Raw genomic sequence first — 98,452 nt, forward strand, 5'->3', positions numbered from 1 at the left:
CTTTGATTTCTGTCTTGTGTTTTTTCAAGTCCAAGGTGTATCAGGAAGTATGAATACTGACAAGTGAGGGAGAAAAAAGACAAAGATTTGAATCCTTGTCTTTTATCTTTTAAACGTTTTAGCGAAACAGATCTACAATGGTATCCCAGACAGTCTGAGCTTTTTCTTTAATTTTAGCATCCGAAAACGCTCTTCCTGCTTCATCGACCAGATTTTGCGCCCGTCCACGAATATCTGATAGTATATCATCAGACTGTGCACTAGTGTCACTTGTAGTTTGTTTAGGTGCGTTTTCTGGTGCAATGCCATTCATTTTATAAGCATTTTCAACTGTAAAAGTACTTCCTGGTGTATAAGGAAGAATTGTTTCTGCCATACTTCTGAAAATGTGAGCAGCACCATTCGAAGTTGAACCTGCTAAATAGTGGTTTTCATCAGTAGTAGGGAAACCAAGCCAGTGGCTAATGACTAGATCAGGTGTATAGCCAATCACCCATTGATCACTCGTATATTCTGGATTGAAGGCAGCCTCTGTCGTTCCGGTTTTTCCAGCCATAACATAATCATCTGGAGACGAACTTATCCCTGTACCATTTGTAAAGGTTCCTAGCATCATACTTGTCATTTTATCAGCTACCGATTTGTCAACTACTCGTTTTTGAGTGTTTTTATGAGTAGCAATCACTTGACCACTAGCATTTTCAATATGAGTGATAAAGTGAGCATCCGGCATGAGTCCTTCATTTGCAAACACTGCGTATGCTTGGGCCATCTGAAGAGGGTTAGTTTCTACGCCACCACCTAAAGCCACTCCAAGCACATGATCTACATCGCTCATGTTGAGACCAAACTTTTCACCCGCTTCAAAGGCTTTATCAATTCCAAGCTCTTTAACAGTAGCTACTGCAGGAAGATTTAGAGACTCGGCTAAGGCTTGATACATTGGAACTTCTGGTGACGTTTTGATCCCAGCGTAGTTATCAACCTTATAGTCTCCATATTCCATGGTATGATTATCCAACTCTTTATTTAAAGCCCAACCCGCTTCGACTGCTGGTGTATAGACTACTAGAGGCTTAATCGTTGAACCTGGACTTCTTTTGGTTTGGGTTGCATAGTTAAAATTTCTGAAACCTGTTTTATCATCCCCGCCCACTCGACCAACAACTCCTCGAACTCCACCCGTTTTGGGTTCCAATGCGACACTACCTGACTCTGCATGCGTCCCATCTTCAGCTATTGGAAAGAGCGAAGTATTTTGGTATATAACCTGCATATTAGCTTGGTAATTTTGATCTAGCTCCGTATAAATTCGATAACCGTTATTAACGATTTCTTCCTCTGTTAGATTATACTTTTCAATAGCTTCATTAACAACTGCATCAAAATAGGAAGGATAACGGTAGTCTGAGATTTTTCCTTCATACTTATCGTGCAATTGCGAAGTCATATCAACTTCTGCAGCTTCGGTTTCTTGGTTTTTATCAATATATCCTGCTGCAACCATATTTTGCAAAACAGTATCGCGACGATTAGTCGAATCTTGTACGGAATTCAAAGGATTATACAGTTCCGGCCCTTTGAGCATCCCTGCCAGAGTCGCAGCTTGATCCAGACTCACTTCTGATGCAGAAACTCCAAAGTATTTCTTACTCGCATCTTCTACACCCCACACACCATTTCCAAAATAGGCATTGTTCAAATACATGGTTAGAATTTCTTTTTTACTGTATTTTTTGGTTAATTCTAAAGCAAGGAAGAATTCTTTAGCCTTTCTCTGAACAGTTTGGTCTTGTGAAAGATAAGCATTTTTCGCTAACTGTTGGGTAATTGTAGAACCACCACCCGAGCGACCAGCTGTTAGGATAGCTAGGAAAAAGCGACCATAGTTAATTCCACTATTTTTATAGAAGCTTCTATCTTCTGTCGCAATAACAGCATTCTGCAAATCTTCACTAATTTCCGAGAGCTCAACATAGGTTCCTTTTTGGCCTGACAAGGCACCAGCCTCATTCTCTTCTCTATCAAAAATCACCGTTCGTGTTTTCAAAGCATTCTGCAAGTCTGTAACATTTGTCGATTTAGCCAAGGCAAATAGATAAACCCCAACAAACAAGCTTGCACTTAGTCCAAGAATGAGAAAGATTTTTGTCAGATGATAGCGACGCCAAAATTTTCGAATGGGGCCGACTTGCCCAACTTTCTTTCGTCCACCTCTTGACCGTCGCAAGTTAGTCCTCACGTCATCTTCGTTAGTAACGTCATCAATTTCTATTTCAGGGGTATCATTTTCATCTTTCTTAAATAAAGAAAGAAACTTTTCAAATAATGTATCTAATTTCATGCGTTTATTTTATCATCTTCCCCATAGGAAGACAAGAATTTAGCTAGTTTCTCTATCCAAATAATCTATTTTTTGTTACAATATTTGTATGAAATTTACCTTTGTTATCCCTGATTCTCTTCCTGAAATGACTGTCAAAGTTTTCTTGGAGGAGCAACTACTCATTCCGAGAAAAATACGGCATTTCTTGAGAATTAAAAAGCACATTCTCATCAATCAAGAAGAAGTCCACTGGCATCAAACTGTCAAATCCGGAGATGAATGTCAACTGATTTTCGACGAGGAGGATTATCCTACAAAAGAAATTGTTTGGGGAAATCCTAATCTTGTCCAAGAAGTCTACCAAGACCAACATTTGATCATCGTGAACAAACCAGAAGGTATGAAAACTCACGGGAATCAACCAGAAGAAATTGCACTTCTCAATCATGTCAGCGCCTATGTAGGCCAGACTTGCTATGTTGTCCATCGGCTAGACAAGGAAACGAGTGGCCTCGTACTATTTGCTAAAAATCCATTTATACTGCCCATCCTCAATCGATTATTGGAGAAAAAAGAAATCTCCCGCGAATACTGGGCTCTGGTTGAGGGAAAAATAGGAGTTAAAGAGCTTGTCTTTCGAGATAAAATCGGTCGCGATCGTCACGATCGTAGAAAACGGGTGGTGGATTTCAAAAATGGTCAATATGCTGAAACTCATGTAACTCGATTGAAGCAATTTCAAAACAAGACCTCTCTGGTCCGCTGTAGATTAAAAACTGGTCGAACACATCAGATTCGGGTTCATCTATCTCACCACGGACATCCAATCCTTGGAGATCCTCTCTACAATCCACATTCCAAAGCTAGCAGACTAATGTTACACGCATTTAAACTATCCTTTGTCCATCCTTTGACTTTAAACCAATTAAGCTTTACTGCGCTATCAGACACATTTGAAAGAGAATTAAACCAAAATGGATGACACTAGCATCCATTTTTTTCTTATAGATACCAAAAAAGCAAGACCAGTTGACCTTGCTTTTCTATCGACTCAAGAATTATTTAGCGATTTTAGCGAAGTATTCAAGAGTACGTACAAGTTGTGCAGTGTATGACATTTCGTTGTCGTACCATGAAACAACTTTAACCAATTGTTTACCGTCAACGTCAAGAACTTTAGTTTGAGTTGCATCAAACAATGATCCGTAAGACATACCTACAACATCTGAAGATACGATTGGATCTTCTGTGTAACCGTATGATTCATTGGCTACTGCTTTCATAGCTGCATTCACTTCATCAACAGTAACGTTCTTTTCAAGAACAACTACCAATTCAGTTACTGAACCAGTTGGTGTAGGAACGCGTTGTGCAGCTCCGTCAAGTTTACCGTTCAATTCTGGGATTACAAGACCGATAGCTTTAGCAGCACCAGTTGAGTTAGGTACGATGTTAGCAGCACCAGCGCGAGCACGACGGAGATCACCTTTACGGTGTGGTCCATCAAGGATCATTTGGTCACCAGTGTAAGCGTGAATAGTAGTCATCAATCCTTCAACAACACCGAAGTTATCTTGAAGAGCTTTAGCCATTGGAGCCAAGCAGTTTGTAGTACATGAAGCACCTGAGATAACTGTTTCAGTACCGTCAAGAACGTCGTGGTTAGTGTTAAATACAACTGTTTTAACATCCGATCCACCAGGAGCAGTGATAACAACTTTTTTAGCTCCACCTGGGTGCAAGTGTTTTTCAGCAGCTGCTTTAGTAGCAAAGAAACCAGTTGCTTCAAGAACGATTTCTACACCGTCGTTAGCCCAGTCAATTTGTTCTGGATCACGTTCAGCAGAAACTTTAACGAATTTACCGTTAACTTCAAATCCACCTTCTTTAACTTCCACAGTTCCGTCGAAACGACCTTGAGTTGTGTCATATTTCAACAAGTGTGCAAGCATAACTGGATCTGTAAGGTCGTTGATGCGAGTAACTTCAACACCTTCTACGTTTTGGATACGGCGGAAAGCAAGACGACCGATACGTCCGAAACCGTTAATACCAACTTTAACTACCATTAGTGATTTCCTCCTTATGAAAATCATGAAAATTTTATTGTGAAAAGAGTAACTTGAATCACTACAAATCACCTTTCAACATACCTATTATATAACTATTTGAGTTTAATTGCAAGCGCTGGCCTTGTTTTTCTGATAAGCTTTGGTAATATTTTCATTTCTTTACTTAGCCTTGCAGCCTACTCCAATTCTATGCATTTCTTAATAAAAATATATTCTCTAAGCATAAAAAAACCGAGGTTTACCCTCGGTTTTGGCTGATAACGATTATTTACGGCGTCCTGGACGTTCTGCATAACCATAATAAGCATCTGCCATGATTTCTTCCATGTCGGCTACCATCGGCAAGCGTGGGTTAGCAGGTGAACATTGATCCTCATAAGCAAGCAAGGCAATTTCATGCAAGCTGTCTTTCCAAGCTTTTTCATCAATTCCTTGATCCTTGAAATTCATCTTGATACCTACTGCAACACCCAGTTCGTAAACAGCTTTAGCGTATGCTTCAACTGCTTCTTCTGGAGTTGAGTGAGGCAAGCCAAGCATTTTCGCGATGTCTTGGAATTTCTCATCAGCTTTCCAGTAGTTGTATTTAGGCCATGTAGTAGTCTTAGATGGGCGAGTTCCGTTGTAACGGATAACGTATGGAAGCAAGATTGCATTTGTACGTCCGTGAACAGTGTGGTGAACCGCACCAATCTTATGGGCCATTGAGTGACTCATACCAAGGAAGGCATTGGCGAAGGCCATACCAGCCATTGTAGAAGCATTATGCATTTTTTCGCGAGCTTCTGGATCAGCCGTCTTAACTGATTTTTCTAACCATTCGAAGACAAGCTTGATTGTTTGAAGAGCGATACCATCTGTATAATCATTAGCGAAGTTTGAAGTGTAAGCTTCGGTAGCGTGAGTCAACACGTCCATCCCTGTATCAGCAGCGATAAAGTCTGGCACTGATTCAACCAAAGCAGGGTCAACAATGGCAATAGTTGGTGTCAATGAGTAGTCAGCCAATGGGTATTTGCGGTTGTTTTTCTTATCAGAGATAACGGCAAATGGTGTTACTTCTGAACCTGTACCTGAAGTTGTTGGGATACCGATGTACTTCGCTTTCTTGCCAAGTGATGGGAAGCGGAAGGCACGTTTACGAATATCCATGAATTTTTGAACCAAGTCACGGAAGTCGATTTGTGGTTGTTCGTAGAAGAGCCACATTACTTTAGCCGCATCCATTGGAGAACCACCACCAAGTGCGATGATTGTGTCTGGTTCAAATTTTCGCATCACTTCAGTTCCACGTTCTACAGTTGTGATATCTGGATCTGGTTCAACGTCTGAGAAGACTTGGACAGTTACACGGTTGCTACGTTTGTTCAATTGGTCGATAATGCGTTGAACGAAACCGAGTTTTTCGATAGATTTGTCTGTAACAATCATAACGCGTTCAATATCTTCACATGTTTGAAGGTATTGGATAGAATTGCGTTCGAAGTAAATTTTTGAAGGAACTTTAAACCATTGCATATTATTTCTACGTTTCCCTACTTTCTTGATGTTTAGAAGGTTAATTGCACTCACGTTATCACCGACTGAGTTGTGTCCATAAGAACCACATCCAAGTGTCAATGATGGAATGAAGGCATTGTATACGTCACCGATACCACCGAAAGTAGATGGGGAGTTCCAGATAATACGCATTGCTTTGATTTCTGTACCAAAACGTTTAGCAAGGTCTTCGTCTTTTGTATGGATAGCTGCTGAGTGACCAAGTCCATTGAACTCAACCATTTGGCGAGCTTTTTTAAGACCATCTTCTGTATCTTCGGCTTTTAGGACAGCGATTACTGGTGACAATTTTTCACGAGTCAATGGTTCTTTTGGTCCTACTTCTGCACATTCTGCAGCCAAGATGTTTGTTCCTTCTGGAACAGAGAATCCAGCTTGCTCAGCAATCCATGCAGCTGGTTTACCAACGATGTTTGCGTTTAGTTTAGCACCAGCACAGTTTTTGCTGTTAGCTTTCACACCGAAGCAGAATTCTTCGAGAAGAGCTTTTTCTTTTTTGTTTACGAAATAAGTGTGATATGACTTGAATTCTTCAACAAATTCATCATAAACTTCTTTATCAATGATAACTGCTTGTTCTGACGCACAGACCATACCATTATCAAATGATTTAGACATAACGATATCATGAGCAGCTTGACGGAGGTCAGCAGATTTTTCTACATAAGCAGGAACATTCCCGGCACCTACCCCAAGTGCTGGCTTACCACATGAGTAAGCAGCTTTAACCATGGCATTACCACCAGTTGCGAGGATAGTCGCAACACCTTCGTGGTTCATAAGTGCTCCAGTTGCTTCCATTGATGGTTCTGTAATCCATTGAACACAGTTTTCAGGAGCACCAGCTGCAATCGCTGCGTCACGAACAATTTGTGCTGCGTGTGCTGATGATTCTTGTGCTGATGGGTGGAAAGCGAAAACGATTGGGTTACGTGTTTTCAAAGCAATCAATGATTTGAAGATAGCTGTTGAAGTTGGGTTTGTTGTTGGAGTGACACCGCAGATTACACCTACAGGTTCTGCAATTTTAGTCAAACCTGTAATTGGGTCCTCTTCAATAACTCCAACTGTTTTAACGCCACGCATATTGTTCACTACGTGTTCACAGGCAAAAAGGTTTTTTGTTGCCTTATCTTCGAATACCCCACGTCCAGTTTCTTCAACTGCATGTTGTGCAAGAATTCCGTGTGCATCAAGAGCAGCAACAGATGCTTTTGCTACGATGTAGTCAACTTGCTCTTGGTTCAACTTGCGCATTTCGTCAAGTGCAACCAAAGCTTTTTGTACTAATCCATCTACATGCTTTTCAGCAGCGAGTTGTTTTTGCTCAGGTGTCAAAGTTTTTTTATCAGCCATATTTTCCTCCATAGCCTTAAAGGTTTAAACCTTTGTTAAATTTTTCACAAGTATATTATAACTCTTTTTTTAAAATTTGTAAACAGTTTCATGAGCATTTCACAAACTTTTTTTGCTTGTTTGTGAAAATGATATCAAACACCCTTTTGCAGATGCTTTTGAGCCACTGGTTTGTGAATTTTTTTTAAAAGTTTTATTTTTCACAAACTTAATTGTAAAGAGGGGATAGAAATACCTTTCGTTCTAGTGTAAGCGTTTTCTTGCGCTCTAAAAGAAGACCTCCTTCTAGGAGGAGGTTACTGTGCTTGTTGAAATAAACCTTGTTTGAAATCCCCTTCATAGACTACTTCTTGTTCGGTAGTCAGTTTTCCTTTTCCTTCAGCTTGGCCATTTACAAAATCACCCTCATATACCCAGCCTGCTTTGGCTTGGTAGGTGCCTTTACCATTGAAGGCTCCATTACTAAATTCTCCAGTATAGCTATCACCGTTTGCAAAGGTAACAGTTCCCTGACCATTCATCTTACCACGAACTAGGCTTCCATCGTAAACAATGGTATCCCCATCCAGTTTGAGAACTCCTTGCTTGGGAAGATTTGTCAGAAATACTAAACCTGCGCAGACAACAATGATGATTACTGTCGCGATTTCTAGTCGAGGGCGTGTCAAATAGACACTGTATTTTTCATAGAGTTTCTTTATATTTTCCATTTTCACTCTCATTTTCTAAGCGACTTAACCAAGTTCGACAACCAGTTGAAATCCGATCGTAAGTTTCTTCAAAATCACCTGTATACCATGGGTCTGGAACGCTTTCAGATGCAAACGCTTGGATCTTATCTTGTTGATCTTGCGGGCACATCTGATATAAGTCAGCAAGGTTAGACTCATCCATACCAATGATATAGTCAAAATACTCAAAGTCATTTTTAGAAATTTGTTGGGAAGTTTTTGAAGTATCATAAGGAACTCCATGGCTTCGAAAGATTCCTTGCGTCCCTTTGTGGATCGGATTGCCATGTTCCCAGGAAGAAGTCGCTCGGCTTTGAACCTCATACTTATCGGTCAAGGATTTCATCACAAATTCCGCCATAGGACTGCGACAAATATTACCAAGACAGACAAAAGCAATTTTTTTCATTATTCTTCCTCTCACTTATAGAAAAACGGGAATGTGATCCACCCCGTTTTATTCTTCAATAGCACTGCTGTCTTCAATAACAGCTCCTTCAGGTGTGACAGCTTCTTTGACTGGCAAAACTGTTCGAATTGCTGCTAGTTCGAAGGTTAAGTATACGCCATCAACATCAAGAACAATTGTTCTGTTTTCTGTGTCTACTTCATCGACTGTACCGTAGAGACCACCGATAGTGATTACTTCGTAGCCTTTTTGAAGCTTATTGAGGCTTTCCATACGTTTTTCTGCTTGTTTCTTTTGAGAACGTTGCATGAAGAACATCAAGCCCAACATCAAGACAAGCATAATTAAAAATGTTAAATTCCCACCCATTATTTTTACTCCTTTGTAATTCAGATAAAACTACTATAACAAATTTTGCGTGTTTTTACAAGATTAGGCCATGCTTTTATATCAAGAAAGAGGCTGGGACAAAAATTCCCAACCTCGACTTTTTGGCAATATGCCCCTATATTATTTCAAGTTATTCACAAGTTCTACAAGGTTTTCAACTGTAAATCCATATTCTGCTAAAACTTTTGGTGCTGGGGCAGATGCTCCAAAGGTATCAATACCAAGAACTGCTCCATCAAGACCAACGTATTTATACCAGTTTTGAGTTGCTCCCATTTCAACTGCTACACGGCGACGAACTGCATTTGGTAAGATTTCTTCTTTGTAGGCTGCATCTTGTGCGTCAAATACATCTGTAGATGGCATGCTGACTACGCGAACTTTGCCACCTTGACTTGCCAATTCTTTAGCGGCCGCAACAGCAAGATTAACCTCCGAACCAGTCGCAATCAAGATTGTGTCGAAGTCTGCTGCATTTTCATAAACGACATAAGCACCTTTCGCAACCTTGTCAAAGTCTGTTCCTTCTTCAACAGTCAAGTTCTGACGAGTCAAGACAAGAACAGTTGGTGTTTTCTCGCTCTTCACTGCTTGATACCAAGCTGCTTGAGTTTCACGCGCATCTGCTGGACGGAAAACATTGAGGTTTGGAATCGCACGAAGACCTGCCAAATGCTCAATTGGTTCATGAGTTGGACCATCTTCTCCGACTGCGATTGAATCGTGGGTGAAGACATAAGTTACAGGAAGACCTTGTAGAGCTGACAAGCGTACAGCCGCTTTCAGGTAGTCTGAGAATACGAAGAATGTTCCACCATAAACACGAAGTCCACCGTGAAGAGCCATTCCGTTCAAGACAGTACCCATTGCAAATTCACGAACACCAAACTGGATATTACGATTTAAGCGATTTGCATCATCTTGAAGTCCATCAGTTTTGATGTAAGTCATATTTGAATGAGCAAGGTCTGCTGATCCACCAAGGAAGGTTGGCAACTTAGCTGCCACTACATTCAAAGCATCCTGACTTGAGTTACGAGTTGCTTGAGAGAAGCCATTTTCTAAAGCTGGGAAGTCTTCTGGAGTCAACTCAACTGGATCGCGTCCTTCGATAATTGCTTCCACTTCTGCAGCAAGTTCTGGATGAGCTTCTTTGTAATCTGCGACTAGTTTTGTCCATGCTTCATAGGCTGATGCGCCACGGTCTGCAACATTTTCTTTGAAATCATCATAAACTTCTGCTGGGATTTCAAACTGTTCATAGTTCCAACCAAGTGCCTGGCGTGTTGCCGCAGTTTCATCCGCGCCAAGAGGGGCACCGTGTACGGCATTAGTTCCTTGTTTGTTCGGAGAACCATAACCAATAACAGTTTTCACTTCGATCAAAGATGGTTTTCCTGAAGCCTTAGCTTCTTCAATAGCAGCATGAATAGCTTCTAAGTCTGTTCCATCTTCTACCAAGGCTGTATACCAACCATAAGCATTGTAACGATCGCGGACACTTTCTGTGAAAGAATCTTTTGTCTCACCATCCAAGTTGATATCATTTGAATCATAAAGAACAACCAACTTGTCAAGCTTTTGCAAGCCTGCATAAGAAGCAGCTTCACTTGAGACACCTTCCATCAAGTCACCATCTCCACAGATAACGTAAGTGTAGTGGTCAAAGATGTTGTAACCTTCGCGGTTATACTTGGCTGCAAGGAAGCGTTCTGCTTGTGCAAAACCTGTCGCAGTCGCAATCCCTTGTCCTAGAGGGCCTGTTGTTGCATCAACCCCTGCTGTATGACCGAATTCTGGGTGACCTGGAGTTTTAGAGCCCCATTGACGGAAGTTCTTCACTTCATCCATGCTCACATCTTCAAATCCTGAAAGGTGAAGAAGGGCATAAAGAAGCATTGATCCGTGACCAGCTGAAAGAATGAAACGGTCGCGGTTAATCCAGTTTGGTTGAGCTGGATTGATACGAAGTTCTTTAGTGAAAAGGCTGTAAGCCATCGGTGCTGCACCCATTACCACCCCTGGGTGACCTGAGTTGGCTTTATTGATAGCGTCAATACCTAGAAAACGAATCGCATTAACAGATAGATTTGACATAGAATTTCCTTTCTCTTTGAGGTGATAGGTCTATCACATATTCTATTTGTACTATTATATGAAAATTATCCGTATCGTGCAACATACGGATAACCTCCAGAAAAAATTTTTATATTAAAGCAAGGCTTTGAATTGGATATTCGAGTCTTGTTCGAAGCAGTCATCAAAACCACGTGGGTGATGATATTCTATTAAGTGTTGGTCTTGAGGATAAGTGTATTTTCCACCAACTTCCCAGATAAATGGATGGAAATCGTATTGCAAACGATCTTTTCTCATTTTCCAAAGTTCTAGGATTTCATTCGTAGAAGCCATGAAGTTAGACCAGATATCATAGTGAACTGGGATAATGACTTTAGCACGAAGATTTTCTGCCATGCGAAGTAGGTCGATAGAGGTCATTTTATCTTGGATACCAACTGGGTTTTCACCATAGTTATTCAAAGCAACATCAATTTTGAAATCTTTACCATGTTTCGCAAAGTAGTTTGAGAAGTGAGAATCCGCACCATGATAGATGGTTCCACCTGGTGTTTCAAAGACATAGTTAACAGCCTTTTGAGCCATTTCTTCATCAGTAACAGCTAAGCCAGCAAGTTCACCACCTGTCTCATCAGCACCGTTCACTGGTAGAGTTACCAAGCAAGTACGGTCAAATGATTCTACCGCATGAATCTTCATGTCTTTTAGTTCAATAGTATCACCTGGTTTAACAACGATGATGCGTTCTTTTGGAACACCCCATCCTTCCCAGATTCGTCCACAATGGTAAGGACCGATAAACTTAACATGTTCTAACTTAGGATTGTTGAGAATTGCTGCAGCTGTGTATGGGTCGATATGGTCACTATGGAAGTGTGAAACCAAGTAGTAGTCGAGTTCATTGATAGCAAATGGATCGATAACCATTGGCTGAACACGTAAGTTTGGTTGCAATTTACGAACACCTGCCATATTTGCCATTTGGTGTCCGCGAACCATATCTTTCACTTTTTTGGTTGATTTTCCACGGTTTGACCAAAGGTCCATGACAACGTTAGCACCACCTGGTGTCTTAATCCAAGTACCACAGTTGCCTAGCCACCACATGGCAAAGTTTCCTTCAGGAACGACTTCTTCTTCGATTTCTTCGTTCAACCATGTTCCCCACTCTGGGAAAGTAGCTAAAATCCATGATTCTCTTGTAATTTCTTTTACGTTTGGCATTTGAAATCCTCCATATTTTGTTCAAGTATTTATTTCATACTTAGTATAACACCGACCGATATATTAAAAAAGACCAAGAAAAACACAGGCTTGTGTTCATCATTGGACTGTGATGTTTATGATTCATCTAAAAAAGCTTGGATGACTAATTCTTGGTTGATTAAAAGTTGAATTTCTTCTTGTAATTTTGCTGCAGCGTGTTTATCAGATATATAGGTAGTAATAATGGTTGAGAGATTATCCTTGAAGGTCCGACCATTCTTTTGAAGAACCTTATTTTTCATAAAGTCTGTCATGCGTAAAATATCTTCTGCCTCAAGTATGGGATTTACCTTTAGTACTGGGAAGCGACTCTCAAGCTCATCGTTTGTTGTAAGTAGCAAATCAACCTGAGTAATATCCTCCACGCTTTTGAACTGCTCAGTGGTAAAGACTGCCCCAATCTGTTCGTTTGGAAGATAGAAGCGACATTGTTTAAGTAAGAGTTTAGAAACGCCCACTCCTTCATCACACACAATATAAATCTTCTTGGTATTGTTTTGAATCGATGGAGTATACTTTAAAAATCCCCCAACATGAATGGTCAGATAGGCAATCTCATCATCTGTCAATCGAATCTGCCAGGCTTCTTCTAGCACTTCTGCACATCTTTTTGTAATTACGAAAAGCTCACTATACTTGGAACGAATCTGACGTGTCAAAGGATTTTTTGAGAAGATCCCATAGTTTTTTCTAAATAGTAGAGCCTTACAGTGAATCACGAGATTTCTCAACAAGTCTTCTTTCTGTTCAATCTCCATTCTGGTTTGAGATTCAAAATACCAAATAAACTCTTCTAAAGCTCTTCTCAAATGTTGAAAATCTTTACTTTCTGCATGGATGTCTCGATCTTTTCGATAGGATAACAAAAGAATGGCCAAGAGAGATGTATCTAATTCTGAAAACGAGATGCCAAATGTTTCAAACAAGCGTTCTCCTAGTTTCTTAGACACCTGGTATTCTATCCTCTTTCGAATCAATGAAAATTCTTGATCAATTTCTTGATGTTTATCTTGATTTCGAGTAACGGTATCACACCCTAGTAGAAGATAGGGAAGGACCTGTAACATAAAGGTGACTTCGTGATGGTTTATTTTTTTCCCTAAATTTTGCTCAACCAGTGGAACTTGTTTTTTGAGGAATTGATTGACCTCATCAGAAAGAAGCATCTCATCTTCTAATCGCTCCTTGATTTTCTCCTCTAAAATAGCTACAAAAGCTGGGGTCTCCTCTATAAAGATATGATAGAGAAGGGATTGAAGATACTGGATTTTATTAAGAGGGTGTGCATTCAAGTAGTAACCACGAGATTTACTAACTTGAAGTGTTACTTGATACTGCTCCAAGGTTAGCTGGTAACGAATGCTATTTAAGTCATTAAGGACTGTATTTCGAGAGACTTCTGTTAATTCCATGAGTTTTTCAAGCGTGATTCTCTCTTTGGAAATACCAATCAGAAGTAGCATCAGCTGCATTCGCTCGTTGGCACTCATGATGTAATCATAAGAATCAACTTCGTCTAATAATTGACGACAAGCTTCTCTTTGTTCCTCGGTTAAGTGAATACCAATCCGAGGCAGACTGATGATATGCAAATTCTCATCATCCAAAGCATCATTGATTTTATCAATGTGATAGTAGATTTTTCTTCGAGATTGAGCTAGATCTTTTGAAATGGCCATAATCGTTTTGGACGTTTCTTGATCCATCAAATATTGAAGCAAGTCACAGCTCGCCTTATCTAAAACCATAATTCATACTCCTCTATTTGTCAATCGCTTCCAAAACAACTTTATAATGGTATCACATTCGTAAAGACTTTGCAATTATGTACTGTAAACTCTTAACAGTGGATACTTACAACTACAAAAGCGAGGCTTGGATCGTAAGGTCCTAGCCTCTTTTCAATTCAATTTCTTATTTCTTTTGACCGTAATAAGCATTTGGTCCATGTTTACGTTGGTAGTGCTTTTCTAGGATGTACTGGGGAGCAGGTTCAACTCTTGGATTGATTTGCTCTGTGAAGCGATTCATCTTAGATACTTCCTCTAGTACAACTGAGTGATAAACAGCATTTTCTGGATTTTTGCCCCAGGTGAATGGACCGTGATTGCGCACGACAATCCCTGGAACTTCAACTGGATTAAGACCACGACGCTCAAACTCTTCCACGATGACCAGGCCAGTATCTTTTTCATAGGCCACTTCTACTTCATCCTTAGTCAAACTACGAGCGCAAGGGATTGAACCGTAGAAATAATCTGCATGGGTTGTTCCATAGAAAGGAATATCACGACCTGCCTGAGCCCAACCAACAGCTTCTGTCGAATGGGTATGGACCACACTAACAATCTCTGGCCAAGCCTTATATAACTGCACATGAGTTGGAAGGTCCGAAGATGGTCTTAAATCTCCTTCTAGAACCTTGCCATCCAGGTCAGTTACCACCATGTTTTCAGGTGTCAATTCGTCATAATCTACGCCTGATGGTTTGATAACAATGACACCGAGTTCGCGATTGACTTCAGATACATTGCCCCAGGTAAATTTAACAAGTCCATGTTTTGGCAATGATTGATTGGCATCACAGACTCGTTTACGCATAGCATTGATTACTTGATTCATCTTACATCAAACCTGCTTTCTTAATTAGTGGATAGAGAAAAGCTTGCGCCTCTTGAATGGCTGCGCGTGTTTCTTCTACAGTTTCACAATTTTCAGACCACATTTCGATTAGGAAAGGTCCATTATAATTAGTTTGTTTTAAAATATCGAAAGCTTCTTCCCATTTGACACAACCTTGCCCGAAAGGTACATCTCGGAATTGGCCCTTTGAACTTTCTGTCACTGCATAAGTATCCTTGAGATGGAGAGCGGCGATAGCATGGTGACCTAGATAGAACTCACTATAGACATCATTATGCCAGGCAGATACATTACCAATATCTGGGTAGACAAAAAGGTAGGGAGAGTCAATCTCTTTTTCTACAGCCAAGTATTTTTCGATGCTATTGATAAAAGGATCATCCATAATTTCAATGGCAAGTACCACCTGAGCTTCTTCAGCCCAGTCACAAGCTTTTCTCAAATTTTTGATAAAACGTTGGCGTGTCTGGGGTGACTTTTCCTCATAGTAAACATCGTAACCAGCTAATTGAATCGTACGAACTCCCAAGTCTTGGGCTAATTCGATACATTTTTTCATGAGTTCTAGAGATTTTTCCTCTAGAACTGGATCATTTGATCCCAATGGGTAGCGACGATGACCTGAAAAACAGATAGAAGGAATACGAACTCCAGTTTCATAGATCGCTTTGACAACTTCCAAGCGTTCTTCCTTGCTCCAGTCAAGTCTTGCTAAACGCTCATCACGTTCGTCAATAGACATCTCGACAAAATCAAAGCCTAACTCCTTAGCAAAATTTAAACGTTCTAGCCAAGTAAAGTGTGTCGGGGTTGCCTTTTCATAAATTCCAATTGGACGTGCCATGGTTTACCCCCAAATTCGTTTGATTTCATCCTTGAAGGCACGCGCTGCTCCTGCTGGATCCGCAGCCTCTGTAATTCCACGACCTGCGATAAAGGTAAAAACATCAACACCTTCAAAGAGTTTGAGAGTATCTACATCTAGACCACCTGTTACAGAAACTCGGAAGCCCATGTCAATGAGTTTTTTAACCTTATTAAGGTCTTTTTCACCCCAAGTTTCACCAGCAAGAAGGGCATCACGAGATTGGTGATAGATAGCTTGTGAGATACCTGCATCTAGCCAAAGCTGAGCTTGTTCAAAAGTCCAATCACCATAAAGCTCGATCTGGATTTCGCCTCGGTCCCCACGTTCAGCCTTGATAGCCTTTAGAGCGGCTTCCATAGTAGGGATGGTTGCACAACAGATACAAGTCATCCAATCTGCTCCACGAACGGCATTATTTTTGGCAACTGTTCCACCAGCATCAGCACATTTTGTGTCTGCTACAATAATCTTATCTGGGAAAAGGCTTCGCAAGACCTCAACCAGTTCACTTCCAACTTGAAGCAAGCAAACAGTTCCAGCTTCGATAATATCTACTTCCTGACCAACAGAAACAGCTGCTTTAATTGCTCCTTGCAAGTCTGAATGGTCTAATGCAACTTGTAAATTAGGTATTCTTTTTGTCATCTCTTTATTCCTCTTTCTAACTTTCCAAATCCAATCCTTCGAGATAAGGGCTATCCTTAGATTCTTCAATCATCGCCAAGACATCTTCTTTAGTCTGGCAAGCCTGTAAACGTGCGATAGAATCTTCTAATTCAAATAAGGCAATGATTTGTGGAATAGCTACACTTGTGTGAATTTTTGAGCTTGTTGCTGCTAGTGCCAACAAAACAGAGACCTCTTTCCCATCTGGAAATACAACAGGATTTTGCAAGGTAATCAATGAAAAGGCATCTCTTTGTACTCCAGCTTCAGGTCTAGCATGGGGCATAGCCATACCTGGCATCAAGATATAGTAAGGACCATACTCTTCAGTCGATTCGATGATAGCATCGTAATACTCTGGCAAAATCGCCCCACTTTCAATCAAGGGATCTACTGCTACCTTGACTGCTTCTTTCCAATCGTTAGCTTCTAAACCTAGTCGGATCGAGTCATTGTCAATTAAAGCTTGTTTTAAATTCATATCTGCCTCCTTTATTTAAAGAGGGAGAAGGACAGAAACGATAACTCTCAGTTTCTGTCCAGCCCCCTCCAACCTTTTACTGTAGTGCTTGACTGAGTTTTTCAGTAATTTCTTTATCATCCATCAAGTTGTCAAGCCCAATTAACTTCCCATTAGTCCGACCTTCCAATTCTTGGATTAAATGAAGAGAAGCGATTACGATGTCATAGCCTGCTGCTAAACCTTTTGCTTCACCGACACTGCATGAATTGACTGTAAAATCTGTTTGATTAAGTTTACGGAGGGCATTTTCAACCTTCATCTTGATAACCATAGATGAACCCATTCCATTTCCGCACGCTGCTAATACTTTAACCATTTTATTTTCTCCTTTTCTAGAAACTATGCTTCTTCTTGAACTTCACCCTTGTAGTATTTTTCTTTATCTTTTGCTTTGGCAAATTGAAGTTGAGGAATAACAAGCAAGAAGAGACATACAAGTACATAACCAACAATACCGAGATATTTGAAGATGTATCCAAATCCAAGCCATGGGAATTCGAAGTCGATATTTCCATGGTAACCACCGTAAGATGCTAAGTCGAGAAGGGCCACACAAAGAGCTCCTAGAGCAACTTGAAGGACACCTGAGATGAAAGATAGGATAACGGCTGCTTTCCATCCGCCACGCTTATCAGCATAGACCGCGATGGCGGCATTATCAAAGAACACTGGTACAAATCCTGTAATAATAAGAATCGGATTTTTAAAGACGATGAGCAAGACAATTGTAATCAATTGACCAATCAAACCAAAGGCAAATCCTGACAAGACCGCATTTGGTGAACCAAATCCATAAGAAGCCGCAACGTCGACCGCTGGGAATGAACCTGGCAACAATTTGTTTGAAATACCTTGGAAGGCATTTGTCAACTCAGATACGAACATGCGGACACCTTGCATCAAAACGAACAAGTAAACAGAGAAGGTGAAGGCTGTTTGGATAATGTACATAAAGAAATCTTGTTTTGCAGGATTAAATAGAGTTCCTGAAGTGATGACTTCTTTATTAGACATAATGTCTGGACCCAAGATTAAAAGAATAGCTCCGAAGAATACGAGCATCAAAGTAGCAGAGGCAACAACTGTATCATGGAAGATTGAGAGGAACTTAGGCAATTTAAGATTGTCTAGACTTTCTTCTTTCTTGCCAAAGCGTCCTGCCACTTTATCTACAAACCAGATTGCAAATTGTTGTTGGTGACCAATCGCAAATCCGCCACCACCAGTCAGACGTTGAGTTGCCTCAACAGTCATATTTGAACTAACTGCCCAGTAAAGGCCACAGATGATACCGATTGCTGCTGTACCATAAGCATTGCGCAATTGTGGGACTAAGAATAGAACCATAAGAGATACAGTCGCAGCTTGTTGTACCATAATGTGACCAGTAATAAAGAGGGTTCTTACTTTCGTAATCTTGCGTAGAGCTACAAGCAAGATATTTACTCCAAAACCGATCAATAGAGCTGTAGTTGCAGTCCCAACGAAATCTGGAAACTCTGCTGCAATTTTGTTGTTTGCTGCAGCAAGTCCAAAGTAAGGGTCAATAACCGCTGCACCGATTTGAAATTTATAGTTAAGGGCTGCCAAGATTGGACGGAAGGTTGTAACCAAACCACCAGCACCCACGTTGAGCAACATATATCCTACTGTTGCTTTAACGAAACCTGAGAAAACGTCATGAGCAGGTTTTTTCAAAAGTGCGTATCCTATTAGCACCAATAAACCTACGAAAAATGCGGGATTCTGCAAAATATTGCTAGAAAACCAATTTAGAACACTTGAAATGACTTCCATAATTGTTCTCCTTTTGAATTGTTTTTGTAAGTTTATTATATAATGTGAAAACGGAAACAAAAAGACCAAGAATTACACAGCGGACTGTTCACTCTTGGACTGTATGATTTATGATATTTTAATAATCGTCCGATTTTCTCGTAGCTAGATAATAAGGAAGAATTATATTATAAGATTCCAGTAGGGCTTCTAGGATTTCTTCTTCAGATAAATTTTCTGTCACTGGAACATCTATCTTCACCAAAACTTTTCGGACTTCCTGATGGGATAGTTTTTCTCTTAAAATTTGACGTTTTTCCTCAGTAGCCTCCATCTTGTGACTTTCTCCATTTGAGTAGACTAGATAGTAAATTCCGTCTAATACTGGAACTTCTAGGACCTTGGCCTGTTTGCCTAATGTTCGCTCATCCTTCTTACGTTCGATAAAACTAACTTCAAGCGAAACTCCAAAATCAGAAGGACTTCCATACAAACGAAGGGCCAACATAGGCTCTGTCACTTCTCCCTCACGCTGTAGATAGGCCCAGAAATGCGGTCGCAAACGTTGGGCTTGATTCATCCACTGACTCGTCCCTTGGAGATCCCATTCTGGATGTCTTTCTTGAAAAGCCTTGGCTAAGTGTGCAAAGACCTTTCTAGCCTCCTGCCCCTTACTCCTCAAATAAAGCATTTTTTCAGCTTCTTGACCTGCCTTCTCGGGTTTTTGATACTGTAAACCAGAGAAAGCTAGATATTCTCTCATTGTATTCAACATAAGATCAACCTCCCTTAGCTAGCAAAAAATCAGGATGCCCCTGATTTTGCTTTGATTATTCTGTATCAACCACAACGTAACGATTTGGTTCATCACCTTCTGAATAACTAGTGACACCCTCCATACGTGAAATAATACGATGGATGATTTTACGTTCGCTACTAGACATTGGATCAGTCACCTGACTACGCCCCTCTTCTAGGACACGTGTAGCTAACTTCTGTGCATAGCTCTGCAAGACTTCTGCACGGTGCTCTACATAATCATTAACATTGATGGTAATATAGAAGGTTCTTGAATAGCGGTTATAAAGATAATTTTGCGCTAAAAGCTGGAGAGATTTCAAAACCTTACCATGGTAACCGATAATACGACCCGGTTCATTGGTATCAATTTGCATATTGATAGAACGGCGATTTGAGGTACTTGAAATTGCTCCCTCAACATCCATATCATCAATAATACCTTGAACATAGTTGGTCACTTCTTCGACCACCTGGTCAATATCATAGGTCGGTTCAATCTTCAAACCTAGATTTTCTAAATCATCATTCTGCTCGACTTCTTCCTGTTCTTCCTGCTCTTTAGATTCTTCTGGCAGTAAATCTTTTAGAATGGCAATATGACCAGTCTCCTCTAAAATTGTACTAGCCTCTTTCTCATTTTTTAGAATTTCGGCCTTAACCTCTTCAGAGATCCCTTGCCCTTCTTCCTCGATTTTCTTGATTGCTTCAACAACATGACCTAAGTCTACTGTTGCCTCACTAACAGTCTTAACGGGTTCGTTCTTAGCATTAACTTCCTTTGGAACTCCTTTGACTGCTTGCTGATTTGCCTTCACAACAGTTGTCTCACTAATTGCTTCGATATCAACTTGCGCTGGTTTCTTCCCAAAAAGGCCAAAGAAACCTTTTTTCTCCCTTGAGACAACCTTAATATGCGCCTTCATTCTAGGAATCCCCAATTCCTTCAATCCCGTTTGGATCGCTTCCTCAACAGTTGAACCTGTAAATAATACCATTACAAGATTCCTCCTTACTTTTTCTTTTTCTGTGCTTTCTTGAGAGCTTTTCTCTTCTTGATTTCTAAATCCTTCTTAGCCTGTACTCCCGCCTCACGCTCTGCAATAATCTTGAATGGATTGTTGAGCAAATAGGTTTGGAGCACCTGATAAGCATTGGATACCGCCCAGTATAAGGCAACCCCACTTGGTGAATACATGGCAAAGAAGAAAATCATTACTGGCATTGCATACATCATCCCTGTCATGGCGCCATTTTTCTCAACCATGGCCTTATTGGATAACCACGTGCTAAGGAAAGTAAAGATAGCTGCCAGAATAGGCAAAACAAAAGTCGTATCAACACCACCAAGGTTAATCCATAAGAAATGACCCGTTTTTAGAAATTCTACCCTACTCAAAGCTTGGAACAAGGCCAACAAGACTGGCATTTGGATTAAGATTGGCCAGAGAGAAGCTGACTGTTTGACACCATGTTGCTTGAACAACTGACGCATTTCTTGGTCCAACTTGGTACGGCTCTCCATATCCCGTCCCGGATAACGTTCTCGCAACTCCTTAACCAGTGGTTGTACTTCTTGCATCTTTCTAGATGCCACCATTTGTATCTGAAAGACTGGTAAAAGAATGGTTCTGATTAAAAGGGTAAATAAAATAATCCCCAGACCAATACTTGTATCAAATGATAAAAAGCGAATGGTTTCAGCAAAAAAATAAACAAATTTACTCCAAAAACCTGTTGATTCAGCTGTAATCTCACTCGTCGTACCACTAGCCGTGCAGGCGCTCATCACAAATAAAGCAAGCACCATTAAGCTAGTCAACTGTAATTTCTTTTTCACTCCCATTTCCTTCCTGGTAAATCTTTGATAACTTTAATACGTGAAGTAGATTTTTTTCCATTTCCGCGTAGTCCAAAATTTCAACACCTTTTCGAGCAATCACAACAAAATCTACATTTTCAACCAGCTGATTTTTATGTTCAATCAGAATATGTCGAATTCTTCTCTTGATCTGATTCCTCGTGACAGCGTTTCCTAATTTTTTACTGACAGATAGGCCAACTCGAAAATGCTGTTCATTATTTTCTAATCGATAAATAACAAATTTACGATTAGCAAAACTCTCCCCTTTTTTAAATATTGCACTAAAATCTTTCTCTTTTTTTACACGAAAGCGTTTTTTCAAAATTCAACTCCATCTATTAAAACTACTACTATTATACCATAATTTTTCAAAAAGCCAATCATAGCAAGGTTTTAGCCCGTTTTACAGAATGAAAAAACTAGTTTCATCCTTTAAATCATCTTATTTTTAAACAAATTTACAAATTTGAACATGCTACTTTCTTTATTTTCTCTTGATATAAAACAAAAGTCACTCCAAAGAGTGACTTTTGTAGGAGATTATTATGAAAAAGTTAGGATTTCTATTAAATAAAGTTAGGAGGTCTTTATTTAATGATAGTAGTATACAGGTCTATCCTTAAATCCAACTTAAACAGATTTCACTTCTTTTTAATTTTTAAAACTATGGATTGGAGCCGGGATTTGCCCTCCACGTGCAATGAAGTCGACAGACGAGGCACCGTTAACTTTCATGACTGGAGCCGTTCCTAGAAGGCCACCAAATTCAATCATATCGCCTTCTTTTCCTTTTGGAATAATACGTACAGCAGTTGTTTTCATATTGATGACTCCGATAGCAGCTTCATCCGCAATCATTGCCGCAATCGTTTCTGCAGGTGTATCCTCAGGAATGGCAATCATATCCAAACCAACTGAACAGATAGCCGTCATAGCTTCTAGTTTTTCCAAATTAAGGGAGCCGTTTTGCACTGCAGCAATCATCCCCTCGTCCTCAGAAACTGGGATAAAGGCACCAGACAAACCACCAACTTGGTTGCAAGCCATAACTCCGCCTTTTTTAACTTGATCGTTCAAGAGAGCCAAGGCAGCAGTCGTTCCATGAGTCCCAACTGTCTCTAGCCCCATTTCTTCAAGAACACGAGCTACAGAATCACCCACTGCTGGAGTTGGAGCTAAACTTAAATCGACAATCCCAAAATCAACTCCGAGGCGCTCACTAGCCATTTGACCAACCAATTGACCAATACGGGTAATCTTGAAAGCCGTTTTTTTAACAGTTTCAGCAACAACATCAAAGCTCTGACCTCGAACCTTTTCCAAGGCACGTTTGACAACACCCGGTCCTGAAACACCTACATTGATGATGACATCTGCTTCACCTACACCATGAAAAGCTCCTGCCATAAAAGGATTGTCCTCTACCGCGTTGGCAAATACAACCAATTTAGCCGCCCCCATATCAGATAAAGAAGCTGTTTCCTTAATAACGCGCCCCATATCCGCTACTGCAGTCATATTGATGCCCGATTTGGTAGAACCGATATTTACTGATGAACAAACCTTATCCGTTTCTGCCAATGCACGAGGAATGGAGTTGATAAGGATTTCATCACCTTTTTGATAACCCTTTTGTACCAAGGCTGAAAAACCACCAATGAAGTCAACACCAATTTCTTTCGCAGCTTTATCCAGTGCTTTAGCTAAGACTACATAATCCGTCGCATCGGTAGCAGCACCAATCAGGGAAATTGGAGTTACAGACACACGTTTATTCACAATAGGAATTCCTAACTCAGCCGCAATTTCATCCCCAACAGCCACTAAATTAGCAGCTTTTGTAGTAATCTTTTCATATATTTTATCCGCAGCACGATTGATATCTGGATCGATACAGTCCAAAAGGGAAATCCCCATGGTAATGGTTCTAATGTCAAAGTTTTGCTCCTCAATCATAGCGATTGTTTCGGTAACTTGTCTAATATCCATAAATACCTCCTAGATATTGTACATAGCATCAAAAATAGCCGCACTTTGAATATTGATTTTGACATTCAAAGTCTGACCAAAAACCTCAAATTCGTTTCTAAGATGAGTAAAATCTTGCTTTTCATCACTAGATACCACAGCCATCATTGTAAAGAATTCGTCCAAGACTGTTTGTGAGATATCATCAATATTTAAGCCTAATTCAGCAATTTTTGTCGCAACACCTGCAACAATTCCAGATTTATCTTTACCAACAACAGTAATAATAGCTTTCATGATTAAACTCCGTTTCTAACACAGAACAATATCCATTTCGGCCAAAAACAAAATAAAAAAGGGGAGATAGAGTAACTAAATCACTTAATAGTGAACAATTGTCCAAGTTGAACCCCTAAGAAATCTCTTAGTTGATCTTGTACCAGACTAGTATTTTTTTACCAAGTCGCTAGTTTAGAAATTGAAAGTGATAGTATATTGGCTCATAACCTCTTTATAGAATATTTTTGAAAAAATGAACATTGTTGATTTTCGTTTTCAATAGTATAGCATATTTCTTAATAAAATACTCAAAAACGCCTGCTTACGAAATTGTTCTTTAGTAAAAAACAATTTCGTAAACAAGCGTCTACCTTATCATCTTATGATGAGTGTTCCCGCTAGGACATAAGTCCTAGCGGTAGACCAGAGCTAGACTAAGAGCACAAGACCCCATCATCATAACACTCAACAAAATTGATGATTTTATACTAATTCGATGATCGCCATTGGCGCTGCATCACCACGACGTGGTTCAGTTTTAAGGATACGAGTGTATCCACCGTTACGCTCAGCATAACGAGGTGCGATTTCTGAGAACAATTTTTGAAGTGCTGTAGTAGAAGTGTACTTATCAGTTGCTTCATCATAGTTTTCAGATGCGATTTCATTACGTACGAAAGCAGCTGCTTGACGACGTGCATGCAAATCACCACGTTTACCTAGAGTAATCATTTTTTCAACAGTTTTACGGATTTCTTTAGCACGAGCTTCAGTTGTCACGATTGATTCGTTGATCAAAAGGTCAGTTGTCAAATCGCGAAGCATTGCTTTACGTTGTGAGCTAGTGCGTCCTAGTTTACGGTAAGCCATTTATTCCTCCTTTATTTATCTTTTAATCCAAGACCCAAATCAATGAGTTTGACTTTCACTTCTTCCAAACTCTTGCGTCCAAGATTTCTTACTTTCATCATCTCTGCTTCAGATTTTTCTGTCAAATCATGCACAGTGTTGATACCGGCACGTTTCAAACAGTTGTATGAACGCACAGACAAGTCAAGTTCCTCAATCGTACGTTCCAAGATACGGTCGTCCGATTCAGTATCAGCTTCTTTCATCACTTCTGCTGACTTAGCAATCTCTGTAAGATTTGTAAACAAATCAAGGTGCTCAGTCAAGATACGCGCTGAAAGCCCTAAAGCATCTTCTGGAATAATTGTTCCATTAGTCAAGATTTCAAGGGTTAATTTGTCGAAACCATCATTGCTACCTACACGAGCAGGTTCAACTTGATAGTTGACTTTTGTAACTGGTGTATAAATAGAATCTACAGCAAGTGTTCCAACTGGTGCATTATCTTTTTTATTTTCATCAGCAGGTACATATCCACGACCACTGTTAACAGTCATTGTCGCCTTTAGAGAAGAACCTTCACCGATTGTAAAGAGATAATGATCTGGATTTACAATTTCAATGTCGCTATCTGTCAAGATATCTCCAGCTGTAATTTCAGCAGGACCTTGCACATCTAGTTCAATGATCTTTTCGTCTTTAACGTAAGATTTTACTGCAATACCTTTGATGTTCAGAATGATTTGCATCACGTCTTCGCGAACACCCGGAACTGTATCAAATTCATGCAATACACCTTCGATATTGATAGATGTTACAGCAGCCCCTGGAAGAGAAGCTAGAAGTACACGACGAAGAGAGTTACCAAGTGTTGTACCGTAACCACGTTCAAGCGGTTCGATTACAAACTTGCCATAATCTTTATTTTCATCAATTTTTGTTATATTTGGTTTTTCAAACTCGATCATTTAGTTACTCCCTCTTAAACGAAAAGCAGTGTAAGGTTATGATTATACACGGCGACGTTTTGGAGGACGAGCACCATTGTGTGGCACTGGAGTCACATCACGAATTGCTGTTACTTCAAGACCAGCGGCAGCAAGAGCACGAATAGCTGACTCACGACCAGAACCTGGACCTTTAACAGTAACTTCAACTGACTTAAGACCGTGTTCTTGTGCAGATTTAGCAGCAGCTTCAGAAGCCATTTGAGCAGCAAATGGTGTAGATTTACGAGAACCTTTGAAACCAAGAGCACCAGCTGATGACCAAGCAATTGCATTACCATGCACATCAGTAATCATAACAATAGTGTTATTAAATGTAGCGTGAATATGAGCAATACCAGATTCGATATTCTTTTTCACACGACGTTTACGTGTTGGTTTAGCCAAGACTTTTACCTCCTATATTATTTTTTCTTACCAGCAATCGCAACAGCTTTACCTTTACGAGTGCGAGCGTTGTTTTTAGTGTTTTGTCCACGGACAGGAAGTCCACGACGGTGACGGATACCACGGTATGAACCGATTTCCATCAAACGTTTGATGTTCAAGTTAACTTCACGACGAAGGTCACCTTCAACTTTGATTGCATCCACTTCACGACGGATAGCATCTTCTTGATCTGGTGTAAGATCGCGAACACGTACATCTTCTGAAATTCCAGCAGCTGCCAAGATTTTCTTAGATGTTGGAAGTCCGATACCGTACACATAAGTCAATGAAATTACTACGCGTTTGTCATTTGGAATGTCAACTCCAGCAATACGAGCCATGTTTTCTCCTTTCTATCTTATCCTTGACGTTGTTTGTGTTTTGGATTTGCTGGGCAAATTACCATAACACGACCATTACGACGAATAACTTTACAGTATTCGCAAATTGGTTTGACCGATGGTCTTACTTTCATTTCTTATCCCTCCAAGTTTTTCGATTATTTAAAGCGGTAAGTGATACGTCCACGTGTCAAGTCATATGGACTCATTTCGACAGTAACACGATCTCCCGCTAAAATACGAATATAGTTTTTACGAATTTTACCAGAAACTGTTGCTAAAATCTGATGTCCATTTTCAAGTTCAACCGTAAACATTGCATTCGGCATAGTATCAACTACTTTACCTTCAACTTCAATCACATCGTCTTTTGCCACGCAAAAGTACCTCCATAAATTTCGATTTGATGCCTCTAGACACAGAGACAACAATTATAAGTCAGACTAACTCAGTATAACATTTGTAGAGACATTTTGCAAGCATGAAAAACGCTTTTATTTCAATTTTGTCAATACTTTTTCGATATCTGCAAATACATCATTGATATCTTGATTACCTTCGATATCATGTACCAAACCTTTAGCACGATAGTGAGCAATAATCGGTTCACCTTGGGCAATATTGACATCCAAACGACGTTTTACTGTTTCTGGTTTGTCATCTTCACGTTGATAGTAGTCTTCTTCTTTGTAATCAACTGGTGGATTGAAAACTTTGTGGAAAGTTTCGCCAGTTTCACGGTGAATGATACGACCACTCAAACGTTCGAGTAGGCATGATGGATCTACTTCAATATTGATTACACCCTCAAGTTCAAGACCAAGGTCTACCAAAATTTGATCCAAAGCGTGGGCTTGTTCAATGGTACGAGGGAAACCGTCTAAGAGGAATCCTTTTTCCTTAATGTCACCTTGAGCCAAACGTTCTTTAACGATTCCGTTTGTAACTTCATCTGGAACTAACTCACCCTTATCAATGTATGACTTGGCTAGAACACCCATTTCAGTTTGGTTAGCCATCGCAGCACGGAACATATCTCCTGTTGAGATATGAGCTACATGAAATTGTTCCACAATTCTAGCTGCTTGTGTTCCCTTACCTGCACCAGGTAATCCCATAATCAAAAGATTCATGATTCAAACTCCTTTTTTGTTTTTAAATAGAAGCAAAAATTCATTTCAACTCCTATTTAAGAACAAAATAGAAGAGAGGAGTAAAAAATCTGACAAGGTCTTTGATTTTTACACTCCACTCTCTGAGCAATAGTGAATTTTATTTTCTATTACAATTATTCTGTTGTATTCATAAAACCAACATATTTACGTTTCAATAGATAACCTTCCAATTGTTTGATTCCTTCAATACCTGTTGAGATAATGATCAAGAGACTGGTACCTCCAAAAGCAACGACTTCTGAAAGACCAAAGACATCCTTAGCCACAATCGGTAAAATAGAAATCACACCAAGGAAGAGTGAGCCGACTGTTGCGAGACGACGAAGAAGTTTTGACATATATTCTTCAGTCCCTTTACCAGGACGGACACCGTGAATGTAAGCACCGCTCTTTTGTAAATTCTCTGCTGCTTTCTCAGGATTAATCTGTACAAATGTATAGAAGAATGTAAAGAGGATAATCAACAGAGCGTACAAAGCGATACCTGTAGGGGCTGTTGTAGATAGTAACTCCTGAGCACTACGTACCCAGGCCCAATCAAGACCAGATGCACTTACAAATTGTAAAATTGCCGCTGGTGCTGCTGTAATTGAGCTAGCAAAGATAACTGGAATAACTCCTGCAGGGTTAATCTTCAATGGAAGATAGGAACTTGATGGTGCTCCTTGTGCTACCTTAGTATACTGAATTGGTATCTTATATTCAGCTTGTTGAACATAAGTTGTAAAGTAAACAATCAATAAGACTGCTACGATTAAGATAGCAACAAAAATGAGGGATGAAGTCAAGCGGTCGCTTGGTACGTTGACAAAATAGTCAACATAGATACCCTTGATCATATCAGGAATTGAAGCAACAATCCCCGCAAAGATAATCATGGAAACACCATTCCCATAACCCTTATCAGTAATTTGCTCTCCCAACCAAGTTACAATCATACTACCCGCTGTTAGGATTGCTCCAATCACAAGGAAAACTTGTGGTGTTAGAGGAACAGTCAAAAGTTTGGCTCCAGATAAAGCATTAAAACCAGCTGTAATTCCGATAGATTGCACGAATGCAAGAACAAGGGCAATATATCGCGTTGCCTGGTTCAACTTTCTACGACCAACTTCCCCTTGTTTGCCCCACTCTACAAACTTTGGTAATAAATCCATTTGTAAGAGTTGGACAACGATAGAAGCAGTAATGTATGGACTAACACCAAGTGCAAAAACTGAAAAGTTTTTCATGGCATTACCAGACACCAAGCTCAACATATTTAGAAAAGATAGACCACTCAAAGCATTCAAGCTGTTGGCATTGACCCATGGAACTGTAATGCTAGTCCCGATACGGAAGACCAAAACGATAAAAATTGTAAAAAGAATTTTTGATCGAACTTGCTTGACCTTGAGAGCTTCTCTCAATAATTTAAAAAACATAGGTCACCTCTCTTAGATGACTTCTACTGAACCACCTTTAGCAGTGATAGCTTCTTCAGCTGATTTAGAGAATTTAGCTGCTTTCACAGACAATTTCTTAGTCAACTCACCGTTACCAAGGATTTTGATACCTGATTTTTCAGCTTTAACAATTCCTGCTTCGATAAGAACAACTGGAGTTACTTCTGCACCATCTTCAAAGACGTTCAATTGGTCAAGGTTAACAATTGCGTATTCTTTAGCGTTGATGTTAGTGAATCCACGTTTTGGAAGACGACGGAACAATGGAGTTTGTCCACCCTCAAAACCAAGACGTACTCCACCACCGCTACGAGCTTTTTGACCTTTTTGACCACGGCCAGATGTTTTACCGTTACCTGATGAAGTACCACGACCAACACGGTTACGAGTTTTACGAGAACCTTCTGCAGGTTTCAATTCATGAAGTTTCATTATATATTTTCTCCTCTTTTGTAAAATGCTAGCGCCGATAAGAGAGAAAAGGTTGTCTCTCCTATCAACTCGCCTATACCTTTGTCATCAAAGATGACTATATCTAGTTTTAGGGGATGGTATACTGCACATCCCCTAACATTTCATTAGTTTACTTCTTCAACTGTTACCAAGTGAGATACTGCAGTGATCATACCACGGATTGCAGCGTTATCTTCTTTAATAACAGAGCTGTTCAATTTGCCAAGTCCAAGTGCTACAACAGTTTTACGTTGTGATGGAATGCGTCCGATTGGAGACTTAGTCAAAGTAATTTTAATTTGAGCCATTTTATCCCCTTTCTTATGCCAAATCAGAAACTGAAATACCACGAAGGGCAGCAACTTCTTCAGCGCGTTTCAATTGTTTCAAACCTTCAACAGTTGCGCGAACAATGTTGATTGGAGTATTTGAGCCAAGAGATTTAGATGTAACATCAGCTACACCTGCCAACTCGATAACGGCACGAACAGCACCACCAGCGGCAACTCCAGAACCTTCTACAGCAGGTTTCAACAATACTTTAGCTCCACCGAATTCTGAAATAACTTCGTGTGGGATTGTTGTTCCAACCATAGGAACTTCGATCAAGTTTTTCTTAGCATCTTCTACTGCTTTGCGGATTGCTTCTGGAACTTCTTGAGCTTTACCAGTACCAAATCCTACGCGACCGTTGTGGTCACCAACGACTACAAGAGCTGCAAAACGAAGACGACGTCCACCTTTAACAACTTTAGTAACACGGTTAACAGCAACTACGCGTTCTTCTAATTCAACTGCATTGTCTTTAAATGCCATTTTCTAGTGTCCTCCTATTAGAATTTCAATCCGTTTTCACGAGCTGCATCAGCCAAAGCTTTCACACGTCCGTGATATAGATATCCACCGCGGTCGAACACCACTTCTGAAATACCTTTAGCGTTTGCACGTTCTGCAACGAGTTTACCGACAGCAACGGCTTGTTCAGTTTTTGTTCCTTTTGAAACTTCTTTGTCAAGAGTTGAAGCACTTGCGAGCGTTACACCCGCTACGTCATCAATAACTTGAGCGTAGATGCCTGTATTAGAACGGAATACGTTCAAACGTGGGCGATCAGCAGTTCCAGAGAGTTTTCCGCGAACGCGACGGTGGCGTTTTTGGCGGAGTTTGTTTTTATCTGGTTTAGAAATCACAGTTTTCACCTCTTTAGTTTTAAATCGTGTGCTATGCACAAAGTTGGAAATGATATTGGTGGCTGAAAATCAACCACTCAATATTATTTACCTGTTTTACCTTCTTTAAGACGAACATATTCGCCAACGTAACGGATACCTTTACCTTTGTAAGGTTCTGGTGAACGAAGGCTACGTACGTAAGCAGCTGTTTGACCAACTACTTCTTTTGAAATTCCGCTAACAACGATTGTTGTTGGGTTTGGAAGTTCAAAAGTAATTCCTTCTGGAGCTTCAACTTCGTCTGGATGTGATTTACCAACAGCCAAAACAAGTTTTGATCCTTGAAGTTGTGCACGGTAACCAACCCCACGCATTTCAAGTTGTTTCTTGAATCCTTCTGATACACCAATAACCATGTTGTTCAAAAGAGCACGAGTAGTTCCGTGGATAGTTTTCATTTCTTTTGAATCGTTTGGACGGTGAAGAGTTACTTCAGTACCTTCCACACGAATTTCAATATCTTTTGAGAACTCACGAGTAAGTTCTCCTTTAGGTCCTTTTACAGTTACAACGTTGTCATTGTTAGTGATTTCAACACCAGCAGGCAACACGATAACTTTATTACCAATACGTGACATGTTTTTATTCTCCTGTTAAATTGTCAGGCCTTGTCGGCCAGTTTTCACGGGGGGTTAAATCGATTTCTAGATTTAAAGGAATATTTAGGTTTCAATTTCAAAGTGAATCTAGGCATCGTCTCGCAGATATAACTTTGGGTTAGGCAAGAGACGATAACGACGAGTCACAAAGAAATTGGGAGCTAAATATTACCAAACGTAAGCGATAACTTCTCCACCAACGTTCTTTTGGCGTGCTTCTTTATCAGTAAGCAAACCTTCAGAAGTTGAAAGGATAGCAATTCCAAGACCGTTAAGTACTTTTGGAAGGTCTTCACGTTTTTTGTAGACACGAAGTCCTGGTTTAGAAACACGTTTCAAGTTTGTGATAACTTTTTCACCGTTTGGTCCGTATTTAAGGAATACACGGATGATGCCTTGTTTGTCATCTTCGATGATTTCTACGTTCTTAACAAAACCTTCGCGTTTAAGGATTTCTGCAATCCCTTTTTTGATGTTTGATGCAGGTACTTCAAGTACTTCGTGTTTTGCTTGGTTAGCGTTACGAATACGAGTTAGGAAGTCTGCGATTGGGTCAGTCATAACCATTTTATTTTTCTCCTCTTACTAGTAGTTTGCAAGTTGCACTTGCTAGTTAATGATTGAGCTAAGCTCAGATAGTATTGACACATTCAAATAAGATAACTCTCATTTGAACACGAGCTACAACCTGGGCAAAAAAGATAGATTTGTCTTGGAGCATCGCTCCTGCACCAAATCTCCTATTTTTGCTATGGTTGTTACGCTTTTTGTATCATGATATTACCAAGATGCTTTTGTTACACCAGGGATTTGACCTTTATATGCCAATTCACGGAAGCAAACACGGCAAAGTTTAAACTTGCGGTAAACTGAGTGTGGACGTCCACAACGTTCACAGCGAGTGTATGCTTGAGTAGAGAACTTCGCTGGGCGTTTGTTCTTAGCAATCATAGATTTTTTAGCCATTAGTTATACCTCCTATATTATTTTGCAAAAGGCATTCCAAGGCCTGTAAGCAATGCACGTGACTCTTCGTCAGTGTTAGCAGTAGTTACGATAACGATGTCAAGACCACGAGTTTTGTCAACGTCATCAAAGTTGATTTCTGGGAAGATCAATTGTTCTTTCACACCAAGTGTGTAGTTTCCGCGTCCATCAAATGATTTTGTAGGAACACCGTGGAAGTCACGTACACGTGGAAGTGAAACTGAAACCAATTTGTCCAAGAATTCGTACATACGTTCACCACGAAGGGTAACTTTTGCACCGATCGCAACACCTTCACGAAGACGGAAGCCGGCGATTGATTTTTTAGCTTTAGTGATAAGTGGTTTTTGACCTGAGATAAGCGCCAATTCTTCAGCAGCTTTTTCAAGGCTTTTAGCGTTTGATACAGCTTCACCAACACCCATGTTCAAAACGATCTTATCTACTTTAGGCACAGCCATCACTGATGAGTAGTTGAATTGTTCTGTCAAAGCAGGAACTACTTCATTAAGATATTTTTCTTTTAAACGATTTGCCATTATACTTCTCCTTTCCTTCGTGATTAATCAAGCACTTCGCCTGATTTTTTGTTGTAGCGAACTTTTTTACCGTCTACAAATTTGTAACCAACACGACCAGCTACACCGTTTTTGTCCAAAACTTGAACGTTTGATACGTGGATAGCTGCTTCCTTCTCGATGATACCACCTTGAGGAAGTTCGTTAGTTGGACGTTGGTGTTTCTTAACGATGTTAACACCTTCAACGATAACTTTGTTTACTTTTGGAAGGGCAGTAAGGACAACAGCTTCTGTTCCCTTATCTTTACCAGCGATTACGCGAACTTTGTCGCCTTTTTTTACAAACATTTTTTTCTCCTTTTATTCTTACGCCCAATGGGCACCCTGGCTTAGCCAGGGGACTGTGTTTGTTTGTTTTTGCTCTGTAAAAATTAAAGCAATCCTTCGTCAGTTTCAACTCACCTAACTTAAGTTATGCTTTCGTCTTACTTCCTAGACTTGTTTTAATTTTCTTTGAGCAATCAATTAAAGTACTTCTGGAGCAAGTGACACGATCTTCATGAAGCCACCTTCACGCAATTCACGTGCAACTGGGCCAAAGATACGTGTTCCGCGAGGAGTTTTATCTTCACGGATGATAACTGCTGCGTTTTCGTCAAATTTGATGTATGAACCATCAGCACGACGAGCACCTGATTTAGTACGAACGATAACTGCTTTAACAACGTCACCTTTTTTAACCGCACCACCAGGAGTAGCTTGTTTTACAGATGCCACAATAACATCACCGATGTTCGCAAATTTACGTTTAGAACCACCAAGAACTTTGATAGTCAAGATTTCGCGTGCACCGCTGTTGTCTGCGACTTTCAAACGAGTTTCTGTTTGAATCATTTCAGTTTTCTCCTTTCAGGTTTGATTAGATGATAACCGCTTCTTCAACGACTTCTACAAGACGGAAACGTTTTGTAGCTGAAAGCGGACGAGTTTCCATGATACGTACGATATCACCTTCTTTGGCAACATTGTTTTCATCATGTGCTTTGTATTTTTTAGAGTAGTTAATACGTTTACCATAGACTGGGTGGTTACGTTTTGTTTCAACTACAACTGTGATTGTCTTGTCCATTTTGTCAGATACAACACGTCCAACAAGAACTTTACGATTATTGCGTTCCATTGAAATTTCTCCTTCCCTAGTCTATTATTTCGCTTCAGATTGAACTGTTTTGATACGAGCGATTTGTTTTTTAACTTCTTTCAAGCGAGCTGTTTGTTCTAATTGACCAGTAGCAGCTTGGAAACGAAGTTCAAACAATTCTTTTTTCAATTCGTTTTCGCGCTTCGCGAGTTCTTCTTGAGAAAGACCACGAAGTTCTTTAACAAATTCTTTTACTTCATTAAGTTTCATGCCTTCTCCTTATTCTGCTTCACGTTTTACGAATTTACATTTAACTGGCAATTTGTGGCTTGCAAGACGAAGCGCTTCGCGAGCGATCTCTTCAGATACACCTGCAACTTCAAACATTACTTTACCACGTTTAACTGGTGCTACCCAACCTTCAGGTGCCCCTTTACCAGATCCCATACGAACCCCGATAGCCTTAGCTGTGTATGATTTGTGTGGGAAGATTTTAATCCAAACTTTACCACCACGTTTCATGTAACGAGTCATGGCGATACGAGCAGCCTCGATTTGGCGGTTAGTGATCCAGTGGCTAGTTGTAGCTTGAAGACCGTATTCACCGAATGCTACTTCTTTTCCACCTTTAGCTTCACCGCGCATTTTACCACGGAATTCACGACGGTGTTTAACACGTTTAGGTACTAACATTGGTTATTTACCTCCTTTAGTGTTTTTACGAGCTGGAAGAACTTCACCACGGTAGATCCATACTTTAACACCAAGTTTACCGTATGTAGTGTCTGCTTCTTCCCAAGCATAATCGATATCTGCACGAAGTGTGTGAAGTGGAACAGTTCCTTCAGAGTATCCTTCAGCACGGGCGATATCTGCACCGTTCAAACGACCTGATACTTGAGTTTTGATTCCTTTAGCTCCAGCACGCATTGCACGTTGGATTGCTTGTTTTTGTGCACGACGGAAAGCAACACGTTGCTCCAATTGACGAGCAATTCCTTCACCAACAAGGTGAGCATCCAAATCAGGTTGTTTGATTTCGATGATGTTGATGTGTACTTGTTTTCCAGTCAATTTGTTAAGTTTAGCACGAAGTGCATCAACGTTAGCACCACCTTTACCGATAACCATACCTGGTTTAGCAGTGTGAAGTGAAACGTTAACTTTGTTTACTGCGCGTTCGATTTCAATAGTTGAAACAGCTGCGTCAGCAAGTTCTTTTTGAACGAATTTACGGATTGCAAGATCTTCATGAAGGTAATCCGCGTATTCTTTTTCAGCATACCATTTGGCATCCCAATCACGGATGATGCCGACACGCATACCAATTGGATGTACTTTTTGACCCACGATTTTACCTCCTTATTTTTCTGCAACAGCCACAGTGATGTGAGCTGTACGTTTGTTGATTGGTGAAGCTGAACCTTTCGCACGTGGACGGAAACGTTTCATAGTTGGTCCTTCATTTGCGAATGCTTCAGATACTACCAAGTTAGCTTTATCCAAACCAAGGTTGTTTTCAGCGTTAGCTACAGCTGAGTTCAAAACTTTCAAGATGATCTCAGCAGCTTTGTTTGGAGTGAATGTCAAGATTGCAATAGCATCGGCTACGCTTTTACCACGAATGTTGTCAAGAACAAGACGTGATTTACGAGGTGAAACACGTACTGTACGAGCCATTGCTTTAGCTGAAGTAATTTCTGCCATTTATGTTCTCCTTATTTTCTACGTGTTTTCTTGTCGTCTGCAGCGTGACCTTTGTAAGTACGAGTTGGTGCAAATTCACCAAGTTTGTGACCTACCATGTCTTCTTGGATGTAAACAGGTACATGTTTACGTCCATCATAAACTGCGATAGTGTAACCAATGAAACTTGGGAAGATCGTTGAACGACGTGACCAAGTTTTGATAACTTTTTTCTTTTCGTCGTTAGCTTGAGCTTCAACTTTTTTCATCAAATGCTCATCGACGAAAGGTCCTTTTTTAAGACTGCGTCCCATTTTTATATTTTCTCCTTTAAATGTTGTACCACAGCGGCTTGCGCTCACAAGGAGCGCTACCGAGCTGGCGGAATTTCCTAGTTGCTTAAGCGACTAGTTTTAAATTATTTCTCGTTGCGACGACGAACGATAAGTTTGTCAGATTTCGCTTTCTTGTTACGAGTTTTAAGACCAAGAGCAGGTTTGCCCCATGGAGTAGATGGCGCTTTACGACCAACTGGTGCTTTACCTTCACCACCACCGTGTGGGTGATCGTTAGGGTTCATTACAGAACCACGAACTGTTGGGCGGATACCTTTCCAACGGCTACGTCCTGCTTTACCAAGGTTTACAAGTCCATGTTGTTCGTTTCCGACAACACCAACTGTAGCACGACAAGTTCCAAGAATCATACGAACTTCGCCTGATTGAAGACGAACAAGAACGTATTTACCTTCTTGTCCCAATACTTGAGCAGAAGCTCCAGCAGCACGGACCAATTCACCACCACGACCTGGTTTCAACTCAATGTTGTGAACCAAAGTACCAACTGGGATGTTAGCAAGTGGAAGAGCGTTACCTACTTTGATATCTGCTTCAGGACCTGAAACGATACGTTGTCCAACTTCAAGACCTTTTGGAGCGATGATGTATGCTTTCACACCGTCAGTGTAGTGTACAAGAGCGATGTTTGCAGAACGGTTTGGATCGTACTCGATAGTTTTAACAACTGCTTCAACGTTATCTTTGTTACGTTTAAAGTCAACCAAACGGTAGAAACGTTTGTGTCCACCACCTTGGTGACGAACTGTGATACGACCGTTGTTGTTACGACCAGCCTTGTTCTTCAAAGCAACAAGCAAAGTTTTTTCTGGTGTGCTTGTTGTGATTTCAGCGAAATCCAAAGAAGTCATATTACGGCGACCGTTTGTTGTTGGTTTATAAACACGAATTCCCACGATATTTCCTCCTTAGATTATTCAGCTTCAGCAGCAAACAACTCGATTGCTTTTGAATCAGCTGTAAGTGTGATGATAGCTTTTTTAGTTTTGTTAGTAAAACCAGTGTAACGTCCAACACGTTTAGCTTTAGGTTTTACGTTGATTGTGTTAACATTTGCAACTTTAACACCTTCGAAAGCAGCTTCAACAGCTTGCTTGATCAAAAGTTTGTGCGCACGAGTGTCAACTTCAAATACATATTTGCCTGCTTCAAGTTGAGCCATTGAGCTTTCAGTGATAACAGGTTTTTTGATAACATCATACAAATTCATTATGCAAGAACCTCCTCGATTTTAGAGATAGCTGCTTGAGTAACAAGAAGTTTGTCACTATTTGCGATGTCAAGAACACTTGCAGTTGTAGCAGTCGCAACTTTCACGTTTGGAAGGTTACGAGCTGAAAGAGCTGCGAATTCGTTTCCTTCTTCAAGAATAACAAGGACTTTAGAATCGATGCTCAAAGCTGCAAGAACTTTTGCAAATTCAGCAGTTTTTGGAGCTGTAAATTCAAGAGAATCAACGGCTACAAATTTGTTTTCAGCAACTTTTTCTGAGTAAACAGATTTTAGTGCAAGGCGACGAACTTTTTGAGGAAGTTTGTACGCATAGCTACGTGGAGTTGGTCCGAAGACGATTCCACCACCACGCCATTGTGGAGAGCGGATAGAACCTTGACGAGCACGTCCAGTTCCCTTTTGACGCCATGGTTTGCGTCCGCCACCTGAAACGGCTGAACGATTTTTAACAGCGTGAGTTCCTTGACGAAGGCTAGCACGTTGGCTGATGATGACATCAAACACAACAGATTGGTTTGGTTCGATACCAAAGATTGCATCGTTAAGAACAACTTCGCCCGCTTGTTTACCAGTTTGGTCGAATAATGTTATATTTGCCATTTTGACTGTATTCCCCTTTCCTTATTATTTACCAGCTTTAACTGCTGATTTGATAGTGATAAGAGATTTCTTAGCACCTGGTACGTTACCTTTGATAAGGATAACGTTCTTTTCTGGAACAACTTGTACAACTTCAAGGTTTTGAATTGTTACACGGTCGCCACCCATACGTCCTGCAAGGTTTTTACCTTTGAATACGCGGTTAGGTGCAACAGGTCCCATAGAACCTGGACGACGGTGGTAACGAGAACCGTGAGCCATAGGTCCACGTGATTGTCCGTGGCGTTTGATAACACCTTGGAAACCTTTACCTTTAGAAGTACCAGTTACGTCAACAACATCTCCAGCTGCGAAAGTTTCAACTGTGATTTCAGCACCAACTTCCAAGCCTTCAACGTTTTTGAATTCACGAATGAAGCGCTTAGGAGCCGTGTTAGCTTTTGCTACATGTCCTTTAGCAGGTTTGTTGCTCAATACTTCGCGTTTGTCATCAAAACCAACTTGGATAGCGTTGTATCCGTCTGTTTCAACAGTTTTAACTTGAAGAACAACGTTTGGAGTTGCTTCAATAACTGTTACAGGGATCAATTCGCCAGCTTCAGTGAAGATTTGAGTCATTCCCACTTTTTTCCCTAAGATTCCTTTTGTCATGAGAAAATAGTTCCTTTTCTATATTTTTTATTCAAAAAGTTTTTAACGAGCGTTTTTTATGCTCAAGTCTAAGATACAAAGGGCGTCAAACTCAAAGTGAAAATAGGAAACTGACGCAGTGTCTTGCAGACACTAGGAAGTTTATCTTTTTCACACCGAGTTTAGCCCGTGTTCAATTCAATTGAAACACCAGCTTCTGCTCTTTTATATTTTAGATTAAAGTTTGATTTCTACGTTTACACCACTTGGAAGATCCAATTTCATCAAAGCGTCAACTGTTTTTTGAGTTGGGTTAACGATATCGATCAAACGTTTGTGTGTACGCATTTCAAATTGTTCGCGAGAGTCTTTGTATTTGTGAGTCGCACGAATGATTGTGTAGAGGCTACGCTCAGTTGGAAGTGGGATTGGACCCGCAACTTGTGCACCTGTACGAGTAGCTGATTCTACGATTTTTGCAGCCGCTGTGTCAAGCGTACGGTGTTCGTAAGCTTTCAAACGGATACGGATTTTTTTGTTTGCCATCTTTTTCTCCTTTTCGTCTATTTAAGATAATAGGCTAGCTCCACAAGAAAACCGACGCGCGTTGCGTGGCAATGCAACCGAGCGTGTCGCAACCTCTTGCATCAAAGCTAAAGCTGTAATTTACAGCACCATAATAGAATAACACAAATCCCCTGCGATTGCAAGGGATTTGACAGGATTTTTTAAATTTTTCGAATGAAACTGTTTTCTTTTTATGAATGGCGAAATTCCCCCTCTGCTTGGAAGTGAATTTACAGTTTTTCTTCTATACATAGTGTCAATATTTGATGATAAATTGATCCCCTGATTGATCCACCAAGATATCTGCCATTGACTCGGTTGTTTTATAGTATCGTAGATACTGCTCTCGTCTCATCTGCTGACTAGCCAATATAAATTTTGTATCCCGATTTCTCACAGTCGTATCTCGAGCTAGACGTCTCTTTAATTCTGTCTCTTCATCCGTGTAGAAACAAACAGTTTTATCAAAGAGTTCCTTTGGTAGAAAACCCACAGACATCCCTTCGACTATCAGAATTGGTTTTGCTCCCGATAAGATCTCACTAGCCTTCCAAGGTTCTTCTATTGTCAAGACATCCATACCCGCCTGCAAAGCGAGGATATCTCTTTGTAAACTTGCCAGCTCATGCGCTACTGGTAAACATGCTGTCACCTTTTGGTCCGGTGTCTCTTTAGGTACCACTAAATGTCGTTCCGAAGTAATATAGGGATCTGTTTCTAGTAAATTTACCTTTTGGGAATCAAGTTCTTGGTACAATTCTTGAGCAAAAGTTGATTTTCCTGAGGCTCCATGGCCGTAGATACCTAGCGTTTTTACTTTTCCAGACTCTATTTCTGATACTAGTCTTTCTACTAACTCTTTTTTCTTCATTCTCTCTTCACCTGTTCATAGCTTTCTTTTCCATCATTAAGCTTGTCCCAAATAACTACTTTTCCACTTTGCAGAGATTTTTGCACATCTATAATCCGCTGATTAGAAGAGCCTCGGAACTGGAGCATGAGATTGCGCTTGCTTTTATCATAACGACCATCGACCAGGATATCAATCAACGACAAGAGTTCCAGTTTGTCTGGAGCCTCCAGCATCATTTCTTCCCAAGTGTAGCCCGTCCAGGACCAGATATCTTTTTCTGGCAATTCCTTACGAATGCGTTTTACGAGAGGTAAGATTATACCTGTATTGAGGAAAGGCTCTCCTCCTAATAAAGTCAATCCTTGAACATAGGGTTGGGCCAGATCTGCCATGATTTGTTCTTCTAACTCTGGCGTATACGGGATACCAGCATTGAAAGACCAGGTCGCAACATTATAACAGCCCTCGCAGTGAAACATACAACCTGCTACATAGAGAGAATTGCGTACCCCCTCTCCATCGACAAAGTTAAAAGCCTTATAGTCAATGATACGCCCTTGACTGAGTTCTTCACTCTTCCACTCTCCTGGTTTTGGTGTATTCCATGTCATCCTTCTACTCCAACTCTATCCAATAGCGCTCCGTTCCATTTCGAACATCCTCATAGACACCGCCGTTAGCTAAGATAACAGCTCGGCTGGCAGGATTTTCCGTGCTACAAGTCACAAGCGCTCGTTTGATATTCTTTTCCTTAGCAATTTGTAGACCTTGTCGGAGGGACTCTTTGGCGTAGCCCTTGCCTCTTTCAGACGGTCGGATGGAATAGCCAATATGGCCAGCATGATTCAGCAATCCCTCATTTAGTCTCAGCCGTAGATTCAAAAAACCTAGAGCATAGCCTGATTTATCAAACAATACGAACTGAATTGATGGAACGCGATTTTCCAGCAATCCTATTCCCATTTCTTTATTTCGGCTAGTTTCTAGCCAGTCCTCGTAAGAGAAATTCTCAATATCCCAAAATCCGCCATTGTGGGTCGATTGGGTCTCTTCAAACTCCTCTATCATATCTAGAACAGCTTCCTTATCCGCCAATGTCGGCCTGCGTAATATCATCTTTACCTCCAACTAAGAGAAAAGCGAGAGCGGACTCTCACTTTTTCTTATTCTTATTTAAAAATTGCTCTCTTAGGCTAGCCACTCGGTCTTTTTTATTACCTCCACCTTTTGAATGTTTCTCGTGGAACCGTTGAACCAAGGCCTTCCCCTTATCGTCTAATTGATATTTTCCCATTCTATTTCTTTCTAACTTCTTACTTCATGTCCTGCTGTTTTGATAGTAGAACCGTTCATGTGTTTGACACGCGCAGCAATTTCCTTGTGGCGTCCATTAACCATCGGACGCGCTTGTGGATTCCCAAGATAACCACAGGTCCGTTTAACCACGTCTACTGTTTTAGGATCGTTATTTCCACAGTTAGGACAAGCAAACCCTCTCTCTGTCGGCTCAAAATCTCCTTCAAAATCACACTTGTAACAGCGGTCAATTGGAGTATTGGTTCCGAGATAACCTACACGGTCATAAGCATAATCCCAAACAGCTTCCAAGGCCTTTGGATTTTGTTGAAGAACTGGATACTCACAGTAGTGGATGAAGCCACCTGATGCACCCGCTTCTGGATAAACCTTTTCAAAATCTAGTTTTTCAAAAGGAGTTGGATTTTTACGCACATCATAATGGAAGGAATTTGTGTAGTATTCTTTATCAGTAATGTCTGGAATAGAGCCGAATTTCTCCGTATCCAAACGACAGAAACGGTCCGTTAAACTTTCAGATGGTGTTGAATAAATAGAGAAGTGATACCCATATTGGTCTGACCACTCTTCCACTCGATGTTTCATATCTCGAATGATATCAAGGGTGAATTCTTTAGCTTCCGGATTGGTTTCCCAATTGTTGCCAAAGAATACTGTCGCTACTTCATAAAGTCCAATGTAGCCAAGCGAAACAGTAGCACGACGGTTCTTAAAGAGCTCGTCAACACTTTCTTCTTTACCAAGACGACGTCCGAAGGCACCATATTGATAAAGAATTGGTGCATTAGCTGGAGTGGCTTCCTTGGTTCTTTCCACACGATAAACTAGAGCATCTTCAGCAATATTCATGCGCTCATTGAAAATTTCCCAGAACTTATTCAAGTCGCCTTCTGATTCGAGGGCAATACGAGGAAGATTGACCGTCACCACCCCTAGATTCATACGGCCAGAGTTAACTTCAACTCCATTTTCATCCTTCCATCCTTGAAGGAATGAACGACATCCCATCGGAACCTTGAAGGAACCTGTCAATTCGATAATCTTATCGTAAGACAAGACATCTGGGTACATCCGTTTAGTTGCGCATTCGAGCGCCAACTGCTTGATGTCGTAGTTAGGTGAACCTTCCTCCAGATTAAGTCCTCTTTTTAGCGTAAAGATGAGTTTAGGGAAGATGGCTGTACGGTGTTCTGAACCAAGCCCCTTGATTCGAATGTTCAAGATAGCCTTTTGAATTTCGCGTTCAAAACGATTGGTTCCTAGACCAAAACCAAGAGAAGTAAAGGGTGTTTGCCCATTTGATGTAAAGAGGGTATTAATCTCGTACTCTAGAGATTGCATGGCATCGTAGATGTCTTTTTGGGTTTTCTTCCAGGCGTACTCCTCACGCTTGTCAGGTAGTACCCATTCCTCTGCATCTTTGAGGTGTTTTTGGTAATTTTTTTCTGCATAAGGAGCCAAAACTTCATCAATACGGTCTGCTGAACAGCCTCCATACTGACTTGATGCAACGTTGGCGATGATTTGTGAAATCTGCGCTGTCGCAGTTTGGATAGACTTGGGGCTCTCTACCTCAGCATTCCCAATCTTAAAACCATTTTTCAACATGCCCTTGAAATCAATCAGACAGCAGTTGGTCATCGGGGTGTAAGGGCTATAGTCCAAATCGTGATAGTGGATATCCCCTTTTTGGTGGGCATTAGCCACATGCTTAGGAAGCATTTGAAGACCGATTGATTTCCCAACAATCCCCGCCGTCAAATCACGCTGGGTATTAAAAACATCACTATCTTTATTAGCATTCTCATTGACAACTGCCTGGTCTTTGTTGAGAAGTTTATGGATACTGAAATTGATATCTGTTGCTTTTGAACGCTCAAAATCCCTTTGAGTTCGATAAGTGATATATTCCTCTGCCAAGGCATATTCTTTAGCTTCCAATAACTCATGTTCTACGATGTTTTGGATTTCATAAATTTTTACACCTTGAGGAAAGCGACTATGAATCTCTTCTACAATACGTTCAATTAGAGTATTAAGACGCTTTTCTACCAAGGGGGTTACATCCATGACTTTTTCTGCAGCCTTGTGTAAGGCTTTATCAATCTTATCTACATCAAAAATGACGCGTCTACCGTCACGCTTTTCAACAAATAAGGTTGGATCAGGGTTTGTTTTCTCTTCCAATACAATCATATCCAGGCTCTTTTCTAAAAATAGTATCTAAAAAGTATTATATCACTAAAAAAATAAAAATCAATATCTAGTGTAAAAATTCCTATTTTCATAAAATTTACACTAGATATTGATTATTTTATTTTAATTTGTAAAGTTTAAAGTCTTTGAATTCACTTTGAACTGGTTGGTAGCTTTCTGCTAGAAGCTGTTCCACTTCCGTCCAGAGAGCTGTTTTGGTATTGACCACAATCACTTTAGGCTGATTATCGCGTAAATCATTGACAAGTTTGCTACGATTTGCATCAAGGCCAGTATATAATTTTGGTGATAGCAACTGACTAGCTGCTAAACGTTCACTAGTCTTATAACCATTAGCAAGATCATCCCATATATAAATACGATCGGTTGCCTGCGTTTGTCCTTTAACCATAGTTTCCATACGAGCACGTTCTTGATATTGTTCTGAGTGAAGAACATAACGGGCTACCAGAGGAGCCAAAAATAGGTAGGCCAAAGCTAAAACTGGCAAATAGACATTACCCTGAAGAAATACTGCCAATATTGAGGGTACTTCTCGATGTTTTCTACGACGATTAGCTCCTTCTAATTTCCCAGTTCGAATATGAGTCAATAAAAGAATGGACAAGAAAGGAAGAAACTCAGCTAGACGACTTCCATGGATCGGTTCGGTAGAGAAAATTTCTAAACAAACTAACAATAGGATTGCTACTGAAGCAAAAATGGATAAGACGTATTGCTTGGTTGGTTTAGACTGGAAGAGTCCTGTAAATACGAGCCTTAATCCTCCAAGACCAATTGTTAACAATCCATAAAAAAGGAGGTTGTCCAGTAAGGCTGGATTGGACATAAATTTCAAACTATCTACTGGATAGAGGATCTGACTGATAGCGTTCCCAAAACTCCCATTATAAGCCGTATAGTAACCAATTGGATAAAAGAAGAGCGAGAATCCAAGACCAGCTGCAAAGAATTGATAGAGCCCATGAACAAAGCGACCACGCCCAATATTAAAGGCTAACAAAGCAAAGAATAAGACTAGAGCATATAAAGTTGTGACGAGAGGGGCGAAGAAAAATGCTAGAGCCAGGCTAATCCCAATACGCACGAAACCTTTGTCATGATTATACTCTACCAAATACCTAGTTACTAAACTGAGAGCGTAAAACAGGAATGGAAGGGCCAAAATAGTGGCATAGCCACCGCCAAAGCTAAGTCCTCCAGCAAGAAGATAAAAGATGGTCAACACTTGTTGCGACTGCTTGTTCTCCTCCGTCAAGGTATAAGTTGAACGGAAAAGAAAAATCCCAGCACCCACTAGAGCAAGCCAAGTAAAGGCGGCAAACAAAATACTACCCTTGCTTAGATACTGTAAAAAGTAATAGAGAAGACCACTCGTTCCAAAATAGTCTGTGTAGATATCTCCCCCCTGGTGCATAGCCCATCCGATATAAAAATCTTGTGCCTGCTCTGGGCTAGTTAGTCCTAGCAAGAAAGGAAGAACTACAGATACAAGTACAACTAGAGTGCTCCAGATTAGGATCTTAAATAATGGTAAGGGAGCAAATGAACTTGGTTCATCCTCGAAACGCTCCTCTCTCCCAACTAAATCATCCTGAATTCCCGTCCAAGATGGAGTTGGTTCCTCTTCTAATCTGCCATATACGTTCATTCATTCTCTCCTATGTTTTAATTTGTTCTAGTATATCAAAAAGTCTAAATCTTGTCAGCCTGTGGTGGCCATTTGTCTAACTTTTGACAGAGACTAGCGAAGCGTTCAATCTCATAAAAACGATGATAGGAAGCATTTTTATAGTGGTCTAAAAAATTTTTTTCTTCTACCGTCAGCATGGTCATTCCTCCTTTTCTCTTTATTCGAAAATGGAGGACGATTCTATCAAAAAAGCTGAATTCCCAAAAGAGAATTCAGCACTTTATCTTTAGTCAGCCTTTTTTTCTAAATTTTTTGAAATGCTTCGATTTTTACCTTCCAGATACACCATAAGAATGGAGATATCTGCTGGGTTAACCCCAGAAATACGACTAGCTTGACCGATAGTTTCCGGATTGATGAGTTTGAACTTCTGGCGAGCCTCAGTCGCGATGGAATCAATGTCATCCCAGTCGATGTTGGCTGGAATACGTTTTTCTTCCATGCGTTTCATCTTGGCAACCTGATCCATGGCTTTTGAGATGTAGCCTTCGTACTTGATTTCTGTTTCAATCAATTCGATAATCTTGTCATCTAACTCTTCAGCAGCAGGTCCAATAAAGGCTACCACATCTTGGTAAGAGACTTCTGGACGACGGAGGAACTCCTTGGCAGTGACTGCATCTGTCAATGGTTTGAAGCCCATTGCTTCAACCTTAGCATTGGTTTCCTCGACTGGCTTGAGTTTGATGCTATCCAAACGCTTCATCTCATTGTCAAATTGATTTTTCTTAATTTCAAAACGAGCCCAACGTTCATCATCTACAAGACCAATCTCGCGTCCCATCTCAGTCAAGCGCATATCGGCATTATCATGACGGAGAATGAGGCGATATTCAGCACGACTGGTCAAGAGACGGTAAGGTTCAATGGTTCCCTTGGTCACCAAGTCATCAATCATAACCCCGATATAACCGTCACTGCGCTTCAAAATTAACTCAGGCTTACCTTGGATTTTCAGAGCCGCATTGATACCTGCGATAATCCCTTGGCCTGCTGCCTCTTCGTAACCAGATGTACCATTTGTCTGGCCAGCTGTGAAAAGCCCTGAGATTTTCTTGGTTTCCAGAGTCGCACGCAACTGGTGTGGTAAGACCATATCATACTCAATGGCATAACCAGTTCGCATCATTTCTGCATTTTCCAAACCTTTGATAGAATGCACCAGCTCACGCTGGACATCCTCAGGCAGACTGGTTGAGAGGCCTTGCACATAGACTTCCTCTGTATTGCGCCCTTCTGGCTCAAGGAAGAGTTGGTGGCGTTCCTTGTCTGCAAAGCGCACAATCTTGTCCTCGATTGACGGACAGTAACGAGGCCCTACTCCCTTGACCACACCTGTAAACATAGGCGCACGGTGGAGGTTGTTTTGGATAATCTCATGGCTGGTACCATTGGTATAGGTCAACCAGCATGGCACTTGGTCCTTGACATAGTCCTCATCACGTGAAGTGTATGAGAAGTGATTTGGCGCTTCGTCTCCTGGCTGAATCTCTGTCACATCGTAGTTGATAGAGGAAGCCTTGACACGTGGAGGCGTCCCTGTCTTGAAACGACCGATTTCGAGCCCCAGTTCCTTGAGATTGTCAGCAAGGTTAATAGAAGCTAGGCTGTGGTTAGGACCTGACGAGTACTTGAGGTCTCCGATGATGATTTCCCCACGGAGGGCTGTCCCTGTCGTCACGATAACGGCCTTGGCAGCGTACTCTTGATGGGTCGCTGTACGCACACCGACAACCTTGCCATCTTCTACTAAAATCTCATCAATCATGGTCTGGCGAAGAGTGAGATTTTCTTGATTTTCAACCGTTTTGCGCATTTCCTTAGAGTAAAGCTCCTTGTCAGCCTGCGCACGAAGAGCTCGAACTGCTGGACCTTTCCCAGTGTTAAGCATCTTCATCTGGATATAAGTCTTGTCAATGGTCTTAGCCATTTCTCCACCGAGAGCGTCGACTTCACGCACAACAATTCCCTTGGCAGAACCACCGATAGAGGGATTACATGGCATGAAAGCCAACATTTCAATGTTGATGGTCGCAAGCAAGACCTTGCAGCCCATACGGCTAGCTGCTAGAGATGCTTCTACCCCAGCGTGTCCCGCACCGATAACTATAATATCGTATTCTTCAGTAAAATTATAAGTCATTTCTTAACCTTTCAAAAATTTCTCGTAAATAAGGAACTAACTTCTCCTCCTCTAGAGCTTGAGCCATAGTAACCCATTTAAAGTGCGTATGCTCTTCAGGATCTAATCTGATAATTGGCTTCTCCCCAACCCACTCTGCTTTATAAACTAAGCGAGTAAAGACAGTATCCTTAGTGGTATCCAGTTGACTATCTTCGTGAAGAAGTTTGAGCGAACTGCTGTCTAGCCTAACTCCCGCTTCTTCAACACATTCTCTAAGAGCTCCATCTCGCGGAAGTTCACCCTTTTCAACCCCGCCACCAGGAATATCCCAGTAAGTTGGATAAACGTTGGGTTGTCCTCTTTTAATTTCCGAACGCTGAATGAGCAAATAATCACCACCACTATGAACAAGCACATGGGCAATAAGCTTAACCATCATTTTCTTTCCTATTCTTCAAGATGAATGTGTCTTAGTTGGCCGTTCCAAGCTGGCAAAGCTGTTTTTAAAAAGGCTGGAACCAGCTGGATATTCTGGAGTTTATCCAAATCAATCCACTCACAGGGCTGCGTTTTTTCATCTTCCTGCATGGTCAACGGTGCATCCTCAAGTAAGTCCACCAGATAATGAAACTCGATATTGTGATAATAGACACCGTCTTGTTCAAAACGATTTTCAACTACAAAAGCTAGTTGCCCAGCTTGAGCTTTGACACCCAGTTCTTCCCTCACTTCACGCACTACCGCGTCTTCCGTTCTCTCATTGACTTGAATCGCACCACCAATAGTGTAATACTTGCCCTTGTCTTGGGTAACTAGAAGCTTGTGATTTTGGACAATCAAGGCTGTCGCCCGAACTCCAAAAACCGTATGTTCTACTTTTGTCCGAAAGTCTTGTTGAATCATCTTTTTTCCTTTCCTCTAAACGACACAAAAACAGTCAAAACTCCAAAGAAGTGCAGGACAAAAAAGCCTGCAACATCCATGAGCTTTGACCATCATTTCTATTGCTTTTATTATTGTAGCAAATTGAGAAAATTTGTCAATCTAAATGTACTATGATTGGCGAATTGCTTCAAAAGCTCCTTTGTCAATCTCAACTGGGTCAGAAAAGGCATCCAGAACAATCCCTCTCACAGGAAGACTCTCCATCCCTTCCGCAGCAAACAAACAGTCCGTAAGAGGCAATTGCAACCAAGAAAATCGGTCATAATAGTCCTTGGGGATGTCCTGAATTTCTAAGAAGCAAGGATAAAAGTAGTCATCTCCCTTTTGCAGAATATCCGGTTTTAGGCGAGCACCTTCTTGTTCGTCACTCTCACCCATCAGATAAGGATTGAAGGGAACCCAGACTCTAGCTTGCTTCAATTCCTTAAACAAGGCCTCTATCGACTCTGTCGTTTTCTCCCTCAAATACTCTTTTTTATAGTCCGAGAGAGTCATTGACTTCTCTTTTTTAGCCGTTTTTTTCTTAAAAAACTGAAACATTCTCATTCCTCTTAGAAACTCTTAAATGTACTGACAAACCTTGCCATCACGGTAAGCATTATCAATCAAACCACCACCGAGACACTCTTCACCGTCGTAAAAGACAACTGCCTGTCCTGGTGTAATGGCTCGCTGTGGCTCCGCAAAGATGACTTCTGCCTTGTCTCCTTTGACATGAACAGTCACCTTGGAGTCAGGCTGACGGTAGCGGAATTTAGCTGTGCATTCTAGCGTAAATTCCTCTGGCATATCACGAGTAAAGTGGACCTGACTGGCTTCTAAGCTAGTTGACATAAGCGAATCATGGTAAAAACCTTGACCTACATAGAGAATGTTCTGGCTCAAATCTTTGCCGACAACAAACCAAGGAGCATTATCACCGCCGTGTTGCCCACCGATACCGAGCCCGCCACGCTGACCGATCGTATAGTACATTAGACCAGCATGCTCACCCATATCGCGTCCATCCACAGTCATCATACGCCCAGGTTGAGCTGGTAAGTAGTTGCTGAGAAATTCTTTAAAGTTCTTTTCTCCGATAAAGCAAATCCCTGTCGAATCTTTCTTCTTAGCAGTCGCAAGGCCTGCTTCTTCTGCCAGTCTGCGAACTTCAGGCTTTTCCAAATGTCCCAATGGGAACATGGTCTTTTGTAATTGTTCTTGTGAAAGTTGGCTGAGGAAATAGGTCTGATCCTTGCCATTGTCCACGCCACGAAGCATGTGAACAATGCCATCCTCATCACGCGACACACGGGCATAGTGCCCAGTCGCTACATAGTCTGCTCCCAAGGTCATGGCATAGTCCAAAAAGGCCTTAAACTTGATTTCCTTGTTACACATAACGTCTGGATTTGGTGTGCGTCCTGCACGGTATTCCGCTAGGAAGTACTCAAAAACGCGGTCCCAGTACTCTTTTTCAAAATTGACAGAGTAGTAAGGAATGCCAAGTTGGTCTGCCACTGCAGCCACATCCTTGTAATCTTCGGTCGCCGTACAGACGCCGTTTTCATCTGTGTCATCCCAGTTCTTCATGAAGATACCGATCACATCGTAGCCCTGCTCCTTGAGCAAGAGAGCCGTCACCGACGAATCAACACCACCACTCATCCCCACGACAACACGTATTTTAGAGTTATCACTCATGGTAGTTCTCCCATCTATTCGTTTATTCACGATTGAAGGTCGTGTTTGCTATCACGATTGAAGGTCGTTTGAGCAGTTTTCATTATAACATGCTTAGATAGAGAAGACAAGGAAGATGCTGACAAACCTAGCCACCTCTTTTATAAATACATGAAGATAGGATACAAAAGAAATCAATTCATCCCTAAATCTCTATTCTCTTTAAAAACTTATTTTTAAAATCAACTAAAAATGATATACTTTAATAAGGAGGAATGCGCACATGATTCCATATATACACCATCATCCCATGTGCGTAGGACTAATGTGAACAACTACAAAGATATTCTAAAATCAAAAAATACTATTTTTATTATTACACTTATTGCAGGTATTGGACTTTTGACAGGCTTAGTCCTCCATCAAGAAAAAATCCAAGCAGAGAGAGGGAACGTTGCTCTCATCAAACAACAAAAAAATCAACAAGATGTCGAACAAGTAAAAAACGCCATTAAAGACTTCAATATTGATTCTGAAACCATTATAGAAGATTGGAAAAAAATTCAAGAATTAAAACTAACTACTGATGAAGGCAAAAAGACATTAGCAGACTTTCTCGCTTCTACTACCGATAAAGTCACAAATCATTATAGTGAAAAAGCTTTGAAATTAGATATAAAGGATTCTGATAGCCAGTTTCAAGATAAACAAACACTTGAGACAGACATCACTTCCTTGCAAAAAATAATAGACATCATTAAAAACATTAATTCTGCCAGCGACCAAGCTGCTCTTGAAGAAAAGATAAAACCAATTCAAGAACTAATCTCTAAATTCCAAAAACAAGTTGAAGTCTTGACCAAAAAAGAAGAAGAAAAAACTACCCAAACAGAAACGACTACTAGAGATGCCGGACTGGAAGCCAGCCGTTCAGAAGATAGTAGCTATATTCAAAGCTATCCAGAAACAAATGGAAGAATATCTAATTCCCAAGCACCTGCAACGGACCAATACTCAACTGATAGTGCTAGCAGTGGAGGAGATAATGGCGCTAATACAGGAGGTCAAACTGCTGATTCTTCAGGTTCTCAATCAGAGTCTAATAGCGATACAACCAATTCGTCTAACTAATAATCTAGATGGCGAAATCCCATAAACTTGTAAGTCCTCAACACCAATGTTTATAATGATCTCTCATCAAATGTAAACACACAAAAAGAGCCTTAAACGGCTCTTTTTTAGGGCTCTATGATATTTGTAGTAGGTAAATTCCCTATAGATATTATGGAGCCAATTATTGATAAAAACTTTAGTCATCTTCGTCTCTATAAAAATATTTTCTATACACCCTTGATAATATCAAAATTAATGCCCATATCGTACTGAGAGCTATAATAATAGAATTTATTGGATTTATTTCAGTATGTCCAATCACTAGTCCAATAATTGGACTAGTAGACATGCTTAGATATAATAAAAATGACAAAAAATGACTTTCACCAATTCCTGCAAAAAAATGTTTCATTTTAACTATCCCAATTTTACCTTTCGTCTTAATAATCCTCTAGCAAATCTATTGACTTCTCTTTTTTTGAAAAATCTTAACAATAAATTTACTCCACTTAAAGCCACTAAAATTTCAATCGTTATAATTTCTCCAAGCGAAAAATGCAAACTGAAAAAGTTCCTGCTAAAACACTATGCTCCCATCAAATAAAGAGTCAGCAAAAATAAAACAACCGAAATTGGCAGAAAAGCAGCACGATTTGTTTTACAAAAAATGGCATAACAAAGACTACCTATCGAAAACGTCATAATAACTTCAATAGTTATCTTTAGAGCAGGGTAATATATATTTTTAATAAAAAGAATTAAAAGGATAAAAAATACCAATGAACAAAGAACGGATTTGATATAAAATTTTAAATGAATCATAATTTATTTTTTAGATTCTACCTACTATAGATAAAATCACCTTTCTTATTTTCTTCTCATGATATCCACTTTAATGTCTTGATTAGAACTTCTGTGAATATAAATATGGTAAATGAAAAATCAGGATTCTAACTAAAAGCAATTGATGAAATAAGCAAATCTTACAGCAAATTAAATTTATCCAGAAGCTCTCATGTAATGATTTTAAATCCTAATGAATCTAACCAATGCAGATTTTATTTTGACAGTAGTTCTATAACAACTCTAAATAACACTGGGGTTGCTAGAATCAAAATAACCCCTGCCACAAAGACAATGATTACCCGAAATAGATCTTTATTTTTACGCATTGAAACAACCTCCAATCTATTATTTTCTAGCTACATGATACCTCTTATTTACTTTCTATATTCTTATGATACAATATATTTAATAGAATTCTATTTACTGTTAACTTTTTTCACGAAAAGGAGGAAATCATGCGCTATGATTTCGGGAAAGTATATAAAGACATACGTGAGTCAAAAGGATTGACACAAGAAGAGGTCTGTGGAAATAGCCTTTCAAGAACCAGCCTTTCCAAGTTTGAAAGTGGCAAGGCAACTCCCAAATATGAAAACATGGAGTTTCTTCTCCGTCAAATCAATATGAGTTTTGAAGAGTTTGAATACATCTGCCATCTCTATCAGCCAAGCCAGCGAACAGAAATCATGCAAACCTATCTCAATACGAGTTCCATCTTTGGTACCAGTAGTCTAGTCAACTTATTTGAAACATGCCAAGACTATCTCAAGGTCCATCACGATCTCCCTATAGAGGAAATCAGAGATATGCTGGAAGTTGTTATTTATATCCGTCAACATGGAACAGGACAGCTTTCAATCCAAGTGGAACAAACGGTCAAAAAGCTTTGGGAAAAAATTGAAAAACAAGATACATGGTATGAAGGTGACCTAAAAATCCTCAATACCATACTTTTTAGCTTTCCCATCGAACACCTCCACCTCATCACTGAACAAATCTTGCAGCGCTTGGAAGAATATAAAAACTATCGACATTTATATGAATTACGAATGACAATCCTACTCAATCTGTCCACCATTTACTTGTACAATCAAGATAAAAATACCTGTCAACAAATCTGTTACACCTTACTAGAGGATGCCAAGAAAAAGAAAAGATACGATATTTTGGCAATCACTTATGTTCGAATAGGTATTTGTACTAGTAATGATCATCTTATTCAAAAGGGCTTCTCCCTTCTGGAGTTAACTAATGAAACCTCAATGCTATCTCACCTCAAAAAGGAAGTAGAGACCTGTTATCAAGCAAAGGAAATATAAAAAAGTCGAGGAAATCCCTCGACTTTTGCATCTTATTCTGCTAGTTAGTTCTTAGTACCAACCGTTGTTAAGCCAGAAGTTCTTAGCAGCTGCCCATGAACCGTAACGTCCTGCAACGTAAGCATCTGCTACACGTTCTTGGTTTTCAGCTGAGTAGTCACCGTTCAAGTATGAATCTGTCAATTGGTAACGTCCGATGTAACGTCCGTTTGTAGCTGTGTAGCTACCACCTGATTCTTTTTGAGCGATCCATTCTTTAGCTTCTGCTTCAGATCCGCTGACGGTTGAAGTTGATGCTGAAGTTTCTTCTGCTACAGTTACGCTTGCTGCTGGCGCTTCATAAGTTGTTGCTTCAGAAGCTGCAGGTGCTGCTACTGGAGCTTCTGCTGGCGCAGCTGAAGTAGTTGCAGTTGCTGGTGCTTCACCATCAATAACCAATACTTGGTCTACATAGATCAAATGAATATCTTTAATCTTATTTTTTTCTGCCAATTTTTCAACAGTTGTATTGTATTTTTCAGCGATTCCTGATAGAGTGTCACCTGATTTTACTGTGTAAGTTGTTGTTTCTTGTGCAAAAGCAAGTGATGGTGCAAGGAAAGCAAGTGCTGCTGCTACTCCTACAAGTCCTGTTTTAATTTTGTTAGTTGTTGATTTCATATTAAAAGATTCTCCTTCTTTCTTATATTTCCATCATACCCTACTATTATTACTATTTCTTGACGGTTTTATGTAGAAATGTTACAAGACTATGTTTTATTTCACTTAAATAGCCTCTTTTTGTTACAAAAGGCTTGATTTTAGAGGCTTTATGGGGTTTTTAGATATTTTATCATGGAATTGAGCGCTTGCATCTAATCTTTGATATAATAGAGTTAAGAATCTTTTTAAGGGGAAACAGATGCAATCACTTCGTTTTCAATCTGTCTTTGATATTATTGGGCCAGTCATGATTGGCCCATCTAGTAGTCACACGGCAGGAGCTGTTCGTATTGGGAAGATTGTCTCTTCCATTTTTGATGATACTCCGACAGAAGTCGAATTCCAACTATTTAACTCATTTGCCAAGACCTATCGTGGTCACGGGACAGACCTAGCCCTTGTTGCTGGTATTTTGGGCATGGATACAGACGATCCAGAAATTCCAAATAGTTTAGAAATCGCCCACAAGCGTGGCATCAAAATAGTATGGACTATCCAGAAAGACAGTAATGCCCCTCACCCAAACACTACGAAAATCACTGTTAAGAATGAGCACAAAACCATCAGTGTAACAGGAATTTCAATCGGGGGTGGTAATATCCAAGTGACAGAGCTCAATGGTTTTGCAGTATCCCTCAACATGAACACTCCTACCATCATCATCGTTCATCAGGATGTTCCAGGTATGATTGCTCACGTAACAGAGGCCCTCTCTCGCTTTGACATCAATATCGCTCAGATGAATGTAACTCGCGAAAAAGCTGGCGAGAAAGCCATTATGATTATCGAAGTTGATAGTCGCAACTGTGATGAATCTATCGAAGAAATTCGCAAAATTCCTCATCTGCACAATGTCAATTTCTTTCAATAGGAGAAAATATGTTTTACTCTATCAAAGAATTAGTCAAACAAGCCGAAATTGATTTTCAAGGCAATGTTGCTGAACTCATGATTACGACCGAGTTTGAGCTAACCGGTCGTGAACGCGAAGAAGTCATCCTTCTCATGGAGCGCAACCTTGAAGTCATGAAAGCTTCCGTTGAACTTGGACTCAATGAGAATAAATCTCGTAGCGGTTTGACAGGTGGTGACGCTGCCAAACTAGATCACTACATCAAAAAAGGAAAGACCCTATCAGACTTCACTGTCTTGTCTGCCGCCCGTAACGCTATCGCCGTTAATGAACACAATGCCAAGATGGGTCTTGTTTGTGCGACACCGACCGCAGGTAGCGCAGGTTGTCTTCCCGCAGTTCTCACATCTGCTATTCAAAAACTCAATCTAACTCATGAACAACAACTAGACTTCTTATTCGCTGCAGGTGCTTTTGGACTCGTGATTGCTAACAACGCTTCTATCTCGGGAGCCGAAGGTGGCTGCCAGGCCGAAGTCGGTTCAGCTTCAGCCATGAGTGCCGCTGCCCTAACTCTAGCTGCAGGTGGAACACCTTATCAAGCGAGCCAGGCTATCGCCTTCGTTATCAAAAACATGCTCGGCCTAATCTGTGACCCCGTTGCAGGTTTGGTTGAAGTTCCTTGTGTCAAGCGGAATGCCATGGGAGCAAGCTTCGCCTTCATCGCAGCCGATATGGCTCTGGCTGGTATTGAATCCAAAATTCCAGTTGATGAGGTCATTGACGCCATGTATCAAGTAGGATCTAGCTTACCAACTGCCTTTCGTGAAACTGCTGAAGGGGGACTCGCTGCCACACCTACTGGTCGTCGCCTCCAAAAAGAAATCTTCGGCGAATAATTTCAAAATAACTAGGAGAGTATATGTCATCAATTTCCGCTATTTTTTTCGATTTAGATGGAACGCTCGTGGACAGTTCTATCGGCATTCACAATGGTTTCACCTATACCTTTGATCAACTGGGAGTGACAAGCCCTGATGCCAAGACTATTCGTGGTTTTATGGGGCCTCCGCTAGAAACCAGCTTTGCCACCTGCTTACCAACTGAGCAGATTGAGCAAGCTATCCAGCTTTATCGCTCCTACTATAAAGAAAAGGGTGTTTACGAAGCTCAGCTTTATCCTCATATCAAAGATTTACTGGTAGAACTAGCTAAACAGTTTCCTCTTTATATCACCACGACAAAAAACACCCCAACCGCTCAGGATATGACTAAAAACTTTGGAATCTATCATTTCTTTGATGGCATTTATGGTTCCAGCCCTGAAACTCCACATAAAGCAGATGTCATTCGCCAAGCCTTGCAGGCACATCAACTAGCACCTGAACAAGCCATCATCATCGGTGATACCAAGTTTGATATGCTGGGAGCTCAAGAAACTGGCATTCAGAAATTGGCCGTCACTTGGGGATTTGGAGAGCAAGCAGACTTGCTAAACTATCAACCTGATTATATCGCCCACAAACCCTTAGAAGTTTTGGAGTATTTTCAATAACATAGACTGGGCAACGACTCCATTCCAGAAGAAAATGAGGCAAGCTTCTACATAACAAAACGCATATTACCAAGGCTCTTCAAGACCTGATAATATGCGTTTTTCTTTTTTATTCAACGTGGGTTGTTTGATTAGCAAAGGCGATAATGGCTTGCTTCAATTCATCTCCACTGAGAGTTCGGAACTCTTCAATTTTTTGATCGATGGCTTCTAGAGGCATGACATTAACCTTACCAACGAAAATCTTATCCATAACTTGGTTATCAACAAGCTCGGTTGATACCAAGAGTTCTTCGTAGAGTTTTTCACCTGGACGGATTCCAACTTCAACGATTGGAATTTCGCTCTCAGTGTGTCCACTTAGAAGCACCATTTTCTTGGCTAAGTCATAAATTTTGACTGGTTTGCCCATATCAAGGATAAAGACTTCCCCATCTTTGGCGTAGGCACCAGCATGGATAACCAAACGGCTAGCTTCTGGAATGGTCATAAAGTAACGAGTCATGCGGAAGTCTGTCACCGTTACAGGCCCACCTTCAGCAATCTGACGTTCAAAGACTGGAATCACACTACCACGGCTACCAAGAACATTCCCAAACCGAACTGCACAGTAGGTAGATTGGCTACGTTGGTTAAAGCCAGTGACAATCAACTCAGCCACGCGCTTGGTTGCTCCCATAACATTGGGGGGATTAACCGCCTTATCTGTCGAAATCATAACCATCTTAGGTACTTTGGCTTCATCAACAGCCTTAGCAACATTGTAAGTTCCACGGATATTATTTTTGAAGGCTTCTTTTGGATTGCGCTCCATCATAGGAACATGCTTGTGAGCAGCCGCATGATAAACAATAGCTGGCTTGTACTGCTCAAAGACTTGCAACAAACGGTCATAGTCTTGAATGTCTGCGATAACTGGCACATAATCAATCCCTTGGAACTTACGAATCAGCTCATGATAAACAAGGTAGATTGAGTTTTCCCCATGACCGAGCAAGACGATGCGTTCAGGATTGAAGCGACTAACTTGGCGACAGATTTCAGAACCGATTGAACCACCAGCCCCTGTGACTAATATGGTCTTACCTGTCAGTTCTGCGCCCAGACGCGATTCGTCAAGACGAATTTCCTGACGACCCAAAAGGTCTGTGATATCAATTTTCTGGAATCCTCCACCTGCTTGGTGAAGTCCCTGAACAACGGTTTCAACCTTAGGCATCTTGTAACACTTGACACCCAGCTTATTACACATCTGCAAGATACGCTCATATTCTGACGGGTCAAGAGACGGAATCGCAACGATAACACGTTCGATTTGATGACGTTTGGCTAATTCAGGCAGACTATCATAAGAGCCTAAAACAGGGATTCCACCAAGTTTTTGACCCTTTTTCTTAGCATCCTTATCTAAAATACCGACAAGTTCCAAATCACTGGTTGGATGTTGGTAACTATCCATAAAGAGAGCACCACCATCACCAGCACCAATCAAGAAAGTACGGCGGTGTTCTCCATCACCACTGCCTTTTTTGCGTCTAGAGTAGATTAACTGCCAAGTAATCCGTGGCAATAAAATCAAAAAGGTACTCAACAAGATAAAGAGAATGATGAAACGGATTGAAAAAAGTGGCAAGAAGGCATAGCAGATACTATATGACAAGACACTGCTCGCAGTCACGCCAAAAAAGATTTTCATAAAATCCGTAATCTTGCTGTAACGGCTGATACTAGCATTCAACCCCCAAAATCCAATCATGATTTGATAGAAAAGGAAGGTCAAGCTAGTATAGATGACATAGTCCACAGGAGCTGGATTGATCAATCCATAAAACAAGATGTAAGAAACAATGATTGAGGAAATCATGCTGGCAGCATCAAAAACCCCCCAAAAGACTTGTTTTTGTTGTTTATTTAACACTTCAACCAGATCAATTACATAATCTGTCATTTTTTTATTCATGTGAATGGTATCCTCCTACACAAAATCACATTTTCTAGTAATTACAAGACGTTTTTTTAACTGATTAGCTATTTGCTTTTTCTCAATAGTTTTAAAAATATAAACTGTCGGACAAATCCTGGACAGAGGGCAACGACAACTTGGATTAAAACACTTTTCAGATACTCGCCATAAGAAATCTGTCCACGCGTGTGCATTCTTTGACGTGCTTGGCGATAGAGTTTAAGATAGCGAAGGCCACCACGGCGTTCAAACATCCCCGCTCCCACGCGAACCTTACAAAGAATCTGATCCACATTTCCAGTTCGAGCACCAGCGCTAATCATATTAAGCCAAAGCAAATCGTCTTCCATATAGAGCCCATCTTCGTAGTTACCTGCCTTGAGAACCATCTCTTTTTTAAACATAACTGTCATATGATTAAAGGCACTTCTCATACGTTGGTAGGCGACAATCTCTTCGTGCTTGATAGGAACGCGACGATAGGACACGATTTCATCAGGTTGGTCAATAAATTCTGCGATATGACCTCCCAGCAAGTCCAAGTTTTCCTTTTCCATCAAATCAAACTGTTGTTCGAAACGATCTTCGACAGCAATATCATCTGTATCCATACGAGCAATGACGTCATATTGGCACTGTAAGACACCGTACTGTAGTGCCAAGCCCAAGCCACGGTTTTGCTCCAGTGGACAACGTTTGATTGGAATACTTGACTGTGCTGCCAACTTTTCCAACACTTGATATAGTTCAGGTGTCAGTAGACCGTCTTCAACGATAACCACTTCACTAGGTTTGAGCGTTTGATGTAAGATACTTTTTACAGCCTCTTCCAAAAAGACAGGATTTTCTTTGATGTAGACTGACATCAAGACGCTAAATTTCCTATTTTCAGACACAGTTTTTCTCCAATGTATATATTTTCTTTCACTATTTTATCACAATTTTTCAGACTTTCCTATTTTTATTTGAATCCCAGAAAAAAACTAGTAAATATATTGTCCTTATTTTCTATGATTTCTATCGGCTACGTAGCGAATCACGTCAGGTCAACTTGACATCTTTAGGAAAAAAAATTAAAATAAGCTGTTATCAAAATCAGTTTATTGAGGTGCACATGAACAAACGATCACTCTTTTTTATTCTAGGAATTATCTTAATCGGAGCGGTCTTGAGAGCTCCTTTCACAGCTTTACCAACTGTTTTGGGAGATATTGCCCAAGGTTTAGGCGTGGAAGTTAGTTCACTTGGTGTTTTGACCAGTCTCCCTCTCTTGATGTTTGCCCTCTTCTCCTCTTTTGCGACTCGTTTGGCTCAAAAAATTGGACTCGAGCACCTTTTCACCTATAGTCTTATCGTCTTGACTGTGGGTTCAGTGATTCGTATCTTCAATCTCCCCCTTCTCTATCTGGGAACCTTACTCATCGGAGCTAGTGTCGCTATTTTTAACGTACTTCTTCCTAGTATGATTCAGGCAAACTACCCACAAAAGATTAGCTTCCTGACAACGGTTTATGTGACGACTATGGGAATCGCGACAGCACTAGCCTCTTATCTATCTGTCCCAATTACTCAGGCAACATCTTGGAAGGGCTTGATTCTCTGCCTATCCTTGGTCTGCCTACTAACCTTATTCGTCTGGTTCCCCAACCATGGCCACAATCATTTCCTAGAAAGGCATGAAGAGAAAAAAGAAAAAGAGAATATCCTAAAAAGCAAGCAAGTTTGGGCTATTATTGTCTTCGGTGGACTACAGTCCTTACTCTTCTATACCAGTATGACCTGGTTACCAACCATGGCCATCAGTGCAGGGCTAGCTCATACGGACGCTGGTCTTCTGGCTTCTATCTTTTCACTGATTAGTATCCCCTTCTCGATGACCATTCCAAGTCTCACAACTCGTTTGTCCAATCGTCACCGTCAAATCATGTTAACAGTCATCTCTCTGGCTGGTATGTTAGGAATTGCCATGCTTTTATACCCAAGCAATAGTTTCCTTTACTGGTTAGTAGCGCATCTCTTGATTGGTACTGCTTGTAGCGCTCTTTTCCCTTACCTCATGGTTTGTTTCTCCATCAAAACCAGCTCTCCTGAAAAGACAGCCCAATTATCTGGACTTGCCCAGACCGGAGGCTACATTTTGGCAGCCTTTGGACCAACTCTCTTTGGTTACAGTTTTAACATGTTCCAGTCTTGGGTTCCAGCGGTACTGATTCTTCTAGTAATTGATATCATCATGACAATCGCCCTCTTTATGGTAGATAAAACTAAGAAAATCCTCTAAAAAGTTTTTGGAATTTACCACAGATAAACACACTTTTCAAGCCAGACTGAGTCTGGTTTTTTATATGAGTATATGTTTAAAAAGCATCATACATATACTAGGAGAAAAATATGGTTTTTGATATAATAAAATATGTAGAAACTAATTATGAAACGAAAAGGCAGATTAGTTTGAACTAGCAATAATTACTATTTCAAAGTGAGGGCATAGTATGGATGAACAGAAATACAATTTGGAACAAAGTATAGCAGAGGTAGATAGATTAGTTGACTTATCAGCAGACCAGACAGATAAGACTGCCTGTGAAGATCTAGCAGAAAAGGCAAGAATAATTTATGAGAAATTTCCAGAATCTGAAGAGATTGCTTTGCAGTATGCCAGGATTTTGCTCATTTTATCTACCAAGCAGACTGTGTTGAAGGAACTGGAGACTACTGCTAAAAAATTAGAGAATTTGCAACAAAAATTCCCTGAATCACATGATATAGCAGAAGCATTAGCTGGGACTTTGCTCCTTTTATCATTCGAGCAGACTGTATTGAAGGAACTAGAGACTACTGCTGAAAAATTAGAGAATTTGCAACAAAAATTCCCTAAATCGAATGATATAGCTTTGCACTATGCTAGGTTTTTGTTCATTTTATCAAGCAAGCAGTCTGTATTAAAAGAACTCGAAGCTACTGTCGAGAAATTACAGAGATTGCAGCAAAAATTTCCTGAATCGCATGATATAGCTTTGCACTATGCTAAGATTTTAGTTAATTTATCAATCGAGCAGACTGTGTTGAAGGAACTCGAAGCTACTGTTGAGAAATTACAGGAATTACAGCAAAAATTCCCTGAATCGCATGATTTATCTTTGCAGTATGCTAAGATTTTAGCTAATTTATCAATCGAGCAGACTGCGTTGAAGGAACGGGAGGCTACTGTTGAGAAATTACAAGAATTGCAGCAACAATTCCTTGAATCGCATGATTTAGCTTTGCACTATGCTAGGTTTTTGTTCATTTTATCAAGCAAACAGACTGTGTTGAATAAACTTGAGATTGTTGCTGAAAAATTAGAGAATTTGCAACAAAAATTCCCTGAATCACATGATATAGCTTTGCCGTATGCCCTGGTTTTATTTAATTTATCAAATAAGCAGACTAAGTTAAAGGAACTAGAGACTACTGCTGAAAAATTAGAGAATTTGCAACAAAAATTCCCTGAATCACATGATATAGCAGAAGCATTTGCTAGGACTTTGCTCCTTTTATCGTTCGAGCAGACCGTATTGGACGAACTGGAGACTACTGCTGAGAAATTACAGGAATTGCAGCAAAAATTCCTTGAATCGCATGACATAGCTTTACAGTATGCTAGATTTTTGTTCGTTTTATTAATCAAGCAGACCGAGTTAAAGAAAATCGAGGCTACTGTCGAGAAATTAGAAAAATTGCAGCAAAAATTTCCAAAATCCGAAGAAATTGCTTTTATATATAGCACGGTCTTAGCAAGCTTATTTGAACACCAAACAGAGTTAAGTGAACGTCTGCAAACCACAAAAATAATTAAAAAACTCTATGAACAGTTCTCCAAATTTATGTTACAAAATTTTGATGATCTATTTTTTCATGATGATAATGTTTGTTATAGAGAGGAGTACAAGCTATTCAACTTTATCCTAAAAGAAGGTCTTTTAAAGAATACTAAATATGCTATTTTACAAACATGGGTAAAACGTTATAAAGAAGACTCGAGTGAACTAAAGAACTTGCTATCTATTTATCAACTTGTTCAAAAAATCAAGTATCAACTTGGGCTAAAAGACGAAGATAAAAATCAGATGCTTAAATTCGGTCACTACACCAAGGGAAGCACTCTCCAAATTATGTTAGATCAAGAGGAGAATGAAAAGAAGAAAAGTACTTTTTCGGTATCTGGGAAAACTCGCTTGTATAATGCTAATTATATGAATGATCCTGAAGAAGGAATCGTCATAGAAAAGATATTAGGTTTAGATAGACGAGATATCTTAGAACCAAGCTCATGGTTTTTAATGAGTTTTACAAACAAAACGGATGATCTGGCCATGTGGTCCCAGTATGGTGATGATGCCAAAGGTGTTTGTCTAGTACTTCGTGAAGAGGATTTTTCTAGATTTACTTCCTTCAATGATGTTTCGTGGCGTCAAGAAAAAAACATTTTAGAATTCTCTGATAAGATGTATTTACTGAAATCTGAATTAAATAGTGGTTTTGAAAAATCTATCTCTCGGAGTGAAAGCGAAAATTCAGTCGATACTGTTAATGATGAAGGAACTGAACCGAATTCTGTAGAAAAAGCTAGTGATTCAAAAGGGAATCGTGATTATCTCTACCGAATTGCCTATGTTAAGCATATAAAGGAAAATTTAAAACTAGAACGAACTGAACTATTTGAGAAGTCGGAAATAGAAGAATTAGAAAAATTGTTGAATAGTTTAAAAGAAAAACTAGATATCGGTTCAAAAGTCACGGAGGAGAACTATCAAAATGCTATTTCTGAATGTATCGAAGAAATTCGCTACTTATTTAAATCTGTCGATTACAAATATGAAAACGAACTGCGCATCTTACGCTATGCTAACCTAGACCCAAGTAATGAGGAAATCAAAATTGACAAAACCTCTGGGGTAGGTAAACTTTATGTAGAACGAAAAAATTCAATTCAAATTGAGGAGGTTATTTTCGGACCTAAGTTTCCAAATCCTGAATATGTAACTCCTTTATTGAAACTTTTGGATAAGGATATTAAGTATAAAAAATCTACGATAAAATTCAGATAAAGTTCTCAAAAAAATCCTCTAATCTTCTAGTTTTCACTAGGAGATTTTTTATATATAAAAATTTTACACATATTACTTGACAGGGCTTACAAATAGATGTATGATGTATGTGTAGAATAATTATATATAAAATTTTTACATACTAAAAAAGGAGGTGCCCCATGTATTTTCCAACATCAGCGGCTTTGATTGAATTTCTCATCTTGGCCATCCTAGAACAAGGGGATTCCTATGGTTATGAGATTAGCCAAACCATTAAACTCATTGCCAAAATCAAGGAATCTACCCTCTACCCCATCTTGAAAAAACTGGATACCAACCGCTATCTGACTACATACTCTCGCGAATACCAAGGTCGGATGCGGAAATACTACTCCTTGACAGAGATTGGGGAGGAGCAACTATTTGTACTCAGAGAAGAGTGGACACTCTACACTGACACTATCAACGGCATCATAGAAGGGAGCATTCGCCATGACAAGAACTGAATATTTGAATCAGCTTGAAGCCTATCTGATGAAGCTTCCTCAATCTGATCGCATTGAAGCCATGGATTACTTCAAAGAACTCTTTGATGATGCGGGTCCAGAAGGTGAGGAGGAGCTTATCGCTAGCCTGGGAAGTCCAAAAGAAGCTGCCCATGATATCCTGACTACACTTCTTGATAAGAAAATCAACGAAGAAAATTCCAGTAAGAACGACCGCCATATTTTACGCATCGCTCTACTAGCCCTTCTTGCAGCTCCTATCGGCATTCCGGTCGGAATTGCTCTTCTCATGGCTATCATCGGGATTTTTATCGCTGCTGTCAGCGTACTTATAGCCTTCTTTGCTGTATCAGTAGCTGGACTAATCCTAGGAGGCGTTCTCCTATTTGAAAGCTTCTACGTTCTGGCTGAATCGACATCTGCTTTTATACTGATTTTTGGTGGAGGTTTACTAGCTATTGGAGCTTCATCTTTAGTTCTGCTGGCAACGTCCTATGTAACACGTTTCTTTGGATTACTAGTCCTTCGACTTATCCAATGGATTCTTAATAGAGGAAAGAGAGGTGAAAGACATGCGTAAATGGACAAAAGGATTTCTTATCTTTGGTGTTGTTACCAGTATCATCGGTTTTTCCATGATGATCATCGGCATCCAAACAGACGGAGTCAGAAGCCTCCTTGCAATGTCTCAAAATCCAGTATTTGAAAGTCGAATGGAAGAACTCGTTTTTGATCAAGATATCGAAAACCTTAACATCTCACTGAAAGAACATTCGCTCGTCATTACGGAGTCAAACGATGATAAGATTCACCTTCAGTATCACCCGACCATCTCTGAAAAAGAAAATCTTCAACACTCTATCAAAGAGAAAAGTCTTGAAATAACTGATACCAAATCAACTACACGTCGCTCTATAGGTTCTAGTATCGAAGGTATCCTCTTTATCGCAAGCGGAATTTCTAGCCGCAATGATGAAGTTGTTCTCTCATTACCAAGAGAAAGAGAATTAAAAAATCTAACTGCCCAGGTAAACCATCGTATCCTTTCAATTGCCAATACAAAACTCAGCAATGCCAAGATTCTGTCAAATGGCTATCTTCTTCGTATCACTGATAGCGAGATTAAAAATAGCCAACTGATCACAACTGGAATTGTCAATGTATTTGAAACCAGTCTAACAGATAGTCGTATCCAAGCAGACCATCAACATATCACTGCAGACGATATCCAAGTGCACGGTAGAGTGGAATTCGAGGCAAGAAAAGATATCTCACTCGAGTTATCCCAAAAGGAACTTGAGCGAATCAATGTTGAGTTTTCTGCTGAACATGGTGATATCTATCGCTGGCATCGAGACAGACGTGACATACATACGGGAGGTAGTAAAGGTGAAGCATTAGCGAACCCTTACAAAACAGAAAAAAAAGATACGCAAGATCTCCTCGTCGCAAAATCGAATCAAAGTATCTATTACCCATAATAAGATCGCTTGCTTTCTTATAGAAATCATGAATAAAGACAACTAGTAGTTACTACTCAAAAATTAATCAAAAAAGGGAGGTCTATTATGACTCAAGAATGGTTTGAAAGTGCTGATTTCGAAAAAACAGCCAACAATGATAAAAAAGATAGCCCATCCGACTCAGTTCTCCTTGAAGAAGATACAGAGACAAGAGAAGAGGCGCCAGTAGTTGAGGAAAATCCTCAAGCCAACCCAGAAGATAAGGAAACTAGTGAGGAAACTGTAGAGACTGAAGAGCTCGCTGAAAAATTAGAAAAGATAGACGAGTCAGAAGAACCTGTTAAAGAAGCTTCTCAGAAAAGTCAATCTTTGACTAGCAAGTCTTTGGAAAGCCCATTTTTACCAGATTCTGCATCTACAAAAACAGCAGTATTTGCAGTTTTCAAAGAAGAACTGGCTGATCTTTGGGTTTGGCTACAAGGAGCCCTTAAAGAACCGACAGCAAGCATTGATACAGATAAAAAACATAGTTATAATGCCTTTGCGCTACTGACTATCTTTTCTGCTCTTAGTTTCTTCTGTGCGATTTATCATATTAAGCATGACTACTACGGCCATATGGCGGCTATCAACTCTCATGCCATCGAGCAGTTCCCTTCACTGAATCTCTTTTCTATCTTCTCCATCTTGGTAGCGACAAGCTTATTCTTCTTTTCTATCCTTATGGGTGGATTCGTAGTTAAACGTTTTGTCAATCAGGACAATGACTGGACACTGGAAAAAGCCTTGCAAGAGTATAGCAGACTCTTCGCCCTTCCTATCCTGCTCACGGGTATTGCCAGTTTCTTTGCCTTCTTTAATAGTCTACGTTTTGCGGCTCTTCTTTGCCTCATTAGCATTGGTCTCGTACTTCTTGCCAACCTCTATACCATCTCAAGACCAAGTAAAGATAGCCAAACTGACTCCTTCTATCGCCTTCTCTTAGCATTTCTAGTTAACGGTGGTATCCTATTTCTCTTCTTCCTAGCAGAAATGACTCTGGTTTTTGAATATCTACGAATCCTAGCTTTTATGTAAGATAAAGGTAGCGAGATAGAAAGATATTAGCTTTAGAGGATCATTACTATAAAATTTTAAAAACAAAAAAAGCGAACAAGACAGAATTCTGATAATCAGAAAACTAATCTTGTCCGCTTTTTAACTTTATAGAAACTTTTGTCACAGATTCCTTATTTATCTATTTGCTAAAGCTTCAAAATCCTCTCCTGAAACTGGTCCTACCACTATTTGGTTGGCATCCAAATCCTGACAAAGTTCCTTTGGAAGAGCTTCTAAGAAGGTTTGATAATCCAGTCTAGCTACTGCTTCATAATCTTCTAGTTTTGAGCCATCCCCAGAGATTTTTACCAAATCAATCTCCCAAACAAGTTCCTTGCCTACCAATTGCTCAACATAAGGAGCTGGAATCACCGGTTCTTTTGGCAAAATAGTCTTTACTCCTTGAGCCAGGTGGTAGATTCCATGAACCTTACCCTCACTATCTGGGTAGAATTTAGCACTTGCAGGGTAAGCATCTGACCCTTGAACCCTCTTAACTAGCTCTTCAAAACGTGCCAATCCATCTTCTTCTAGGAAACTTTCTAAATCCTTCTTATCAAAGTAAATAGTTGATAGAATTCCTTGGCAAAAGGCCAAACGAGTATCCTTGTCAGCTAAATAGTTTTTAACAGTTTCTTGGAAATAAAGATTCAAGTCGAAGTCCTCAATACCTTCAACTGCTTCTCCTATCTTACTAGAAAATGCTCGCAAAAAATCTTCTACAATTTCCCAGTCAGCTCTTGTGATAAAATCAGGAATAACAACTTGATAGCCTTTCTTGCTATCTTCATAGCTAACTTTAAAGAGAAATTGAGACTTGCCTATGATTCCACACTCGATATACTCAAGGCGATTGAGGGATTGACGAAGATAGACAGCATCATAACTATGTGACTCTAAGCCATCTACTAGGGCCAAGACTGACTTAGCTGTTAAAATCTCCTGTTGTCCTAAAATACTTTGTTTATTTGGAATAAAAAATGTTTTCACCATAAATGGCCTCATTTGAAATCGTTTACATATAGTATACACCATTTTCCTGAAAGATGCAGAAACAAATTTAAGATTTTTTGGTCAAAAGCATAGAAAAACAGCCCGTCAGGACTGTTGATACTATTATACGACTTCAGAATGATCTAGATTCTCACCAATCGCTGCTAAACGCTCGATAACTTGATCTTGCGTTAATTCATGTTCCAAAACATAGCGATTACGTGGGTGAACACGGCACTCGTGTGAGCAACCACGGAGATATTTATCTTCGTTGTCTTCTGATGCCAAGATACGACGGTTACAGAAGGGATTTCCACAGTTAACATAACGTTCACATGGTGTTCCGTCAAACCAGTCTTTCCCTACGATGGTTGGGTTAACATGGTTAACATCGACTGCGATACGCTCGTCAAAGACATACATTTTCCCATCCCAAAGTTCCCCTTGAACTTCTGGATCTTTACCATAAGTGGCGATTCCTCCATGCAATTGACCGACATCTTTGTAGCCTTCACGAACCATCCAACCAGAGAATTTCTCACAGCGGACTCCACCAGTACAGTAAACTACGACGCGCTTGTCCATGAACTTTTCCTTGTTATCACGGACCCATTGTGGCAATTCACGGAAGTTGCGGATATCTGGACGAATAGCCCCACGGAAGTGACCAAGATCGTACTCGTAGTCATTCCGAGTATCAAGGACAACTGTATCTTCATCAAGAAGAGCTTCTTTAAATTCTTTTGGAGACAAGTAAGCACCCGTTGTCTCAAGTGGATCGATGTCGTTGTCAAAGTCGTTGTCTTCCAAACCAAGGTGGACAATCTCTTTCTTGTAGCGAACAAACATCTTCTTGAAGGCTTGTTCACTTTCTTCGTCAATCTTGAACCAGAGGTCTTCCATACCTGGAAGGCTGTGAACATAGTCCATGTATTTTTGCGTGGCCTCATAGTCACCAGAAACAGTTCCATTGATCCCTTCGTCAGCGACTAGGATACGACCTTTGAGGCCGATTGACTTACAGAAAGCCAAGTGGTCTGCAGCAAATTGTTCCGCGTTTTCGATGGGAACATATTTATAGTAAAGTAAAACTCGAATATCTTTTGACATGTGCTTCTCTTTTCTAAGATTAAATTATCAGAATTTTTCATTCAACTATTCCAGTATACTCTCCCAAGAAAGCGAATGCAATTTATTTGACCGAAAATTGAAAACAAGACCATTTTCAGATCTTGTTTCAACTAAATATTCGGTGAAGAAAAGTTAACAAAAATGGCAAGGTTGCTACAATATTATTAATCACATGGACTGCATAGCCAGGATAGATACTCTTGGTATAACGAGTTAATCCAGCACAACATACTCCAAATGTCGAAAAAACAAGAATATCTAAGAAATTTGGAAAGCTAGAAAAGTGAGGAAGAGCAAACAAAACCGAAGGAAGAATCAGGTCAAGTCCAAGCTTCGAATCTTTAAAGAAGGCGTGTTGGAACAAACCCCTATAAATCAACTCTTCCATCAGAGGGCCTAGGAAAAATAAAGTCAGGTAGATACCCAATTCAGCAAAATTTGTCTCACTATAGCCGATTAGTACAGCCCAGCCTTCAGAGGTTGACTGTACATGTTTTGCCGTTTGAAAATTAAAAGATATGCAAAGTACAGTTACGAAAACCGTCAAAACTGTGTACCATAGCCATTTTTTCTTTGGAATAACAAAAAGGTAGCCATGTCCTGTCTTGACTAAAATCCATATCATGAGGCCAATAAAGACAAGACTAATAAGATTTTTAATCCAGAAAAAATTCCCAATCTGAGAAGAAAATTGCCAGTAATTTTGGACCACAAGTGTTAGCTGAGAGAGTCCATATACGAAAAATAAGTAAGATAAGATTGCACTGATTTTAAAGAGTAGATGGTATTTTTTCATATGTCGGTGTCCAACGTTATATGTAAGAGTAAATATCTGATTTTAAATACAGATAATTATATGTAAACACTTTAAAAAGAATCACCACCTCGTCTGGAAAAACCAGACAAGGCAGTGATCGCTCTTTTTAGGAATGAATACACGAAATCAATTGTTCTTGCGATTATTTGCTTTTCAAGAATTCGTCGTATTGTTTTTGCATTTCATCCAATACTTTTTGGTAAGCACCTTCAGATTTCAATTTTTCCATCAATTCTGGAATAGCTTTTTCTGGGTCTACAGTACCAGTGTTGATAGCTGTATCGAATTGTTGCATAGTGTTAGTGATAGCTGAGATTTCAGATTTCACGTTGTCAGTGTTAAAGATGAATCCAAGCGCTGGAGATTCTTTTGCAGTTTCCAAGTCTTTCTTAGATTGTGCAATTTGTTCATCTGTAACGTTTTCGTTGATGTAAAGGATCCAGTTGTTACCAGTGTTCCATCCTGACATGTGAGTGTTTCCTTTGTATCCGTCAAGGACTTTAACACGGTTTTCTTTACCTGCAACTTTTTCCCAGTTCTTGCCTTCTGGACCGTAAACAAGGCCGTTCAAGAGTTCTGGATTAGTGTTCAAGAGATTCAACACTTCCATTGCTTTTTCTTTGTTCTTAGAGTTGTTTGAGATTACAAAGTTAGCAACTTGAGTTGTTTGGTTTTTCTTGATGAAGTTAGTAAATGGTTTGATTTGGATGTCTCTGTTAGCAACACGAGAAAGTAAGCTGCTACCGTAGTCAGCTGGTCCTACTGTCTCTTCACGAACAAACCAAGTATCTTGAGTAAGGTCATATGAAGTATCGCTAGTTGCTACGTCTTTTGGAATGTATCCTGCTTCATAGAATTTGTGAAGAGTCTTCAAGTGTTCTACGAAACGAGGAACTTCGTAACGGTTAACGATCTTAGTAGTATCGCCTGCAAGGTCGATGACAAATGGAAGCCCGTTTGCAACTGGGTAGTCAAAGTTTTCTGATGGGATAAAGTTTTTACCAACAGCGAATGGCATTACATCTGGAGCTTTTTCTTTGATTTGTTTCAATACTGGTTCAAGTGTTTCGTATGAAGTTACACCTGAGATATCGATTCCATATTTTTCAAGAAGTGGGCCGTTGAAAGCAAAGTTTTGTGAAGATGCAACGTTAGCCGCAACTGGAACTGAATAGATTTTACCGTTTACAGTGTTACCTTTGATGTAAGCTGGGTCAAGAGCTTTGTAAAGGTCAGCTCCTTCTTTCTTGTACAATTCTGTCAAGTCAGCATAAGCACCTTTTTGAGCGTTTACGACGTAGTTATCTGCAAATGCGATATCATAGTTTTCACCTGATGAAGTGATAACTGACATTTTCTTACCGTAGTCACCCCAACCAAGGTATTGGATATCCAATTTAGCGCCAACTTTTTCTCCGATGATCTTGTTTGCATTTTCTAGCAATTCATCCAAGTTATCTGGTTTGTCACCGATTTGGTACATTTTGATAACAGTCTTGTCACCTGATGCTGAGTCAGCAGCTTTTTGGCTGTTTCCTTTAAGGTTTCCACAAGCAGCAAGGCTAGCAGCTAAAGCTACAAGGCTAGCAGATGCAAAAGCATATTTTTTCCAGTTTTTCATTATAAAAACTCCTTTTTTTATTTTTAAAGTTATTAACAAGTTGAAATTGTTGATTTTCCTTAACTAGAAAAATCAGGGCTAGGGGAGAAACAAGGTTTCTCAGATTTCCTTATTCTTTAACACCACCGATGGTCAAACCTTTTACAAAGTAGCGTTGGAAGAATGGATAGAGAATCGCAATAGGTAGGGTTGCAACTACAACCATGGCCATACGAGGCCATACGACCTGTTTCCTTTGGTAGGGCAACTGCAAGTTGTCCTGACATACCAACTGACTTGGCAATGTAATCCATGTTGTTTTGGATTTGCATGAGCAAATATTGCAATGGATACAAGTTATCACTCTTGATGTAAAGAAGGGCGTTAAACCAGTCATTCCAGAATCCAAGCGCTGTCAATAGTGTAATCGTTGCGATACCTGGTAGTGAGAGCGGCAAGCAGATTTGGAAGAAGATACGAGCTTCACTAGCTCCATCGATACGAGCTGACTCGAGGATTGCTTCTGGGATGGTCTTCTTGAAGAAGGAACGCATCAACATGATGTTGAATGGCGATAGAAGCATCGGAACGATCAAGGCCCAAATAGTATCACCAAGGTGAAGCAATTGAGTCACTACGATATAGCCTGGTACCAAACCAGCATTGAACAACATACTGAGAAGAGCGAAGATTGTAAAGAATTTACGATACTTAAATGTTGAACGTGAGATGGCATAGGCGTAAGTTGTTGTGATAAAGACGTTTGTCAATGTCCCAACTACTGTTACAAATACTGAAACAAAGAGCGCTTGTAAAATCTTATCTTTGAACTGAGTTAAAAACTCAAAACCATCTAATCCAAATTGTGATGGGAAGAAGCTATATCCATGTTGAATGATACTCTTCTCATTTGTAATTGAGATAATGATAACAAAGATGAAAGGCAAGATACAAGAGAAGGCTAGCAAACCAGATATGATACTAAAGAAGATATCTGCTTTCTTGCTGAAGGAGTGTATGCCAACATTATCAATTTTTGCTTTTTGAACTTTTTTTGCCATATGCTCCTCCTTTCTAGAATAGGGCTGAGTTAGGATCTACACGTCGTGCTAGTAAGTTTGATAGGATAACCAAAATCAAACCAACGACTGACTGGTAGAGACCTGCTGCTGAAGCCATACCGATATCTGCTGTCTGAGTCAAACCGTTAAAGACATAGACGTCTAATACGTTTGTTACACTATAGAGCTGACCAGCATTGTGAGGGATTTGGTAGAAGAGACCGAAGTCTGCACGGAAGATGTTTCCGACTGCAAGGATGGTCAATACTGTCACAAGTGGTGTTAACTGAGGGATGGTTACATTGCGGATACGTTGCCATTTGCTAGCACCGTCCACTGTTGCTGCTTCGTAGTAGGTTGAATCGATACCCATGATTGTTGCATAGTACATAACACTACTGTATCCAAAGCCTTTCCAAATACCTAGGAAAAGGAGAAGATAAGGCCAGATACTGATGTCAGCGTATAAGTTAATCCCCTTCATGCCAAGAGCTTCCAAGGTGTGGTTGATGACCCCTTTATCGATGTTTAGGAAAGCATCTGTAAATAAACTGATGATAACCCAAGATAAGAAGTAAGGGAACAACATAGATGTTTGGTAGATTTTAACCATTTGCTTAGAGCGAAGTTCACTAAGGATAATGGCAATACCAACCGATACAATCAAACCGATAAAGATGAAGCCAAGGTTGTAAAGAACAGTATTTCGAGTGATAACAAAGGCATCTTTTGAACTAAACAAGAACTTGAAGTTGTCTAATCCGACCCATTTACTATTTATAATACTGTGGACAAACCCTTCGCCAGTCATTCGGTAATCTTTGAAGGCAACCACATTTCCAAATACCGGGATGTAGAAGAATAAGATCAACCAAAGTGTACCTGGTAGAACCATTAAGAGAAAAATCCAGTTATCTCTCAAGGTTTTTGAAAACTTGTTCATAATTTCCTCCCTTTTTATTTTTCTAAAACTTAATAATCTCACAATTTTTTAGATTTGATAACGTTTACAATAAGAGTATACTCTTATTTTAAGGATAGTTTAAACTACTAATTATAGAAAAAACTCCACAAATTATTTTATGTGGAGAACTTTTTTATATAAGAAGGATGTTTCACGAGAAACGCCTTACTTGCAAGAGGAGTTGCCCATCTCTACTAATTGAAAACTCCTTCCAATATCGGTTGGTGAAATTCAACAAAATGAATCTGGGCATCTATAATAGTACCTGCTTCGTTTTGATTAATCTCTGGTTGCCCCTCAGTATGTAAAATAGTAGGGCGACCATCCTTATAGCCAAAGAGAATCACTTCTGTCCCTACTTCATTCACATAACAGGCCAAGATTTCAAATCGTTTTTCTCCAAGACCAGCAGTATAGCCATGCCATTTAAAAGTATATTTGACTCCATCGACTTGCCCAAATTGCATAATCTGATCCGGAACTGCAAGCACATAATAGCGACCATATGTTGCTAGGCTAGCCGACTTATATCTTTCACCACTACTATCCGAGTAGGATTCCATGACTATTTTTATCTTGTCTATTAGAGCACTATAGTCTGTATCTGGCTCATTCTCTCTAGTGACACTTGTTTTTAATAGAAATTCCTTAAAGCCTTGTGCTAAATCTGTGTTTTCAGTCTCTTCAAAGTTTGCAGCACTGATAGTTTCTAACGTCTTATCGGCATGTAAGACCTGTGCTTGCCCATCTTTCAGTGTAAATAAGTAGAAATGTTTGTCCTGATTGTCATAGTAGGCATCCAAAACCAAGTAATCATAGGCATTGTCACTGGATACCCCGAAAATATTCCATATGACTCTTTTCTGAGAAACAGTCGTTGTTTCTAATTTTTTGATGAATTCATTTTTTTGGTCAAAGTTTCTATGCTCTAGTCTATAATAGGACTGTCCCATAGAAGCAGCCCAGCTTGCAAACTCTTCCTGCCACTTTTCAGTCTTGTATTGGATTAGCTTCTGAAAATCCGAGTAGTTCTTCATAATCAAGGCTTGGTCAGTCGGATTAGATTGCTGGAGTTCTTCCATAGCTACAACGGTAGCAGACACGGGTGATTGAACACTTGTATCTTTGGCTTCTTTTTCGTGCGCAAGAGCCTTTTGATAGGAATCCGCTAGGTAATGAAAATAGTTGGTTACTTCCTTGGTTTGTTGCTCTCTTGATGTTGACTGACTAGTTACGCTATCTTCTGTCGCCTTGTGGCAAGCAGATAAAACTAGCACACTCGCACCTAGGACTAGTAGTAGCTTTTTCATGATCAAACCTCCAAACTATCCTTATACTCAATGAAAATCAAAGAGCAAACTAGGAAGCGAGCCGCAGGCTGTACTTGAGTACGGCAAGGCGAAGCTGACGTGGTTTGAATTTGATTTTAGAAGAGTATTATACCTTCATTATACTCCTTCCCAACCTCCAAATCAAAAAACATCTCCATTTATTTAAAAGGAGATGTTTGGCTATTTGTGATAAATTTCTAGGTTGTATAAATGGTCGAAGCTGTCGCAATAGTATGCCACTGGTTGGCTGTCGTTGCTGCGAAGTCCTTGTCTGCGTAGAAGTCAGTAAATGGAAGAATCTCTACTTCTAGTTCGTCAATACGAGAGATTTCGCCTGCCAGGTAGTTTTCAATGCGACTTTCTGCTCGCTTGATCCGCTGCAAGAGTCCGCCCATACGGATATCGACCGTATCTAAGCCAAAGACCTTGTTTTCTTTCAACCATTGTTGGCTAAAGAGGGCATGGAAGTTTTCAATCTCACTTCTGAGTTCTGGCAGTTCTTCTCTAGCGATTTGTTGCAAGCTTTCTTTATCATCCACTTGATAAGCCTCACGAATGCGTCGCCCCACATCAACCTTGCTACTTAAAATAGCATTCAACTGGGCCTGAGTTTCGAAAAGATAAGCGTAGACTCCAGCTTTATCTTTAATGTCAGAAAGAGTCTCAGCTGCCTGGGCAAAGTGAGGCTTGTCCTGTTCAGGTGTCATGTGCTTATCAAGGATTGGACAGAGAACATCCTGATAAAAGACATAGCGATTGGGGTTGATTCCGCTGAGATTATCTGGTAGATCTGGTAAGAGGTTGGCAAGGTCAAGCTGCATAAAGTCCTCAACAGATAGACCTGTATTGGTCTTGAAGTGAGCAGATAAACGCTCTAAATCATTTCGATAGCTGAGTTCTGCCCAGATTTGCAAGCTTGGTAGAATAGAGAACTGAGCTGTTTCACCACCATTGTCCCCCCATCCAGTCACGATGACTTCTTTGATCTGATTAGCACGGCAGGCTTTGTTTGCTTCGATAGCGATGAGACGACTGAAATGGTTGTGTGGTGTGAAACCAATCCACTTCCAAGCACCACCTGCAAAGGCAATATCCTGGCTAATCTTGTGGTGGTTACCGAAGTTACGGTTGTATTTTTCTTCGCTATCCTGATAATAATCCCAGTAAACCAAGGTCACACGGTCTTTGAGACGGTCTAAGTAAACACGAGTTTCTTCTGGAATTTCCACATCACGGTCGTACTGGCCATCTGCTGACATGAGTTTGAAGAACATATCGCTCCACATCTGGCAGTGGAAACCATACTTGTCTGCAATATCCAGCACGCGCTCCAAATGTTGACACATGAGGAGGCTACGGTCCACAACACCGTTTAAGATGAGGTAGCGTCCCAAACCAACCAAGTGGGCTTCGTCCATGCCGATATTGACCTTGCGTGTTTGTAGCTTAGACAAAGTCGCAAACATTCCGTCAATCAAATCATAAACCTTTTCTTCACCGATGAGGAGAATGTCCTCTACATCACGGAGTTGTTGAACTTCTTTGACGCCCCATTTGACAAAGGCTGACAAGTGAGCCAAGGTCTGAATACAAGGTACAAAAGTCATGTCAAACTGCTGGGCATAGGCTTCGATTTCCTGTAATTCTTCAGCTGAGTATGCTCCACGGAAATAGCCAAAATAAGGTTGCCCTTCAATCTGATAGGTGTCTTCCATGTAGAGCTCAAAGGTTGAATAACCCATCAGAGCTAAGACTTCAATTATCTGTTTGGCAGATGCAACATTTAGAACTGCATTACGGGAACAATCCGCCATGTAGGCTAAATCTTCATAAGCCACTTGCTCCTCAATCTCTACCTTATCACCTTCTACCAAAGCTGTTGCGAGAACAGACAAGGCGCGATAGAGTTGGTGAGGTTTGCGATAAGTCAATTGATAGCTTCCGCCCTCACCCTTGATAGAAATAGAAGATTGATCAGACTGGGTGACTGCCACTTCTACATCTGGTAGAGAAATGTGCTTTTGAAGTAAGTCTATAGCTTGCTGTTGTTTAGTGCTAATTCCGGTAAAATTTACCATTGCTTTTCCTCCTGTAACCAGTTGACAAGGGCACCGTAGAGATTGGCATCTGCCTGATAGGTGCAGGCTTGGATCACTGGCGCAATTGTATACTCTTCATATCTTTCCACAAAGACGTCTACCGCTTTTTGCACCCCTTTGATAAAATCTGGGTTCTGACTGATAGAGCCACCTAGGCTAATGACATCTGGGTCGATTAGATATTGGATATTGAGTAATCCTTGAGCTAGGTTACGATTCATACGCTCAATGGCTTCTTGGCAAAGGGCATTGCCTGCTGCAGCCTCTTGGTAAACCTTACGGCCATCCCAGTCTGACTGACCTGATTTTTCAATCACATAACGAACCATGTTTCCTGTAGAAGCTAGTTGTGACCAGTTATTGAGTTTTTCTGCTGGTTCGATAGTTGTCATGTAGCCAAACTCACCGCCCAAGCCATGGCGACCACGGTGAATTTTGCCATTGATAATCATAGCACCGCCAATCCCTGTGCCAATGACAACACAGGCTGCATTTTCAATCTCAGGATGAGCTAGCAGTTCACTAAGTCCAACACAGTTAGCATCATTTTCTAGATGGACAGGTAGCTGGTGATGAGAAAGGGCCTGGTACCATGAAAAACCATGGATATAAGGAATGGCACTAATCCCCTCGATCACTCCTGTTTCTTGATTGACCGCTCCTGGAACACTCATAGCAATCCCACGATAGTCCTGTTCTGACAAGCGTTGGTCCAACCAAGCCAATAAATCTTCTAGAGTTTCTGGAGTTGGGGTGCTGGTCTTATCTAAAATCTTTCCATCAGGAGTTAGACTAGCAAACTTAATACCAGTCCCTCCGATATCAATCGTTGCAATGGTCATTGCTTTCACCTGCAAAAGGAGCGAATCAGCAGTTGGTTCTTACTTTTTCGCTCCTCCTTTCTGTTTATGTTTTATTTTTGAAATTAAATTTCTTCTTTTTGAATGAATTCTGTACGAATTTCCTGTGGTGCCAATAGTCTTGAATGGACTGGGTATGGGCGTTCCAACAAGTCAAGAATGGTTTGTTGTTTTTCAGACACACGGATATTTTCTTGACTCATGTTGTAGTAACGAAGGACATAACCTTCTTCATTCTCAGCCACCTTAAAGGCTGTTGGGCAGACTTGTGGCAAGTTCAGTGCTGGATGGTTAAAGAGGCTACCCGTTGCTGCAACGCTACCCTCTTGTTTTGCAACTTGAAGAGCTGTAAATGGCACCTGGAAGGCTTTGGCACGACGGAAAGCTGAGAAGCGTTCCCCTGCTTGGTGACATTCTACTGCAAACTCAACTTCGATAGCTCGCAAGCACTGGGCTTCTGGCGTTGGGAAATAGCCCCAGTCACCGAGTTCGCCTGAAGCACGAAGAAGGGTTACAGCCATGGTGTCATCTCCAAGAATTTCATACTCGTGCAATCCTTTATTGGATACTGTCACTCCTTTAACATCATCATACAAGCTGACAAAGGCTTGTTGGTGTTGTGGATTTTCAGGATTTTCCCAAGAAGCTGCCGGTTTATTTGGTCTTGTCACAACTTCATAGATGCTTTCAGAATCATTGCTTGGACGAGTGTTATGAGTTTTCACCAAGAGACGGATGCGGTGGTCTTTGGCTGTATTAGTAAAGCGAGTCTTGAAGCGAATCTGTGGATTGTCCACAAAGACAGTCATTTCTGTTTCAAGAGGAATAGTTGTCAAATCTTCTGAACGACCTGCATCTCGTTTCATGAACTCGATGATACCTCTTTGTTCAGCATCCAATTTTTCATCTGCGCTAACTGGAATAGTCAAGTCATGTTTGAGCAATACCTTAGCATAGCGAGCATTGTTTTCTAGGACATCGTATCCCTTCAATTGAGCATAGATTGGCTCAGTTCCTTTTGGTTGGAAGTAAATATACTCGTTTCCGACATCTCCTCGATCCTCGAAGCGAATAAAGTCTTCGTAAGCTTCGTTTGTAGTCTTGTCATAGACTGTGATTCCTTGGTCTACACTGACAGTTACGAATGGGGTATCAATGACTCCGTTTTGGTAAATACCATCACGGTAATCTACTTGACCCTCGACCAATTGGAAGCTTGCCCAAGAAAGCGGTGCAAGGTGGACTGGGACTGTCACGCGCACTTGGCGTGCAATATATGGTTGGCGGAATTTATCCTTAGGCAAAGTATAGCCAAAACTTGCTCCCAAGTCTTCAACCTTGGCTTCAAGGATATGGCCATCCAAATCTTCAACATGGTAATCTGGCAAGATCACGGCTGCCATCTTCTTGTAACCTTCAGTCGGATGCAATTCTTTGAAATCACAAGTCACAACATCCACTACAACACTAACTGTATCAACCTTGTCATGTAAAGCTGTGTTGACAACGGTAAAGAGGTGGTCGCTTTGCGCATTTTGAGTAGCTAGCTTGCTCTTCCACTCGTTGAGAAGGTTAGTCTTAACAAAATTCCCGACTTGATTAACCTTTGCAAAACGAGTTTCCATTTCACGGTGAACTTCATCAATACTACAACCACAGATACTATCGTGCGGTGCATTTTGCAGAAGTACTTTCCAAGCATAGGTCAATTGATCCTTGTGGTTGTGTCCACCAGTGATAATGGTTAATGGTTCCACGACCTGCTCTAACAAGTTGCTATTTTCTTGGAAGGCTTGTTTGAGGTAAATACGGGAAGAAGATGTGTTAGCAAGAGTATACCAACCATCCGTTTCCTGACTGGTCAACTCACCTGTAACCGTTGATAGGTGTTCAGGAAGTGCACTTTCCACTGCTTGGACATATTCATCAAAAGAACTGTGAATAAAGGTCACGTCTGGGAAAAGTTCGTTGGCCACACGAATCGCTTCACTAATATTTCTCTGTACAGGCTGGTGGTCACAACCGTTCATCATCAACCATTGGTTGGTAGATGCATAGTCACGGACGTCTGCCAATTTTTGTTTCCAGAAGGTCAAGGCTTCGTCTCTATCCACTGGAATTTCATTCCCGTTACTGTACCAGTTAGCAAAAAGAATGCCGAGTACACGGCTACCATCAGCCCCTTGCCAGTACATCTCAGAAAATTGAGAGGTAAACTGTTCATCTTCAAGGACTTGATTGTCAAATCCGATTGGCTTGACACCGCGACCAAAGGCTGCTACGTGAATACCTGATTTTTGAAGGATTTGAGGAGCCTGCCCCATATTTCCAAAGGTGTCTGGGAAGTAACCAATTTGAGTAGATTTGCCCCATTTAGCACATTCCGCTTGTCCAATCAAGGTATTGCGGACGTTAGCTTCACTGGAAATCAAGTAATCATCCTGCAAGATATAGAAGGGCCCAATCTTCAATTTGCCTTCGTCGATATAACGCTGCACCTTGTCACGGTTTTCAGGGCGAATTTCTAAATAGTCATCGAGGACAATGGTCTGTCCATCTAGGTGGAAGCTCTTGAACTCAGGATCATTTTCAAAAAGATCAAAAAGATTGTCAAAAAGTTCCACCAATTGCATACGGTGACTTTCAAAAGGTAGATACCACTCACGATCCCAGTGACTGTGAGAGATGATATGTACAACAACATTTTCCATGAGTAAAACCTCATTCTAACTTAAATTTAAAAGTATATTTGTGATTCTTTGCAAGAACCAGTGAAGCTAAAGCGTGCTCCTTATACTCAATGAAAATCAAAGAGCAAACTAGGAAGCGAGCCGCAGGCTATACTTGAGTACGGCAAGGCGAAGCTGACGTGGTTTGAATTTGATTTTCGAAGAGTATTAGCGGATATCCAGGTAATCCAAGACTAATTCGCAGAACATCATGTTGGCCCATGAGAACCATTCGCGTGAGTAGAGTGTCGGATCGTCTACGTGAAAGCTTTCGTGCATAACACCTGTTCCGCCATCACAGGCAACTAGTTGGTCTAGCAAGTATTTTTTCTCAGCTTTATCTGTAGCTGTTAAGCCTTGAATTGATAGGGCAATCGGCCAGATATAACGATAGAAGGTATGAGAGCTTCCAAGTCCGCTAGCGTATTCTCCTTGGTAGAAGTAGGGATTTTCAGGGCTGAGAATGGTGCGACGAGTGGCTTGATAGACCTCATCGTTCACATCACAATAACCAAGATATGGAGCAGCTAACAAACTTGGTACGTTAGGGTCGTCCATGATGCTAGCATTTCCTAAACCGTCTACTTCAAAGGCATAGATCTTCTCGCCCTTGCTATTAGTCGTGTAGGCGTAATTTTCAATCCCTTCTTGGATTTCAGCTTGCAGACGTTTAGCGTCAGAAATGATACTCTCGCTATCAGCTAGATTCAATTCTGCAAAGATTTCCTGGACATAACCCAAGACAACCACTGCAAACATATTCGACGGAATCAAGTAGCTATACTGACAGCAGTCATCACTTGGACGAAAGGCTGACCAGGTCATTCCTGTAACGGCAAAGTCAGGACCAAAGCCGTCATTTACCAAGGTATCTTCCTTACGGTCGGTATCACGAACAAAGCGATATGGTGAGTTCTTGTGGTCTTGTTCCACCGTCCAGAGATGGAGAATCTCCTTAGTCGCCGTAACAAAAGTTCCATCAAACTGGCTAGTCTCACCAGTTTCTTTCCAAAGAAGGTAAGCCAACTGCAATGGGTAGCAAAGCGAATCCACTTCATACTTGCGCTCCCAAATCCAGCCATTCAAGTCTGTATGGTCTGTCTCATGGTGGCCTTTCCAGTTCTCCTCAATATTGAAAGAGTTGGCATAGGGATCTTTGAGAATCAAAGTCATCTGACGTTTAACCAAACCAGCAATGGTCTGACGCAAACGAGGATCTCTTTTAGCCACATGGAGGTATGGTCTCAGCTGAGCAGTCGAGTCCCGAAGCCACATAGCAGGGATATCTCCAGTCAGTACAAAAGTTGAGCCGTCTTCTAAGATCTCAACTGTATTGTCCAAGGTGTCTGTATAGCAACGTTCAAAGACATCAACCCACTCAGGATGATCTTTAGCACGCTTTGCTACCTCATCTAGCCACTCTCTGACAATTTCTTTTGAATAAACCATAAACTATTTTGCCTCTTTCAAACAAATTTTCATTTTCAGTATATAGCTTTTAGTCCAGAAAATATATACACAAATGTTAGTCATTATTCTACAAAATTGTTATATTTTGAAGTCGCTTTCTAAAAGTCTCCTTTTTCTGATATAATGTAGAAAACTACTGAAGGAACTACTATGAAACCTATACTTGAAACCATTGATACGCGTTTTGGAACAGCCAGTAAACATGCTTTTTCACGAGGAAACACCCTACCTTACACGGGCGTACCTTTTGGGATGAATTACTTTGTGCCCCAGACCAGTGACCAGGAGGGCTCTTGTTTTTTTGATCCTCATCTTCCTATCTTTCAGGGTATTCGACTAACCCACCAGCCTAGTCCCTGGATTGGTGACTACTCTTGGCTACTTCTAACTCCAGTCACAGGAGATATTATCGGGGATACCCTCTACCATCGCCAATCCTCTTATAATCTAGAGCGTGCTATTTTCAATCCCCATTATCTCCGAATTTTTTCTGAGCGTTATCAGATTGAAACTCAACTCACACCTACTTGCTATGGGGCTTCTATTCAACTAAGACAGATACAAGGCAAGAAGCTCTCACTCTATCTGCATGCAACTGATGATTTATCATTAGAGCAAGTAGATGAGCGTACTGTCAGCCTTGGTCAAAGCGGATTAACCGAAACCAACAAAAGTCCCCTCGTCATGTTTACTGCTCTCGCATTCTCTACGGATATTCTATCTATCAATCAAGTGGGGCAAGACTGGCGTATCGACTTGGCTGGAGCAGAAGCTCTAGTTCAACTAGCCACTTCTTTTATTTCTAAAGAACAGGCCCTCTTTAATCTGCCTATAAAAGACTTTGAAGAAACGAAAACAGAGGCTAAAGAAAGTTGGGAAAACCTTCTAGGTCGTTTTGATGTCGTAGAAACCGGCCCTGTAGACCAAACATTTTTTGATTACTGTCTATATAGACTCTTTCTTTTCCCACAAACCTTCTATGAGGTAAATGAGCAAGGCGAGAATATTCATATAGACCTTGCTTCAGGGACTATCAAACCAGGTCTTCTCTTTACCAATAATGGTTTCTGGGATACCTTCCGCACTTCATTCCCACTCTTTGCCTTGATTATTCCAGAATACTATCGTCAGTTCCTTGAAGGCTTCCTCAATAGCTACCGCGACACTGGATATCTTCCTAAGTGGCTTGCCCCTGATGAAAGAGGAATGATGCCTGGCACTTTGATTGATGGTCTTATTGCAGATAGCGCCTGCAAAAACATGGCACCTGAGCTTGAGGAAGAATTTCTCAAAGCCATGATCAAAACTGCGACCAATGCAGATCCAAAAGCTATCAATGGACGACACGGCCTGGCCCAATACCAAAAGCTAGGATACCTATCCACGGACTTCCATGAAAGTGTCAGTCATACACTGGACTATGCTTACAGTGATTTTTGCATCTCTACCTGCGCAGCAAAATTAGGTCAAGAAGAGCTGGCACAAGCCTATGCTCAATATGCTAAGAATTATCAAAACCTATTTGACCCTGAGACAGGCTATATGAGGGCGCGTGATGTAGATGGCTACTTCCGTCCTGACTTTTCTCCATATAGTTGGGGGCGAGATTACGCCGAATGTTCAGCTATTCAAGCCAGTCTAGGTGTCTTACATGACATTTCTGGACTTAGCCAACTAATGGGTGGAAAGGAAGCCTTTAGTAACTATCTTTTAAAAACTTGTCAAAGTCTCCCTCTCTTTGAAACGACAGGCTATGGATATGAAATTCATGAGATGAGCGAAATGGCAACAGCGCCATTTGGGCAACTAGCCATTTCAAACCAACCAAGCTTTCACATCCCTTATCTCTTCCGCTATAGCAATTATCCTCAATACACCAGTCTCTTAATCAAGACTCTCCGTCAAAAAGCCTTTCGAGCTGGCTGGGATGCTTATCCAGGAGATGAGGATAACGGTAGTCTATCTGCTTGGTATGTCTGGTCTGCCCTTGGACTTTACCCGACCTGCCCAGGAAAAGCAAGCTATGACCTTGGGATTCCACTCTTTGATCACCTTCGTATCTATCTGACAGAAAGAAACAAGTGGTTGGATATTCGTACACAACAAAATCATGAACACTTCCACTTTGTACAAGACTGTCATCTTGACGGAAAAGAAGTTCAGAGTATTAGTCACCAGGATTTGCTAGATGCTCAAACTCTCAACTTTACCCTCAGCTGGTTACCAAATCACTAATCGATCAAATCCCTTTGCCATGTACAAGGGGATTTTCTGATTTATAGTAAATCTTCCACAAAGTTATCCACAGATTGTGCATAACTTTCAATCAACTTTCAAATCAATTTCATGTACTTCCAAACGATTTCTCTCAACCATTTTTTTGACATTCTAAAGTAAAACACCCTCAATAGACTGTTCTATCAGTCTTTATAACCGACTAGCTTAGTACCCAACTCATACATTCTATCTCTTTTTTCTAAACTAACATTTGGAAAATAATTTTTTATTTCACAAAGTTATCCACAGATTGTGTATAACTTTTACTCAAGTACAAACTCCATCTGATAAATTCCCTCCTACATTTTTTATAGTAAATTTCAAATTTTGTTAGGCGCTTTCAAAAAATCATGATATACTGAAATTATAAGAAAAGGAGACATTATGAAAAAAGATCAACACCAACTTAATTGGCTGATGGTTTCTCTTATTGCTTTCAACATGGTTTGGGGGCTCGGAAACGTCGTCAACAACTATTCTCAACAGGGGATTTCAGTAGTCGTATCTTGGGTTTTAATCCTCGCACTCTATTTTATCCCATACTCCCTCATCGTTGGACAACTAGGTTCTACCTTTAAGGAAAGCGGAAGCGGTGTTAGTGACTGGGTTGAAAAAACATCAACCAAACGTCTAGCCTACTTTGCTGCTTGGACCTACTGGGTTGTGCATATCCCTTATCTTGCACAAAAACCTCAAGGAATCCTGATTCCGCTTGGATGGGCCTTGCAGGGTAACGGACAATTTCTAAAACAAATCGACATCCACTGGATCGTTATTCTCTGCTTACTAATCTTTGGACTTTTCCTCTACCTTTCTACAAAAGGATTGACAACACTGAAAGTCATCGGTAGCTTGGCAGGAAGTGCCATGTTGATTATGTCTTTACTCTTTGTACTTTTGGCTGTCGGTCTGCCTTTCATTAAGCCAGACATCCAGTTTGCGACACCGCACATGGATCAACTGAGTACTTACATTCCAAACTTTGATTTCTCTTATTTTACAACAATCTCACTATTGGTCTTTGCAGTTGGTGGTTGTGAAAAAATTTCCCCATATGTGAATCAAACTCGCAACCCTGAAAAAGAATTTCCAAAAGGTATGATTGTGATGGCCATCATGGTGGGGCTATCTGCTATCCTCGGATCAGTTGCCATGGGAATGCTATTTGATGGTAATAACATCCCTGAAGACCTCATGCGTAATGGTGCTTATCAAGCCTTCCAAATGTTAGGAAATTCTTGGGGAGTTGGAAACCTATTTGTCGTGATTTACGCTCTTACAAATATGGTCGGACAAATAGCGGCACTTGCCTTCTCTATTGACGCACCATTGCAAATCCTTCTCAATAACGCTGATGAAAACTACATCCCAAGCTGGCTTCGCAAACGTACTGAAAAAGGTGTCCTCATTAACGGTTACCTCCTTACAGGTGTCCTCGTTAGCCTCATCATCATCCTTCCAATTTTTGGTATTCAGGAAATTGATGGACTTGTAAAATGGATGACCAACCTCAATTCTATCGTAATGCCAATGCGTTATCTCTGGGTATTCCTTGCCTATATGATGCTCAACCGTGCTTGGAAAACATACAAAAATGCGGAATACAAGTTTGTGAACAATCCTAAACTTGGCTTTGTTATCGGTACTTGGTGCTTTCTCTTTACTGCCTTTGCTTGTATCCTTGGTATGGTTCCAAAAATTAACTACGCTGAGAATCCAACGGCTTGGCAATTCTCGCTTCTTACAAACATCTTGACCCCAATTATTCTGATTGGTTTAGGTGTTATTCTACCAATCCTTGCAAAAAAAGAACAAAAGAAACAAATCAAATAAATTCTACTATTAGCTAGATAGTTTCACTTTTGTCTTTTCCCGAAAGAAAAATCCCTTTGAACAGTAGCGTTCAAGGGGATTTCTTTTTGTCTAATAGTCTATTTTTTATTTGGCTTCATACCAAGTCACGCCTTCATTTTCATCAGCAATGAGGGGCACACTTAGTTGAATAGCTTCTTCCATGGTTTGTTTGACGAGTTTTTTTATGGCAGCTAATTCTGACTTAGGCACTTCAAGAACAATTTCATCGTGTACTTGTAGAAGCATCTTAGTCTGATAACCACCCTCTACCAATGCTTTATCTAGTTGAATCATAGCGATTTTGAGAATATCTGCAGCCGAACCTTGGATAGGGGAGTTGATAGCTGTACGTTCTGCAAAACCACGAATGTTAAAGTTACGCGAATTGATATCTGGCAACTCACGACGACGTTTGAAGAGAGTTTCTACATAACCCTTATCACGCGCCTCACGTACCACTTCATCCATGTAGTTTTTGATCCCTGGGAAGCGTTCAAAGTAGGTATCAATGTAGGCCTTAGCCTCTTTACGACTGATACCTAGGTTATTGGATAAACCAAAGTCTGAAATTCCGTAAACCACTCCAAAGTTGACAGCCTTGGCATTGCGGCGGTCGTTCGGAGTCACATCCTCAGGACGTTCAATCCCAAAGACACGCATGGCTGTCGAGGTATGGATATCCGCTCCTTCTTGGAAGGCCTTGATTAAGTGCTCATCTTTAGAGATATGCGCCAAAACTCGCAATTCAATCTGTGAATAGTCAGAGCTGAGAAGGACACTGTCCTCCCATTCTGGTACAAAAGCCTTACGGATAAGGCGACCTTGTTCCAAACGAACAGGGATATTTTGCAAGTTTGGATCGACACTAGACAGACGACCTGTCTGAGTCAAATCTTGCACATAGCGCGTGTGAATCTTGCCATCAGCTAAAATCCAGTCCTGCAAACCAATCACATAAGTGGATTGAATCTTAGCAATTTGACGGTAGTCTAGAATTTTCTTGACGATTGGGGCAATCGGAGCTAGGCGCTCCAAGACATCCACGGCTGTCGAGTACCCTGTCTTGGTTTTCTTGGTATATTCGAGAGGGAGACCTAGTTTTTCAAAAAGAAGGACACCCAACTGTTTAGGTGAATTGATATTAAATTCCTCACCTGCTAGGTCATAAATCTCTTGCGTCAGCTTTTCAATGACAAGCTCATTTTCAGCTTGCATCTCGAGTAGAGTTTCTTTTTTAACCTTAATCCCAGCGATTTCCATCTTAGCAAGAACAAAGGCCAGAGGCTGCTCCATATCATAGAGAAGGTTTAACTGTCCGTTTTCACTTAACTTTTCAAGCAATACAGGCTCTGTCTCAACCAGCACAGCAACCTTGCGAGCCAAGTGCTCCAAGAATGTCTCTCTCTCAGGGATAGCTTTCTTGATCCCCTTACCGTAGAAGGTCTCATCATCAACCAAATAAGTTTGGCCGTAGAGACTAGCGATAGTTGAAATTTCATTATTCTCGACAGTAGAGAGAAGGTATTTGGCCAAGCGACTGTCAAAAGCTGGAGCCTGTAAATTCAAACCAAAACGATTTAAGAGAACTTTAGCTTTCTTAAAGTCATACACTTTCAGAGGTGTTTTTTCTAGAAAATCCTTGAGAATCGGATTCTGCAAAAGTTCCAACTTATCTGTAGCGTATAGCTTGTCCCCACAAGACCAAGCAAAACCAACCAAATCATCTGTATGGTAATTTTCACCAAAAAGTTCAAAGTGGAAGATAGAGTCGGCACTCAGCATATCTTCAGTCACTTTGTCAACCATGGTAAAATTCAAACTCTCAGCTTGGTTAGTCTGAGAAGCATTCAAGGCTTGCTTGAGCTGTTTAAAGCCCATCTCATCGTAGAATTTTCCTAAGCTTTCCACATCTGGACCGCTATAAACCAAATCATCTAGACTGATTTCAATTGGCGCTTTCGTGTCGATGGTCGCTAGTGTTTTAGACAGAAAAGCTTGTTCCTTGTCATTGACAAGATTTTCCTTCATCTTGGAAGCCTTCATGCCATCGATATTTTCATAAATACCTTCCAGCGATCCGTGTTCTAACAAGAGCTTGATCCCAGTCTTTTCACCAATCTTGGTCACCCCAGGGATATTATCAGACTTATCCCCCATGAGTGCCTTGAGATCAATGAACTGAGCTGGTGTGATTCCCATCTTTTCCATGAGATAAGCCGGTGTAAAGGCCTCAAACTCAGCCACACCTTTCTTAGAAATCTCAACCACAGTATGCTCATCTGTCAACTGAATCAAGTCCTTGTCTCCGCTGACGATAGTTACATCAAAAGAATCCTTTTCAGCCAAACGACCCAGAGTCCCGATGATATCATCTGCTTCATACTGAGCTAACTCATAATGACGAATCCCAAGATGGTCTAGCAACTCACGAATAAAAGGAAATTGCTCACGAAACTCATCCGGAGTCTTGGCACGACCACCCTTATAGTCTGCATACATATCTGTACGGAAAGTCGTCTTCCCAGCATCAAAAGCAACCAAGATATGACTCGGTTGAACACGCTCCAGTAGGTGATTTAACATCAGATGAAATCCATAGATTGCATTGGTATGTAGTCCATTGTCATTTTTAAAACGATCTAGTTGCTGATAAAGGGCAAAAAATGCTCGGAAAGCAACTGAAGAACCGTCAATCAATAATAATTTTTTCTTGTCCATACACCCATTATAAAGGAAAGCAGGGAAAAATACCATTAGGAAGAGCCCAAATGCTGAATAACACTTATGAGACTGGTTTTTCTACTCGAACTCCATCGCCATCAACTTGAAATCCATCGATAGTAGTATTTACTGCCAATTCTCCAGATGCATTTACATAGTAATGTTTTCCTGAAACCTGGAACCACTGGCTGGTTTTCATAGCTCCAGAACTTTCCAGATAATACCAAATACCTTTTTCCTTCAACCAACCTGTCTGCATTTCACCAGATGACTTCAAGTAATACCAATTCGAACCATCTTTTAACCAACCTGTCGTCATTCTACCATCAGCTTGCAAATGATACCAGTTCCCATTAATCTTCTTCCAACCGACGGCTATCTGACCATTTTCATAGTAGTACCAACTTGTTCCCTCTTTTGCCCAACCATTTTTAGAGCTAACTGTTTTAGTTAAGGGGATATAACGTCTGTTTCCACTTCGTGAAATATAACTAATCCATTTATAGCCTTCTTTTTCAAAGGTTTGATCATAATGAACACTCATTCCAGCTTCGTAGTAATCGATAACAGTAGATGTCAATGATGGCTGATCCATAATAGCAGATTTTTCTGTGAAGTGATGAGTTCCACTGAAAGCTAGTAGAGACTGATGATGCCCTACACTAGCATTCCCTACATCTTTAAAGTGAATGAAACCAGTCATAGAACTCGCCTTTACAATTCTACTATGATATGTTTCTGTATAATCATAATTGTACTCCTCGATTTCAATCATGTCTCCAATCACATTAGATACCCAGGCTACGTGACCGTACTGCCCTCTTGTACTCCAAGCAATCGCACCAATTGCTGGTTGCTGGTCCACCCGATAGCCTTCTTTTTGGGCTCGATAACCCCATTGATTAGCGTTCCCATAAGCAGCTGGTAGTTCAAAACCATTGACACTACTTAAACGAAAAGCAGCAAAAGAGGTGCATTGTCCCGAGTACATACGCCACTTATCAATTTTTTGACTTCCATTTTTATAATAATAGGGATAATCATCTCCTCGTGCCAGTGATCCATTGTTTGCCTGGTTGGCATGAACAGTTCCTTCACCAAACAAAAAAGCTCCTGCTAGTAATAGTGAAGCTGATCCTACAGCTGTCTTTCTGAGAAAAGTTCCCTTTTTATGTCCTGCTTTAGTAAATGTCATGCATTCTCCTTCAAATAATTAGATTTTTGAGGTTGACCTCATCTATATCATTCGAAAGAAAAAGAAAAAAGTGAGAAACTTCCCACTTTCATGAATATCCTTAATCTAAATAATGAATTAAGTTCTTTTCTGTTAAAATATCTGAATAGGTGAAAGATTCAACATAGACGTTTGCCTGTTTGTCTCCTTCAACATTTCCAAACTCAACGATGAAGAGCGATGGATAAACCTCAATTAGTTTTCCCAAACGATTTTTTTGGCGTTTACGACCATTTTCTAAGGTCATTTCTACCACTTGTCCCTCATGCGCCTTAATTTCTTCTTTGATTTTTTTCATTTTAGCCACATCTGTAAATGCGTCTGTCATCTTGCTTCCTCCATCTTCGAAATACTTGAAAATTTATTATATTCTTTTTGGAAAATCAATTCTACCGTTCCGCGAGCACCGCTACGGTTTTTCTCGATAATCACTTCTACTTTATTATTTGGAATGCCTTCCTCCTCTTCACCACCGCGCTCATAATAGTCATCACGATAGAGAAAGGCTACGATATCAGCATCCTGCTCAATAGATCCAGATTCACGAATATCAGACAAAACTGGTCTCTTATCTTGACGTTGCTCTACACCACGAGAAAGCTGACTAAGAGCTATAACTGGAACTTTGAGTTCTTTTGCTAAGATTTTCAACTGACGGGAAATCTCAGATACTTCTTGTTGACGATTTTCTCGACCAGTTCCAGTGATAAGCTGAAGATAGTCAATCAAAATCAAGCCCAGATTACCTGTTTCTTGAGCCAGTTTACGGGAACGAGAGCGAATTTCTGTGATCCGAATCCCTGGTGTATCATCAATGTAGATACTTGCATTAGCCAGATTACCCTGAGCAATCGTATACTTGCGCCATTCTTCCTCAGTCAATTGCCCTGTACGGATAGAATGCGACTCTACCAAGCCTTCCGCAGCTAGCATACGATCGACCAAACTTTCAGCACCCATTTCCAGAGAGAAAATAGCAACTGTCTTGTCTAATTTGGTTCCGATATTTTGCGCAATATTCAAAGCAAAGGCTGTCTTACCAACCGCAGGACGAGCTGCCAAAATAATCAATTCTTCCTCATGCAGACCTGTCGTCATGTGATCTAAATCTCGATAACCTGTCGCAATACCCGTGATATCCGAAGTCTGTTGCGAACGAGCTTCTAGATTCCCAAAGTTGATATTCAATACATCACGAATATTTTTAAAACCATTTCGATTGGCATTCTCACTAACGTCAATCAAGCCTTTTTCTGCACGAGCGATAATTTCGTCAGCAGGTTGAGAAGCTTCATAGGCTAGGTTTACAGACTCTGTCAACTTAGCAATCAGGCGTCGAAGCATAGCCTTTTCTGCTACAATTTTAGCATAGTATTCCGCATTAGCAGAGGTTGGCACTGAATTGACAATCTCAACCAGATAAGACAAGCCTCCGATAGTTTGTAAATCACCTTGACTATCTAGTATAGTCCGAACTGTGGTTGCATCAATAGCATCTCCACGATCAGACAAATCAACCATAGCCTGAAAAATCAAACGGTGAGCATACTTAAAGAAGTCCTGTGAATCGATATATTCTCGGACAAAAACGAGTTTAGTCTCATCAATAAAAATGGCTCCCAACACAGATTGTTCTGCTAGAATATCTTGAGGCTGAACACGTAGTTCTTCAACTTCTGCCATCAGACTTTCCTTCCTTTTACAATGTTGTCAACCAATCGTAAATTAAGCTTCCTTGACACGAAGATTGATTACACTTGTCACATCTTGATAAATCTTCACCGGAACATCAATCAAACCAACTGCTCGGATTGGTGATTGAACTTGAATATGACGTTTATCAATTTTAATACCAAATTGTTTTTGCAATTCTTCTGCAATCTTCTTGTTAGTAATTGACCCAAATGTACGTCCATCTGGACCAACTTTTTCAACAAACTCAACGATTGTTTCTTCTGCTTCCAGTTTCGCTTTAATTTCCTTAGCTTCTGCAAGCATCTCTGCATGTGCTTTTTCTTCTGATTTTTGCTTACCACGCAACTCACCAATGGCTTGAGCTGTAGCTTCCTTAGCAAGGTTTTTCTTAATTAAAAAGTTTTGTGCATATCCAGTTGGTACTTCTTTAATTTCACCTTTTTTCCCTTTACCTTTAACATCTGCTAAAAAGATTACTTTCATTCTTCTGACTCCTTTTCTTTTGTTTCATTAAAAATAACTGTTTTCAGTTTATCTCCTGCTTCTTGCAGGCTCATATCTGTCAAACGTGCCGCAGCTAAGTTAAAGTGACCACCGCCACCTAACTCTTCCATAATTCGTTGGACATTGATCTTACTTCTGCTTCGCGCAGAAATGGAGATTGATCCTTGACTATTCTTAGCAAGTACAAAGCTGGCCTCTATACCAGACATAGCAAGCATAGCGTCAGCAGCCTTACTAATAACAACCGTATCGTACTCTTTATCCTCCAAAGCTTGAGCAACCAGGATTGATGGCTGCACCATTTGCCCTTGTAAAATTAACTCATTTACTAATCGATATTCTTCAAAATCCGTAGCCGAAATTTCCTGAATGACAATGCTATCACTCCCTCTCGTTCTGAGATAACTTGCAACATCAAAAGTTCGACTAGTTACCCGAGAGGTGAAATTTTTAGTATCCAGCATCATCCCTCCCATAAGAACACTAGCCTGAATACGACTCAAACGTTTCTTCTTAGAGTTTTGAAATTGAATCAATTCTGTTACTAGTTCACTAGCACTACTAGCTCCACTCTCGATATAGGTAATGACCGAATTATCTGGAAAATCTTGGTCACGACGATGATGGTCAATGACAATCGTCTGGGTAAACAAGTCATAAAACTCTTTGGATAAGGTTAAAGCTGTCTTAGAATGGTCAACCATCACCAGTAAGGAGCGTTTGGTAACCATTGTCATAGCCTGGCCTAAAGAAAGAAGTTTTGAAACACCCTCCTCTTCCAAATAGTTAACCGCTCGAGCAATATCTGGAGACATCTGTGTAGGTTCATAAATCACATAACTCTCTTCCAGTACATTACTCGAAAACAACTGCATTCCAACTGCTGAACCAAGAGCATCCATATCCAGATTCTTATGACCAACAACAAAAACTCGATCAACACTTTTAAGTTTGTCTGAGATAGCTGTCATCATGGCACGAGTTCGTGTCCGAGTACGTTTAACTGATGCTGCTGAACCTCCTCCAAAGTAGATTGGATTTTTAGTTTCATCATTCTCTTTTACGACAACTTGGTCACCACCACGAACTTCAGCTAAATTGAGATTAAGAAGAGCCACCTTCCCAATCTGATCATGATTCCCATCACCATAGGAAACTCCCATACTCATCGTTAGTGGTAAATTCCGTTGCTTGGCTTCTTCACGAAAGGTATCAATCACAGAAAACTTATCCTGCATCAAGTGATTAAGCACAGTGTAATCCGTAAATAGATAAAAACGATCCATACTTACTCTACGAGAAAACATGGCATATTTCCCAGCAAATTCGGAAACAAAATTTGCAACAAAACTATTGATATGACTAATGTCTGATTCAGACGTTTCATTTTCCAAATCATCATAGTTATCAACTGAAATAACTCCAATTACAGGACGACTTGTTACCAATTCAGCAGTCGCCTCATACTCACCAGAAACATCAAAAAAGTATAAGACACCTGAATTTCTATCTAAATGCACTGCATAACGTTTCTCCCCAACAATGGCATAAGACCCTGGGGAAGAAATCGAACTCTTTAAAATCTTTTGAAATTGAGGAAAATCAATTTCTCCATCCTCAGTTGTCAAAATTAATTCCGCATAGGGATTGAACCATTCAATCTCACTGCTGTCCATATTTAATTTAACAACCCCGACAGGCATTTGCTCCAACAGAGCACTCAAACTATCCGTAGCCTGATGATTGACATACTGGATTTGCTCGATATCTGTTTTTTTGTAATATTTTTTCTGGAAATTAAATAGCAGAACATAGAATACGATAAATAAAAATAGACTTGCTATAGTGATAAGATTATCCTTTACTAACACAATCAAAATGGTCATAATCGTAAAGGTTACCATAGCAATCAGATACATAAAAAAGGGATTTATTTCATTTTTTTTCATTACAAACCTCTTGCGCATTATTATACCATAATTGTAGCCAAAATGCGACTTTTAAAGAGGTATCTCTAGCTACCAACTTCAGATTTTCAAACTAAAAAGTGGTTTACACTAGTGTAAACCACTTTTACAGACTAATTTTTAAGATTATTTAACTTCTAGAAGACCAATATCTCCGTCTTCACGACGATAAATAACATTTGTTGTTTCATCTTCAACATCTACATAAATAAAGAAGTCATGTCCCAATAAATCCATCTGTAAGATAGCTTCTTCCAAATCCATTGGTTTCAAATCAATTTGTTTTGAACGAACAACTTTTGGTTGTGCTACATTTAAGTCCTCAACTAAAGCATCTGTAAAGAGTTGACTTGTAGATACTTTATTTCTGTTCTTACGTTCAATTTTAGTTTTGTTTTTACGAATCTGACGCTCAATCTTATCTGTCACCAAATCAATAGAACCATACATATCTTGAGAAATATCTTCTGCACGAAGAGTAATAGATCCAAGCGGAATGGTTACTTCAACTTTAGCAGTCTTTTCACGGTAAACTTTCAAGTTAACACGCGCATCCAATTCTTGGTCTGCTTGGAAGTATTTTTCGATCTTTTCGAGTTTAGAAACTACATAATCACGAATTGCTTCTGTTACTTCTAGGTTTTCACCACGGATACTATATTTAATCATATAAGTACCTTCTTTCTAAACATATTTGTTTTTCTAATTATATTATAACGCTTTCATATTTTTTTTGCAAACTTTTTCCTCATCTTGCGAGGGAAAAAGTTTTAATATTCTGACAACCAGACTCTAATAGCATACTTTTAAGACGATTCAAGGTAGTTCCAGTTGTATAAATATCATCAAAGAGTAAGATATTTTCTGGGAGCTTCACACCATCTTTCAGAAAAAATGGGAACTCTGTAAGTAAACGATCTGCTCGATTTTTTGAAGAACTAGCCTCCACTTCGTTTTTAACCAAAATATCCAGATATGTTAGTCCAGTCTCCTTTATCAAACCCTCTACTTGATTAAAGCCTCTACTTTTAAAACGCTGCTCACTCAGAGGTACGATCACAATCCGATAACCCTTGTACTTTTTTAACTCTGTTTGCAAAATTTTAGAAAATACCTTTCTTAAAAGATAATCGCCATCAAATTTATAGCGACTAAAATACTCTTTCATAGCCTGATTATAGGAATAAAGAGCTGCATGATCAACCTTTACACCTTTTTTACACCAAAATTGACAATCTTGACAATTTGTTGACACGTCTTTTTTGAAACAACTAGGGCAATGGTTGTCACCGATACTCTCAAAAGACGATAGACAAGATTCACATACTAGTTCCTCCTCCTTTTTAAAACAGAGCAGGTTAGTAAAGCTTATCTCTGTTTGCAAGCTTTTAGCACACAATAAACACTTCATACTCCTGCCTCCTGATTCATTTGTTTAATCTCCTTTATGGCTCTCTTAATAGACTGATTGAGTCCGTCATGGAAAAATATAAGTTCTCCAGTAGGACGATCCATGCTTCTTCCAACTCGTCCACCAATTTGTACTAAACTTGACTTGGTAAAGAGTTGATGATTGGCTTCCACCACAAAAACATCTACACGAGGGAAGGTAACTCCACGCTCTAATATAGTTGTGCTTATTAATATCGATAACTTTCCATCTCGAAAGGCCTGTACCTGCTCTAATCGGTCTTCTGTGATTGAGGATACAAAGCCTATTTTCTCATTCGGAAACTTCTCCTGCAAAATTTCTTTTAGCTTTTCTCCCTTTTTAATCTCAGAGGCAAAGATTAGTAAGGGATAGGCCGTCTTTCTCTGTTTCTCAATGTAAAGTTTTAATTTTGGAGGTAAGCTATTTTTTTCTAAATATCTATTAAAATGCGATAACCAGATTGGCTTGGGAACAATGAGAGGATTTCCATGAAAGCGACGTGGCAAACTGAGACGCTTTAACTCCCCTTGTTTAACTTTTCTGTCTAACTCATCTGTTGACGTTGCTGTTAAAAATATTCTCAATCCATTTTCCTTTACACAATTGTTGACTGCATGGTAAAGTACAGGATTATCAACATAAGGGAAGGCATCCACTTCATCCACAATCAACAAGTCAAAGGCCTGATAAAACTTTAATAACTGGTGAGTGGTTGCTACAACTAAAGGGGTGCGAAAATAAGGATCCGAATCCCCATGTAATAGTGCAATCTCACATGCAAAATCATTTTGTAGTCGTTTATGCAGCTCTAAGCAAACATCTATGCGAGGACTTGCCAAACAAACAGCTCCACCCTGATTTATCACCTTGGCAACAACTTGGTAGATCATCTCTGTCTTACCAGCTCCTGTCACCGCATGTACCAAAGTAGCCTCCCTCTTCTCTACTGCCTGAAGGAGTCCTTGTGATACGCGCTCTTGAAAAGGAGTCAGTTGACCTGACCATTTGAGGACATCTTGCTCCGGAAACCTTTCTTGCGGAAAATAATAGAGTTCTTGATCACTTCTTATTCGCTTCATAATCAAGCATTCTCTACAATAAAAAGCACCAACAGGCAAATGCCAATCTTCTTGTATCTGACTACCACATCGCTGACAAGATAGTTTCCCCTTCTCTTTTTTCATAGATGAAATTGTTTTTGCTTGCTGTCTCTCATCATAACTTAATTCTTGTTCCGTAAAAAGGCGACCGAGATAATTTGGATTTACTTTCATATTTCTCTATTCGTAAAATGTAGAAGTTTAAGCTATTTTTTAGTACAATAAAACTATGGAATATAGAACTATAAAAGAGGACGGACAAGTCCAAGAAGAAATCAAAAAATCACGCTTTATCTGTCATGCTAAACGTGTCTATAATGAGGAAGAAGCCCGTGACTTTATCTCAGCCATCAAAAAAGAACACTATAAAGCAACCCACAACTGCTCTGCTTTTATTGTCGGTGAACGCAGTGAAATCAAGCGAACTAGTGATGACGGAGAGCCTAGTGGAACTGCTGGTATTCCTATGCTAGGAGTTTTGGAAAATCACAACCTTACTAATGTCTGTGTGGTAGTTACTCGTTATTTCGGCGGTATTAAACTAGGAGCTGGTGGTTTGATTCGTGCTTACGCTGGTAGTGTTGCTCTAGCAGTTAAGGAAATTGGTATTATTGAAATTAAAGAACAGGCAGGGATACAGATTCACATGACCTATGCCCAGTATCAAGAATATGGGAATTTTCTTAAAGAGCATAATCTCATAGAATTAGAGACAAACTTTACAGATCAAGTTGACACTATTCTTTTCATTGACAAAGAAAAGAAAGATGGTATTAAGGCTGATCTCATTGAATTTTTCAATGGAAAAGTTACTCTAACTGACAAAGGTTTACGTGAAGTTGAAATACCTGTAAACCTATCGTAAAGAAAGGAAATATCATATGGCTTTTGGAAGATTAATTCAGGGACTCGCTGGAAACTTCAGTGAGCAAAGTAAAGAAGCTCTTACCAAGGAGTTTGGACAATATTTATTAGAAAATGAAGAAATTCAAAGCGGATATAAACTCATTCGTGACTCAATTATCTTTACAAATATCCGAATCATCTTTACAGATAAACAAGGGGCAACCGGACGGAAGATGTCTATCAAATCCATTTTCCTCATAAACATTGTCAATGTTGAGATGGAGACCGCTGGTCTTGGGATTGATGATAGTGAGATTACGATTACTTACTTAGAAAATGCCTTTTTAAAAGCTCATAATGAGCACTTTAACTCTCACAAATTTGAATTTCCAAAGAAAACTGATATTGTACCTCTTTACACCTATCTATTTGAATTAGCTTATCACAATCGTTTGAATATTAACGGTTTGAATCACTGATATAAAAAAATCCTATCGCTTCGATAGGATTTCTATATTTTACAAAAGTTTAAGATAGCGTTATACTAGAAGCATCTTATATAAAGAGGTGCTTATATGGCTATTTATAACAACATCACAGAACTCATCGGTAGAACACCGATTGTTAAATTAAACAACATTGTACCCGAAGGTGCAGCAGATGTTTATGTAAAACTTGAAGCTTTTAACCCAGGATCATCCGTTAAAGACCGCATCGCCCTAAGTATGATTGAAAAAGCAGAACAAGAAGGTAAACTTAAACCAGGTTCTACTATTGTGGAAGCAACAAGTGGAAATACTGGTATCGGACTTTCATGGGTTGGTGCTGCTAAAGGCTATAAAGTTGTTATCGTTATGCCTGAAACCATGAGTGTTGAACGTCGTAAAATTATCCAAGCTTATGGAGCTGAACTAGTCCTCACTCCTGGTAGTGAAGGAATGAAAGGTGCGATTGCAAAAGCGCAAGAAATTGCTGCTGAGCGTGATGGTTTCCTACCATTACAGTTTATTAACCAAGCTAACCCAGAAGTTCACGAAAGAACAACAGGAGCTGAAATTCTAGCTGATTTCGGAGCTGATGGTTTAGATGCCTTTGTTGCTGGTGTTGGTACTGGAGGAACTATTTCAGGTGTTTCTCATGCTCTTAAGGCTGCTAATTCAAACATTCAAGTTTTTGCAGTTGAGGCAGATGAATCAGCAATCTTATCAGGTGAAAAACCAGGACCTCACAAAATTCAAGGTATCTCTGCTGGATTCATCCCAGAAACACTTGATACAGAAGCTTATGATGGTATCGTTCGCGTAACCTCAGACAATGCTCTCGCACTTGGTCGTGAGATTGGCGGAAAAGAAGGCTTCTTGGTAGGTATTTCTTCTGCAGCTGCTATCTACGCAGCAATCGAAGTTGCTAAAAAACTTGGGGAAGGTAAAAAAGTTCTTGCGCTTGCACCAGATAACGGAGAACGTTACCTATCTACAGCACTCTATGAGTTTGAAGTCTAGTCTCCTAAATACACAAAGTCCTTGTTAAAGGGCTTTTTGTTTACCTTTTAAAATAAACCTCTGAATCCCCCTCCAACAATCATAACCACCCGTCTAACGGGTGGTTTGCCCCAGGGCTATAAGCCCAAATTACCAGCCA

General features: G+C 40.2%; 102 protein-coding genes and 1 pseudogene. 17 read left to right on the top strand and 86 right to left on the bottom strand.

Going from position 1 to position 98,452, the window contains the following annotated elements; translation table 11 throughout:
- Window positions 1-118: 118 nt before the first annotated feature.
- Window positions 119-2,344: a penicillin-binding protein PBP2A gene (gene pbp2a / locus ADF68_RS04660; RefSeq protein ID WP_049548831.1), complete on the bottom strand. Its 2,226-nt coding sequence runs from the start codon at window positions 2,342-2,344 to the stop codon at window positions 119-121.
- An 88-nt stretch (window positions 2,345-2,432) separates the two neighbouring features.
- Here pbp2a and ADF68_RS04665 point away from each other — a divergent pair, with 88 nt between their 5' ends.
- Entirely contained in the window at window positions 2,433-3,308 is an 876-nt protein-coding gene (locus tag ADF68_RS04665; protein ID WP_152901832.1) for a pseudouridine synthase, read from the top strand.
- 76 nt (window positions 3,309-3,384) lie between these two features.
- Here the strand turns inward: ADF68_RS04665 and gap are convergent, their stop codons facing one another.
- The 61 genes from gap to mnmA all read right to left on the bottom strand — a co-directional run bounded on the left by gap (window position 3,385) and on the right by mnmA (window position 49,657).
- The gene (gene gap / locus ADF68_RS04670) at window positions 3,385-4,395 is read right to left on the bottom strand and encodes a type I glyceraldehyde-3-phosphate dehydrogenase (RefSeq protein WP_045762475.1); all 1,011 of its coding nucleotides are present in this window, start codon (window positions 4,393-4,395) and stop codon (window positions 3,385-3,387) included.
- Between the two features lie 267 nt (window positions 4,396-4,662).
- Window positions 4,663-7,314, bottom strand: coding sequence for a bifunctional acetaldehyde-CoA/alcohol dehydrogenase (adhE, locus tag ADF68_RS04675; protein ID WP_049548832.1), 2,652 nt, complete (start codon window positions 7,312-7,314; stop codon window positions 4,663-4,665).
- A gap of 296 nt (window positions 7,315-7,610) precedes the next feature.
- The gene (locus tag ADF68_RS04680) at window positions 7,611-8,024 is read right to left on the bottom strand and encodes an MORN repeat-containing protein (protein ID WP_049548833.1); all 414 of its coding nucleotides are present in this window, start codon (window positions 8,022-8,024) and stop codon (window positions 7,611-7,613) included.
- Complete coding sequence (locus ADF68_RS04685; protein WP_049548834.1) at window positions 7,999-8,454, bottom strand: low molecular weight protein-tyrosine-phosphatase; 456 nt, start codon at window positions 8,452-8,454, stop codon at window positions 7,999-8,001. Before ADF68_RS04685 ends, ADF68_RS04680 begins: the two co-directional genes overlap by 26 nt.
- Before the next feature lie 48 nt (window positions 8,455-8,502).
- Window positions 8,503-8,823, bottom strand: a complete 321-nt coding sequence (gene yajC, locus ADF68_RS04690; protein ID WP_049548835.1) for a preprotein translocase subunit YajC — start codon at window positions 8,821-8,823, stop codon at window positions 8,503-8,505.
- 141 nt (window positions 8,824-8,964) lie between these two features.
- On the bottom strand, window positions 8,965-10,941 hold the full coding sequence (gene tkt / locus ADF68_RS04695) for a transketolase (RefSeq protein WP_049548836.1): 1,977 nt from the start codon (window positions 10,939-10,941) through the stop codon (window positions 8,965-8,967).
- Window positions 10,942-11,055: 114 nt separating this feature from the next.
- Complete coding sequence (gene ulaG / locus ADF68_RS04700; RefSeq protein WP_006153413.1) at window positions 11,056-12,147, bottom strand: L-ascorbate 6-phosphate lactonase; 1,092 nt, start codon at window positions 12,145-12,147, stop codon at window positions 11,056-11,058.
- Between the two features lie 116 nt (window positions 12,148-12,263).
- A complete protein-coding gene (locus tag ADF68_RS04705) occupies window positions 12,264-13,937 on the bottom strand; it encodes a BglG family transcription antiterminator (RefSeq protein WP_049548837.1) in 1,674 nt (557 codons plus the stop codon).
- 166 nt (window positions 13,938-14,103) lie between these two features.
- Window positions 14,104-14,811 carry an L-ribulose-5-phosphate 4-epimerase gene (locus tag ADF68_RS04710; protein WP_049548838.1) on the bottom strand — a complete coding sequence of 236 codons (708 nt, stop codon included), beginning with the start codon at window positions 14,809-14,811 and terminating at the stop codon, window positions 14,104-14,106.
- A 1-nt stretch (window position 14,812) separates the two neighbouring features.
- Complete coding sequence (locus tag ADF68_RS04715) at window positions 14,813-15,676, bottom strand: L-ribulose-5-phosphate 3-epimerase (RefSeq protein ID WP_006153346.1); 864 nt, start codon at window positions 15,674-15,676, stop codon at window positions 14,813-14,815.
- 3 nt (window positions 15,677-15,679) lie between these two features.
- Window positions 15,680-16,345, bottom strand: coding sequence for a 3-keto-L-gulonate-6-phosphate decarboxylase UlaD (locus ADF68_RS04720; RefSeq protein ID WP_049548839.1), 666 nt, complete (start codon window positions 16,343-16,345; stop codon window positions 15,680-15,682).
- 16 nt (window positions 16,346-16,361) lie between these two features.
- Window positions 16,362-16,847, bottom strand: a complete 486-nt coding sequence (locus tag ADF68_RS04725) for a PTS sugar transporter subunit IIA (RefSeq protein ID WP_049548840.1) — start codon at window positions 16,845-16,847, stop codon at window positions 16,362-16,364.
- Between the two features lie 76 nt (window positions 16,848-16,923).
- Window positions 16,924-17,205, bottom strand: a complete 282-nt coding sequence (locus tag ADF68_RS04730; RefSeq protein ID WP_000241466.1) for a PTS sugar transporter subunit IIB — start codon at window positions 17,203-17,205, stop codon at window positions 16,924-16,926.
- Between the two features lie 23 nt (window positions 17,206-17,228).
- Entirely contained in the window at window positions 17,229-18,686 is a 1,458-nt protein-coding gene (locus ADF68_RS04735; protein WP_049548841.1) for a PTS ascorbate transporter subunit IIC, read from the bottom strand.
- Window positions 18,687-18,804: 118 nt separating this feature from the next.
- Window positions 18,805-19,440: a hypothetical protein gene (locus ADF68_RS04740; RefSeq protein ID WP_049548842.1), complete on the bottom strand. Its 636-nt coding sequence runs from the start codon at window positions 19,438-19,440 to the stop codon at window positions 18,805-18,807.
- A 55-nt stretch (window positions 19,441-19,495) separates the two neighbouring features.
- Window positions 19,496-20,461, bottom strand: a complete 966-nt coding sequence (gene jag, locus ADF68_RS04745) for an RNA-binding cell elongation regulator Jag/EloR (protein ID WP_049548843.1) — start codon at window positions 20,459-20,461, stop codon at window positions 19,496-19,498.
- Window positions 20,462-20,475: 14 nt separating this feature from the next.
- Window positions 20,476-21,303: a YidC/Oxa1 family membrane protein insertase gene (locus tag ADF68_RS04750; protein WP_000728106.1), complete on the bottom strand. Its 828-nt coding sequence runs from the start codon at window positions 21,301-21,303 to the stop codon at window positions 20,476-20,478.
- Window positions 21,278-21,649: a ribonuclease P protein component gene (gene rnpA, locus ADF68_RS04755; protein ID WP_045762469.1), complete on the bottom strand. Its 372-nt coding sequence runs from the start codon at window positions 21,647-21,649 to the stop codon at window positions 21,278-21,280. Before rnpA ends, ADF68_RS04750 begins: the two co-directional genes overlap by 26 nt.
- 329 nt (window positions 21,650-21,978) lie before the next feature.
- On the bottom strand, window positions 21,979-23,316 hold the full coding sequence (locus ADF68_RS04760; protein ID WP_049548844.1) for a PFL family protein: 1,338 nt from the start codon (window positions 23,314-23,316) through the stop codon (window positions 21,979-21,981).
- A gap of 9 nt (window positions 23,317-23,325) precedes the next feature.
- Window positions 23,326-23,592, bottom strand: a complete 267-nt coding sequence (locus tag ADF68_RS04765; RefSeq protein ID WP_000644115.1) for an ACT domain-containing protein — start codon at window positions 23,590-23,592, stop codon at window positions 23,326-23,328.
- 465 nt (window positions 23,593-24,057) lie between these two features.
- A complete protein-coding gene (gene rplQ, locus ADF68_RS04770) occupies window positions 24,058-24,444 on the bottom strand; it encodes a 50S ribosomal protein L17 (RefSeq protein WP_000331493.1) in 387 nt (128 codons plus the stop codon).
- An 11-nt stretch (window positions 24,445-24,455) separates the two neighbouring features.
- Window positions 24,456-25,391: a DNA-directed RNA polymerase subunit alpha gene (locus tag ADF68_RS04775; RefSeq protein WP_000568996.1), complete on the bottom strand. Its 936-nt coding sequence runs from the start codon at window positions 25,389-25,391 to the stop codon at window positions 24,456-24,458.
- A gap of 42 nt (window positions 25,392-25,433) precedes the next feature.
- Window positions 25,434-25,817: a 30S ribosomal protein S11 gene (gene rpsK / locus ADF68_RS04780; RefSeq protein ID WP_001118385.1), complete on the bottom strand. Its 384-nt coding sequence runs from the start codon at window positions 25,815-25,817 to the stop codon at window positions 25,434-25,436.
- Between the two features lie 17 nt (window positions 25,818-25,834).
- Window positions 25,835-26,200: a 30S ribosomal protein S13 gene (gene rpsM / locus ADF68_RS04785; RefSeq protein WP_000090783.1), complete on the bottom strand. Its 366-nt coding sequence runs from the start codon at window positions 26,198-26,200 to the stop codon at window positions 25,835-25,837.
- 17 nt (window positions 26,201-26,217) lie between these two features.
- A complete protein-coding gene (rpmJ, locus tag ADF68_RS04790; RefSeq protein ID WP_001808836.1) occupies window positions 26,218-26,334 on the bottom strand; it encodes a 50S ribosomal protein L36 in 117 nt (38 codons plus the stop codon).
- Between the two features lie 24 nt (window positions 26,335-26,358).
- Window positions 26,359-26,577, bottom strand: a complete 219-nt coding sequence (gene infA, locus ADF68_RS04795; protein WP_001029883.1) for a translation initiation factor IF-1 — start codon at window positions 26,575-26,577, stop codon at window positions 26,359-26,361.
- Window positions 26,578-26,694: 117 nt separating this feature from the next.
- Window positions 26,695-27,333 (bottom strand): adenylate kinase, encoded by a 639-nt coding sequence (locus ADF68_RS04800; protein ID WP_049548845.1) that lies wholly within the window; start codon window positions 27,331-27,333, stop codon window positions 26,695-26,697.
- Between the two features lie 155 nt (window positions 27,334-27,488).
- Window positions 27,489-28,799 (bottom strand): preprotein translocase subunit SecY, encoded by a 1,311-nt coding sequence (gene secY, locus ADF68_RS04805; RefSeq protein ID WP_049548846.1) that lies wholly within the window; start codon window positions 28,797-28,799, stop codon window positions 27,489-27,491.
- A gap of 12 nt (window positions 28,800-28,811) precedes the next feature.
- Entirely contained in the window at window positions 28,812-29,252 is a 441-nt protein-coding gene (gene rplO / locus ADF68_RS04810) for a 50S ribosomal protein L15 (protein WP_000766078.1), read from the bottom strand.
- Between the two features lie 146 nt (window positions 29,253-29,398).
- Window positions 29,399-29,581 carry a 50S ribosomal protein L30 gene (gene rpmD, locus ADF68_RS04815; protein WP_000057241.1) on the bottom strand — a complete coding sequence of 61 codons (183 nt, stop codon included), beginning with the start codon at window positions 29,579-29,581 and terminating at the stop codon, window positions 29,399-29,401.
- 13 nt (window positions 29,582-29,594) lie between these two features.
- Complete coding sequence (rpsE, locus tag ADF68_RS04820) at window positions 29,595-30,089, bottom strand: 30S ribosomal protein S5 (RefSeq protein ID WP_000874203.1); 495 nt, start codon at window positions 30,087-30,089, stop codon at window positions 29,595-29,597.
- A gap of 17 nt (window positions 30,090-30,106) precedes the next feature.
- Window positions 30,107-30,463 carry a 50S ribosomal protein L18 gene (gene rplR / locus ADF68_RS04825; protein ID WP_000624044.1) on the bottom strand — a complete coding sequence of 119 codons (357 nt, stop codon included), beginning with the start codon at window positions 30,461-30,463 and terminating at the stop codon, window positions 30,107-30,109.
- A gap of 83 nt (window positions 30,464-30,546) precedes the next feature.
- Window positions 30,547-31,083, bottom strand: a complete 537-nt coding sequence (rplF, locus tag ADF68_RS04830) for a 50S ribosomal protein L6 (RefSeq protein WP_000086625.1) — start codon at window positions 31,081-31,083, stop codon at window positions 30,547-30,549.
- 189 nt (window positions 31,084-31,272) lie between these two features.
- The gene (rpsH, locus tag ADF68_RS04835; protein WP_000245504.1) at window positions 31,273-31,671 is read right to left on the bottom strand and encodes a 30S ribosomal protein S8; all 399 of its coding nucleotides are present in this window, start codon (window positions 31,669-31,671) and stop codon (window positions 31,273-31,275) included.
- A gap of 213 nt (window positions 31,672-31,884) precedes the next feature.
- Window positions 31,885-32,070: a type Z 30S ribosomal protein S14 gene (locus ADF68_RS04840; RefSeq protein ID WP_001085699.1), complete on the bottom strand. Its 186-nt coding sequence runs from the start codon at window positions 32,068-32,070 to the stop codon at window positions 31,885-31,887.
- 17 nt (window positions 32,071-32,087) lie between these two features.
- Complete coding sequence (gene rplE / locus ADF68_RS04845) at window positions 32,088-32,630, bottom strand: 50S ribosomal protein L5 (RefSeq protein ID WP_000013542.1); 543 nt, start codon at window positions 32,628-32,630, stop codon at window positions 32,088-32,090.
- 23 nt (window positions 32,631-32,653) lie between these two features.
- Window positions 32,654-32,959: a 50S ribosomal protein L24 gene (rplX, locus tag ADF68_RS04850; protein ID WP_000497691.1), complete on the bottom strand. Its 306-nt coding sequence runs from the start codon at window positions 32,957-32,959 to the stop codon at window positions 32,654-32,656.
- Window positions 32,960-33,136: 177 nt separating this feature from the next.
- Window positions 33,137-33,505 carry a 50S ribosomal protein L14 gene (gene rplN / locus ADF68_RS04855; RefSeq protein WP_000616548.1) on the bottom strand — a complete coding sequence of 123 codons (369 nt, stop codon included), beginning with the start codon at window positions 33,503-33,505 and terminating at the stop codon, window positions 33,137-33,139.
- A 25-nt stretch (window positions 33,506-33,530) separates the two neighbouring features.
- Window positions 33,531-33,791, bottom strand: coding sequence for a 30S ribosomal protein S17 (gene rpsQ / locus ADF68_RS04860; RefSeq protein ID WP_000440801.1), 261 nt, complete (start codon window positions 33,789-33,791; stop codon window positions 33,531-33,533).
- A gap of 24 nt (window positions 33,792-33,815) precedes the next feature.
- Window positions 33,816-34,022: a 50S ribosomal protein L29 gene (gene rpmC / locus ADF68_RS04865; protein WP_000772918.1), complete on the bottom strand. Its 207-nt coding sequence runs from the start codon at window positions 34,020-34,022 to the stop codon at window positions 33,816-33,818.
- Window positions 34,023-34,031: 9 nt separating this feature from the next.
- Window positions 34,032-34,445 carry a 50S ribosomal protein L16 gene (gene rplP / locus ADF68_RS04870; protein WP_000960948.1) on the bottom strand — a complete coding sequence of 138 codons (414 nt, stop codon included), beginning with the start codon at window positions 34,443-34,445 and terminating at the stop codon, window positions 34,032-34,034.
- A gap of 3 nt (window positions 34,446-34,448) precedes the next feature.
- On the bottom strand, window positions 34,449-35,102 hold the full coding sequence (gene rpsC / locus ADF68_RS04875) for a 30S ribosomal protein S3 (protein ID WP_000529936.1): 654 nt from the start codon (window positions 35,100-35,102) through the stop codon (window positions 34,449-34,451).
- A 12-nt stretch (window positions 35,103-35,114) separates the two neighbouring features.
- Complete coding sequence (gene rplV / locus ADF68_RS04880; protein ID WP_049548847.1) at window positions 35,115-35,459, bottom strand: 50S ribosomal protein L22; 345 nt, start codon at window positions 35,457-35,459, stop codon at window positions 35,115-35,117.
- An 11-nt stretch (window positions 35,460-35,470) separates the two neighbouring features.
- Window positions 35,471-35,752 carry a 30S ribosomal protein S19 gene (rpsS, locus tag ADF68_RS04885; RefSeq protein ID WP_000533766.1) on the bottom strand — a complete coding sequence of 94 codons (282 nt, stop codon included), beginning with the start codon at window positions 35,750-35,752 and terminating at the stop codon, window positions 35,471-35,473.
- Between the two features lie 104 nt (window positions 35,753-35,856).
- Window positions 35,857-36,690 carry a 50S ribosomal protein L2 gene (gene rplB / locus ADF68_RS04890; RefSeq protein ID WP_000512914.1) on the bottom strand — a complete coding sequence of 278 codons (834 nt, stop codon included), beginning with the start codon at window positions 36,688-36,690 and terminating at the stop codon, window positions 35,857-35,859.
- A 17-nt stretch (window positions 36,691-36,707) separates the two neighbouring features.
- A complete protein-coding gene (locus tag ADF68_RS04895) occupies window positions 36,708-37,004 on the bottom strand; it encodes a 50S ribosomal protein L23 (protein ID WP_001055347.1) in 297 nt (98 codons plus the stop codon).
- On the bottom strand, window positions 37,004-37,627 hold the full coding sequence (rplD, locus tag ADF68_RS04900; RefSeq protein WP_049548848.1) for a 50S ribosomal protein L4: 624 nt from the start codon (window positions 37,625-37,627) through the stop codon (window positions 37,004-37,006). Before rplD ends, ADF68_RS04895 begins: the two co-directional genes overlap by 1 nt.
- A 24-nt stretch (window positions 37,628-37,651) precedes the next feature.
- Window positions 37,652-38,278, bottom strand: coding sequence for a 50S ribosomal protein L3 (gene rplC / locus ADF68_RS04905; protein ID WP_000160197.1), 627 nt, complete (start codon window positions 38,276-38,278; stop codon window positions 37,652-37,654).
- 216 nt (window positions 38,279-38,494) lie between these two features.
- Window positions 38,495-38,803 carry a 30S ribosomal protein S10 gene (gene rpsJ / locus ADF68_RS04910; protein ID WP_001284513.1) on the bottom strand — a complete coding sequence of 103 codons (309 nt, stop codon included), beginning with the start codon at window positions 38,801-38,803 and terminating at the stop codon, window positions 38,495-38,497.
- A gap of 277 nt (window positions 38,804-39,080) precedes the next feature.
- A complete protein-coding gene (locus ADF68_RS04915) occupies window positions 39,081-39,695 on the bottom strand; it encodes a uridine kinase family protein (RefSeq protein ID WP_049548849.1) in 615 nt (204 codons plus the stop codon).
- Window positions 39,692-40,288, bottom strand: coding sequence for an anaerobic ribonucleoside-triphosphate reductase activating protein (gene nrdG, locus ADF68_RS04920; protein ID WP_049548850.1), 597 nt, complete (start codon window positions 40,286-40,288; stop codon window positions 39,692-39,694). Before nrdG ends, ADF68_RS04915 begins: the two co-directional genes overlap by 4 nt.
- Window positions 40,289-40,292: 4 nt before the next feature.
- Entirely contained in the window at window positions 40,293-40,793 is a 501-nt protein-coding gene (locus ADF68_RS04925) for a GNAT family N-acetyltransferase (protein WP_049548851.1), read from the bottom strand.
- Between the two features lie 37 nt (window positions 40,794-40,830).
- The gene (locus ADF68_RS11210) at window positions 40,831-40,971 is read right to left on the bottom strand and encodes a hypothetical protein (protein WP_000521609.1); all 141 of its coding nucleotides are present in this window, start codon (window positions 40,969-40,971) and stop codon (window positions 40,831-40,833) included.
- 11 nt (window positions 40,972-40,982) lie between these two features.
- Window positions 40,983-43,190 (bottom strand): anaerobic ribonucleoside-triphosphate reductase, encoded by a 2,208-nt coding sequence (nrdD, locus tag ADF68_RS04935; protein ID WP_049548852.1) that lies wholly within the window; start codon window positions 43,188-43,190, stop codon window positions 40,983-40,985.
- 118 nt (window positions 43,191-43,308) lie between these two features.
- Window positions 43,309-44,862 carry a damage-inducible protein CinA gene (locus ADF68_RS04940; RefSeq protein WP_049548853.1) on the bottom strand — a complete coding sequence of 518 codons (1,554 nt, stop codon included), beginning with the start codon at window positions 44,860-44,862 and terminating at the stop codon, window positions 43,309-43,311.
- A 44-nt stretch (window positions 44,863-44,906) separates the two neighbouring features.
- On the bottom strand, window positions 44,907-45,041 hold the full coding sequence (locus ADF68_RS11580; protein WP_261674327.1) for a hypothetical protein: 135 nt from the start codon (window positions 45,039-45,041) through the stop codon (window positions 44,907-44,909).
- An 89-nt stretch (window positions 45,042-45,130) separates the two neighbouring features.
- Window positions 45,131-47,047, bottom strand: coding sequence for a tRNA uridine-5-carboxymethylaminomethyl(34) synthesis enzyme MnmG (gene mnmG, locus ADF68_RS04945; RefSeq protein WP_049548854.1), 1,917 nt, complete (start codon window positions 47,045-47,047; stop codon window positions 45,131-45,133).
- Complete coding sequence (locus tag ADF68_RS04950; protein ID WP_049548855.1) at window positions 47,037-47,468, bottom strand: NUDIX hydrolase; 432 nt, start codon at window positions 47,466-47,468, stop codon at window positions 47,037-47,039. Before ADF68_RS04950 ends, mnmG begins: the two co-directional genes overlap by 11 nt.
- Before the next feature lie 8 nt (window positions 47,469-47,476).
- On the bottom strand, window positions 47,477-47,932 hold the full coding sequence (locus ADF68_RS04955; protein WP_049548856.1) for an NUDIX hydrolase: 456 nt from the start codon (window positions 47,930-47,932) through the stop codon (window positions 47,477-47,479).
- A gap of 150 nt (window positions 47,933-48,082) precedes the next feature.
- Window positions 48,083-48,514, bottom strand: a complete 432-nt coding sequence (locus ADF68_RS04960; RefSeq protein ID WP_049548857.1) for an SseB family protein — start codon at window positions 48,512-48,514, stop codon at window positions 48,083-48,085.
- Window positions 48,515-48,535: 21 nt separating this feature from the next.
- Window positions 48,536-49,657, bottom strand: coding sequence for a tRNA 2-thiouridine(34) synthase MnmA (gene mnmA, locus ADF68_RS04965; protein WP_049548858.1), 1,122 nt, complete (start codon window positions 49,655-49,657; stop codon window positions 48,536-48,538).
- Between the two features lie 306 nt (window positions 49,658-49,963).
- Here mnmA and ADF68_RS04970 point away from each other — a divergent pair, with 306 nt between their 5' ends.
- Entirely contained in the window at window positions 49,964-50,767 is an 804-nt protein-coding gene (locus ADF68_RS04970) for a hypothetical protein (protein WP_049548859.1), read from the top strand.
- Window positions 50,768-50,945: 178 nt separating this feature from the next.
- On the opposite strand, the gene ADF68_RS11410 is transcribed toward ADF68_RS04970, so the two are convergent.
- Window positions 50,946-51,161, bottom strand: coding sequence for a hypothetical protein (locus ADF68_RS11410; protein ID WP_080979380.1), 216 nt, complete (start codon window positions 51,159-51,161; stop codon window positions 50,946-50,948).
- 889 nt (window positions 51,162-52,050) lie between these two features.
- On the opposite strand from ADF68_RS11410, the gene ADF68_RS04975 reads away from it, so the two are divergent.
- Window positions 52,051-52,914, top strand: coding sequence for a helix-turn-helix domain-containing protein (locus ADF68_RS04975; protein ID WP_049548860.1), 864 nt, complete (start codon window positions 52,051-52,053; stop codon window positions 52,912-52,914).
- 51 nt (window positions 52,915-52,965) lie between these two features.
- Here the strand turns inward: ADF68_RS04975 and ADF68_RS04980 are convergent, their stop codons facing one another.
- Window positions 52,966-53,574, bottom strand: coding sequence for a LysM peptidoglycan-binding domain-containing protein (locus ADF68_RS04980; RefSeq protein WP_049548861.1), 609 nt, complete (start codon window positions 53,572-53,574; stop codon window positions 52,966-52,968).
- A 241-nt stretch (window positions 53,575-53,815) separates the two neighbouring features.
- On the opposite strand from ADF68_RS04980, the gene sdaAB reads away from it, so the two are divergent.
- The 3 genes from sdaAB to ADF68_RS04995 are packed head-to-tail and all read left to right on the top strand — an operon-like array spanning window position 53,816 to window position 56,024.
- Window positions 53,816-54,487: an L-serine ammonia-lyase, iron-sulfur-dependent subunit beta gene (gene sdaAB / locus ADF68_RS04985; RefSeq protein WP_001191178.1), complete on the top strand. Its 672-nt coding sequence runs from the start codon at window positions 53,816-53,818 to the stop codon at window positions 54,485-54,487.
- Between the two features lie 8 nt (window positions 54,488-54,495).
- Complete coding sequence (sdaAA, locus tag ADF68_RS04990) at window positions 54,496-55,368, top strand: L-serine ammonia-lyase, iron-sulfur-dependent, subunit alpha (RefSeq protein WP_049548862.1); 873 nt, start codon at window positions 54,496-54,498, stop codon at window positions 55,366-55,368.
- A 23-nt stretch (window positions 55,369-55,391) separates the two neighbouring features.
- The gene (locus ADF68_RS04995; RefSeq protein WP_049548863.1) at window positions 55,392-56,024 is read left to right on the top strand and encodes an HAD hydrolase-like protein; all 633 of its coding nucleotides are present in this window, start codon (window positions 55,392-55,394) and stop codon (window positions 56,022-56,024) included.
- 109 nt (window positions 56,025-56,133) lie between these two features.
- Here ADF68_RS04995 and ADF68_RS05000 read toward each other — a convergent pair whose 3' ends face one another.
- Both ADF68_RS05000 and ADF68_RS05005 read right to left on the bottom strand, forming a co-directional pair.
- Window positions 56,134-57,984 (bottom strand): polysaccharide biosynthesis protein, encoded by a 1,851-nt coding sequence (locus ADF68_RS05000; RefSeq protein ID WP_049548864.1) that lies wholly within the window; start codon window positions 57,982-57,984, stop codon window positions 56,134-56,136.
- A gap of 68 nt (window positions 57,985-58,052) precedes the next feature.
- Complete coding sequence (locus ADF68_RS05005; RefSeq protein WP_414716170.1) at window positions 58,053-58,853, bottom strand: glycosyltransferase; 801 nt, start codon at window positions 58,851-58,853, stop codon at window positions 58,053-58,055.
- A gap of 248 nt (window positions 58,854-59,101) precedes the next feature.
- On the opposite strand from ADF68_RS05005, the gene ADF68_RS05010 reads away from it, so the two are divergent.
- From ADF68_RS05010 to ADF68_RS05035, 6 genes are all read left to right on the top strand, one after another.
- Window positions 59,102-60,268 carry a CynX/NimT family MFS transporter gene (locus tag ADF68_RS05010; protein ID WP_049548866.1) on the top strand — a complete coding sequence of 389 codons (1,167 nt, stop codon included), beginning with the start codon at window positions 59,102-59,104 and terminating at the stop codon, window positions 60,266-60,268.
- Between the two features lie 211 nt (window positions 60,269-60,479).
- Entirely contained in the window at window positions 60,480-63,077 is a 2,598-nt protein-coding gene (locus tag ADF68_RS05015; protein ID WP_193388989.1) for a DUF2971 domain-containing protein, read from the top strand.
- Between the two features lie 161 nt (window positions 63,078-63,238).
- Window positions 63,239-63,565, top strand: a complete 327-nt coding sequence (locus ADF68_RS05020; protein ID WP_006149048.1) for a PadR family transcriptional regulator — start codon at window positions 63,239-63,241, stop codon at window positions 63,563-63,565.
- The gene (locus tag ADF68_RS05025; protein WP_049548867.1) at window positions 63,552-64,145 is read left to right on the top strand and encodes a DUF1700 domain-containing protein; all 594 of its coding nucleotides are present in this window, start codon (window positions 63,552-63,554) and stop codon (window positions 64,143-64,145) included. The genes ADF68_RS05020 and ADF68_RS05025 overlap by 14 nt, the downstream gene beginning before the upstream one ends.
- Window positions 64,138-65,046, top strand: coding sequence for a DUF4097 family beta strand repeat-containing protein (locus ADF68_RS05030; RefSeq protein ID WP_049548868.1), 909 nt, complete (start codon window positions 64,138-64,140; stop codon window positions 65,044-65,046). The genes ADF68_RS05025 and ADF68_RS05030 overlap by 8 nt, the downstream gene beginning before the upstream one ends.
- Window positions 65,047-65,133: 87 nt before the next feature.
- Window positions 65,134-66,105 carry a DUF6574 domain-containing protein gene (locus ADF68_RS05035; protein WP_049548869.1) on the top strand — a complete coding sequence of 324 codons (972 nt, stop codon included), beginning with the start codon at window positions 65,134-65,136 and terminating at the stop codon, window positions 66,103-66,105.
- 156 nt (window positions 66,106-66,261) lie between these two features.
- Here the strand turns inward: ADF68_RS05035 and ADF68_RS05040 are convergent, their stop codons facing one another.
- From ADF68_RS05040 to ADF68_RS05090, 11 genes and pseudogenes are all read right to left on the bottom strand, one after another.
- Window positions 66,262-67,119, bottom strand: a complete 858-nt coding sequence (locus ADF68_RS05040) for a DUF4299 family protein (protein ID WP_049548870.1) — start codon at window positions 67,117-67,119, stop codon at window positions 66,262-66,264.
- A gap of 123 nt (window positions 67,120-67,242) precedes the next feature.
- Window positions 67,243-68,229 (bottom strand): rhodanese-related sulfurtransferase, encoded by a 987-nt coding sequence (locus ADF68_RS05045; RefSeq protein WP_049548871.1) that lies wholly within the window; start codon window positions 68,227-68,229, stop codon window positions 67,243-67,245.
- 127 nt (window positions 68,230-68,356) lie between these two features.
- The gene (locus ADF68_RS05050; RefSeq protein WP_049548872.1) at window positions 68,357-69,046 is read right to left on the bottom strand and encodes a CPBP family intramembrane glutamic endopeptidase; all 690 of its coding nucleotides are present in this window, start codon (window positions 69,044-69,046) and stop codon (window positions 68,357-68,359) included.
- A 163-nt stretch (window positions 69,047-69,209) separates the two neighbouring features.
- Window positions 69,210-70,688, bottom strand: coding sequence for an ABC transporter substrate-binding protein (locus tag ADF68_RS05055; protein ID WP_049548873.1), 1,479 nt, complete (start codon window positions 70,686-70,688; stop codon window positions 69,210-69,212).
- A gap of 109 nt (window positions 70,689-70,797) precedes the next feature.
- A pseudogene (locus ADF68_RS05060) lies at window positions 70,798-71,728 on the bottom strand (carbohydrate ABC transporter permease).
- A gap of 13 nt (window positions 71,729-71,741) precedes the next feature.
- Complete coding sequence (locus ADF68_RS05065) at window positions 71,742-72,671, bottom strand: ABC transporter permease (RefSeq protein WP_049548874.1); 930 nt, start codon at window positions 72,669-72,671, stop codon at window positions 71,742-71,744.
- 215 nt (window positions 72,672-72,886) lie between these two features.
- Window positions 72,887-74,002, bottom strand: a complete 1,116-nt coding sequence (locus ADF68_RS05070; RefSeq protein WP_049548875.1) for a DUF4767 domain-containing protein — start codon at window positions 74,000-74,002, stop codon at window positions 72,887-72,889.
- Between the two features lie 218 nt (window positions 74,003-74,220).
- Entirely contained in the window at window positions 74,221-76,101 is a 1,881-nt protein-coding gene (locus tag ADF68_RS05075) for a beta-N-acetylhexosaminidase (protein WP_049548876.1), read from the bottom strand.
- Window positions 76,095-76,964, bottom strand: coding sequence for an ROK family protein (locus ADF68_RS05080; RefSeq protein WP_049548877.1), 870 nt, complete (start codon window positions 76,962-76,964; stop codon window positions 76,095-76,097). Before ADF68_RS05080 ends, ADF68_RS05075 begins: the two co-directional genes overlap by 7 nt.
- An 83-nt stretch (window positions 76,965-77,047) precedes the next feature.
- Window positions 77,048-79,693 (bottom strand): alpha-mannosidase, encoded by a 2,646-nt coding sequence (locus ADF68_RS05085; protein ID WP_049548878.1) that lies wholly within the window; start codon window positions 79,691-79,693, stop codon window positions 77,048-77,050.
- A 186-nt stretch (window positions 79,694-79,879) separates the two neighbouring features.
- Window positions 79,880-81,160, bottom strand: a complete 1,281-nt coding sequence (locus tag ADF68_RS05090; protein WP_049548879.1) for a glycoside hydrolase family 125 protein — start codon at window positions 81,158-81,160, stop codon at window positions 79,880-79,882.
- 171 nt (window positions 81,161-81,331) lie between these two features.
- On the opposite strand from ADF68_RS05090, the gene ADF68_RS05095 reads away from it, so the two are divergent.
- Both ADF68_RS05095 and ADF68_RS05100 read left to right on the top strand, forming a co-directional pair.
- On the top strand, window positions 81,332-83,416 hold the full coding sequence (locus tag ADF68_RS05095) for a GH92 family glycosyl hydrolase (RefSeq protein WP_049548880.1): 2,085 nt from the start codon (window positions 81,332-81,334) through the stop codon (window positions 83,414-83,416).
- A gap of 426 nt (window positions 83,417-83,842) precedes the next feature.
- Entirely contained in the window at window positions 83,843-85,291 is a 1,449-nt protein-coding gene (locus ADF68_RS05100; protein ID WP_049548881.1) for an APC family permease, read from the top strand.
- A gap of 105 nt (window positions 85,292-85,396) precedes the next feature.
- Here ADF68_RS05100 and polA read toward each other — a convergent pair whose 3' ends face one another.
- The 9 genes from polA to ADF68_RS05145 all read right to left on the bottom strand — a co-directional run bounded on the left by polA (window position 85,397) and on the right by ADF68_RS05145 (window position 96,139).
- A complete protein-coding gene (gene polA, locus ADF68_RS05105) occupies window positions 85,397-88,030 on the bottom strand; it encodes a DNA polymerase I (protein ID WP_049548882.1) in 2,634 nt (877 codons plus the stop codon).
- A gap of 64 nt (window positions 88,031-88,094) precedes the next feature.
- Window positions 88,095-89,228, bottom strand: a complete 1,134-nt coding sequence (locus tag ADF68_RS05110) for an SH3 domain-containing protein (RefSeq protein ID WP_049548883.1) — start codon at window positions 89,226-89,228, stop codon at window positions 88,095-88,097.
- A gap of 100 nt (window positions 89,229-89,328) precedes the next feature.
- A complete protein-coding gene (locus tag ADF68_RS05115; RefSeq protein WP_000128621.1) occupies window positions 89,329-89,595 on the bottom strand; it encodes a Veg family protein in 267 nt (88 codons plus the stop codon).
- A complete protein-coding gene (gene dnaB / locus ADF68_RS05120; protein ID WP_049548884.1) occupies window positions 89,592-90,950 on the bottom strand; it encodes a replicative DNA helicase in 1,359 nt (452 codons plus the stop codon). Before dnaB ends, ADF68_RS05115 begins: the two co-directional genes overlap by 4 nt.
- A gap of 42 nt (window positions 90,951-90,992) precedes the next feature.
- Window positions 90,993-91,445 carry a 50S ribosomal protein L9 gene (rplI, locus tag ADF68_RS05125; protein WP_000864204.1) on the bottom strand — a complete coding sequence of 151 codons (453 nt, stop codon included), beginning with the start codon at window positions 91,443-91,445 and terminating at the stop codon, window positions 90,993-90,995.
- A complete protein-coding gene (locus ADF68_RS05130) occupies window positions 91,442-93,415 on the bottom strand; it encodes a DHH family phosphoesterase (protein WP_049548885.1) in 1,974 nt (657 codons plus the stop codon). The genes rplI and ADF68_RS05130 overlap by 4 nt, the downstream gene beginning before the upstream one ends.
- A gap of 144 nt (window positions 93,416-93,559) precedes the next feature.
- A complete protein-coding gene (gene hpf / locus ADF68_RS05135; RefSeq protein WP_049548886.1) occupies window positions 93,560-94,102 on the bottom strand; it encodes a ribosome hibernation-promoting factor, HPF/YfiA family in 543 nt (180 codons plus the stop codon).
- A gap of 79 nt (window positions 94,103-94,181) precedes the next feature.
- Window positions 94,182-94,844, bottom strand: coding sequence for a ComF family protein (locus ADF68_RS05140; RefSeq protein WP_049548887.1), 663 nt, complete (start codon window positions 94,842-94,844; stop codon window positions 94,182-94,184).
- Entirely contained in the window at window positions 94,841-96,139 is a 1,299-nt protein-coding gene (locus ADF68_RS05145) for a DEAD/DEAH box helicase (RefSeq protein WP_049548888.1), read from the bottom strand. The genes ADF68_RS05140 and ADF68_RS05145 overlap by 4 nt, the downstream gene beginning before the upstream one ends.
- Window positions 96,140-96,194: 55 nt before the next feature.
- Between ADF68_RS05145 and ADF68_RS05150 the strand changes: the two genes are divergently transcribed.
- From ADF68_RS05150 to cysK, 3 genes are all read left to right on the top strand, one after another.
- On the top strand, window positions 96,195-96,830 hold the full coding sequence (locus ADF68_RS05150) for a YigZ family protein (RefSeq protein WP_049548889.1): 636 nt from the start codon (window positions 96,195-96,197) through the stop codon (window positions 96,828-96,830).
- A 16-nt stretch (window positions 96,831-96,846) separates the two neighbouring features.
- Complete coding sequence (locus ADF68_RS05155; RefSeq protein WP_049548890.1) at window positions 96,847-97,290, top strand: PH domain-containing protein; 444 nt, start codon at window positions 96,847-96,849, stop codon at window positions 97,288-97,290.
- Window positions 97,291-97,386: 96 nt separating this feature from the next.
- Complete coding sequence (gene cysK / locus ADF68_RS05160; protein ID WP_049548891.1) at window positions 97,387-98,313, top strand: cysteine synthase A; 927 nt, start codon at window positions 97,387-97,389, stop codon at window positions 98,311-98,313.
- Window positions 98,314-98,452 lie beyond the last annotated feature (139 nt).

Origin of the sequence: Streptococcus pseudopneumoniae, assembly GCF_001068775.1 — a bacterium.
GTDB classification, from domain to species: domain Bacteria; phylum Bacillota; class Bacilli; order Lactobacillales; family Streptococcaceae; genus Streptococcus; species Streptococcus pseudopneumoniae_N.

Bases quoted from the DNA above. Each gene is read 5' to 3' on its own strand.
- pbp2a (WP_049548831.1), bottom strand. From the start codon at position 2,344: ATGAAATTAGATACATTATTTGAAAAGTTTCTTTCTTTATTTAAGAAA.
- ADF68_RS04665 (WP_152901832.1), top strand. From the start codon at position 2,433: ATGAAATTTACCTTTGTTATCCCTGATTCTCTTCCTGAAATGACTGTC.
- gap (WP_045762475.1), bottom strand. From the start codon at position 4,395: ATGGTAGTTAAAGTTGGTATTAACGGTTTCGGACGTATCGGTCGTCTT.
- adhE (WP_049548832.1), bottom strand. From the start codon at position 7,314: ATGGCTGATAAAAAAACTTTGACACCTGAGCAAAAACAACTCGCTGCT.
- ADF68_RS04680 (WP_049548833.1), bottom strand. From the start codon at position 8,024: ATGGAAAATATAAAGAAACTCTATGAAAAATACAGTGTCTATTTGACA.
- ADF68_RS04685 (WP_049548834.1), bottom strand. From the start codon at position 8,454: ATGAAAAAAATTGCTTTTGTCTGTCTTGGTAATATTTGTCGCAGTCCT.
- yajC (WP_049548835.1), bottom strand. From the start codon at position 8,823: ATGGGTGGGAATTTAACATTTTTAATTATGCTTGTCTTGATGTTGGGC.
- tkt (WP_049548836.1), bottom strand. From the start codon at position 10,941: ATGTCAAATCTATCTGTTAATGCGATTCGTTTTCTAGGTATTGACGCT.
- ulaG (WP_006153413.1), bottom strand. From the start codon at position 12,147: ATGCCAAACGTAAAAGAAATTACAAGAGAATCATGGATTTTAGCTACT.
- ADF68_RS04705 (WP_049548837.1), bottom strand. From the start codon at position 13,937: ATGGTTTTAGATAAGGCGAGCTGTGACTTGCTTCAATATTTGATGGAT.
- ADF68_RS04710 (WP_049548838.1), bottom strand. From the start codon at position 14,811: ATGAATCAAGTAATCAATGCTATGCGTAAACGAGTCTGTGATGCCAAT.
- ADF68_RS04715 (WP_006153346.1), bottom strand. From the start codon at position 15,676: ATGGCACGTCCAATTGGAATTTATGAAAAGGCAACCCCGACACACTTT.
- ADF68_RS04720 (WP_049548839.1), bottom strand. From the start codon at position 16,345: ATGACAAAAAGAATACCTAATTTACAAGTTGCATTAGACCATTCAGAC.
- ADF68_RS04725 (WP_049548840.1), bottom strand. From the start codon at position 16,847: ATGAATTTAAAACAAGCTTTAATTGACAATGACTCGATCCGACTAGGT.
- ADF68_RS04730 (WP_000241466.1), bottom strand. From the start codon at position 17,205: ATGGTTAAAGTATTAGCAGCGTGCGGAAATGGAATGGGTTCATCTATG.
- ADF68_RS04735 (WP_049548841.1), bottom strand. From the start codon at position 18,686: ATGGAAGTCATTTCAAGTGTTCTAAATTGGTTTTCTAGCAATATTTTG.
- ADF68_RS04740 (WP_049548842.1), bottom strand. From the start codon at position 19,440: ATGTTGAATACAATGAGAGAATATCTAGCTTTCTCTGGTTTACAGTAT.
- jag (WP_049548843.1), bottom strand. From the start codon at position 20,461: ATGGTATTATTTACAGGTTCAACTGTTGAGGAAGCGATCCAAACGGGA.
- ADF68_RS04760 (WP_049548844.1), bottom strand. From the start codon at position 23,316: ATGGATATTAGACAAGTTACCGAAACAATCGCTATGATTGAGGAGCAA.
- ADF68_RS04765 (WP_000644115.1), bottom strand. From the start codon at position 23,592: ATGAAAGCTATTATTACTGTTGTTGGTAAAGATAAATCTGGAATTGTT.
- rplQ (WP_000331493.1), bottom strand. From the start codon at position 24,444: ATGGCTTACCGTAAACTAGGACGCACTAGCTCACAACGTAAAGCAATG.
- ADF68_RS04775 (WP_000568996.1), bottom strand. From the start codon at position 25,391: ATGATCGAGTTTGAAAAACCAAATATAACAAAAATTGATGAAAATAAA.
- rpsM (WP_000090783.1), bottom strand. From the start codon at position 26,200: ATGGCTCGTATTGCTGGAGTTGACATTCCAAATGACAAACGCGTAGTA.
- rpmJ (WP_001808836.1), bottom strand. From the start codon at position 26,334: ATGAAAGTAAGACCATCGGTCAAACCAATTTGCGAATACTGTAAAGTT.
- ADF68_RS04800 (WP_049548845.1), bottom strand. From the start codon at position 27,333: ATGAATCTTTTGATTATGGGATTACCTGGTGCAGGTAAGGGAACACAA.
- secY (WP_049548846.1), bottom strand. From the start codon at position 28,799: ATGTTTTTTAAATTATTGAGAGAAGCTCTCAAGGTCAAGCAAGTTCGA.
- rplO (WP_000766078.1), bottom strand. From the start codon at position 29,252: ATGAAACTTCATGAATTGAAACCTGCAGAAGGTTCTCGTAAAACTCGT.
- rpmD (WP_000057241.1), bottom strand. From the start codon at position 29,581: ATGGCTCAAATTAAAATTACTTTGACTAAGTCTCCAATCGGACGCATT.
- rpsE (WP_000874203.1), bottom strand. From the start codon at position 30,089: ATGGCATTTAAAGACAATGCAGTTGAATTAGAAGAACGCGTAGTTGCT.
- rplF (WP_000086625.1), bottom strand. From the start codon at position 31,083: ATGTCACGTATTGGTAATAAAGTTATCGTGTTGCCTGCTGGTGTTGAA.
- rpsH (WP_000245504.1), bottom strand. From the start codon at position 31,671: ATGGTTATGACTGACCCAATCGCAGACTTCCTAACTCGTATTCGTAAC.
- ADF68_RS04840 (WP_001085699.1), bottom strand. From the start codon at position 32,070: ATGGCTAAAAAATCTATGATTGCTAAGAACAAACGCCCAGCGAAGTTC.
- rplE (WP_000013542.1), bottom strand. From the start codon at position 32,630: ATGGCAAATCGTTTAAAAGAAAAATATCTTAATGAAGTAGTTCCTGCT.
- rplX (WP_000497691.1), bottom strand. From the start codon at position 32,959: ATGTTTGTAAAAAAAGGCGACAAAGTTCGCGTAATCGCTGGTAAAGAT.
- rplN (WP_000616548.1), bottom strand. From the start codon at position 33,505: ATGATTCAAACAGAAACTCGTTTGAAAGTCGCAGACAACAGCGGTGCA.
- rpsQ (WP_000440801.1), bottom strand. From the start codon at position 33,791: ATGGAACGCAATAATCGTAAAGTTCTTGTTGGACGTGTTGTATCTGAC.
- rpmC (WP_000772918.1), bottom strand. From the start codon at position 34,022: ATGAAACTTAATGAAGTAAAAGAATTTGTTAAAGAACTTCGTGGTCTT.
- rplP (WP_000960948.1), bottom strand. From the start codon at position 34,445: ATGTTAGTACCTAAACGTGTTAAACACCGTCGTGAATTCCGTGGTAAA.
- rplV (WP_049548847.1), bottom strand. From the start codon at position 35,459: ATGGCAGAAATTACTTCAGCTAAAGCAATGGCTCGTACAGTACGTGTT.
- rpsS (WP_000533766.1), bottom strand. From the start codon at position 35,752: ATGGGACGCAGTCTTAAAAAAGGACCTTTCGTCGATGAGCATTTGATG.
- ADF68_RS04895 (WP_001055347.1), bottom strand. From the start codon at position 37,004: ATGAATTTGTATGATGTTATCAAAAAACCTGTTATCACTGAAAGCTCA.
- rplD (WP_049548848.1), bottom strand. From the start codon at position 37,627: ATGGCAAATATAACATTATTCGACCAAACTGGTAAACAAGCGGGCGAA.
- rplC (WP_000160197.1), bottom strand. From the start codon at position 38,278: ATGACAAAAGGAATCTTAGGGAAAAAAGTGGGAATGACTCAAATCTTC.
- rpsJ (WP_001284513.1), bottom strand. From the start codon at position 38,803: ATGGCAAACAAAAAAATCCGTATCCGTTTGAAAGCTTACGAACACCGT.
- ADF68_RS04915 (WP_049548849.1), bottom strand. From the start codon at position 39,695: ATGAAGAAAAAAGAGTTAGTAGAAAGACTAGTATCAGAAATAGAGTCT.
- nrdG (WP_049548850.1), bottom strand. From the start codon at position 40,288: ATGACATGGAATACACCAAAACCAGGAGAGTGGAAGAGTGAAGAACTC.
- ADF68_RS04925 (WP_049548851.1), bottom strand. From the start codon at position 40,793: ATGATATTACGCAGGCCGACATTGGCGGATAAGGAAGCTGTTCTAGAT.
- ADF68_RS11210 (WP_000521609.1), bottom strand. From the start codon at position 40,971: ATGGGAAAATATCAATTAGACGATAAGGGGAAGGCCTTGGTTCAACGG.
- nrdD (WP_049548852.1), bottom strand. From the start codon at position 43,190: ATGATTGTATTGGAAGAGAAAACAAACCCTGATCCAACCTTATTTGTT.
- ADF68_RS04940 (WP_049548853.1), bottom strand. From the start codon at position 44,862: ATGAACGTATATGGCAGATTAGAAGAGGAACCAACTCCATCTTGGACG.
- ADF68_RS11580 (WP_261674327.1), bottom strand. From the start codon at position 45,041: ATGCTGACGGTAGAAGAAAAAAATTTTTTAGACCACTATAAAAATGCT.
- mnmG (WP_049548854.1), bottom strand. From the start codon at position 47,047: ATGACTTATAATTTTACTGAAGAATACGATATTATAGTTATCGGTGCG.
- ADF68_RS04950 (WP_049548855.1), bottom strand. From the start codon at position 47,468: ATGATGGTTAAGCTTATTGCCCATGTGCTTGTTCATAGTGGTGGTGAT.
- ADF68_RS04955 (WP_049548856.1), bottom strand. From the start codon at position 47,932: ATGATTCAACAAGACTTTCGGACAAAAGTAGAACATACGGTTTTTGGA.
- ADF68_RS04960 (WP_049548857.1), bottom strand. From the start codon at position 48,514: ATGTTTCAGTTTTTTAAGAAAAAAACGGCTAAAAAAGAGAAGTCAATG.
- mnmA (WP_049548858.1), bottom strand. From the start codon at position 49,657: ATGAGTGATAACTCTAAAATACGTGTTGTCGTGGGGATGAGTGGTGGT.
- ADF68_RS11410 (WP_080979380.1), bottom strand. From the start codon at position 51,161: ATGAAACATTTTTTTGCAGGAATTGGTGAAAGTCATTTTTTGTCATTT.
- ADF68_RS04975 (WP_049548860.1), top strand. From the start codon at position 52,051: ATGCGCTATGATTTCGGGAAAGTATATAAAGACATACGTGAGTCAAAA.
- ADF68_RS04980 (WP_049548861.1), bottom strand. From the start codon at position 53,574: ATGAAATCAACAACTAACAAAATTAAAACAGGACTTGTAGGAGTAGCA.
- sdaAB (WP_001191178.1), top strand. From the start codon at position 53,816: ATGCAATCACTTCGTTTTCAATCTGTCTTTGATATTATTGGGCCAGTC.
- sdaAA (WP_049548862.1), top strand. From the start codon at position 54,496: ATGTTTTACTCTATCAAAGAATTAGTCAAACAAGCCGAAATTGATTTT.
- ADF68_RS04995 (WP_049548863.1), top strand. From the start codon at position 55,392: ATGTCATCAATTTCCGCTATTTTTTTCGATTTAGATGGAACGCTCGTG.
- ADF68_RS05000 (WP_049548864.1), bottom strand. From the start codon at position 57,984: ATGAATAAAAAAATGACAGATTATGTAATTGATCTGGTTGAAGTGTTA.
- ADF68_RS05005 (WP_414716170.1), bottom strand. From the start codon at position 58,853: ATGTCAGTCTACATCAAAGAAAATCCTGTCTTTTTGGAAGAGGCTGTA.
- ADF68_RS05010 (WP_049548866.1), top strand. From the start codon at position 59,102: ATGAACAAACGATCACTCTTTTTTATTCTAGGAATTATCTTAATCGGA.
- ADF68_RS05015 (WP_193388989.1), top strand. From the start codon at position 60,480: ATGGATGAACAGAAATACAATTTGGAACAAAGTATAGCAGAGGTAGAT.
- ADF68_RS05020 (WP_006149048.1), top strand. From the start codon at position 63,239: ATGTATTTTCCAACATCAGCGGCTTTGATTGAATTTCTCATCTTGGCC.
- ADF68_RS05025 (WP_049548867.1), top strand. From the start codon at position 63,552: ATGACAAGAACTGAATATTTGAATCAGCTTGAAGCCTATCTGATGAAG.
- ADF68_RS05030 (WP_049548868.1), top strand. From the start codon at position 64,138: ATGCGTAAATGGACAAAAGGATTTCTTATCTTTGGTGTTGTTACCAGT.
- ADF68_RS05035 (WP_049548869.1), top strand. From the start codon at position 65,134: ATGACTCAAGAATGGTTTGAAAGTGCTGATTTCGAAAAAACAGCCAAC.
- ADF68_RS05040 (WP_049548870.1), bottom strand. From the start codon at position 67,119: ATGGTGAAAACATTTTTTATTCCAAATAAACAAAGTATTTTAGGACAA.
- ADF68_RS05045 (WP_049548871.1), bottom strand. From the start codon at position 68,229: ATGTCAAAAGATATTCGAGTTTTACTTTACTATAAATATGTTCCCATC.
- ADF68_RS05050 (WP_049548872.1), bottom strand. From the start codon at position 69,046: ATGAAAAAATACCATCTACTCTTTAAAATCAGTGCAATCTTATCTTAC.
- ADF68_RS05055 (WP_049548873.1), bottom strand. From the start codon at position 70,688: ATGAAAAACTGGAAAAAATATGCTTTTGCATCTGCTAGCCTTGTAGCT.
- ADF68_RS05065 (WP_049548874.1), bottom strand. From the start codon at position 72,671: ATGAACAAGTTTTCAAAAACCTTGAGAGATAACTGGATTTTTCTCTTA.
- ADF68_RS05070 (WP_049548875.1), bottom strand. From the start codon at position 74,002: ATGAAAAAGCTACTACTAGTCCTAGGTGCGAGTGTGCTAGTTTTATCT.
- ADF68_RS05075 (WP_049548876.1), bottom strand. From the start codon at position 76,101: ATGGTAAATTTTACCGGAATTAGCACTAAACAACAGCAAGCTATAGAC.
- ADF68_RS05080 (WP_049548877.1), bottom strand. From the start codon at position 76,964: ATGACCATTGCAACGATTGATATCGGAGGGACTGGTATTAAGTTTGCT.
- ADF68_RS05085 (WP_049548878.1), bottom strand. From the start codon at position 79,693: ATGGAAAATGTTGTTGTACATATCATCTCTCACAGTCACTGGGATCGT.
- ADF68_RS05090 (WP_049548879.1), bottom strand. From the start codon at position 81,160: ATGGTTTATTCAAAAGAAATTGTCAGAGAGTGGCTAGATGAGGTAGCA.
- ADF68_RS05095 (WP_049548880.1), top strand. From the start codon at position 81,332: ATGAAACCTATACTTGAAACCATTGATACGCGTTTTGGAACAGCCAGT.
- ADF68_RS05100 (WP_049548881.1), top strand. From the start codon at position 83,843: ATGAAAAAAGATCAACACCAACTTAATTGGCTGATGGTTTCTCTTATT.
- polA (WP_049548882.1), bottom strand. From the start codon at position 88,030: ATGGACAAGAAAAAATTATTATTGATTGACGGTTCTTCAGTTGCTTTC.
- ADF68_RS05110 (WP_049548883.1), bottom strand. From the start codon at position 89,228: ATGACATTTACTAAAGCAGGACATAAAAAGGGAACTTTTCTCAGAAAG.
- ADF68_RS05115 (WP_000128621.1), bottom strand. From the start codon at position 89,595: ATGACAGACGCATTTACAGATGTGGCTAAAATGAAAAAAATCAAAGAA.
- dnaB (WP_049548884.1), bottom strand. From the start codon at position 90,950: ATGGCAGAAGTTGAAGAACTACGTGTTCAGCCTCAAGATATTCTAGCA.
- rplI (WP_000864204.1), bottom strand. From the start codon at position 91,445: ATGAAAGTAATCTTTTTAGCAGATGTTAAAGGTAAAGGGAAAAAAGGT.
- ADF68_RS05130 (WP_049548885.1), bottom strand. From the start codon at position 93,415: ATGAAAAAAAATGAAATAAATCCCTTTTTTATGTATCTGATTGCTATG.
- hpf (WP_049548886.1), bottom strand. From the start codon at position 94,102: ATGATTAAATATAGTATCCGTGGTGAAAACCTAGAAGTAACAGAAGCA.
- ADF68_RS05140 (WP_049548887.1), bottom strand. From the start codon at position 94,844: ATGAAGTGTTTATTGTGTGCTAAAAGCTTGCAAACAGAGATAAGCTTT.
- ADF68_RS05145 (WP_049548888.1), bottom strand. From the start codon at position 96,139: ATGAAAGTAAATCCAAATTATCTCGGTCGCCTTTTTACGGAACAAGAA.
- ADF68_RS05150 (WP_049548889.1), top strand. From the start codon at position 96,195: ATGGAATATAGAACTATAAAAGAGGACGGACAAGTCCAAGAAGAAATC.
- ADF68_RS05155 (WP_049548890.1), top strand. From the start codon at position 96,847: ATGGCTTTTGGAAGATTAATTCAGGGACTCGCTGGAAACTTCAGTGAG.
- cysK (WP_049548891.1), top strand. From the start codon at position 97,387: ATGGCTATTTATAACAACATCACAGAACTCATCGGTAGAACACCGATT.